At 61.6% G+C, this 96630-nt stretch carries 95 protein-coding genes; 47 read left to right on the forward strand and 48 right to left on the reverse strand.

Annotation, left to right across the window (positions count from 1 at the left end; translation table 11 throughout):
- Window positions 1–36: 36 nt before the first annotated feature.
- The 9 genes from pyrF to J7E36_RS15105 all read right to left on the reverse strand — a co-directional run bounded on the left by pyrF (window position 37) and on the right by J7E36_RS15105 (window position 7046).
- Window positions 37–735 (reverse strand): orotidine-5'-phosphate decarboxylase, encoded by a 699-nt coding sequence (gene pyrF, locus J7E36_RS15065; RefSeq protein ID WP_215004216.1) that lies wholly within the window; start codon window positions 733–735, stop codon window positions 37–39.
- A gap of 138 nt (window positions 736–873) precedes the next feature.
- Window positions 874–1911 carry an AI-2E family transporter gene (locus J7E36_RS15070; protein WP_215004218.1) on the reverse strand — a complete coding sequence of 346 codons (1038 nt, stop codon included), beginning with the start codon at window positions 1909–1911 and terminating at the stop codon, window positions 874–876.
- A gap of 60 nt (window positions 1912–1971) precedes the next feature.
- Complete coding sequence (locus tag J7E36_RS15075; RefSeq protein WP_215004220.1) at window positions 1972–2790, reverse strand: DUF4892 domain-containing protein; 819 nt, start codon at window positions 2788–2790, stop codon at window positions 1972–1974.
- A 129-nt stretch (window positions 2791–2919) separates the two neighbouring features.
- On the reverse strand, window positions 2920–3771 hold the full coding sequence (locus J7E36_RS15080; RefSeq protein ID WP_215004222.1) for an alpha/beta hydrolase: 852 nt from the start codon (window positions 3769–3771) through the stop codon (window positions 2920–2922).
- Window positions 3768–4562 carry an alpha/beta fold hydrolase gene (locus tag J7E36_RS15085; RefSeq protein ID WP_215004224.1) on the reverse strand — a complete coding sequence of 265 codons (795 nt, stop codon included), beginning with the start codon at window positions 4560–4562 and terminating at the stop codon, window positions 3768–3770. The genes J7E36_RS15080 and J7E36_RS15085 overlap by 4 nt, the downstream gene beginning before the upstream one ends.
- Window positions 4563–4699: 137 nt before the next feature.
- On the reverse strand, window positions 4700–5143 hold the full coding sequence (locus tag J7E36_RS15090; RefSeq protein ID WP_215004226.1) for a hotdog fold thioesterase: 444 nt from the start codon (window positions 5141–5143) through the stop codon (window positions 4700–4702).
- Window positions 5144–5194: 51 nt separating this feature from the next.
- The gene (gene sixA / locus J7E36_RS15095; protein ID WP_215004228.1) at window positions 5195–5647 is read right to left on the reverse strand and encodes a phosphohistidine phosphatase SixA; all 453 of its coding nucleotides are present in this window, start codon (window positions 5645–5647) and stop codon (window positions 5195–5197) included.
- Complete coding sequence (locus J7E36_RS15100; RefSeq protein WP_215004230.1) at window positions 5644–5991, reverse strand: DUF4389 domain-containing protein; 348 nt, start codon at window positions 5989–5991, stop codon at window positions 5644–5646. The genes sixA and J7E36_RS15100 overlap by 4 nt, the downstream gene beginning before the upstream one ends.
- 29 nt (window positions 5992–6020) lie before the next feature.
- On the reverse strand, window positions 6021–7046 hold the full coding sequence (locus tag J7E36_RS15105) for an NAD(P)H-dependent glycerol-3-phosphate dehydrogenase (RefSeq protein ID WP_215004233.1): 1026 nt from the start codon (window positions 7044–7046) through the stop codon (window positions 6021–6023).
- A 199-nt stretch (window positions 7047–7245) separates the two neighbouring features.
- Between J7E36_RS15105 and J7E36_RS15110 the strand changes: the two genes are divergently transcribed.
- The 5 genes from J7E36_RS15110 to fabB all read left to right on the forward strand — a co-directional run bounded on the left by J7E36_RS15110 (window position 7246) and on the right by fabB (window position 14195).
- On the forward strand, window positions 7246–9369 hold the full coding sequence (locus J7E36_RS15110; RefSeq protein ID WP_215004234.1) for a TonB-dependent receptor plug domain-containing protein: 2124 nt from the start codon (window positions 7246–7248) through the stop codon (window positions 9367–9369).
- Complete coding sequence (locus J7E36_RS15115; RefSeq protein ID WP_215004236.1) at window positions 9370–10302, forward strand: ABC transporter substrate-binding protein; 933 nt, start codon at window positions 9370–9372, stop codon at window positions 10300–10302.
- A complete protein-coding gene (locus J7E36_RS15120; RefSeq protein WP_215004238.1) occupies window positions 10299–12200 on the forward strand; it encodes an ATP-binding protein in 1902 nt (633 codons plus the stop codon). Before J7E36_RS15115 ends, J7E36_RS15120 begins: the two co-directional genes overlap by 4 nt.
- 247 nt (window positions 12201–12447) lie before the next feature.
- A complete protein-coding gene (fabA, locus tag J7E36_RS15125) occupies window positions 12448–12963 on the forward strand; it encodes a 3-hydroxyacyl-[acyl-carrier-protein] dehydratase FabA (protein WP_003204400.1) in 516 nt (171 codons plus the stop codon).
- Window positions 12964–12974: 11 nt separating this feature from the next.
- The gene (gene fabB / locus J7E36_RS15130; RefSeq protein ID WP_215004240.1) at window positions 12975–14195 is read left to right on the forward strand and encodes a beta-ketoacyl-ACP synthase I; all 1221 of its coding nucleotides are present in this window, start codon (window positions 12975–12977) and stop codon (window positions 14193–14195) included.
- 196 nt (window positions 14196–14391) lie between these two features.
- Here fabB and J7E36_RS15135 read toward each other — a convergent pair whose 3' ends face one another.
- The gene (locus J7E36_RS15135) at window positions 14392–14856 is read right to left on the reverse strand and encodes a DUF3859 domain-containing protein (protein ID WP_215004242.1); all 465 of its coding nucleotides are present in this window, start codon (window positions 14854–14856) and stop codon (window positions 14392–14394) included.
- Window positions 14857–14942: 86 nt separating this feature from the next.
- Window positions 14943–15896, reverse strand: coding sequence for an amidohydrolase family protein (locus J7E36_RS15140; protein ID WP_251030645.1), 954 nt, complete (start codon window positions 15894–15896; stop codon window positions 14943–14945).
- Window positions 15897–16077: 181 nt separating this feature from the next.
- On the opposite strand from J7E36_RS15140, the gene J7E36_RS15145 reads away from it, so the two are divergent.
- The gene (locus J7E36_RS15145; protein ID WP_215004246.1) at window positions 16078–16938 is read left to right on the forward strand and encodes a pirin family protein; all 861 of its coding nucleotides are present in this window, start codon (window positions 16078–16080) and stop codon (window positions 16936–16938) included.
- A 141-nt stretch (window positions 16939–17079) separates the two neighbouring features.
- Here the strand turns inward: J7E36_RS15145 and J7E36_RS15150 are convergent, their stop codons facing one another.
- The 4 genes from J7E36_RS15150 to J7E36_RS15165 all read right to left on the reverse strand — a co-directional run bounded on the left by J7E36_RS15150 (window position 17080) and on the right by J7E36_RS15165 (window position 20804).
- Window positions 17080–17808, reverse strand: coding sequence for a dienelactone hydrolase family protein (locus J7E36_RS15150; protein WP_215004248.1), 729 nt, complete (start codon window positions 17806–17808; stop codon window positions 17080–17082).
- Between the two features lie 69 nt (window positions 17809–17877).
- The gene (htpG, locus tag J7E36_RS15155) at window positions 17878–19782 is read right to left on the reverse strand and encodes a molecular chaperone HtpG (RefSeq protein WP_215004250.1); all 1905 of its coding nucleotides are present in this window, start codon (window positions 19780–19782) and stop codon (window positions 17878–17880) included.
- Window positions 19783–19869: 87 nt separating this feature from the next.
- Complete coding sequence (locus J7E36_RS15160) at window positions 19870–20331, reverse strand: PaaI family thioesterase (protein WP_215004252.1); 462 nt, start codon at window positions 20329–20331, stop codon at window positions 19870–19872.
- Window positions 20328–20804 carry a PaaI family thioesterase gene (locus J7E36_RS15165; protein WP_215004393.1) on the reverse strand — a complete coding sequence of 159 codons (477 nt, stop codon included), beginning with the start codon at window positions 20802–20804 and terminating at the stop codon, window positions 20328–20330. Before J7E36_RS15165 ends, J7E36_RS15160 begins: the two co-directional genes overlap by 4 nt.
- A 157-nt stretch (window positions 20805–20961) precedes the next feature.
- Here J7E36_RS15165 and J7E36_RS15170 point away from each other — a divergent pair, with 157 nt between their 5' ends.
- Window positions 20962–21213 (forward strand): hypothetical protein, encoded by a 252-nt coding sequence (locus J7E36_RS15170; RefSeq protein ID WP_215004254.1) that lies wholly within the window; start codon window positions 20962–20964, stop codon window positions 21211–21213.
- A gap of 73 nt (window positions 21214–21286) precedes the next feature.
- Here J7E36_RS15170 and J7E36_RS15175 read toward each other — a convergent pair whose 3' ends face one another.
- The 11 genes from J7E36_RS15175 to sdhC all read right to left on the reverse strand — a co-directional run bounded on the left by J7E36_RS15175 (window position 21287) and on the right by sdhC (window position 35286).
- Window positions 21287–22024, reverse strand: coding sequence for a DUF599 domain-containing protein (locus tag J7E36_RS15175; protein ID WP_215004256.1), 738 nt, complete (start codon window positions 22022–22024; stop codon window positions 21287–21289).
- Window positions 22025–22280: 256 nt separating this feature from the next.
- A complete protein-coding gene (brnQ, locus tag J7E36_RS15180) occupies window positions 22281–23594 on the reverse strand; it encodes a branched-chain amino acid transport system II carrier protein (RefSeq protein ID WP_215004258.1) in 1314 nt (437 codons plus the stop codon).
- Window positions 23595–23910: 316 nt separating this feature from the next.
- Window positions 23911–24795 carry a succinate--CoA ligase subunit alpha gene (gene sucD, locus J7E36_RS15185; protein ID WP_215004260.1) on the reverse strand — a complete coding sequence of 295 codons (885 nt, stop codon included), beginning with the start codon at window positions 24793–24795 and terminating at the stop codon, window positions 23911–23913.
- Window positions 24795–25961 carry an ADP-forming succinate--CoA ligase subunit beta gene (sucC, locus tag J7E36_RS15190; protein ID WP_003179235.1) on the reverse strand — a complete coding sequence of 389 codons (1167 nt, stop codon included), beginning with the start codon at window positions 25959–25961 and terminating at the stop codon, window positions 24795–24797. The genes sucD and sucC overlap by 1 nt, the downstream gene beginning before the upstream one ends.
- Before the next feature lie 195 nt (window positions 25962–26156).
- Window positions 26157–27593: a dihydrolipoyl dehydrogenase gene (gene lpdA / locus J7E36_RS15195; RefSeq protein ID WP_215004262.1), complete on the reverse strand. Its 1437-nt coding sequence runs from the start codon at window positions 27591–27593 to the stop codon at window positions 26157–26159.
- 104 nt (window positions 27594–27697) lie between these two features.
- Entirely contained in the window at window positions 27698–28921 is a 1224-nt protein-coding gene (gene odhB / locus J7E36_RS15200) for a 2-oxoglutarate dehydrogenase complex dihydrolipoyllysine-residue succinyltransferase (RefSeq protein ID WP_215004264.1), read from the reverse strand.
- Between the two features lie 43 nt (window positions 28922–28964).
- On the reverse strand, window positions 28965–31796 hold the full coding sequence (locus J7E36_RS15205; RefSeq protein ID WP_215004266.1) for a 2-oxoglutarate dehydrogenase E1 component: 2832 nt from the start codon (window positions 31794–31796) through the stop codon (window positions 28965–28967).
- 261 nt (window positions 31797–32057) lie between these two features.
- A complete protein-coding gene (locus J7E36_RS15210; protein ID WP_215004268.1) occupies window positions 32058–32762 on the reverse strand; it encodes a succinate dehydrogenase iron-sulfur subunit in 705 nt (234 codons plus the stop codon).
- 11 nt (window positions 32763–32773) lie between these two features.
- The gene (gene sdhA / locus J7E36_RS15215) at window positions 32774–34546 is read right to left on the reverse strand and encodes a succinate dehydrogenase flavoprotein subunit (RefSeq protein ID WP_215004270.1); all 1773 of its coding nucleotides are present in this window, start codon (window positions 34544–34546) and stop codon (window positions 32774–32776) included.
- A 3-nt stretch (window positions 34547–34549) separates the two neighbouring features.
- Complete coding sequence (gene sdhD / locus J7E36_RS15220) at window positions 34550–34918, reverse strand: succinate dehydrogenase, hydrophobic membrane anchor protein (RefSeq protein WP_042731480.1); 369 nt, start codon at window positions 34916–34918, stop codon at window positions 34550–34552.
- Window positions 34912–35286: a succinate dehydrogenase, cytochrome b556 subunit gene (gene sdhC / locus J7E36_RS15225; RefSeq protein ID WP_003179220.1), complete on the reverse strand. Its 375-nt coding sequence runs from the start codon at window positions 35284–35286 to the stop codon at window positions 34912–34914. Before sdhC ends, sdhD begins: the two co-directional genes overlap by 7 nt.
- 364 nt (window positions 35287–35650) lie before the next feature.
- Between sdhC and gltA the strand changes: the two genes are divergently transcribed.
- Window positions 35651–36940, forward strand: coding sequence for a citrate synthase (gene gltA / locus J7E36_RS15230; RefSeq protein WP_215004272.1), 1290 nt, complete (start codon window positions 35651–35653; stop codon window positions 36938–36940).
- A 240-nt stretch (window positions 36941–37180) separates the two neighbouring features.
- Here the strand turns inward: gltA and J7E36_RS15235 are convergent, their stop codons facing one another.
- From J7E36_RS15235 to J7E36_RS15245, 3 genes are all read right to left on the reverse strand, one after another.
- A complete protein-coding gene (locus tag J7E36_RS15235) occupies window positions 37181–38839 on the reverse strand; it encodes a cation acetate symporter (protein ID WP_215004274.1) in 1659 nt (552 codons plus the stop codon).
- A complete protein-coding gene (locus J7E36_RS15240) occupies window positions 38836–39147 on the reverse strand; it encodes a DUF485 domain-containing protein (protein ID WP_215004276.1) in 312 nt (103 codons plus the stop codon). The genes J7E36_RS15235 and J7E36_RS15240 overlap by 4 nt, the downstream gene beginning before the upstream one ends.
- A 315-nt stretch (window positions 39148–39462) precedes the next feature.
- Window positions 39463–40317, reverse strand: coding sequence for a glycine betaine ABC transporter substrate-binding protein (locus J7E36_RS15245; RefSeq protein ID WP_215004278.1), 855 nt, complete (start codon window positions 40315–40317; stop codon window positions 39463–39465).
- Window positions 40318–40679: 362 nt separating this feature from the next.
- Between J7E36_RS15245 and J7E36_RS15250 the strand changes: the two genes are divergently transcribed.
- Both J7E36_RS15250 and J7E36_RS15255 read left to right on the forward strand, forming a co-directional pair.
- Window positions 40680–41978 carry a serine/threonine protein kinase gene (locus J7E36_RS15250; protein ID WP_215004280.1) on the forward strand — a complete coding sequence of 433 codons (1299 nt, stop codon included), beginning with the start codon at window positions 40680–40682 and terminating at the stop codon, window positions 41976–41978.
- A complete protein-coding gene (locus J7E36_RS15255; RefSeq protein ID WP_215004282.1) occupies window positions 41971–42759 on the forward strand; it encodes an MlaA family lipoprotein in 789 nt (262 codons plus the stop codon). Before J7E36_RS15250 ends, J7E36_RS15255 begins: the two co-directional genes overlap by 8 nt.
- A gap of 131 nt (window positions 42760–42890) precedes the next feature.
- On the opposite strand, the gene J7E36_RS15260 is transcribed toward J7E36_RS15255, so the two are convergent.
- Complete coding sequence (locus J7E36_RS15260) at window positions 42891–43805, reverse strand: DUF808 domain-containing protein (protein WP_215004284.1); 915 nt, start codon at window positions 43803–43805, stop codon at window positions 42891–42893.
- A gap of 130 nt (window positions 43806–43935) precedes the next feature.
- Between J7E36_RS15260 and J7E36_RS15265 the strand changes: the two genes are divergently transcribed.
- Window positions 43936–44550: a TetR/AcrR family transcriptional regulator gene (locus J7E36_RS15265; protein ID WP_215004286.1), complete on the forward strand. Its 615-nt coding sequence runs from the start codon at window positions 43936–43938 to the stop codon at window positions 44548–44550.
- 127 nt (window positions 44551–44677) lie between these two features.
- Here J7E36_RS15265 and J7E36_RS15270 read toward each other — a convergent pair whose 3' ends face one another.
- Window positions 44678–45136 (reverse strand): REP-associated tyrosine transposase, encoded by a 459-nt coding sequence (locus J7E36_RS15270; protein WP_215004288.1) that lies wholly within the window; start codon window positions 45134–45136, stop codon window positions 44678–44680.
- A 141-nt stretch (window positions 45137–45277) separates the two neighbouring features.
- Window positions 45278–45718, reverse strand: a complete 441-nt coding sequence (locus tag J7E36_RS15275; protein WP_215004290.1) for a GlcG/HbpS family heme-binding protein — start codon at window positions 45716–45718, stop codon at window positions 45278–45280.
- Window positions 45719–45985: 267 nt separating this feature from the next.
- On the opposite strand from J7E36_RS15275, the gene gcl reads away from it, so the two are divergent.
- From gcl to J7E36_RS15320, 9 genes are all read left to right on the forward strand, one after another.
- Window positions 45986–47761 (forward strand): glyoxylate carboligase, encoded by a 1776-nt coding sequence (gene gcl / locus J7E36_RS15280; protein ID WP_215004293.1) that lies wholly within the window; start codon window positions 45986–45988, stop codon window positions 47759–47761.
- A 130-nt stretch (window positions 47762–47891) separates the two neighbouring features.
- Window positions 47892–48674: a hydroxypyruvate isomerase gene (gene hyi / locus J7E36_RS15285; protein WP_215004295.1), complete on the forward strand. Its 783-nt coding sequence runs from the start codon at window positions 47892–47894 to the stop codon at window positions 48672–48674.
- Window positions 48675–48832: 158 nt separating this feature from the next.
- Window positions 48833–49723: a 2-hydroxy-3-oxopropionate reductase gene (locus J7E36_RS15290; RefSeq protein ID WP_215004297.1), complete on the forward strand. Its 891-nt coding sequence runs from the start codon at window positions 48833–48835 to the stop codon at window positions 49721–49723.
- A gap of 147 nt (window positions 49724–49870) precedes the next feature.
- The gene (locus tag J7E36_RS15295) at window positions 49871–51151 is read left to right on the forward strand and encodes a glycerate kinase type-2 family protein (RefSeq protein WP_215004299.1); all 1281 of its coding nucleotides are present in this window, start codon (window positions 49871–49873) and stop codon (window positions 51149–51151) included.
- Window positions 51141–52556: a pyruvate kinase gene (gene pyk / locus J7E36_RS15300; protein ID WP_215004301.1), complete on the forward strand. Its 1416-nt coding sequence runs from the start codon at window positions 51141–51143 to the stop codon at window positions 52554–52556. Before J7E36_RS15295 ends, pyk begins: the two co-directional genes overlap by 11 nt.
- Window positions 52557–52683: 127 nt before the next feature.
- On the forward strand, window positions 52684–53586 hold the full coding sequence (locus tag J7E36_RS15305) for an urea transporter (protein ID WP_215004302.1): 903 nt from the start codon (window positions 52684–52686) through the stop codon (window positions 53584–53586).
- A 21-nt stretch (window positions 53587–53607) separates the two neighbouring features.
- A complete protein-coding gene (locus J7E36_RS15310; protein ID WP_215004304.1) occupies window positions 53608–54432 on the forward strand; it encodes an ion transporter in 825 nt (274 codons plus the stop codon).
- A gap of 84 nt (window positions 54433–54516) precedes the next feature.
- Window positions 54517–55515, forward strand: coding sequence for a sulfate ABC transporter substrate-binding protein (locus tag J7E36_RS15315; protein WP_215004306.1), 999 nt, complete (start codon window positions 54517–54519; stop codon window positions 55513–55515).
- Between the two features lie 151 nt (window positions 55516–55666).
- A complete protein-coding gene (locus J7E36_RS15320) occupies window positions 55667–56872 on the forward strand; it encodes an MFS transporter (protein WP_215004308.1) in 1206 nt (401 codons plus the stop codon).
- Window positions 56873–56931: 59 nt separating this feature from the next.
- Here J7E36_RS15320 and J7E36_RS15325 read toward each other — a convergent pair whose 3' ends face one another.
- The 4 genes from J7E36_RS15325 to J7E36_RS15340 form a co-directional block, all read right to left on the reverse strand.
- On the reverse strand, window positions 56932–57123 hold the full coding sequence (locus tag J7E36_RS15325; RefSeq protein WP_215004310.1) for a PLDc N-terminal domain-containing protein: 192 nt from the start codon (window positions 57121–57123) through the stop codon (window positions 56932–56934).
- A gap of 70 nt (window positions 57124–57193) precedes the next feature.
- Entirely contained in the window at window positions 57194–57724 is a 531-nt protein-coding gene (locus J7E36_RS15330) for a hypothetical protein (RefSeq protein WP_215004312.1), read from the reverse strand.
- A 211-nt stretch (window positions 57725–57935) separates the two neighbouring features.
- Window positions 57936–58454: an ankyrin repeat domain-containing protein gene (locus J7E36_RS15335; RefSeq protein ID WP_181289815.1), complete on the reverse strand. Its 519-nt coding sequence runs from the start codon at window positions 58452–58454 to the stop codon at window positions 57936–57938.
- A gap of 94 nt (window positions 58455–58548) precedes the next feature.
- Window positions 58549–60375, reverse strand: a complete 1827-nt coding sequence (locus J7E36_RS15340; RefSeq protein WP_215004314.1) for a long-chain-acyl-CoA synthetase — start codon at window positions 60373–60375, stop codon at window positions 58549–58551.
- 360 nt (window positions 60376–60735) lie between these two features.
- Here J7E36_RS15340 and J7E36_RS15345 point away from each other — a divergent pair, with 360 nt between their 5' ends.
- Window positions 60736–61014 carry a DUF3509 domain-containing protein gene (locus J7E36_RS15345; protein WP_215004316.1) on the forward strand — a complete coding sequence of 93 codons (279 nt, stop codon included), beginning with the start codon at window positions 60736–60738 and terminating at the stop codon, window positions 61012–61014.
- Window positions 61015–61356: 342 nt separating this feature from the next.
- On the opposite strand, the gene J7E36_RS15350 is transcribed toward J7E36_RS15345, so the two are convergent.
- Genes J7E36_RS15350 through aroC form a run of 3 tightly spaced genes read right to left on the reverse strand, consistent with a single transcriptional unit; the run spans window position 61357 to window position 64208 of the window.
- Window positions 61357–61902 carry a 1,2-dihydroxy-3-keto-5-methylthiopentene dioxygenase gene (locus J7E36_RS15350; RefSeq protein ID WP_215004318.1) on the reverse strand — a complete coding sequence of 182 codons (546 nt, stop codon included), beginning with the start codon at window positions 61900–61902 and terminating at the stop codon, window positions 61357–61359.
- Between the two features lie 34 nt (window positions 61903–61936).
- The gene (locus J7E36_RS15355) at window positions 61937–63082 is read right to left on the reverse strand and encodes an MFS transporter (protein WP_215004320.1); all 1146 of its coding nucleotides are present in this window, start codon (window positions 63080–63082) and stop codon (window positions 61937–61939) included.
- Between the two features lie 34 nt (window positions 63083–63116).
- A complete protein-coding gene (aroC, locus tag J7E36_RS15360; protein WP_215004322.1) occupies window positions 63117–64208 on the reverse strand; it encodes a chorismate synthase in 1092 nt (363 codons plus the stop codon).
- A gap of 126 nt (window positions 64209–64334) precedes the next feature.
- Between aroC and J7E36_RS15365 the strand changes: the two genes are divergently transcribed.
- Both J7E36_RS15365 and J7E36_RS15370 read left to right on the forward strand, forming a co-directional pair.
- Complete coding sequence (locus J7E36_RS15365; protein WP_215004395.1) at window positions 64335–65300, forward strand: alpha/beta hydrolase; 966 nt, start codon at window positions 64335–64337, stop codon at window positions 65298–65300.
- A 98-nt stretch (window positions 65301–65398) separates the two neighbouring features.
- On the forward strand, window positions 65399–66193 hold the full coding sequence (locus J7E36_RS15370) for a hypothetical protein (RefSeq protein WP_215004324.1): 795 nt from the start codon (window positions 65399–65401) through the stop codon (window positions 66191–66193).
- Window positions 66194–66266: 73 nt separating this feature from the next.
- Here the strand turns inward: J7E36_RS15370 and prmB are convergent, their stop codons facing one another.
- Window positions 66267–67175, reverse strand: a complete 909-nt coding sequence (prmB, locus tag J7E36_RS15375; RefSeq protein WP_215004326.1) for a 50S ribosomal protein L3 N(5)-glutamine methyltransferase — start codon at window positions 67173–67175, stop codon at window positions 66267–66269.
- A 254-nt stretch (window positions 67176–67429) separates the two neighbouring features.
- Here prmB and J7E36_RS15380 point away from each other — a divergent pair, with 254 nt between their 5' ends.
- The 5 genes from J7E36_RS15380 to J7E36_RS15400 all read left to right on the forward strand — a co-directional run bounded on the left by J7E36_RS15380 (window position 67430) and on the right by J7E36_RS15400 (window position 70192).
- A complete protein-coding gene (locus J7E36_RS15380; protein WP_215004328.1) occupies window positions 67430–68020 on the forward strand; it encodes a cysteine hydrolase family protein in 591 nt (196 codons plus the stop codon).
- A 122-nt stretch (window positions 68021–68142) separates the two neighbouring features.
- On the forward strand, window positions 68143–68463 hold the full coding sequence (locus J7E36_RS15385) for a hypothetical protein (RefSeq protein WP_215004330.1): 321 nt from the start codon (window positions 68143–68145) through the stop codon (window positions 68461–68463).
- Window positions 68464–68536: 73 nt separating this feature from the next.
- Entirely contained in the window at window positions 68537–69094 is a 558-nt protein-coding gene (locus J7E36_RS15390) for a Smr/MutS family protein (RefSeq protein WP_215004332.1), read from the forward strand.
- A 77-nt stretch (window positions 69095–69171) separates the two neighbouring features.
- On the forward strand, window positions 69172–69717 hold the full coding sequence (gene folE, locus J7E36_RS15395) for a GTP cyclohydrolase I FolE (protein ID WP_215004334.1): 546 nt from the start codon (window positions 69172–69174) through the stop codon (window positions 69715–69717).
- 103 nt (window positions 69718–69820) lie between these two features.
- Window positions 69821–70192 (forward strand): glutathione S-transferase N-terminal domain-containing protein, encoded by a 372-nt coding sequence (locus tag J7E36_RS15400; RefSeq protein WP_215004336.1) that lies wholly within the window; start codon window positions 69821–69823, stop codon window positions 70190–70192.
- A 135-nt stretch (window positions 70193–70327) separates the two neighbouring features.
- On the opposite strand, the gene J7E36_RS15405 is transcribed toward J7E36_RS15400, so the two are convergent.
- Entirely contained in the window at window positions 70328–71494 is a 1167-nt protein-coding gene (locus tag J7E36_RS15405; protein WP_215004338.1) for a PLP-dependent aminotransferase family protein, read from the reverse strand.
- Window positions 71495–71575: 81 nt separating this feature from the next.
- Between J7E36_RS15405 and J7E36_RS15410 the strand changes: the two genes are divergently transcribed.
- The 3 genes from J7E36_RS15410 (at window position 71576) to J7E36_RS15420 (ending at window position 74392) form a co-directional block, all read left to right on the forward strand.
- Window positions 71576–72016, forward strand: a complete 441-nt coding sequence (locus J7E36_RS15410; RefSeq protein ID WP_215004340.1) for a MarR family transcriptional regulator — start codon at window positions 71576–71578, stop codon at window positions 72014–72016.
- A gap of 334 nt (window positions 72017–72350) precedes the next feature.
- The gene (locus J7E36_RS15415) at window positions 72351–73700 is read left to right on the forward strand and encodes an NCS2 family permease (protein WP_215004342.1); all 1350 of its coding nucleotides are present in this window, start codon (window positions 72351–72353) and stop codon (window positions 73698–73700) included.
- A gap of 62 nt (window positions 73701–73762) precedes the next feature.
- Window positions 73763–74392: a LysE family translocator gene (locus tag J7E36_RS15420; protein ID WP_215004344.1), complete on the forward strand. Its 630-nt coding sequence runs from the start codon at window positions 73763–73765 to the stop codon at window positions 74390–74392.
- Between the two features lie 146 nt (window positions 74393–74538).
- On the opposite strand, the gene J7E36_RS15425 is transcribed toward J7E36_RS15420, so the two are convergent.
- From J7E36_RS15425 to J7E36_RS15435, 3 genes are all read right to left on the reverse strand, one after another.
- Window positions 74539–74703: a hypothetical protein gene (locus J7E36_RS15425; RefSeq protein ID WP_215004346.1), complete on the reverse strand. Its 165-nt coding sequence runs from the start codon at window positions 74701–74703 to the stop codon at window positions 74539–74541.
- A gap of 24 nt (window positions 74704–74727) precedes the next feature.
- Window positions 74728–74880: a hypothetical protein gene (locus J7E36_RS15430; RefSeq protein ID WP_215004347.1), complete on the reverse strand. Its 153-nt coding sequence runs from the start codon at window positions 74878–74880 to the stop codon at window positions 74728–74730.
- Between the two features lie 186 nt (window positions 74881–75066).
- The gene (locus tag J7E36_RS15435; protein WP_215004349.1) at window positions 75067–75255 is read right to left on the reverse strand and encodes a hypothetical protein; all 189 of its coding nucleotides are present in this window, start codon (window positions 75253–75255) and stop codon (window positions 75067–75069) included.
- 9 nt (window positions 75256–75264) lie between these two features.
- On the opposite strand from J7E36_RS15435, the gene J7E36_RS15440 reads away from it, so the two are divergent.
- Window positions 75265–78240 carry a calcium-binding protein gene (locus J7E36_RS15440; protein WP_215004351.1) on the forward strand — a complete coding sequence of 992 codons (2976 nt, stop codon included), beginning with the start codon at window positions 75265–75267 and terminating at the stop codon, window positions 78238–78240.
- A gap of 65 nt (window positions 78241–78305) precedes the next feature.
- The gene (locus J7E36_RS15445; protein ID WP_215004353.1) at window positions 78306–79970 is read left to right on the forward strand and encodes a hypothetical protein; all 1665 of its coding nucleotides are present in this window, start codon (window positions 78306–78308) and stop codon (window positions 79968–79970) included.
- 95 nt (window positions 79971–80065) lie between these two features.
- Here J7E36_RS15445 and uraH read toward each other — a convergent pair whose 3' ends face one another.
- On the reverse strand, window positions 80066–80419 hold the full coding sequence (uraH, locus tag J7E36_RS15450) for a hydroxyisourate hydrolase (RefSeq protein WP_215004355.1): 354 nt from the start codon (window positions 80417–80419) through the stop codon (window positions 80066–80068).
- Window positions 80420–80830: 411 nt separating this feature from the next.
- Here uraH and puuE point away from each other — a divergent pair, with 411 nt between their 5' ends.
- The 6 genes from puuE to J7E36_RS15480 all read left to right on the forward strand — a co-directional run bounded on the left by puuE (window position 80831) and on the right by J7E36_RS15480 (window position 86338).
- A complete protein-coding gene (gene puuE / locus J7E36_RS15455) occupies window positions 80831–81757 on the forward strand; it encodes an allantoinase PuuE (protein ID WP_215004357.1) in 927 nt (308 codons plus the stop codon).
- On the forward strand, window positions 81754–82269 hold the full coding sequence (uraD, locus tag J7E36_RS15460; RefSeq protein ID WP_215004359.1) for a 2-oxo-4-hydroxy-4-carboxy-5-ureidoimidazoline decarboxylase: 516 nt from the start codon (window positions 81754–81756) through the stop codon (window positions 82267–82269). Before puuE ends, uraD begins: the two co-directional genes overlap by 4 nt.
- Before the next feature lie 64 nt (window positions 82270–82333).
- Window positions 82334–83329, forward strand: a complete 996-nt coding sequence (gene alc / locus J7E36_RS15465) for an allantoicase (RefSeq protein ID WP_215004361.1) — start codon at window positions 82334–82336, stop codon at window positions 83327–83329.
- A gap of 119 nt (window positions 83330–83448) precedes the next feature.
- Window positions 83449–83952, forward strand: a complete 504-nt coding sequence (locus J7E36_RS15470) for an ureidoglycolate lyase (RefSeq protein WP_215004363.1) — start codon at window positions 83449–83451, stop codon at window positions 83950–83952.
- Between the two features lie 52 nt (window positions 83953–84004).
- Window positions 84005–85306, forward strand: coding sequence for a urate hydroxylase PuuD (locus J7E36_RS15475; RefSeq protein WP_215004365.1), 1302 nt, complete (start codon window positions 84005–84007; stop codon window positions 85304–85306).
- Between the two features lie 246 nt (window positions 85307–85552).
- A complete protein-coding gene (locus J7E36_RS15480; protein WP_215004367.1) occupies window positions 85553–86338 on the forward strand; it encodes an outer membrane protein OmpK in 786 nt (261 codons plus the stop codon).
- Window positions 86339–86535: 197 nt separating this feature from the next.
- Here the strand turns inward: J7E36_RS15480 and J7E36_RS15485 are convergent, their stop codons facing one another.
- Both J7E36_RS15485 and J7E36_RS15490 read right to left on the reverse strand, forming a co-directional pair.
- Window positions 86536–87690 (reverse strand): patatin-like phospholipase family protein, encoded by a 1155-nt coding sequence (locus tag J7E36_RS15485; protein ID WP_215004369.1) that lies wholly within the window; start codon window positions 87688–87690, stop codon window positions 86536–86538.
- 48 nt (window positions 87691–87738) lie between these two features.
- A complete protein-coding gene (locus J7E36_RS15490; RefSeq protein ID WP_215004371.1) occupies window positions 87739–88671 on the reverse strand; it encodes a lipid A biosynthesis lauroyl acyltransferase in 933 nt (310 codons plus the stop codon).
- Window positions 88672–88789: 118 nt separating this feature from the next.
- On the opposite strand from J7E36_RS15490, the gene minC reads away from it, so the two are divergent.
- The 7 genes from minC (at window position 88790) to J7E36_RS15525 (ending at window position 94455) form a co-directional block, all read left to right on the forward strand.
- Complete coding sequence (minC, locus tag J7E36_RS15495) at window positions 88790–89527, forward strand: septum site-determining protein MinC (RefSeq protein ID WP_215004373.1); 738 nt, start codon at window positions 88790–88792, stop codon at window positions 89525–89527.
- A 200-nt stretch (window positions 89528–89727) separates the two neighbouring features.
- Window positions 89728–90540 carry a septum site-determining protein MinD gene (minD, locus tag J7E36_RS15500; RefSeq protein WP_042728954.1) on the forward strand — a complete coding sequence of 271 codons (813 nt, stop codon included), beginning with the start codon at window positions 89728–89730 and terminating at the stop codon, window positions 90538–90540.
- Window positions 90540–90794, forward strand: coding sequence for a cell division topological specificity factor MinE (gene minE / locus J7E36_RS15505; RefSeq protein WP_003179111.1), 255 nt, complete (start codon window positions 90540–90542; stop codon window positions 90792–90794). The genes minD and minE overlap by 1 nt, the downstream gene beginning before the upstream one ends.
- Window positions 90795–90976: 182 nt before the next feature.
- Window positions 90977–91612 (forward strand): RluA family pseudouridine synthase, encoded by a 636-nt coding sequence (locus tag J7E36_RS15510; protein ID WP_215004375.1) that lies wholly within the window; start codon window positions 90977–90979, stop codon window positions 91610–91612.
- 39 nt (window positions 91613–91651) lie between these two features.
- Window positions 91652–92755, forward strand: a complete 1104-nt coding sequence (locus J7E36_RS15515) for a hypothetical protein (RefSeq protein WP_215004377.1) — start codon at window positions 91652–91654, stop codon at window positions 92753–92755.
- A 102-nt stretch (window positions 92756–92857) separates the two neighbouring features.
- On the forward strand, window positions 92858–94147 hold the full coding sequence (locus J7E36_RS15520) for a M18 family aminopeptidase (RefSeq protein ID WP_215004378.1): 1290 nt from the start codon (window positions 92858–92860) through the stop codon (window positions 94145–94147).
- 125 nt (window positions 94148–94272) lie between these two features.
- Window positions 94273–94455, forward strand: coding sequence for a hypothetical protein (locus J7E36_RS15525; protein ID WP_215004380.1), 183 nt, complete (start codon window positions 94273–94275; stop codon window positions 94453–94455).
- Between the two features lie 7 nt (window positions 94456–94462).
- On the opposite strand, the gene J7E36_RS15530 is transcribed toward J7E36_RS15525, so the two are convergent.
- Entirely contained in the window at window positions 94463–95194 is a 732-nt protein-coding gene (locus J7E36_RS15530) for a UTRA domain-containing protein (protein ID WP_215004382.1), read from the reverse strand.
- A 349-nt stretch (window positions 95195–95543) separates the two neighbouring features.
- Here J7E36_RS15530 and J7E36_RS15535 point away from each other — a divergent pair, with 349 nt between their 5' ends.
- Window positions 95544–96611 (forward strand): ABC transporter substrate-binding protein, encoded by a 1068-nt coding sequence (locus tag J7E36_RS15535; RefSeq protein WP_215004384.1) that lies wholly within the window; start codon window positions 95544–95546, stop codon window positions 96609–96611.
- The last annotated feature ends 19 nt before the right edge of the window (window positions 96612–96630 follow it).

Here is a 96630-nt window from a genome sequence, read left to right on the forward strand (position 1 = left end):
AAGACAGTTGCTCCCACAGTGTTTTTCAGCGTCTGATCAGGCCAGTTCGGCCACGACCGCCGCCAACGCCTTGGCCGGATCGGCTGCCTGGCTGATCGGACGGCCGATCACCAGGTAATCGGAACCGGCGTCCAGTGCCTGGCGCGGGGTCAGGATGCGCCGCTGGTCGTCCTGGGCGCTGCCTGCCGGACGAATCCCCGGGGTGACCAGTTGCAGCGACGGGTGTGCCGTTTTCAAGGCATTGGCTTCCAGGGCCGAGCAGACCAGACCGTCCAGGCCGGCCTTCTGCGCCAGCGCGGCCAGGCGCAGCACTTGCTCCTGAGGCTCGATGTCCAGGCCGATCCCGGCCAGGTCCTCGCGCTCCATGCTGGTGAGCACGGTCACGCCGATCAACAAGGGTTGCGGGCCGCTGCGCTGGTCCAGCACGTCACGACAGGCCGCCATCATGCGCAGGCCGCCGGAGCAGTGCACGTTGACCATCCACACGCCCATCTCCGCAGCCGCCTTGACGGCCATGGCGGTGGTGTTGGGGATATCGTGGAATTTGAGGTCCAGGAACACTTCGAAGCCCTTGTCCCGCAGCGTGCCGACGATCTCCGATGCGCAACTGGTGAACAATTCCTTGCCGACTTTGACCCGGCAGAGCGCGGGGTCCAACTGGTCGGCCAGCTTCAGGGCGGCGTCGCGGGTAGGGAAATCCAGGGCGACGATAATGGGCGTCTGGCAGGCGGACATGAGCGGGCTCTCAGGCAGGTCGAAATCGGCGCGCATTGTAGCGGAACCAGCGTCCGTGCGGGACCCGATGATCGGTAAATCTTGATGCGCTGCTTTCGCGAGCAAGCCCGCTCCACAGGGGGCGATTACATGACTCTTTCAACGCGCCTGGCTTTTGCTCCAGTCGGTCAACAGGCTGTACGCCACCGCCAGCAAGGTCGGGCCGATGAACAGGCCGATGAAACCGAAGGCGATCAGACCGCCGAACACCCCCAGCAGCACGATGACCAATGGCAGGTTCCCACCCCGACTGATCAGGTAGGGCTTGAGCACGTTGTCCACGCCACTGATGATGAACGTGCCCCAGATCCCCAGGAACACCGCCATGCCATACTCACCCTTCCACGCCAGCCAGGCCGTGGCGGGAATCCAGACCAGGGGTGGCCCCATGGGGATCAGGCTCAGCAGGAAGGTGACGATCCCCAGCACCAGTGCCCCCGGCACGCCGGCGATCAGGAAGCCGATCAACGCCAGCAAAGCCTGGGCCGCCGCCGTGCCGATCACGCCGTTGACCACCCGTTGCACCGTCCCGGCCACCAACTCGATGTAGTAACCGGCACGGTCGCCGATCAAGCGTTCCAGCAATCCGTGGACAAACGCCGCCAGGCGCGGGCCGTCACGGTAGAAAAAGAACACGAACACAATGCTCAGGGTCAGTTCGAGCATGCCGCTGCCAATCTGCTTGCTGCGCGCCAGCAACCAATTACCGACCTGCCCCAGGTACGGCTTGAGGGTGGCCATCATCGCCGCACCCTGCTGGTCGATGCTGTTCCAGATAGCCACCAGCCGCTCCCCCACCAGCGGCAAGCTGCCCAGCCAGGCCGGGGCGTCGGGCAGGCCATCGACCTGCACGTCACGGATGAAGGCCGTGGCATCACGCACATGATCGGCCAGGTTGAAACCCAGCCACACCAGCGGCACCGCCACCAGCAGCATCCAGCCCACGGTCAGCAGCGCCGCTGCCAGGGATTCACGACCATTGACCCAGCGGGTCAGCAGGCGCATCAACGGCCAACTGGCGAACGCCAGCACCGCCCCCCAGAACAGCGCCGACCAGAACGGCGCCATTACCCAGAGGCTTGCGCCGAACAACACCAGGAGCAGGATCTGCACCAACAGCCGATCGTTATTGAGCATGTAAGGTCTCGAAAAAGGGTCAGGGCGGGCAACGGCGTGGAACCCGTTACCCGCAACAGCTTATCGCAGCAACTCCAGGTGCAGGCCAACCGCATCGCCACGCGCGGTTTCCAGGCGCGCCGTGCGCACGCCCTGGCCCACCAGCGCCCGCAACCAGTCTTCGGCCCGGGGACCGGCAATACTGACCCGCAGGCCCGTATCCAGGTTCAAGGCCCGGGACAACAGGCGCAACCAGGTGTCATCCGGCTCACCGGCCAGACGCGGTAGGTCCAGCACCCCGGTGTCCTTGAGCTGGCGCAACAGCGTGGCCGAGGTTGGCAATACATCCCCGAGCGCGGTGCTTGCCACAAACTGTTCGACGTGCAGATAGGCCTTGCGATTGCCGCGCGTGATGCCATACAGCGCAATCAATGTGTTGTCCGCCGGCGGCGCCAGGCGCAGCAGCAGGTAGGCCTGGCCATTGTCGGCGCCGTAGAGCTTGGCATTGCCGAATACTTCGTTGGCCCACAGGCTGCTTTCGCCGCAATCACGGGCCTGGCACCAGAACAACAGCTCGGCGCCTTGCTTCTGCAAAGCTTCCCGAGCGGCAGTGAAGGCTTGGGTGGCGGTGTGTTCCGGCGGCAATTCGTAAGTGACCGAGGTCACGTCGCCCCGGGCATCGACCTGGCCGTCGAAGCGCAACTGGCCGCTGATCTTGCGGATCGAACCCATGGGAAAGACGCGCTCCAGGTCGGCGGTCTGCCGGTAATCGACGATCTGCGCATCGGGCATGCGGGGCACACCCTCCAGGTCGTGACTGCCGGGCACATCGGCGGCGAACGAAGCCGGGCTGACGCAGGCCAGCATCAGCAGGACGAGTGAATGGACGGATAATTTCATCGGATCGACTTGGCCTGGGGCGCCTGGACGCAACGGGCGTCGTCGGTGCACTGCGAGGCAGCTAAGCAGAGGTCTGTCATGGTTGTCTCCCTTTCAACCCGCCCAGCCTCGACAGTTGCCCGGCGCAAGTCAAGAAACGCTGAAGAACCGATTGAAACAGTCTGCTACAAGCGCGGCACCGCCCTCGTCGTTCAGGTGCAGATGATGGCCGCCGGGCAACTGCTCATGACTGAAGGGTAGACGCTCCAGCAATGCCGGATGCTTGGCCAGCAGCCCCTCGGCAGCCACTACCAGGTGTGCGGGACAACCGACCCGCGCCACAAAGGCCATGGCCTGCTCTTCGGTCAGGCGCAGCGGTGATGGCAAGGTCAGGCGGTTGTCGGTGCGCCAGGTGTAGCCGCCAGGAACCGGCATCAGGCCGCGCTGGGCCAGCAACTCGGCCGCCTCGCGACTGACCGCCACCAGGCCCTTCATGCGCGCCTCGATGGCCCGATCGAGGGTCTTGTAGACCGGCTTGCGTTTTTGCTGCAGATCCAACTGTGCCTGGAGGGCCATGCCCATGCGTTCAGCCGCATTATCACCTCTGGCCGTGGGCGGAATGATCCCGTCGATCAACCCCAGGTGCGTCACCCGTTCCGGCAAGGCGCCCGCCAGCACCAACGAGACAATGGCGCCCATGGAATGCCCCAACAGGGCGAAACGCTTCAAGCCCAGCTGTTCGGCGACTTGCAGCACGTCATGGGCATAGTCCCAGAGGGCGTAGCCAGCACCCGGCGGCCGATGTTCCGAGTGACCGTGGCCGGCCATGTCCAGGGCGATAACCCGCAAGCCGTCCAGCCGCGGGGCCAGGCGGGCGAAACTGTTGGCGTTGTCCAGCCAGCCGTGCAGGGCTATCACCGGGCGGCCATCCTCCGGCCCGAACAAGTGGGCCGCCAGCTCGATGTGGGGCAGGCTCAGGCGGACTTCTTCGACCGTGCTCATGGACGATGCCCTTCCCAACGCTGGAACAGGTCCTTGAGCAGATTGGCCGTGTCTTGCGGACGCTCAAGGGGAAACATATGGCCACCGGGCATGCTCAAGGATTCGCCATGGGGCATGCGCCCCACTGAACGGGTGTGATGCCGCATCACCACGCGACTCTGCCGGCCGCGCACCACCGCCAGCGGCACCTGCAGCTTACGGGGCCGTCCCGGGCTGGTGTGCGGCACGCCACGGTAGATGCTGATTTCCGTGGCCGGGTCGAAGCGCAGCCGCAAGCGGTCGCCGACTTGTTGCAGGCCATGTTGCAGGTAGGCGTCAAAGCAATCCGGGTCGAAACTGCGGAACAGCGTCTTGCCGGCAAAATAGGCCCGGGCCGAGGCCAGGTCAGCGAACTCCTCGCGCCGGCCCAGGGTGCGGCCGGCCGGGGTCAGGCGGTCGATGAAGCCCAGGCGCTTGGCGGCACGGATCACCCACTGGTCAGCGCGGGTCAGCACCGGGGAATCGAGCATGACCACGCCCCGGTACAACTGCGGGCAGCGCAACGCCGCGTGCAGGTGCAACACGCCGCCCAGGGAATGACCCACGCCCCACACCGGTGCCGGTTGCTGTTCCAGGTGATGGATCAGTTCGTCCACCAGGTTGTGCCAGTTGTCGTCCACCGGGAAGCGCGGGTCATGACCGTGCAACTCCAGGTGCGCGACCTCGTACTGCGGTGCCAGCGCGGCGAACAGCTTGCCGTAGGTGGCCGATGGGAAACCGTTGGCGTGGGCGAAAAATACCTGTTGCGACATGACAGCCGATCCATAGGGGGAACTGGAGCCGATTCTGCGCAGAACCCGCGAGCGCGGCAATGACCGTAACTGACAGGAATGATGACGCAAGCTGCAAGCCTCAAGCTTGTAGCTTGTAGCTTGTAGCTCGTAGTTCCTCACCGCGCTGGCGGCTGCTCGCCCAGCGGCACGACGGCCATGGTCAAGCGCGATACGCAGTTGACCTTGCCGTCGTCGTTGGTCAGGCGGATGTCCCAGACCTGGGTGGTACGGCCCAAGTGGATCATTCGTGCCGTGGCGGTTACCCGTCCGCTGCGCACGCCGCGCAGGTGGTTGGCGTTGATCTCAAGGCCCACGCAATAGAATTTGCTGGGGTCGACGCACAGGTAGGCCGCCATGGATCCGACCGTCTCGGCCAGCACCACCGAAGCACCGCCATGCAGCAGGCCGAACGGCTGGTGAGTGCGGTGATCGACCACCATGCTCGCGGTCAGGGATTCGTCGTCGAACGATTCGAAACGAATGTCCAGCACTTCGCTGATAGTGTTTTTACCGGCGGCGTTCAGTTGATCGAGGTTGGGGGTGGTGCGCCACAGACTCATCGTCACTTTCCTTAATATTTGTTTTCCAGTTCAAACCTGTCGCGCGGTTTCTCAAGGGTGCTTGAGGCTCTTGAGCCTCATCGCCCCCGCCAACGGCAGGTCACCCTCCAGCTCGGCCAGGCCGGCGGTTTGCACGTGTACAGGTTGTTGCAGGTGGCCGTGTTGCAATAAACCCAACAGGCTGCCCACCAGCGGGTTATGGCTGACCAACAGCACATCACCCTGATCGTCCAGGTACTCCAGAACCTTTTGCGGCCGGCTGTCTGGCGTGAGCCAATTGACGGTGATCAGCTGCGGCCCGAACCCCAGCGCTTCGCGCACCAGTTGCGCGGTCTGCTGGGCGCGCCGGTAGGGGCTGGCATAAATGGCCGCCAACGGTTGGCCGATCAACTGTGCGGCACTGCGCAACACCTCTTCCCGACCGTCGGCAGTCAGGGCCCGCTCGGGGTCGGGGCGGCTGCCGTAGGGCTCGGCCTCACCATGGCGCAAGACCCAGAGTTTCATAGTTTCGGCTCTTCGTCGCGGACCGGATGCGGCGCCGGTGCCACGGCATGCGGGGCTTCGCCTTCCGGCGTGCGCGGGGTCGGCCAGTCGGCGAACGGCCAGGGTTTCTGGTCGCTGTGAAACGTGCCGAAACGGCCGATCTGCGCCAGGAACTGGCTCAGGCTGTCGCCGATATTCATCAGGCTGGCGCTGGGCGCGCCGTAGATCAGCCGATAGATCAACTGCACCAGTACCACGGCGCCGAGGATGAATTGCGCCACCTGCCAGACCAGCAGGTAAACCACCATCCACAGCACACGCAGCAGGATGGATTCGTATTGCGGTTGTCCTTTCGGATCGTTCATGGCTCGCTCCTGCTTGCGGTCAACGCGACTCAGTTGAAACCGCTGGTGGAAATGAAATCGACGTCGGTTTTCGGTTCACCACGCATCAACAGTTCGATCACCTGCTCCAGCGTCCGACCTTCGAACAGGATCGCATGCAACCCGGCCACCAGCGGCATGTACACCCCGGTTTCCTGGGATTTGGCCTTGAGTACCTTGAGGGTATTCACGCCTTCGGCCACTTCGCCCAGGCGCGACACAGCCTCTTCCAGGCTCAGGCCCTGGCCGAGGGCAAAGCCGACCTGATAGTTGCGGCTCTTGGGCGAGGAACAGGTGACGATGAGGTCGCCAACACCGGCCAACCCCAGGAAGGTCATCGGGTTGGCGCCCTGGCTGACGGCGAAGCGGGTCATCTCCGCCAGCGCCCGGGTGATCAGCATGCTCTTGGTGTTCTCGCCCATGCCCAGCGCCACCGCCATGCCGGCGATGATTGCGTAGACGTTCTTCAGCGCCCCGCCCAGCTCGACACCAAAACGGTCGGCGCTGGCATAGACGCGAAAGGTGCGGCCGTGGAGCGCCGCCTGGACCCGCTGGCAGAGTTCTTCGTCTTCGCTGGCGACCACCGTCGCGGTCAGCGCGTGTTCTGCGATCTCCCGGGCCAGGTTCGGCCCGGAAATCACCCCGATCCGCGCCTTGGGGGCGATGTCTTCGAGAATCTCGCTCATCAGCTTGAAGGTCTGCGCTTCGATGCCCTTGGTCAGGCTCACCAGCAGCTTGCCGCTCAAGCGTTCGGCATGGGGCGCCAGGACAGCGCGCAAGGCGCTGGAGGGCAAGGCAACGAAAAACAGCTCGCTGGCCTCGAGGGTCGCCTGCAAATCGGTGACCGGCTCCACTTCCGGGCGGATCTTGATGCCCTTGAGGTAACGCGGGTTCTCGCGGTTGACCCGAATGGCCTCAGCCTGCTCCGGGTCGCGCATCCATTGGCGCACCGGGTGACCGTTCTCGGCCAACAGGTTGGCCACGGCGGTACCGAAACTCCCGCCTCCCAGGACCGCAATCGGGCGCTGATCAGTCATATGCAATCCGTTCATCCATACCAAGTGGCAATGCGGGGCATTATACGGAGCGGCCGCAGCGCGACCAGCCCCGGGGACAATTACCACCGGCCGTAGGAAGCTGACCATCAATTCCCAGGAAAATGCTGTCAACGTGAATGGAAAAGTCTTTCAGCTCGGTTAACATGCGCGCCATTCTCCTGTTATCAAAGGTTGTCCCGTGCCCGTTGGCCCTTCCCGCTCCGGTTCGTCACTGCTATTGGCGCTGATCATCAGCCCGCCGGTGCTGGCCGACGATCTGTTCGTGGACAGCCAGCCCCTGCCCCAGGTGCTGACGGCCACGCGCCTGAAGCAATCACCGGCGGCGGTGCCGGGCAGCATGACCGTGCTCGACAGCGAATTGATCAAGGCCAGCGGCGCTCGGGACATCAGCGAATTGCTGCGGCTGGTGCCGGGGATGATGGTCGGTAATATCAGCGGCAACCAGGCCGCCGTGAATTACCACGGCACCAACGCCAGCGAAGCACGCCGGATGCAAGTGCTGATCGACGGTCGCTCGGTGTATCGCGCCGGCCTCGCCACGGTGGACTGGAGCGATATCCCCGTCGCCATGGAAGACATCGAGCGGATCGAAGTCTTCCGCGGCCCCAACACCGTCAGCTACGGCGCCAACGCGCTGATGGCGGTGGTCAACATCATTACCCGCAACCCGGCCGACAGCCATGGCACCCGGCTGAAAATCACCCGCGGCCAGCGCGGTATAAGCGACTGGTATGCCAGCCAGGGCAGCGGCTGGGAGGGCGGCGACCTGCGGCTTTCGTTGTCCGGTCAGGAAGACGACGGTTTCGACAGTGACCGCAACGGCGCCGATTACCGCGACAGCCGGCGCCTGAATCGCCTCAACCTGTCGGTCAGCCAGACCCTGGATGAGCGACAAAGCATCGACTGGCAATTGAACGCCAAGGACGGGACCAACCAGCGGCCCTATACCTACCGCCCGGTGTTTGCCGGGATTACCGCCGCTGGGGATAATTCCGACGTCATCGCCAAGGACTATGCCGGCTCGCTACGCTGGAACCTCGACCTGGACCCCAACCACAGCCTTTATGTACAGGGCTCGATCCAGCACTGGGATCGCCAGCAGACCTGGCGCGCCTGTGATGCCGAGGTGTCCTTCAGTCCGCAACTGACTGACCTGTGGCAGCTCAACCCGAACTATGCCGAGAAACTGGCGCGCAACATCCCCTCGTTCACCGGCAGCGGCGCGCCGCCCGGCACGCCGCAGGAACAGGCGCTGGCCAATCAGGTGCTCGACCAGTGGCGCAACGGCGCCTCGCAAACCCTGTGCGGCGATATCGACCAGAGTACCCGCGAGTCGCGCTACGACCTGGAAATCCAGGACACCCTGAGCCTGTCCGATAGCCTGCGCCTGGTCACCGGAGCGAATTACCGCTACGACCGGGCCGACTCCGAGACCTACTTCAACGGGACGCTGGACGACACCACCACGCGACTGTTCGGCCAGCTCGAATGGCGGGCCAGCGAGCACTGGCTGCTACAAGGCGGCGCGATGTTCGAGGACACGCGCCTGACCGGCAGTTCGCTGACCCCGCGGGTGGCAGTCAACTACCTGATCACCCCACGCCATGGCCTGCGTGCCGTGTATTCCGAAGCCGTGCGCTCGCCGGACATGTTCGAGAACAACGTCAACTGGAGCTATCAGGTCACCAACCTGCAACCGGCCGCCTTCGGCCAGCGCAGTGCCCGTTATTTCGTCGTGACCCGTGGCCCAGGCAATCTGGAGCAGGAACACATGCGCTCCCGGGAACTGGGCTACAACGGTTATTTCATGGACCTGGGCCTGACGGTCGATGTGAAGCTGTTTCATGACGAAATCACCGGCATGATCAGCGAACCGCTGCGCAACAATCAGTACATCGCCAGCAACAGCAACGAATCCCGCTTCTCCGGGGCCGAAACCCAGTTCGACTGGCGCATGACCCGCGCCGACCGCCTGCGCCTGACCTATGCCTACGTCGACGCCCAGGCCAGCAACCGCCTCGACGAACAACTGACCGCCCGCAACAGCGGTTCGGCCGGCTGGCTGCGAGACTGGGGCCGGGGTTGGAACAGCGCGGTGTTCTATTACGGCGCCGATGCCCTGAACGGCTATCGCTTCGAACGGGTCGACACCCGCCTTGCCCGGCGTATTCCCTTGGGCAAGACCAGCCTGGAACTGGCCGGTGTCCTGCAACAGCGCCTGGACAATCAACCCACCACGTTCGTCGACAACCGCTACGAATCCCGACATGTGCTGTATTTCAGCGCAGAGTTGTCCTTCTAGATGTTCCAGGACCTGCGCCGCAAGATGCCATTGCATGGCCGCCTGACGCTGGCGCTATGCCTGGTGCTTGCAGGTTGGATGACAACGATCCAGGCCCGCGCCGCCGACATCCTGCTGACCGGTGTCGAGGACAGCCCCGGGGTGCAATCTTTCACCCGGGCGCTGGGGGCCCTGCGTCCGGAAGACAGCGTGCGGTTCGCGCCACTGGCCAGCCTGCCGGCGCCGGAAAACTTGCCCGGCAATGTCCGCCTGATCCTGCTCGACTTGCCCAGCCTTGACTGGCGCCTGCAAGACAGCCGGGGGCCCGCGACCCTGGTGCTGCGCATCAGCCGCCTGCAAGCCCGGGACCGCCTGGGGGACGCGACGCCCGAACACCTGAGCCTGCTGTGGAGCGATCCTCCGGTGGCGCGGCAATTACGGCTGATCCGCACGATCCTGCCGCAACTGCGGCGGGTCGGCGTGCTCTACGACGGGCACAGCGAGTTCCTGCTCAAGGACATCCGCCAGGCTGCCGCGCCGCTGGGCCTGGAAATCGTCACCGAACGCTGGACCGACACCACGGACAGTCGCCCCCTGCAAAACCTGCTGGGCCAGAGCGATGTGCTGCTGGGGCTCGACGACCCTGATTTGTACAACCCCAAGACCGTGAAGAACCTGTTGCTCAGCAGCTACGCCCGGCAACGGCCGCTGATCGGGCCCAGCGCCGCCTTCGTCAAGGCCGGCAGCCTGGCGAGCACCTACAGCGACCAGGAGGACTGGCTGGCAATTCTCGACGAGTTGCTCGACCGCCCTGCCACGACCTGGCCGCGCACGCTGTACCCGGCGCGCTTCAAAGTCCTGGGCAACCGCCAGGTGACCCGCTCGCTGGGGATCGAACCGATTGATGCCGAGTCCGTCGCTGCAACGCTGGCCGAAGGAGAACACCGCCCATGACCTTGCGTCGCCGTTGGGACATCAACACCCGCACCCAGCTCATCGCCCTCGGCCCGGCGTTGCTGCTGACCGTGCTGTTGATCAGCTTCTTTACCTTCGTGCGGATCCAGGACCTGCGCCAGGAGCTCAATCACACCGGGCAACTGATCGCCAACCAACTGGCCCCCGCCACCGAATACGGGGTGATTTCCGGTAACAACGACGTCCTGGAAAGCCTGCTCACGGCCACCCTGGCGACGCCCCACGTGCGTTTTCTCGAAGTGCAAGACAGCACTGGCAAAGTGCTGGTGTACGTCGAACAACCCGAGCAGACCCGCAGCCGGTCCCAGCAGGTCGAAGTCTTCCAGTCTCCGGTCCGGCTGCAACGCATCGCCCTGAACAATGACTTCCTGCAGGGCAACAGCACGCCCGTCGAGGCACCGGTGGAGGATTACCTGGGCCGGGTCATTGTCGGCATGTCCAGCGACGCCTTCAGCCAGCGGCAACAGGAGATCCTGTTCAAGGCGGCGATCCTGGCGCTGTTCGCCCTGCTCTTCACGTTTCTGGTGGCCCGTCGGCTGGCGACCAACCTGTCACGACCGATCCGCGACATCGGCAATGCGGTCAAGGCCATCCAGCAAGGTGACTACAGCACGCCGCTGCCCATCGTCGACGATGCCGAGCTGGGCGCCTTGTCGCGGCACATCAACAACCTCGCCAACGGTTTGGAGCAAGCCAGTCGGGAGCAGCACCAGGCCATGGCGCAATTGATCCAGACCCGGGAAGAGGCGGAAAAGGCCAACAGCGCCAAGTCCGAATTCCTGGCGATGATGAGCCATGAATTGCGCACGCCCATGAACGGTGTGCTGGGCATGCTGCAACTGCTGGAAACCACCCGGATGACCGACGAGCAGCACGAGTACACGGCGCTGGCTTCGGAGTCCACCGAACACCTGCTGAAGGTGATCAACGACATCCTCGACTTCTCGCGCATCGAACGCTCGGCCCTGGAGCTGGAACACATCCCGTTCAACCTGGCGGAGCTGGTGGGCAGTTGCGCCCAGTCGTTCCAGCACAGCGCCGCGCAGCGCCAACTGGGCCTGGAGCTGTTGATCCCCGACGACATGCAGGCCTTGCAGGTCCAGGGCGATCCGACGCGGATACGCCAGGTCCTGGTGAACCTGATCGGCAATGCGCTGAAGTTCACCGAGCAAGGCCAGGTCACCGTGCAATGCCAGTGGCAGGCCCTCGACCACGAACTGCTGTGGTTCACCTGCACGGTGCGCGACAGTGGCATCGGCATTGCCGCGCAAACCCTGGAGCGCATGTTCGACGCCTTCCAGCAGGCCGACAGTTCGATTTCCCGACGCTACGGCGGCACCGGCCTGGGCCTGCCGATCGCCCGCACCCTGGCCGAACGCATGGGCGGCACATTGCGGGCGCAGAGCGAAGAAGGCCAGGGCTCGGTGTTTACCCTCGAGATTCCATTGGCACTGTCGCAGCAAACACCGCTGGCCCTGGCGGCGCGGCAGCCGGTCGGTGATGGTGACGGCGCCGGTCGCGACATTTTGCTGGTGGAGGACAACCCGGTGAACCAGACCGTGACCCAAGCCATGCTGCGCAGCCTGGGCTTCACGGTCAGCGTCGCCAACGACGGCGCCCAGGCGGTACGCAGTGCAGAAGGCCAGGTTTTCGCAGCGATCCTCATGGATTGCCGGTTGCCGGTCATCGATGGCTACGAAGCCACGCGCCAGATCCGCCGATTGCCCTGCTGTGACGCCGTGCCGATCATCGCCCTGACAGCCAACGCCTTGCAGGGCGATCGCGAAGCGTGTCTCGCCGCCGGGATGAACGATTACCTGGCAAAACCGTTCAAAAGGCTCGACCTCCAGCAAATTCTGCAGCGCTGGGTGGGTTAACGCACGCCACTGGACTATCTGCGACTGGCGTGAAAGCCGAAAGTGCGGCAGTCTTAGGCACCCGAACAGGCTCCGATTGGGGCTTGAATAAAATTTCAGTGCACAGGTGTACATTCATTTACCGTGTGCTGTGACTTTCACTACAACGCAATAGTCTATGAGTAGGCTGTCGATTCGAGGCATGACCGCTTCGATCGACCGGGAAGATTTGCCCCACCCTGCCGCAGGGGACTATTGAGGAGCTCGCATGACCAAACAAAACGCCTTTACCCGGGAAGACCTGCTGCGCTGCAGTCGCGGTGAGCTGTTCGGCCCAGGTAACGCGCAACTGCCCGCCCCGAACATGCTGATGGTGGATCGCATCACCCATATCAGCGAAGAGGGTGGCAAGTACGGCAAAGGTGAATTGGTCGCCGAGCTGGATATCACTCCGGACCTGTGGTTCTTCGCCTGCCATTTCGAGGGTGATCCGGTGATGCCGGGCTGCCTGGGCCTGGATGCCATGTGGCAGCTGGTCGGCTTCTTCCTCGGCTGGCAGGGCCTGCCGGGTCGCGGCCGCGCCCTGGGTTCGGGCGAAGTGAAATTCTTTGGTCAGGTCCTGCCGACCGCGAAGAAAATCACCTATAACATCCATATCAAACGCGTTCTCAAGGGCAAGCTGAACATGGCCATTGCCGATGGTTCGGTCGCCGTGGACGGACGCGAAATCTACACCGCCGAAGGCCTTCGGGTTGGCGTTTTCACCTCCACTGACAACTTCTAAGGGTTATCCGCATGCGCCGCGTCGTTATCACTGGTCTGGGCATCGTTTCGTGCCTGGGCAATGACAAAGAGACCGTCTCCGCTAACCTGCGTGCAAGTCGCCCTGGCATCCGGTTCAACCCGGACTACGCCGAAATGGGTCTGCGTAGCCAGGTTTCCGGCTCCATTGACCTCAATCTCGAAGAGCTGATCGATCGCAAGATCTACCGTTTCGTCGGCCATGCGGCGGCCTACGCCTACCTGGCCATGAAAGACGCCATCGCCGACTCCGGCCTCACCGATGAGCAGGTTTCCAACGTGCGTACCGGCCTGATCGCAGGTTCCGGTGGTGCATCGACCCTGAACCAGATGGAAGCGCTGGACATCCTGCGCGAGAAAGGCGTCAAGCGCGTCGGTCCGTACCGCGTTACCCGGACCATGGGCAGCACCGTTTCGGCCTGCCTGGCGACCCCGTTCAAGATCAAGGGCCTGAACTACTCGATATCCTCCGCCTGCGCCACCAGTGCCCACTGCATCGGTACCGCCATGGAGCAGATCCAGATGGGCAAGCAGGACATCGTGTTCGCCGGCGGCGGTGAAGAAGAACATTGGAGCCAGTCGTTCCTGTTCGACGCCATGGGCGCCCTGTCCAGCCAGTACAACGAAACCCCGGACAAGGCCTCCCGCGCCTACGACGCCAAGCGTGACGGTTTCGTCATCGCCGGCGGTGGCGGCATGGTGGTGGTCGAGGAGCTGGAACACGCCCTCGCCCGCGGTGCGAAGATCTACGCGGAAATCGTGGGCTACGGCGCCACGTCCGACGGCTACGACATGGTCGCGCCAAGCGGCGAAGGCGCCATCCGCTGCATGCAGATGGCCATGTCCACCGTCGACGCCCCGATCGACTACCTGAACACCCACGGCACCTCGACCCCGGTCGGCGACGTCGCGGAAATGAAAGGCGTGCGCGAAGTATTCGGCGACAAGGCCCCGGCCATCAGCTCCACCAAGAGCCTGTCGGGTCACTCCCTGGGCGCCGCTGGCGTTCACGAAGCGATCTACTGCCTGCTGATGATGGAAGGCAAGTTCATGGCCGGCTCCGCCAACATCGACGAACTGGATCCGGAAGTGGCCGACATGCCAATCCTGACCAAGACTCGCGAAGACGCCAAGATCGACACCGTGATGAGCAACAGCTTCGGCTTCGGCGGCACCAACGCCACCCTGGTCCTGAAGCGCTGGCAGGGCCAGTAAGCCCCGCCGCTACGCCACACATGAAAACGCCCCGACTGGTTCGGGGCGTTTTTTTTGCCTGGCTGGTTCACCTGCGCGCGCCCTGTGGGAGCGAGCCTGCTCGCGATAGCGGCGTATCAGTTTGCAGTGATGCTGAATGTACCGCCCTCATCGCGAGCAGGCTCGCTCCCACAGTGTAGATCAGGGTGAACTGGCCTCAGCGCACCATGAATCGCTGCTGCGTCAACAACCGATCGCCCTGGAACACCATGAACCGCCACTCTCCCGGCACCACTTCATGGCTTTCGGTGAATTCGTAGGCCATGACATCCTGAGGCGCACCCGGCACCAGCTTCTGGACGACTTCGAATTTATCGTGGCGCACACCATCGGGCGTGCGGATGCCAGGGGTGAAGTACAACAGGGTCAGCGGTTGGTCATCCGCGACCTTGCCCGCCAACTGGTAGCGCATGCCGAACTTGGTACCCAGCTTCGCCGGTACGCTTTCGGTCTGGCGGATCTGCTCGTTGCTGCGCCGCAGGACCCGCTCCCCCGATTGCAGCTCGGCCATGGGCCCTTCGAACACGCCGTATTCCACCGGACCTTCGACATGGACTTCGGCCTGCGCCAGACCGCAGGTCAACAACAGCGCGACCAGTGCGCTTGAACGGGTGAGGTGCATAGTGCGCTCCTTGATTGAGATGAGCGCGAGGGTATGACGCGGGGGTGACAGGCTGATGACAAAGCGGCCTCGCCACGACAGCGTCATCAGCGAACTGCCGACCGAGGCAACACCGCCAGAAAATTATCCCGCGCCACCTGCCTGGCCACGTCTTCGGGCAGGGCATCCAGGAACGGATCGAAGCTGTGCAGTTCCTGACCCAGCTTGTTGAAACGTCCTACCACGTCCGACCCCACCATGAACCGCTCCGGAAAGCGCTCCACCAACTTTACCCACTCCTCGCGAGGCTTACCCGCCTCGTCCAGCAAATACGGCGTGAGCAGGCTCCAGGACAGGTCGACGTACAGGTTGGGATAGGACTCAAGCATCCGGGTAAGGGTCGGCAGGAGAAAATCCAGCCGGGTCTGGTGGCGGTGGATTTCCATGCTGGTGCCCGCATGGGCCCAGATGAAGCGCGTGTGCGGGTGATTACGCAACGGCTCCTCGATTTCTGCCAGGTACAGCGGATTCTTCTCACGCTTGGAGGTGATGTTGGAATGCAGCATCACCGGCAGGTCGTTTTCCGCCGCCAGGTGATAGATCCGTGTCATGGCCTCGTTGTTGGCGCGCGGCGTGTCGCCCGAGGTCAAGGCCGTGAGATCGTCATGGCGGGTGAACACTTCGCCGATGCCCTGCCATAACCCCGGATACAGGTCGAGCATGCGCTGTATATGGGCGTCGGAATTCTTGTCGTTGGGGTTGAAGCCCGACAGGAACGGATGGAAGTGCTGGCGTTGCTCGGTGGTCAGCTTGTTCACTGCGGCGGCGACAATCACATCGGTGGCGCTGTACCAATAGGCGTCCGCATCATCACCGGCGTAATAGCGCGGCCGCTTGGGCTCATCTTCATGCCACTTCTTCGCGACGGGAATGCCGGAGATCATCACATGCTCGATGCGATTGTCCGCCATCGCCTGGAGCAGCTTGGGCATACCAGCGGTTTCCTGGAAGAAATCGACGTAATGCAGGTGCGCATCGCTGTAGGCGTATTCGCGGGCCATGGCGTTGGCGCTCGCAACGACCAGCAGCCAGGCGACGATCAGGCGGGACAAGGGCACAGGCAGACTCCAAAGGCCATGAGCAGCATAGACCCGATCATCTCGCCCGGGTTCAAGCCGCTCGTGCCGTGGCGGGCGACGGCGGGGTATGCTTCGCGTATCCATTGCCCAGCCTGGAAGCCTCATGACCCCGCCCCTGATCGTTCGCCCCCGCGCCGAAGATGTCGAAGGCCAGCCGATTCTGCGCCCGCTGCCTTCCGCCAAATGCCGCAGCGTCGGACCCTTCGTGTTTTTCGACCACATGCTGCAGACCGCCTACCCGGCCGGCAAAGGCATGAACATCCGTCAGCATCCCCATATCGGCCTGTCCACCCTCACCTACCTGTTCGAGGGGCAGTTGCAGCACAAGGACAGCCTCGGCTCCGATCAGTTGGTGAAGGCCGGGGATGTCAGCTGGATGACCGCCGGCAGCGCCATCGCCCATGTCGAGCGCACCCCCGAGCCCCTGCTGGCCAGCGGTTTCAGTTTGCACGGCTTGCAAGTCTGGTTGGCCTCGCCACAGTCCCATGAACAGGGCCCCGGGCACTACAGCCATCATCCGGCGCACAGCTTGCCGGTCAGTGACAACCTGGGGGTCAGCATCCGCATGATCGCCGGGTCAGGCTTCTGCCTGGAATCGCCAGTACCGGTGTTGTCGCCTACGGTGTATGCCGAACTGAACCTGCAAACCGCGACGACCTTGCTGATCCCCACCGAACATGAAGAACGGGCGCTGTACGTATTGAGCGGCGAGGCGCTGCTGGAAGGTGAACCGCTGGAGGCCCATTCGCTGGTGATATTGCCGGCCGGTGAGGAGCTGGCCTTGTTTGCCAACAGCGACTGCCATGCCGTGCTGTTCGGCGGCGCACCGCTGGATGGGCCGCGACGGATGAACTGGAATTTTGTCTCCAGCGACCCGGCCCGCATCGATGAAGCCCGCCAGCGCTGGGCAGCCGGGGACTGGCCGACGGTGCCGGGGGAAAGCGAGCGGATTGAGTTGCCCTGAATTCAGTGGTGCCTGGCTGTCCCCCATCGCGAGCAGGCTCGCTCCCACAGGGGATCGGCGTCGTTCACTCAGTCCAATGTGGGAGCGAGCCTGCTCGCGATGGCGGAAGGCCAGACAACAGGAATCCAGATCGAGTCCGACTCAGCCCTTGAACACCTCATCCAGCAAATTATGCATCGACCGGAACGCCCGTGCGGCAACCTGGGCGTTGTACATCATCTTGCCCGGTACATTGGCGTGGGGATCGGTAAACGAATGCACCGCGCCACCGTAGCTCAGCAGTTGCCAATCGACCCCGGCGGCGTTCATTTCGTCTTCGAAGGCCGGTAGTTGCTCTTTCGGCACCAGCGGGTCCGAAGCACCGTGCATCACCAGCACCGAGCCCTTGATGTTGCCGGCGTCCGCCGGGCTCGGTGTATCCAAGGTGCCATGGAACGAGATGGCGGCCTTGAGCGGCGCACCGCTGCGGGCCAGTTCGAGGGCGCAACAGCCACCGAAGCAGAAGCCGAACGCGGCCAACCGGGACGTGTCGACCTGCGCTTCGCCCTGGTTTTGCAGTTGCTCGAACGCCGCTTGCATGCGCTTGCGCAACAGGGCCCGGTCATTCTTCAAAGGCATCATCGCGGCCCCGGCCTCGTCGGCATTGGTCGGGCGCACCGTCTGCCCGTACAAGTCGGCAATCAACACCACGTAGCCATTCGCCGCCACCGACCGGGCGATATCCTCGGCCCCCGCCCCTACCCCCATCCAATTCGGCGCCATCAATAAACCCGGACGCGAACCCTGCTGGCTCACGTCGAAGGCCAGGCGACCTTCATAGGTTTGACCTTCGATCTGATAGACCAGCGAACGAACCGTAACCTGACTCATGACCCACTCCTCTTCTAACGGAACAGCAGAAATGAAAAAACCCGCCGAAGCGGGTTTTTCCTGCGGCGATTAAGCTGACAGCTCAACCAACAGCTTGTTCAGGCGACGCACATACGCCGCCGGGTCCTTCAGGCTGTCGCCGGCCGCCAGGGCCGCCTGGTCGAACAGGATGTGGGACAGGTCGCCAAAGCGCTCTTGGTTCTGCTCGTTGTCGAGTTTCTCCACCAGCGGGTGGGCCGGGTTGAATTCGAAGATCGGCTTGGAGTCCGGGACTTTCTGGCCGCTGGCTTCGAGGATCTGGCGCATTTGCAGGCCCAGGTCCTGTTCACCGATGGCAAGGATCGCCGGGGAATCGGTCAGGCGGTGCGAGACACGCACTTCGCTGACGGCATCGCCCAAGGCAGTCTTGATGCGCTCGACCAGGCCTTCCTTGCTCTTGGCAACTTCTTCGGCGGCTTTCTTGTCTTCTTCCGAATCCAGGTTGCCGAGGTCCAGGTCACCGCGCGCCACGTCGACAAAGCTCTTACCGTCGAATTCGTTGAGGTAGCTCATCAGCCACTCGTCGATGCGGTCGGTCAGCAGCAGCACTTCGATGCCCTTCTTGCGGAAGACTTCCAGGTGCGGGCTGTTCTTGACCTGTGCATAGGTTTCGCCGGTCAGGTAGTAGATCTTGTCCTGACCTTCCTTGACGCGTGCCAGGTAATCGGCCAGGCCGACGATCTGCTCGCCATCGTCACCCTGGGTCGACGCAAAGCGCAGCAGGCCGGCGATCTTCTCCTTGTTGGCGAAGTCCTCGGCCGGCCCTTCTTTCATCACCTGGCCGAAGTTCTTCCAGAAGCCCTTGTACTGCTCGGGCTCGTTCTTCGCCAGCTTCTCCAGCATGTCCAGGACACGCTTGGTCAGTGCTGACTTCATCGAGTCGATGATCGGGTCTTTCTGCAGGATTTCCCGCGAAACGTTCAGCGACAGGTCGTTGGAATCCACCACGCCCTTGATGAAGCGCAGGTACAGCGGCAGGAACGATTCGGCCTGGTCCATCACGAACACACGCTGCACGTACAGCTTCAGGCCACGGGGTGCCTCGCGCTGGTACAGGTCGAACGGCGCGCGGGCCGGTACGTACAACAGCGAGTTGTATTCCAGCTTGCCTTCGACCTTGTTATGGCTCCAGCTCAGCGGGTTCTCGTAGTCATGGGCGATGTGCTTGTAGAACTCCTGGTATTCCTCGTCTTTCACCTCGGTGCGCGGACGGGTCCACAGGGCACTGGCGCGGTTGACGGTTTCCCACTCCACTTCAGGCTTCTCTTCGCCTTCGGCAGCGGTGACTTCCTTCGGCAGCTCGATAGGCAGCGCGATATGGTCGGAGTATTTCTTGATGATGTTGCGCAGGCGCCAGCCATCGGCGAACTCGTCTTCGCCCGACTTGAGGTGCAACACGATGCGGGTGCCGCGATCAGCCTTGTCGACGGTGGCAACTTCAAACTCGCCCTCGCCCTTGGACGACCAATGCACGCCTTCGCTCGGAGCGAGGCCGGCACGGCGGCTGAACACTTCGACCTGGTCAGCGACGATGAACGCGGAATAGAAGCCGACGCCGAACTGGCCAATCAGGTGGGAATCCTTCTTCTGGTCGCCCGACAGGTTCTTCATGAAGTCGGCGGTACCGGACTTGGCGATGGTGCCCAGGTGCGTGATCACGTCCTCGCGGCTCATGCCGATGCCGTTGTCTTCGAGGGTGACGGTTTTCGCGTCCTTGTCGAAGCTCACACGGATTTTCAGTTCGGCGCCGCCTTCCAGCAGTTCAGGCTTGGACAGCGCTTCGAAACGTAATTTGTCGACAGCATCAGAGGCGTTCGAGATCAGCTCGCGAAGGAAAATTTCCTTATTGGAATACAGCGAGTGAATCATCAGGTGCAGCAGTTGCTTCACCTCGGTCTGGAAGCCCAGGGTTTCCTTTTGAGTTTCCACGCTCATGGTCATCAAACTCCAAGTGGATGGTGGTGTCCGCCTCGCTGAGATTGGCGGCGGGATGTCCACAAGGTGGGGGCAACGCTGATGATTTCAAGGGCTACCGGCTTTCGAGGACTCCTGGATCTTGAAATGCGCCCGGGCGGTGGCGATCGGTTCGGTCTCGGCGCCCTGCCAGGCCGTGATCGCGACGTTGGCTACCCGCCGCCCCTGACGCCAGACCTGGCAGCGAGCGTACGTATCGCGAAACTGCCCGGCGCGCAGGTAATCCAGGGAGAAGTCGATGATCTTCGGCACGCTCGGCGCACCGGTGGCGATCAGCAGATGAACGGCCGCCGCGAGTTCCATGAAACCGGCAATGACCCCGCCATGGATGGCCGGGAGTAAAGGGTTACCAATGTTGTCCTTGTTGGCGGGCAGCCGGAACAGCAACCCGTCGCCCTCGCGCGAGCATTCGACGCCAATCAGTTGCGCGTAGGGGATCGAGGCCAGCAGCCGCGCGTAGTCGCCCTGCTCACAGGCCTGGCGCAGTTGGTCCCGGGTGATCTCGGTCATGGCTTGTCTACTGCAGCCATCGGGCTGCTCCTGTTGATGCCCCTGGCATGCTGGCCCAGGCGCATGAACGTGCCCACCACATGGGCGATGGGTTGCTCGGGGTCGTCCTGATAAGCGAAACCTCGGGTGAAAATCACATCCGGCGTCACCCGATAGCATTGGGCAAAACCATAGACATCCTTGTGGGGCTCGGCGGCGTGCATGTAGTCGATGCGCAGGTCCAGGGTCGGGCAGACCTCGAACTGCGGCAGCACGCACAGGGTCGACATGCCGCACGCGGTGTCCATCAATGAGGTCAATGCCCCTCCGTGAATGATGCCGGTGAGGGGATTGCCGACAATCCGGGGGCTGAACGGCAATATGACCGTTAATCCTTCGGGACTGGCACTGTGCAATTTCAAGCCCAGCACCTGGCAATGCTTGAGCGCGGAAAGAAAGCGCGTCGCGCGCTCAAAAACGGGGTCTTCGGCCATGTGGTTAATACTCGGGTAAGTGACGAGACCTGACATCAGGCGCGACCGGCAAAGTTCCATTCCATAGCAAAGTTATATATCTGTGACAAAGCTGGAACTTAATCTCAGGGGCTGTGCTCAAACGGCCAGTAGTTATTTCCATAAGGAGAAACACCCCATGCGTAAGACTTTAGCTGTTGCCCTGATGTTGGCCGCCTCCCTCGGCCTCGCTGCCTGCGATAAAAAATCCGAGGACAAAGCTCAAGATGCCAACCAACACGCTGAGCAAGCTCAGAAAGACATGAACAAAGCACAGGATAAAGTGAACGACGCCGCGAAAGAAAACGCTGAAGCTGCCAAAGATCAGGCCGAAGCGAACAAAGCCGCCGCGCAGGAGCAAGCTCCCGCCACAGCGCCTAAAACCAACTGATCCGGTTTTAGCGACAAAAGAAAACCCGCCTGGTGCGGGTTTTCTTTTGCCTGTGATTCAGCGAGCCATGGGGTCACGCCGCTTCTTTGATGACCTCGGGTGCCGGCACCTCCGTCGGGGTATAGACCATGACATCCAGTACATCGGAATGGAACTCACGCTGATAGAGCACAAACACCACGCCGGCACTCATCAACATGAATAACCAGGGACTGACGAACCACGCCAACATCGTCATGCCAAAATAATAAGCACGCAGGCCGAAGTTGAACTGGTTGGCGGCCATCGAAATAACCCGCGCGGCCCGCAGGGCAAAGGCCTTGCGTTCCTGTTCCGAGACATGGCGTTCGCCGATCATCGGCGCCGACCCCACCAGCACCGCAGCGAAGTTGTATTGGCGCATGCACCAGCTGAAGGTGAAGAACGCATACACAAACACCAGCGCCAGGCATAGCAACTTGACCTCCGCCATGCCCTGGGAGGCCTGCTGCACCATCGGCAGGTCCGCCAGCAACGACACCGCCCGATCGGACGCCCCGAGCACCGTCAGGATGCCGGCCAGGATGATCAACGTGCTGGAGGCGAAGAAAGACGCGTTGCGCTCCAGGTTACCGATCACGCTGGCATCGGCGATGCGGTTCTCGCGCAGCAACATGCGGCGCATCCAGTCTTCGCGATACAGGTGCATCACGCTGGCCAGGCAGGCCGTGTCGCGCGCCTTCCAGGTGGCATAACGGGTGTAGCCGCCCCAGCAGATAATGAACCAGGCGGCGGCAAGCAGATGGGTCAGGTTGGCTTGGATGAATGACATTCGATTCCTTGTATGACGTGAACATGGAGCAGCTTGCGATGAACCCTGTGGGAGCGAGCCTGCTCGCGATAGCGGTGGATCAGCCACCCACCTATTGACTGACCTGCCGCTATCGCGAGCAGGCTCGCTCCCACAAGTTATGTGTGAACCTTAAATACAGTGCTTCGACGATAGCGTACGAAAAAAGACACTGCCTCCCAAAAAAAATGCCCCGTATCGAGTGATACGGGGCATTTCGGTGTTTGCCGTTAAGGGCTTAAGCCAGCGCTTCGCTGCGCTTGCCCAACAGGCGGTCACACACCACCGCCACTGCCAGGGTCATCACCGATGGCACCAGCCAGGCCAGGCCCTGCTCGCTCAGCGGCAGGTGGGCCAGTGGCGCCGGCATCCAGCCCGCCAGCCCGGCGCCCTTGAGCGCGTCGATCAGGCCAAACAGGAACGACACCAGCATCACCGGACCGACAATGCGCCGCTGCTCATGCCAGAAGTCCTTGCAGAAGCTCAGGGCCACCAAAGCGATGCACGGTGGGTAGATCGCCGTGAGCACCGGGATCGAGAACGCGATCAGCTTGGTCAGGCCCAGGTTGGACACCAGCAGCGAAAATGCCGCCAGGATCACCACCAGGGTCTTGTAGGACAGCGGCAGGACGCGACTGAAGTACTCGGCGCAGGCACAGGTCAGGCCGACCCCCGTCACCAGGCACGCCAGGGAAATCAGCACCGCGAGGAAACCGCTGCCCAGGCTGCCGAACGTGTGTTGCACATAGGCATGCAGCACCGCCGCGCCGTTGGTCGCGCCCGCCGCCACTTCATGGCTGCCCGAGCCCAGGCGGAACAGGCTGACGTAGACCAGCGCCAGGCCGACCCCGGCGATCAGCCCGGCAATGATGGCGTAACGGGTGATCAGCGCCGGCGACTCGACGCCTCGGGAACGGATCGCGTTGACGATGACGATGCCGAACACCAGTGCACCAAGGGTATCCATGGTCAGGTAACCATTGATAAAGCCTTGGGAGAACGGCGCTGCAACGTATTCGGGAGTCGCCACGCCAATGCCGCCGGCAGGCAAGGCAAACGCGGCGATGCCTAGCACGGCCAGGGCGATGATCTTCAGCGGCGCGAGGAAGCGCCCGACAGTGTCCAGCAGGCGACCCGGATAGAGCGAGATGAAAAACACCACCAGGAAATACACCGCACTGTAGAGGAACAGCGCCAGCGGGCTTTCGCCGGTCAGTGGCGCCAAGCCGACCTCAAACGAAACGGTGGCGGTACGTGGCGTGGCGAACAGCGGGCCGACGGCCAGGTAGCACACCGCCGCCAGCAGGCCACCCGCGATCTTGCCGATGGGGCTGCTCAAGGCATCCATCGCACCACCGACCTTGGCCAGCGCAACGACCGTGATGACCGGCAAGCCGACCGCCGTGATCAGGAAGCCCAGCGCCGCCATCCAGACATGGGGCCCGGATTGCAAACCGACGATAGGCGGGAAGATGATGTTGCCAGCCCCGACGAACAGGGCAAAGGTCATGAAACCAAGCGCCAGGATGTCCTGGCCTTTCAACACTTTCATTAAGGAAACCACACTACTGAATCGGAATTTAGAGAGGGATTTCCCTTGAGGGTAGAGGGAAATGCTGCCGATCCGTATGAGACCGACCCGTTTAGCGTGGCGCTTCCTTGTGGGCAGCGCTCGCAAAATGGCGGCTAGCCTAACGAATTCAGCGACAAAACGCACTGTAAAGGGGCGAACTATCCGATGCGCGACGCTCGCGTGTCGCATTTTTGCATGTAAATGGTTGGAGACTGTCATTGCGTCATAGACCCAGAAACGACAAAGGCCACCCGAAGGTGGCCTTTGTCGCTGGAAAGAATCAGTCCGCCGAAGCTTACTTCTTCATTTCCCAGCCAGTCAGCTCGCCCAGGGCTTTGCCGATGTCTGCCAGCGAACGCACGGTTTTCACGCCTGCGTCTTGCAGTGCAGCGAACTTCTCGTCTGCAGTGCCTTTGCCGCCGGAGATGATTGCACCCGCATGGCCCATGCGCTTGCCCGGAGGAGCAGTCACACCCGCGATGTAGGAAACAACCGGCTTGGTCACGTTGGCCTTGATGTAGGCAGCCGCTTCTTCTTCAGCCGAACCGCCGATCTCGCCGATCATGACGATCGCTTCGGTCTTCGGGTCTTCCTGGAACAGCTTCAGGATGTCGATGAAGTTCGAACCCGGGATCGGGTCACCGCCGATGCCGACGCAAGTCGACTGACCGAAACCGGCGTCAGTGGTCTGCTTCACAGCTTCGTAGGTCAGGGTGCCGGAACGGGAAACGATGCCGACCTTGCCTGGCAAGTGAATGTGACCAGGCATGATGCCGATCTTGCATTCGCCTGGAGTGATCACGCCTGGGCAGTTAGGGCCGATCAGGGTGATACCCAGCTCGTCGCACTTGACCTTGGCTTCCAGCATGTCGATGGTCGGGATGCCTTCGGTGATGCAAACGATCAGCTTGATGCCGCCGAACGCTGCTTCAAGGATGGAATCCTTGCAGAAAGGTGCAGGAACGTAGATGACGCTGGCGGTGGCGCCAGTGGCCGCTACAGCATCTTTCACGGTGTTGAAGACCGGCAGGCCCAGGTGCTCGGTGCCGCCTTTGCCTGGTGTTACGCCGCCAACCATCTTGGTGCCGTATTCGATGGCTTGCTGGGTGTGGAAACTACCTTGCGAACCGGTAATACCCTGGCAGATAACCTTGGTGTCTTTGTTGATCAGGACGCTCATTATTTGCCCTCCGCAGCTTTAACGACTTGTTGAGCAGCGTCGGTCAGGCTGGTAGCAGCGATGATGTTCAAACCGCTTTCTGCCAGTACTTTAGCGCCCAGCTCAGCGTTGTTGCCTTCAAGGCGAACAACAACCGGGATTTTCACGCCCACTTCTTTCACGGCGCCGATGATGCCTTCGGCAATCATGTCGCAACGAACGATGCCGCCGAAGATGTTGACCAGTACGGCGGCAACATTGGTGTCGGACAGGATGATCTTGAACGCTTCGGTCACGCGTTCCTTGGTGGCACCACCGCCTACGTCGAGGAAGTTGGCTGGCTTGCCGCCATGCAGGTTGACGATGTCCATGGTACCCATGGCCAGGCCGGCACCGTTGACCATGCAGCCGATGTTACCTTCCAGGGCCACGTAGTTCAGTTCGAACTTGGCAGCGTGCGCTTCGCGCGGATCGTCTTGCGACGGATCGTGGAAAGTCTTCAGCTTAGGCTGACGGTACATGGCGTTGGCGTCGATGTTGATCTTGGCATCGAGGCAGTGCAGGTCGCCGTCGGCCTTGATCACCAGCGGGTTCACTTCCAGCAGGGCCAGGTCGTGGTCCTGGAACAGCTTGGCCAGACCGACGAAGATCTTGGCGAACTGAGTGACCTGCTTGCCTTCCAGACCCAGCTGGAAAGCCAGCTCGCGACCCTGGAATGGCTGGGCGCCAACCAGTGGATCGATGGTGGCCTTGAGGATTTTCTCAGGGGTGTCGTGAGCGATTTTCTCGATGTCCACGCCACCTTCGGTGGAAGCCATGAACACGATGCGACGGCTCGAACGGTCAACGACAGCGCCCAGGTACAGCTCTTTAGCGATATCAGTGCACGACTCGACCAGGATCTTGGTGACTGGCTGACCGTTGGCATCAGTCTGGTAAGTCACCAGACGCTTGCCCAGCCACTGCTGTGCGAAGGCCTTGGCGTCTTCTTTGCTGCGAACCAGCTTGACGCCGCCCGCTTTACCGCGACCACCGGCGTGAACCTGGGCTTTGACGACCCATTCGCTGCCGCCGATTTTGTCGCAAGCTTCTGCTGCCGCTTCCGGGGTGTCTACCGCGTAACCTGTGGATACTGGCAGGCCGTACTCAGCGAACAGCTGCTTACCCTGATACTCGTGAAGATTCATGCTTATTACCGTCTTCGTTAGGTACTGCGCATTCGGTGCTGCACCATTGAGTGCCGCACCACCTGTGACTGCTGCTTGCGTAGCCTGCCGGTCGCCCGGTTCAACTACGCAAGGCTGCGTCCAGCGGACATTCCGCGGTGAGTCTTGCTCGCAAGGCTCACGACGGGCCGTACCGCCGTGGTTTCTTATTGTCTGTTAACGCTTCTTGCGGTTGGCCACGTGGATGGCGCCGCCATTCACGGCCAGGGCCGCTTCGTGCAAGGCTTCGGACAGGGTCGGATGGGAGAAGACCATCATGCCCAGGTCTTCAGCACTGGTGCCGAATTCCATACCGATCGCGCCTTGCTGTACCAGCTCGGCAGCGCTTGGGCCAATGACGTGAACGCCCAAGACGCGATCCGTCTTGGCATCGGCGATGACTTTCACGAAACCGCCGGTATCGTTGGCTGCCATGGCACGGCCGGAGGCTGCGAACGGGAAGGTGCCGACGTTAACTTCAACGCCTTCGGCTTTCAAGGCCTGCTCGGTTTTACCGACCCACGCGATTTCCGGGTGGGTGTAGATAACCGACGGGATCAGGTCGTAGTTCATCTGGGCCTTGTGACCCTTGATGCGCTCGACAACCATGATGCCTTCTTCGGACGCCTTGTGCGCCAGCATCATGCCGCGAACCACGTCACCAATGGCGAAGACGCCTGGGACGGTGGTGGCGCAGAAGTCGTCAACCTTGATAAAGCCGCGCTCGTCGAGTTCCACGCCGCTGTCGGCAGCCAACAGGTCGGTGGTCACTGGGCGACGACCGACCGCAACGATCAGTTTGTCGAAGGTGATGGTCTGTTCGCCGTTGGCGTCGGTGTAGGTCACCACGACTTCTTCGCCATTGACCTTGGAACCGGTCACGCGAGCGCCCAGCTTGATGTCCAGGCCCTGTTTGGTCAGGGTTTTCAGCGCTTCCTTGGACACCGCGGTGTCAGCGGCGATCAGGAAGGTTTCGAGGGCTTCGAGCACGGTCACTTGCGCGCCCAGGCGCGACCATACCGAACCCAGCTCCAGGCCGATGACGCCGGCGCCGATGACGCCCAGGCGTTTCGGCACGGTCTGGAATTCCAGGGCACCGGTGGAGTCGACGATCACGTTCTGGTCGACTGGCGCAGGTGGAATGTCGATCGGGCGCGAGCCCGGTGCCAGGATGATGTTCTCGGCCTCGATCACTTCAACCGAACCGTCAGGCTTGTTCACTTCGACTTTCTTGCCCAGCAACAGCTTGCCGTGGCCCTGGATCGAGGTCACGCCGTTGGCCTTGAACAGGGTAGCAACGCCGCTGGTCAGGTTCTTGACGATGCCAGCCTTGCGGCCAACCATCGCGGCGACGTCCATCTTGACTTCACCGGTGGAGATACCGTGGACGTTGAAGCTTTCTTTCGCTTCCTTGTATTTCCATGAGCTGTCCAGCAGCGCCTTGGAAGGAATGCAACCGACGTTCAGGCAAGTACCGCCGAGAGCCTGTTTGCCCTCGCCATCGGTGTATTTCTCGATGCAGGCAGTGCTAAGGCCCAGTTGCGCAGCCTTGATGGCCGCTACGTAGCCGCCAGGGCCCGCACCAATCACTACCACGTCGAATTTCTGAGTCATAAAAAAGGTTCCCTTTTAGCTGCAAGCTACAAGCCGCAAGCTACAAGCTCCAACCTCGCCCGCAGTGGGCTTGAGACTGGTCGCTTGCAGCTTGCAGCTGCTTTTTAAATATCCAGGAGCAGACGCGCCGGATCTTCAAGCAGGTTCTTGATGGTGACCAGGAAGGTTACGGCTTCTTTCCCGTCGATCAGGCGGTGATCGTAGGACAACGCCAGGTACATCATCGGACGAATCACAACCTGACCGTTGATCGCCATCGGACGCTGGATGATGTTGTGCATCCCCAGGATCGCCGCTTGCGGCGGGTTGACGATCGGGGTCGACATCATCGAGCCGAATGTACCACCGTTGGTGATGGTGAACGTACCGCCGGTCATCTCGTCGATGGACAGCTTGCCGTCACGGGCCTTCTTGCCGAAGGTGGCGATGCCGCCTTCGATTTCGGCCAGGCTCATCAGTTCGGCGTTACGCAGGACCGGAACCACCAGGCCACGGTCGCTGGAGACCGCGACACCGATATCGGCGTAGCCGTGGTAGACGATGTCGGAACCGTCGATCGACGCATTGACTGCCGGGAAGCGTTTCAGCGCTTCGGTAGCGGCCTTGACGAAGAACGACATGAAGCCCAGGCGCACGCCGTTGTGGGACTTCTCGAACAAGTCCTTGTACTTCGAACGCAATGCCATGACTTCGGTCATGTCGACTTCGTTGAACGTGGTCAGCATGGCCATGTTCGACTGGGCTTCGACCAGGCGCTTGGCCACGGTGGCACGCACGCGGGTCATCGGTACGCGCTTCTCGGTGCGGTCGCCAGCGGCGAACACAGGCGCAGCGGCGGCCGGAGCGGCAGCCTTGGCCGGAGCCGCGGCCGGTGCGGCCTTCTTCGCGGCAACGGCAGCCACCACGTCTTCCTTGGTCACACGACCGCCTTTGCCGGTGCCGGCAACGGAGGCGATGTTGATGCCGTTCTCTTCGGCGATCTTGCGCGCCGCCGGGGCAGCGACTGGATCGTCTTCGCCGTCAGCAGCCGGAGCGGCAGCCTGGGCAGCGGCAGGGGCAGCAGCGGCCGCCGGAGCAGCGGCAGCGGCACCGCCCTCTTCGATCGAGCCCAGTACCTGGTTGGACAGGACGGTAGCGCCCTCTTCGGCAACGATTGCGCCAAGCACGCCGTCAGCTTCGGCCAACACTTCCAGAACGACTTTGTCGGTCTCGATGTCGACGATCAGGTCGTCACGCTTTACAGCTTCGCCTGGTTTCTTGTGCCAAGTGGCAACGGTGCCATCGGCAACCGATTCCGGGAATGACGGGGCTTTGATTTCGATAGCCATTATCTGTGGGTCCTTAAAATTCGGTTTCAGTCAGCACGAAGGCTTAAACAGTGAAAGCATCTTGCAGCAGTTTTTCCTGCTGCTCGGCGTGCATCGACGCATAACCACACGCAGGTGCCGCAGAAGCATCACGGCCGGCATATTCCAGGCCCAGGGCCTTGTTATGGTTGCCAATGCTGCGACGCAGGTGATGCTGGCTGCTGTACCACGCGCCCTGGTTCATCGGTTCTTCCTGACACCACACCACATGGGTGAGGTTGGTGTAAGGCGCGATGGCCTCCATCAGGTCCTCTTCCGGGAACGGGTAAAGCTGCTCGATACGCACGATGGCGATGTCTTCGCGGCCTTCGGCACGACGTTTTTCCAGCAGGTCATAGTAGACCTTGCCGCTGCACAGGATCAGGCGAGTCACCTTGGCCGCGTCCAGCGTGTCGATTTCCGGGATAACCGTCTGGAACGAGCCTTCGGCCAGATCCTCGAGTGTGGAGACCGCCAGTTTGTGACGCAGCAGCGATTTCGGGGTCAGCACGATCAGCGGCTTGCGCAGCGGACGAATGACCTGGCGACGCAGCAGGTGGTAGATCTGAGCCGGGGTCGTCGGTACGCAGACCTGGACGTTGTGCTCGGCGCACAGCTGCAGGTAACGCTCCAGACGTGCCGAAGAGTGCTCCGGCCCCTGCCCTTCATAACCGTGCGGCAACAGCATGGTCAGGCCACACAGACGGCCCCACTTGTGCTCGCCACTGGTGATGAACTGGTCGACAACCACCTGGGCACCGTTGGCGAAATCGCCGAACTGGGCTTCCCAGATCACCAGCGCGTTCGGCTCGGTGGTGGAATAGCCATATTCGAACGCCAGGACGGCTTCCTCGGACAGCAGCGAATCGTACAGGTCGAAACGTGGCTGGCCTTTGTACAGGTGTTGCAGCGGGATATAGGTGCTGGCGTCTTTCTGGTTGTGCAGCGCTGCGTGGCGGTGCGAGAAAGTGCCGCGGCCTACGTCCTGGCCGGTGATGCGAATCGGGTGACCTTCGAATGCCAGGGTCGCGTACGCCATGGTTTCAGCGTAACCCCAGTTGATCGGCAGGCCGCCGGCTTGCATCTTCTGACGGTCTTCGTAGATCTTCGCAACCTGGCGCTGGACCACGAAGCCTTCCGGGATCTCCAGCAGCTTGGCGGACAGTTCCTGCAGGGTCTTGAGGTCGAAACGCGTGTCGTGACGAGCGGTCCAGGCATGGCCCAGGTACGGACGCCAGTCCACGAACAACTCTTTGTTCGGCTCTTTGACCAGGCTTTTTACTACGTGCAGGCCGTTGTCCAGGGCGTTGCGATATTCATCGACTTTCTCCTGGACGCGCTCGGCATCCAGCACGCCGCCTTGGGTCAGGCGCTCGGCATACAGCTCACGGGTGGTGCGCTGCTTGGCGATTTGCTGGTACATCAGCGGCTGGGTGCCGCTTGGCTCGTCGGCCTCGTTGTGGCCGCGACGACGGTAGCAGACCAGGTCGATCACCACGTCGCGCTTGTACTGCATGCGGTAGTCGATGGCCAACTGGGTCACGAACAGCACGGCTTCCGGGTCATCTCCATTCACATGGAGAATCGGCGCCTGGATCATTTTCGCCACGTCGGTTGCGTACTCGGTGGAACGCGAGTCCAGCGGGTTGCTGATGGTGAAACCGACCTGGTTGTTGATCACGATGTGCACGGTACCGCCGGTCTTGAAACCGCGGGTCTGCGACATCTGGAAGGTTTCCATCACCACGCCCTGACCGGCGAATGCCGCGTCACCGTGGATGGAGATCGGCAATACCTTCTCGCCAGTCGGGTCGTTACGACGATCCTGACGGGCGCGGACCGAACCCTCGACCACCGGGGAAACGATTTCCAGGTGGGACGGGTTGAACGCCATGGCCAGGTGGACTTCGCCGCCGGTGGTCATCACGTTGGACGAGAAGCCCTGGTGGTACTTGACGTCACCGGAACCCAGCTCGACCTTCTTCTTGCCTTCGAACTCGTCGAACAGCTCGCGCGGGTTCTTGCCGAAGGTATTGACCAGCACGTTCAGGCGACCACGGTGGGCCATGCCGATGACGACTTCCTTGGTGCCGTAGGAACCGGAACGCTGGATCAGCTCGTCGAGCATCGGGATCAGGCTTTCGCCGCCTTCCAGGCCGAAACGCTTGGTACCCGGGTATTTGGTACCCAGGTATTTCTCCAGGCCTTCACCGGCAGTGACGCGCTCGAGCAAGTGGCTCTTGATGTCGGCGGAGTACGTCGGACGGCCACGAACGCTTTCCAGACGCTGCTGGAACCACTGGCGCTGCTCGGAATCGGTGATGTGCGTGAACTCGGCGCCGATGGTGCGGCAATATGTCTGCTGCAACGCTTCGTGAATTTCACGTAGGCTCGCTTCCTCTTTGCCGATGAACAGGTCGCCGGCACGGAAGGTCGTATCAAGATCGGCATTGGTCAAGCCGTAATGAGTGATCGACAGGTCTGCAGGTGCAGGACGCTGCCACAGTCCCAGCGGGTCAAGCTGGGCCGCTTGGTGGCCCCGCATCCGGTAGGCCTGGATCAGTCGCAGCACTTCAACCTGCTTCTTCTCGTGCTCACTGCTCACGCTGCCGGCAGACACCGGTTGGGCGCGGCGCTGGTTCTTTGCCAGCAGCACGAAATGATCGCGAATCGTCGAGTGCGAAACATCAGTGGCAGAGTTGCCGTCAGCCGGCAACTTCTGAAAGTAGGTGCGCCATTCTTCTGGCACAGCGTTAGGGTCGTGCAGGTAGAGCTCGTAGAGCTCTTCCACATAGGCAGCGTTACCACCGGAGAGGTGGGCACTGTTCCACATGCGCTGCATCACGCTTTCTTGCATGCTTGGTCACCCTCGATTAGGGGAACACCACCGGCGAAAACACCGAGCAAACTTGCAGAAGTCCGAATGCAGCGACTAAAACAAGCCACTTAGGATCACGCTGATAGTCCGGGTACCAGCCCGGATGCCCCTGCTTGTCTCATTTCTTCAAAATAAGAACCGCCGCTTTGTAAGCGGCTGTTCTGGTTATGCTACGACGCGGGTTGAAGCCCGCGCCCTAGCCTCTACGGGTACAGCGGTTCTACGGGTACAGCAGCTGAATCACACGCCGTTTTGCAGCAGCATGTTACGTACGTGACCGATGGCCTTAGTCGGGTTCAGGCCTTTCGGGCAGACGTTGACGCAGTTCATGATCCCGCGGCAGCGGAATACGCTGAACGGGTCATCCAGTGCAGCCAGGCGCTCGGACGTCTTGGTGTCACGGCTGTCTGCCAGGAAGCGATACGCTTGCAGCAGGGCAGCCGGGCCCAGGAATTTGTCCGGGTTCCACCAGAAGGATGGGCACGAGGTCGAGCAGCAGGCGCACAGGATGCACTCGTACAGACCATCGAGCTTTTCACGCTCTTCCGGCGTCTGCAGACGCTCGATGGCCGGAGCCGGCGTGTCGTTCTGCAGGAATGGCTTCACCTTCTCGTATTGCTTGTAGAAGATGCTCATATCGACGACCAGGTCACGGATAACCGGCAAACCTGGCAACGGACGGACGATCAGCTTGTTGCCTTTTACAACGGCCGACAGCGGCGTGATGCAGGCCAGGCCGTTCTTGCCGTTGATGTTCATGCCGTCGGAACCGCACACGCCTTCACGGCAGGAGCGACGATAGGAGAAACCTTCGTCCTGCTCCTTGATCAGGGCCAGCACGTCCAGCACCATCAGGTCCTTACCGCCGGTATCGACCTGGAAATCCTGCATGAACGGCGCGGCGTCCTGATCAGGGTTGTAGCGATAAACACTGACTTGCAACATGGCAGCCACCCTTAATAAGTCCGAATCTTGGGTTCAAAGGTAGGGACAGTCTTCGGCGAGAAGTTCACGGCACGCTTGCTGACGCGCTTTTCACCCGGGAAGTACAGGGTGTGACACAGCCAGTTTTCGTCGTCGCGATCTTCATAGTCTTCGCGGGCATGGGCGCCACGGGACTCTTTACGCACTTCGGCCGCGATGGCAGTGGCTTCGGCCACTTCCAGCAGGTTCTGCAATTCCAGCGCTTCGATACGGGCAGTGTTGAACGCCTGCGACTTATCGTTGATCTTCACGTTGGCAATTCGTTCACGCAGTTCTGCCAGCTGGGCAATACCCTTCTGCATGTACTCGCCGGTACGGAACACACCGAAGTAGTTCTGCATGCAGCTTTGCAGCTCGCGACGCAGGGTTGCCACGTCTTCGCCATCGGTGCGCGCGTTCAGCGCGGACAGACGGGCCAGGGCCGCGTTGATGTCGGCGTCGGTGGCATCGTCGTATTCGATGCCGTCGCTCAGCGCCTTTTCCAGGTGCAGGCCAGCGGCACGACCGAAGACCACCAGGTCGAGCAGCGAGTTGCCGCCCAGGCGGTTGGCACCGTGGACCGATACGCACGCCACTTCACCCACTGCGAACAGGCCAGGGATGATCTGGTCGACGCCTTCGGCGTTCTGGGTGATCGCCTGGCCGTGAATGTTGGTGGCAACGCCGCCCATCATATAGTGGCAGGTTGGAACCACTGGCACGGGCGCGACGACCGGGTCGACGTGAGCGAATGTCTTGGACAGTTCGCAGATGCCTGGCAGGCGGCTGTGCAGCACTTCCTCGCCGAGGTGGTCGAGCTTGAGCAGCACGTGGTCGCCATTCGGACCGCAACCGTTGCCGGCGATGATTTCCTTCACCATCGAACGGGCAACCACGTCACGACCGGCAAGGTCCTTGGCGTTCGGAGCATAACGCTCCATGAAACGCTCGCCGTGCTTGTTGATCAGGTAGCCGCCTTCACCACGGCAGCCTTCGGTGACCAGTACACCGGCGCCGGCGATGCCGGTCGGGTGGAACTGCCACATTTCGATGTCTTGCACCGGCACGCCAGCACGCAGGGCCATGCCGACGCCGTCACCGGTGTTGATCAGGGCGTTGGTGGTGGACGCATAGATACGGCCTGCACCGCCGGTCGCCAGCACGGTGGCCTTGGCGCGGATGTAGGTGGTTTCGCCGGTTTCGATGCAGATCGCGATCACGCCGACGAAGGCGCCGTCCTGGTTCTTCACCAGGTCAACGGCGTAGTACTCGTTCAGGAACGTGGTGCCGGCTTTCAGGTTGCCCTGATAAAGGGTGTGCAGCAGGGCGTGACCGGTACGGTCGGACGCCGCGCAGGTACGCGCCGCCTGGCCGCCCTTGCCGTAGTCCTTGGACTGGCCACCGAACGGACGCTGGTAGATACGGCCGGTTTCGGTACGGGAGAACGGCAGGCCCATGTGGTCCAGCTCGAACACCGCGGCAGGGCCTTCCTGACACATGTATTCGATCGCGTCCTGGTCACCGATGTAGTCGGAACCCTTGACGGTATCGTACATGTGCCAGCGCCAGTCATCGTTCGGGTCGGCCGAAGCGATGGCGCAGGTGATGCCACCCTGGGCGGAAACCGTGTGCGAGCGGGTCGGGAAAACCTTGGTGATCACGGCAGTCTTGTGACCGCCCTGCGCCAGTTGCAGCGCTGCGCGCATGCCGGCACCGCCACCACCAATGATGATGGCGTCGAAAGAAATCGTAGGAATGTTAGCCATGAATCAGATACCCCAAAGAATCTGCACACCCCAGACGAAGTACGCGAACATCGCGACGCCGCATACCGCCTGGAAAAGGAAACGTATGGCAGTCGCCGACTTGCCGAACGCCATCTGCGTCAGGTAGTCGGTGGCGATGGTCCACATGCCGACCCAGGCGTGGGCGCCCAATGCGACAAGTGCCAGCAGACTGAAGATACGCATCCAGTTGTTTGCGAACAGTTCATGCCATTGGGCATAGCCAAGGCCAGGGTTTGCGACGACATATCCGATCAGGAAAATGAAGTAAGCCGCGAGAACGACCGCAGACACACGCTGCGCCATCCAGTCATACAGGCCCGAACGCGAAAGGTTCGTGACGTTGGTTACCATATCCAGACTCCTGCCAGAACGATCAGCACCGCAGACACGGCGATAATGATTTTCGAGCCCAGCTTGCCGCCTTCCAGCGTTTCACCGATGCCCATGTCCATGATCAAGTGGCGCACACCGGCGACCAGGTGATACAGCAAGGCGGACAGGATGCCCCAAATCACTAGCTTGGCTAGCGGACTGGTCAGACACGCTTTCACCTGACCGAAGCCTTCTTCCGAGTCGAGCGACTTGTCCAATGCGTAAAGCATGATGGCCAGGCTGACGAAGAGAATGACACCGGAGATTCGGTGAAGAATGGACGTGTAAGCAGTGACTGGGAGTTTGATGGTCCTTAGGTCTAGGTTTACAGGTCGTTGGCTTTTCACGGCTTTTTTTTCACACTGAAGAGCCCCTAACAATCAGGGCAAAATTGTTGCGGCGCGCACTGGTCAGGTACTCACCACCCAGGGAGTGACGACCCCCAAGAAAACAGGCCCAAAAGCCCCTGGCGGTCGGTGGCCGAGTATAGACAGTTAGGCTACTAATGACAACGCGTTCACCTTCCCTGATAGCGCATTGCACATACTGGAGAAAAGGCGTAAACGGCAGGCAATTTCGCGGAAAAAGTCCGGTTAAAGCCTTCTGGAGCAAGACTTTAGGCAAATTGACTTTCGGATTTATCTCACTATAGTGGTGCGGGCCCTGCGTGGGGGGTCTGTCTGATGATTCCAAGCATTAATAGGAGGCCACATGGCTGACAAAAAAGCGCAGTTGATCATCGAGGGCGCAGCCCCCGTCGAGCTGCCCATTTTAACCGGCACCGTTGGTCCCGATGTAATCGACGTACGGGGCCTGACGGCCACGGGCCGTTTCACCTTTGACCCAGGTTTCATGTCGACCGCCTCGTGCGAGTCGAAAATCACCTATATCGACGGCGACAACGGCATCCTGCTGCACCGCGGCTACCCGATCGAGCAACTGGCTGAAAAATCGGACTACCTGGAAACCTGCTACCTGCTGCTCAACGGCGAGCTGCCAACCGCAGAGCAAAAGGCCCAGTTCGTCAGCACCGTGAAGAACCACACCATGGTTCACGAGCAGTTGAAGACCTTCTTCAACGGCTTCCGTCGCGATGCCCACCCGATGGCCGTCATGTGCGGCGTTGTCGGTGCCCTCTCGGCCTTCTACCACGACTCCCTGGACATCAATAACCCCCAGCATCGCGAAATCTCCGCGATCCGCCTGGTGGCGAAGATGCCGACCCTGGCAGCCATGGTCTACAAGTACTCCATGGGCCAGCCCATGATGTACCCGCGCAACGACCTGACCTATGCAGAGAACTTCCTGCATATGATGTTCAACACGCCGTGCGAGATCAAACCGATCAGCCCGGTGCTCGCCAAGGCCATGGACCGGATCTTCATCCTCCATGCCGACCACGAGCAGAACGCCTCCACGTCCACCGTGCGCCTGGCCGGCTCGTCGGGTGCCAACCCGTTCGCCTGCATCGCCGCCGGTATCGCCGCGCTCTGGGGCCCTGCCCACGGCGGTGCCAACGAAGCGGTATTGACCATGCTCGATGAAATCGGCGATGTCTCGAACATCGACAAGTTCATCGCCAAGGCCAAGGACAAGAACGATCCGTTCAAGCTGATGGGCTTCGGTCACCGGGTCTACAAGAACCGCGACCCGCGCGCCACCGTCATGAAGCAGACCTGCGACGAAGTGCTCAAGGAACTGGGGATCAAGAACGATCCGCAACTCGAACTGGCCATGCGCCTGGAAGAGATAGCCCTGACCGACCCGTACTTCATCGAGCGCTCGCTGTACCCCAACGTCGACTTCTACTCGGGGATCATCCTCAAGGCGATCGGCATTCCAACCAGCATGTTCACCGTGATCTTCGCCCTGGCGCGGACCGTCGGCTGGATCTCCCACTGGAAGGAAATGCTCTCCAGCCCGTACAAGATCGGCCGTCCGCGCCAGTTGTACACCGGCTACGAGTCGCGCGACATTACCGAGCTGCAAGACCGCAGGTAAGACCTGCCTTGCGATAGGTTCCAAGCTGCACCGAAACGGCCCCTGCTTCCTTGACGAGAGCGGGGGCCGTTTTGTTTGCGGCCTTCTTGGCCTGTGGTGGCAGGCCTGCTCGCGATGACGCCAGTTCTGATCACCCTTAACCAAGACACAAAAAAATACCCCAGCCTCTCGACCGGGGTATTTCCTTATGCAGCACCGCTTCCAACTTGCAGCTTGAAGCTCGCAGCTCCTCACTGCCTTTTAGTGATTCACCGCCCCACTCGCCCCCAAACCAGTCTGCGACCGCACGAACTGCGGGAAGAACAGCGCCCGCTCGTTGGCGGCTTCAGCCGACTTGTCCGTGATGGAGAAGAACCAGATGCCGACGAAGGCAATGGCCATGGAGAACAGCGCTGGGTATTCATACGGGTAGATCGGCTTCTCGTGCCCCATGATCTGTACCCAGATGGTCGGGCCCAGGATCATCAGTCCTACCGCACTGACCAGGCCCAGCCAGCCGCCGATCATGGCGCCGCGGGTGGTCAGCTTCTTCCAGTACATCGAAAGCAGCAGGACCGGGAAGTTGCAGCTCGCTGCGATGGAGAACGCCAGGCCCACCATGAACGCGATGTTCTGCTTCTCGAACAGGATACCCAGGCCGATCGCCAGCACCGCCAGGGCGATGGTGGTGATTTTCGAGACGCGGATCTCGTCCTTCTCGTTGGCCTTGCCTTTCTTGATCACGCTGGCGTACAGATCATGGGACACCGCCGAAGCACCCGCCAGGGTCAAGCCGGCCACGACTGCCAGAATGGTAGCGAAGGCCACCGCCGAGATGAAGCCGAGGAAAACACTGCCGCCCACTGCATTGGCCAGGTGCACCGCCGCCATGTTGTTACCACCCAGCAAGGCACCTGCCGCGTCCTTGAAGGCCGGGTTGGTGCTGACCAGCAGGATCGCGCCGAAGCCGATGATGAAGGTCAGGATGTAGAAGTAACCGATGAAGCCAGTGGCATACAGCACGCTCTTGCGGGCTTCCTTGGCGTCACTCACGGTGAAGAAGCGCATCAGGATGTGTGGCAGGCCAGCGGTACCGAACATCAGCGCCAGGCCGAGGGAGAAGGCCGAAATCGGATCCTTCACCAGGCCGCCAGGACTCATGATCGCCTCACCTTTAGGGTGGACCTTGACCGCTTCGGCAAACAACATGTTGAAGTCGAAGTTGACGTGTTTCATGACCATCAGTGCCATGAACGAAGCACCCGACAGCAACAGCACCGCCTTGATGATCTGCACCCAGGTGGTGGCCAGCATGCCGCCGAACAACACGTAGAGGCACATGAGGATGCCGACCAGCACCACCGCAACGTGGTAATCCAGGCCGAACAGCAACTGGATCAGCTTGCCGGCACCGACCATCTGCGCGATCAGGTAGAACGCTACCACTACCAGCGAGCCGCTGGCGGACAAGATACGGATCTGCGTTTGCCCGAGGCGATAGGACGCCACGTCGGCAAAGGTGTATTTACCCAGGTTACGCAGGCGCTCGGCGATCAGGAACAGAATGATCGGCCAGCCGACCAGGAAGCCGATCGAGTAGATCAGGCCGTCGTAGCCGGAGGCGAACACCAGCGCGGAAATCCCCAGGAAAGAGGCTGCCGACATGTAGTCGCCGGCAATGGCCAGGCCGTTCTGGAAACCGGTAATCCGGCCACCGGCTGCATAGTAGTCGCTGGCCGACTTGCTGCGCTTGGAAGCCCAGTAAGTAATGCACAGGGTCAGGCCGACAAATGCCACGAACATGATGATGGCGGCGACGTTGAGGGGTTGCTTCTGCACGGCACCGGTCAAGGCTTCCGCCGCCCAGGCGCCCGGGGCGAATGCTGCGATGCTCAAAAGAGCCAGTAGACGCCGGATCATTGCTGAGCCTCCTTGAGAATCGCATTGTTCAGGTCGTCGAACTCGCCATTGGCGCGTCGCACGTAGATAGCGGTCAGAATGAAGGCCGAGAGAATCAGGCCGACACCAATGGGAATGCCCCAGGTGATCGTCAAGTCGGGCGAGATCCTGGCCCCGAGAACGTGTGGCCCGTAGGCGATCAGAAGAATGAAACCGGAGTACAGCCCTAGCATGATCGCCGAAAGAATCCAGGCGAACCTTTCCCTTTTTCTCACCAGCTCCTTGAAGCGCGGGCTGTTTTGAATCGAGAGGTAAATGCTGTCGTTCATTGTTTTTATCCTCGCAGCACAATTTAAGTTGGAACGACCCTACTCTATGCGGCTCAAGGCCAGGTTCCAGACGACCTTAGTATTAGAACGACATGACGGTTTTGCCAGTTTTCAGCCATTTTTCTCAATCGCCCCTGTGGGAGCGAGCCTGCTCGCGATTGCGACCGCACATTCAATATAGATGCAAGCAGACATACCGCCATCGCGAGCAGGCTCGCTCCCACAGGGGATTTTCATAGGGCTGGAAATTGCAGGTACAAAAAAACCGCATGACCCGTAGGCATGCGGTTTTTTACAGCAGTCAAACCAGGCGGATTACTTGCCGGTCCACTCCTTCACGCGGTCCGGGTGCTTGGCAACCCAATCCTTGGCTGCGGCTTCCGGCTTGGCACCTTCCTGGATCGCCAGCATGACTTCGCCGATCTCGTCTTTCGAGGACCATTGGAATTTCTTCAGGAAAGCGGCCACTTCCGGCGCCTTGGTATCCAGTTCCTTGCTGCCGATGCTGTTCACGGTTTCAGCCGCGCCGTAGACGCCTTTCGGGTCTTCCAGGAAGCGCAGTTTCCACTTGGCGAACATCCAGTGCGGCACCCAGCCGGTCACAGCGATGGATTCGTTCTTCTTCTCGGCACGGGTCAGCTCGGCGATCATGCCGGCACCGGAACTGGCCTTGAGTTGATAACCAGTCAGGTCGTAGTCCTTGATCGCCTGCTCGGTCTTGAGCATCACGCCTGAACCGGCGTCGATACCGACGATGCGCTTCTTGAAGGAGTCGTCGGTCTTCAGATCCTCGAGGGACTTGGCCTTGACGTACTCCGGCACGATCAGGCCGATCTTGGCGTCTTTGAAGTTGGGGCCATAATCGACCACCTGGTCCTTGTTCTTGGTCCAGTAGTCGCCATGGGTCACCGGCAGCCAGGCCGAGAGCATCGCGTCGAGCTTGCCGGTGGCCACGCCTTGCCACATGATCCCGGTCGCCACGGCTTGCAGCTTCACGTCGTAGCCCAGCTTCTGCTTGATGACCTCGGCCGCGACGTGAGTGGTCGCGACGCTGTCGGACCAACCGTCTACGTAACCGATGCTCAGCGTTTTGGTTTCGGCACTGGCCAGTGTGGAGCTGATCGCCAGTACCAGTGCGGCACCTGCGCCCAAGAGTCGTCGCATCTTCATCGTTACTTCCCCGAAAGTGCTGCGCCCGACGGATGCCGGGCGGCGTCAGCGTATAGCTATGGTCACAGCGCCCCCGTCACGCTCGCTCACCCGAACCGGTCCGAACGCCAGTGGAGTACTGACGCGTCGATCATCAACCCCTGCCGATCCGTATCCTGATCTGTCAGCGACACTGATGCGCCGAGAAACGACATCAGATCGCCAGCTGCGACAAGTAGACTTCAACTAGCCATCACCGAGGTCGAGCGTGTATCGTCCCGCTACTATTGCACCCCGTTCGCGCCCATCATGGCACTTTGCTCCGCTTCGGTGGTCATAGCCTGCGAATCTCATTCGACACCTTTCCTCTAAGGGATCCAGTCATGCTCCGTTCCTTGCGCTTCGCTGCCCTCTTCGGCGGCCTTATTCTGAGTGCGTCCGCGCTGGCGGTAGACATTGACGCCGCCAGCTATGGCTACCCCTTGACCAATCCGTTCGAGGCGACCATTGCGACCACCCCGCCGGACCTGCGCCCGGAGTTGCCGCTGATCGAGGACATCAATCAGGCCGACCACAGCCTGACCCTGCGCCCCGAACGCCAGTTCATCCTGCCGGACAACTTCTGGCCGGTAAAAAGCCTGACCTATCGCATGGCCATCCAGGACAAACCGGCGCCGCTGATCTTCCTGATCGCCGGCACGGGCGCGCGCTATGACAGCAGTATCAACGAATACCTCAAGCGGCTGTACTACAAGGCCGGCTACCACGTGGTGCAGCTGTCATCGCCCACCAGCTTCGACTTCATGAGTGCCGCCTCGCGCTTCGCCACCCCTGGTATCTCCAAGGAAGACGCCGAGGACATGTACCGGGTGATGCAGGCCGTGCGCGCCCAGAACCCCAAGCTGCCGGTGACCGAGTACTACCTCACCGGCTATAGCCTGGGCGCGCTGGATGCGGCGTTCGTCGCGCATCTGGACGAAACCCGCCGCAGTTTCAACTTCAAGAAAGTGCTGTTGCTGAACCCGCCAGTGAACCTGTACACCTCGATCAGCAACCTGGACCGACTGGTCCAGACCGAGGTCAAGGGCATCAACAGCACCACCACGTTCTATGAACTGGTGCTGAACAAGCTGACCCGCTACTTCCAGCAGAAAGGCTACATCGACCTCAACGACGCCCTGGTCTACGACTTCCAGCAGTCCAAGCAGCACCTGACCAACGAACAGATGGCGATGCTGATCGGCACCTCGTTCCGTTTCTCGGCGGCCGACATCGCGTTCACCTCGGACCTGATCAACCGTCGCGGCCTGATCATTGCGCCCAAGTTCCCGATTACCGAAAGCACCAGCCTGACGCCGTTTCTCAAACGCGCACTGCAATGTGATTTCAGCTGTTACCTCACCGAGCAGGTGATCCCGATGTGGCGTGCGCGCACCGACGGCGGCAGCCTGCTGCAACTGGTCGATCAGGTCAGCCTGTACGCGCTGAAGGATTACCTGCACGACAGCTCGAAGATTGCCGTCATGCATAACGCTGACGACGTCATCCTCGGCCCGGGCGACCTGGGTTTCCTGCGCAAGACCTTTGGCGATCGTCTGACGGTTTATCCACTGGGCGGCCACTGCGGCAACCTTAACTACCGCGTCAACAGCGACGCCATGCTGGAGTTCTTCCGTGGCTAAATATCTCCTGCTTATCGCGGCGCTCATGAGCGCGGGCATGGCCCATGCCGACAACAGCAAGGCCAATGCGCCTGTGGTGGAGGATTCGGACGGCTTCAAGGAGCCGTTGACCAAGCTCAAGTTCAACCCTGGGCTGGACCAGCGCGAGTTCGAGCGCTCGACCCTCAATGCCCTGAACGTGTATGACCCGCTGGAGTCCTGGAACCGTCGGGTCTACCACTTCAACTACCGCTTTGACCAATGGGTGTTCCTGCCCGTGGTCGACGGCTATCGCTACGTCACCCCGACCTTCGTGCGCACAGGGGTCAGCAACTTCTTCAACAACCTGGGCGACGTGCCCAACCTGATGAACAGCCTGCTGCAATTCAAGGGCAAGCGTTCGATGGAAACCACGGCGCGGCTGTTGCTCAACACCACCATCGGCATCGCCGGCCTGTGGGACCCGGCCACGGCCATGGGCCTGCCGCGCCAGAGCGAAGACTTCGGCCAGACCCTGGGCTTCTACGGCGTTCCCGGCGGCGCGTACGTTGTGCTGCCGATCTTCGGCCCTTCGAACCTGCGCGACACATCGGGCCTGCTGGTGGACTACACGGCCGAATCGGCGATCAACTTCCTCAACGTCGCCGAAGTCAGCGCCAACCACCCGGAACTGTTGCTCCTGCGCGGCGTGGACAAGCGCTACCAGACCAGCTTCCGCTATGGCCAGCTGAACTCGCCGTTCGAGTACGAGAAGGTGCGCTACGTGTACACGGAGTCGCGCAAGTTGCAGATCGCCGAGTAACCCTCGGCCAGCACTAACCCATGTGGGAGCGGGTTTGCTCGCGAAGGCGGTGTATCAGTCAGCCTGTTTGTAGCTGACACACCGCCTTCGCGAGCAAGCCCGCTCCCACAGTTTGTTATGGGTTGTCAGGTTCAGCCCTTCAGCGCCTTCCAGATCTTCCCCACCGCCATCACACCTGCCAGCACCACCGCCCCCGCCACGATCCCCGCCACCGCATTAAGCAACATCGGCACGATAAACCCGGAGCCGCCAGCACTGGCCGCCACGCCTTCGATCCAATGGTGGACCACCGGCACGCCGTGGGTGAGGATGCCGCCGCCCACCAGGAACATGGCCGCCGTGCCGATCACCGACAGGCTTTTCATCATGTACGGCGCGGCACGCAGGATGGCGCCGCCAATGCTTTTGGCAGCTTGTCCGGGTTTTTGCGTCAGCCACAGCCCCAGGTCATCGAGCTTGACGATCCCGGCCACCAGGCCATAGACGCCGGCGGTCATGACAATGGCGATGCCCGAGAGCACGATCACCTGCTGGGTCAGCGGCGCGTCGGCGACCGTGCCCAGGGTGATGGCGATGATTTCGGCCGAGAGAATGAAATCGGTGCGCACCGCGCCTTTGATCTTGTCCTTTTCAAAGGTCACCAGGTCGACCGCCGAATCCGCCACGGCCTCGACCAGCTGCGCGTGTTCAGCCTGGTCCTCGGCCGGGCTGTGCAGGAACTTGTGGGCGAGTTTTTCGAAGCCTTCGAAGCACAGGTAGGCGCCACCCACCATCAACAACGGCGTCACCAACCAGGGCACGAAGGCGCTGATCGCCAGCGCCGACGGCACCAGGATCAACTTGTTGACGAACGAGCCCTTGGCCACCGCCCAGACCACCGGCAGCTCCCGCTCGGCACGCACGCCAGACACTTGCTGGGCGTTGAGCGCCAGGTCATCACCGAGGACACCGGCGGTTTTCTTGGCGGCCAACTTGGTCATCAACGCTACGTCGGCGAGCACGGTGGCGATGTCGTCGATCAGTACCAGCAAACTGCTTCCGGCCATGGAGGGGCTCCTTGAACAATAATGCCGCGCAGCATACCGCGAGCCGCGCCGCCGTGGGCATTGTTGAGCGCCGCGCGAGGCCGGTGCTACCATGCGCCACCGCCAGAACCGGCAAGGAACCTCTGGGTTTATGAGCACTATCCGCGAGCGTAACAAAGAACTGATCCTGCGTGCCGCCAGCGAGGAATTTGCCGACAAGGGCTTCGCCGCGACCAAGACCAGCGACATCGCGGCCAAGGCAGGCCTGCCCAAACCCAACGTCTACTACTACTTCAAATCCAAGGAAAACCTCTACCGCGAGGTCCTGGAAAGCATCATCGAGCCGATCCTCCAGGCCTCCACGCCCTTCAATGCCGATGGCGTACCGGGTGAGGTGCTGAGCAACTATATTCGCTCCAAGATCCGCATCTCGCGGGATCTGCCTTTCGCCTCGAAAGTCTTCGCCAGCGAAATCATGCACGGTGCCCCGCACCTGAGCCCCGACCTGGTGGAGCAGCTCAATGCCCAGGCCCGGCACAACATCGACTGCATCCAGACCTGGATCAACCGCGGCCAGATCGCCCCCATCGACCCCAACCACCTGATGTTCAGCATCTGGGCCGCCACCCAGACCTACGCCGATTTCGACTGGCAGATTTCCGCAGTGACTGGCAAGGCGAAGCTGGATGAAGCCGACTATGAGGCGGCTGCGCAGACGATCATCCGCTTGGTTTTGAAGGGGTGTGAGGTGGATCGTCAGGCTTAGCACCGCGCTGCCTTCATCGCGAGCAGGCTCGCTCCCACAGGTTTCGATGGTGGACACAAAATTCAGGGCCACTGCAAATCCCCTGTGGGAGCGAGCCTGCTCGCGATGAAGGCAACCCGGTTCCAAGTCAGACCCAGATCGCATCCCACAACGGGTAGTCGCCCAGTCGCTTCACCAGACCTGCCCGCAGCGGATTGGCAACGACATACCGGGCAAGCTTGACCATATCATCTTCGCGCCTCAATGCCCGGTCATGAAAGCCTTTTTGCCAAAGGTTGATTTTGCGGTCCAGAGACAGATTCACTGCCTTGGTACTCAATGATTTTGTTCTTTGCATCAGGCTACCCAACGACCCCTCACGCAACTCGATCAACCAATGAAAGTGTTCGGGCATAACGACCCAGGCCAATGAGTTGGCGAAACCCTGATCCTCAGCTTTTCGAAACTGATCGACGACCAATCTGCCCAAGGCGAAACTCTGAACAACAGGCTCTCGGCCAACAGTATTTGTGGTCAGCAAATAGATTCGATTCAACTCGCCATAGCGACCGATGCGCAAACGGTGTGAAGCGGGTAACTCCGGCATTCGATTACCTCTCTGATGACCAGGTTTCAAGAGGCTAGATCTGCGAATCTTCGAGTGCCGGGTGAACTTATTAGGCGATGTAACCGGGTAGATAGCCATCGCGAGCAGGCTCGCGATAGCAACAGCTCAGTCAATACAGAATCAAGCCCCCACCCCCGCATCCGCCATCAACCCCACCGCCTCCACCGCCCTGATCGCCACCTGCTCATCCACATCGGACAGATCACCGCTGACACCCACCGCACCCAACACCTTCCCTTCCCCATTGCGAATCAACACCCCACCCGGAACCGGTATGACGCTGCCCTGACCCAGGCTGTTCAGGGCGGCGATGAAGGCCGGGCGTTGTTGGGCGTCCTGGGCCAGCAGGCGTGAGCCCTTGCCCAGGGCGATGGCCCCCCAGGCTTTGCCGATAGCGATCTGTGGGCGAAGCAGGCTGGCGCCGTCTTCGCGTTGCAAGGCAATCAGGTGGCCACCGCCGTCAAGGACCGCGACGGTCAGAGGGGCGGCATTGACTTCACGGCCGGCGGCAAGGGCCTGGCCGGTCAGGTTCACGGCGATTTTCAAGGTTAAAGCGCTCATGGGTGCTGTCCTTTCTTTTGTTATGGAAAAGCCTTCCGGGTTTCACTTTCAGCCAAAGCGAACAACACAAATAGAACACAACAAAAGATATTTTTGTATACAATAATCTCAACAAAGCATCTGAAGCGACGAAACGCTTCAGCATTCTCGGCCTTTCAACGAATGAAACAGGCGCTTGAGAAAAGACATTGACCGGTACCGTTCGGCGTGAATACACTCGGCGCAAAGCCACTTGTATACAATTACAAAACTTAAGAGGCACAAAACATGAGCAAAATGAGAGCAATCGAAGCCGCCGTTCTGGTGATGCGCCGTGAAGGCGTGGACACTGCCTTCGGCATCCCGGGTGCGGCGATCAACCCGCTGTACTCTGCCCTGCAAAAGGTCGGCGGCATCGATCACGTCCTTGCTCGCCACGTGGAAGGCGCCTCGCACATGGCCGAGGGCTACACCCGCACCAAGGCCGGCAACATCGGTGTGTGCATCGGCACCTCGGGGCCGGCCGGCACCGACATGGTCACCGGGCTCTACAGTGCTTCGGCCGACTCGATCCCGATCCTCTGCATCACCGGTCAAGCACCCCGTGCGCGCCTGCACAAGGAAGACTTCCAGGCGGTGGACATCACCAGCATCGTCAAGCCGGTGACCAAGTGGGCGACCACCGTCCTGGAACCTGGCCAGGTGCCCTACGCCTTTCAGAAAGCCTTTTACGAAATGCGTTCCGGCCGTCCGGGCCCGGTACTGATCGACCTGCCGTTCGACGTGCAGATGGCCGAGATCGAATTCGACATCGATGCCTACCAACCGCTGCCCCTGGCCAAACCGGCGGCCAACCGCGTGCAGATCGAAAAGGCGCTGACCCTGCTGAACCAGGCCGAGCGCCCATTGCTGGTAGCCGGTGGCGGCATCATCAACGCCGACGCCAGCGAATTGCTGGTGGAGTTCGCCGAGCTGACCGGTATCCCGGTCATTCCCACCCTGATGGGCTGGGGCACGATCCCCGATGATCACCCGCTGATGGTCGGCATGGTCGGCCTGCAAACCTCCCATCGCTATGGCAACGCAACGCTGCTCAAGTCCGACGTAGTGCTCGGCGTCGGCAACCGCTGGGCCAACCGTCACACCGGCTCGGTGGATGTCTACACCGAAGGCCGCACGTTCATTCACGTGGACATCGAGCCGACCCAGATCGGCCGGGTGTTCACACCTGACCTGGGCATCGTTTCCGATGCGGCCTCAGCGCTGACCGTGTTCATCGAAGTCGCCCGAGAATGGCAAGCCGCCGGCAAGTTGAAGAACCGCAGCGCCTGGGTGCAGGACTGCCAGCAACGCAAGGCGAGCCTGCAGCGCAAGACCCACTTCGACAACGTGCCGGTCAAGCCACAACGCGTCTATGAAGAAATGAACCAGGTGTTCGGCAAGGACACCTGCTACGTCAGCACCATCGGCCTGTCGCAGATCGCCGGCGCGCAGTTCCTGCACGTCTACAAACCGCGCCACTGGATCAACTGCGGCCAGGCCGGTCCCTTGGGCTGGACCATTCCCGCCGCGCTGGGAGTGGTCAAGGCCGACCCGAGCCGCAAGGTCGTGGCGTTGTCGGGCGACTATGATTTCCAGTTCATGATCGAAGAGCTGGCGGTGGGGGCGCAATTCAAACTGCCGTACATCCATGTCGTGGTGAACAACTCTTACCTGGGCTTGATCCGTCAGGCCCAGCGCGGATTTGACATGGACTACTGCGTGCAGCTGTCTTTCGACAACCTCAACGCGCCCGAACTCAACGGCTATGGCGTGGACCACGTCGCCGTGGCCGAGGGCCTGGGTTGCAAAGCGTTGCGGGTGTTCGAACCGTCCGGCATCCAGCCGGCGCTGCGCAAGGCCCAGGCGATGATCGAAGAATTCCGGGTGCCGGTGATCGTCGAGATCATCCTGGAGCGGGTGACGAACATTTCCATGGGCACCGAGATCAACGCCGTCAACGAATTTGAAGACCTGGCGCTGGTGGGTAACGATGCGCCGACGGCCATTTCATTGCTCGATTAACGCTGTTCCCTTGTGGGAGCGGGCTTGCTCGCGAAGGCGTAGTGTCAGGTGGCATAGGTGTAGCAGACACACCGCTTTCGCGAGCAAGCCCGCTCCCACAGGGACCAACAACTAGTTTCCGGAGACCACCATGCCACGTTTCGCCGCCAACCTGTCCATGCTGTTCACCGAGCAGGATTTCCTCGCCCGTTTCGAAGCGGCCGCCAAGGCCGGTTTCAGTGGGGTCGAATACCTGTTCCCTTACGACTACAGCTCCGCCGAACTCAAGGCCCAGCTCGACGCCCATGGCCTGACCCAGGTGCTGTTCAACCTGCCGGCCGGCGACTGGGCCAAGGGTGAGCGCGGCATTGCCTGCCCGCCGGACCGGGTCGAGGAGTTTCGTGCCGGGGTCGACCTGGCGATCGCCTATGCCAAGGTATTGGGCAATACCCAGGTCAACTGCCTGTCCGGGATTCGCCCGCAGAACTGCAACGAAACCCTGGTGGAAAAGACCTTCGTCGCCAACCTCAAGTACGCCGCCGAAAAGCTGCAAGCAGCAGGCATCAAGTTGGTGATGGAAGCCATCAATACCCGCGACATCCCCGGTTTCTACCTGAACAACACCGCCCAGGCCCTGTCGATCCGCGAGCAGGTGGGCAGCGCCAACCTGTTCCTGCAATACGACATCTACCACATGCAGATCATGGAAGGTGACCTGGCGCGGACGCTGCAATCGCACCTGGGCGAGATCAACCATGTGCAACTGGCGGACAACCCTGGACGCAACGAGCCGGGCACCGGTGAGATCAACTACCGCTTCCTGTTCGAACACCTGGACCGTATCGGTTACCAGGGTTGGGTCGGCTGCGAATACAAGCCGCTGACCACCACCGAGGCCGGGCTTGGCTGGTTGAAAACCCATAACGCGCTCTGACATGCACTCATCCCCTGTGGGAGCGAGCCTGCTCGCGATGGCGGCAGCCCAGTCGATCACTTGTTGACTGACACACCGCCATCGCGAGCAGGCTCGCTCCCACATGAAAGCAGTTCTCCATTTGCCTGAAACAGCAACAAAAACAAGAGGATTTTCTCATGGCTAAAATCGGATTCATCGGCACCGGCATCATGGGCCACCCAATGGCGCTGAACCTGCAAAAGGCCGGTCACAGCCTGTTCCTGTCCCAGCACCACGAAGCGGCCCCGGCCGACCTGCTCGCCGGCGGCGCGGTGGCCCTGGCCAACCCGCAGGAAGTGGCCCAGGAAGCCGAGTTCATCATCGTCATGGTCCCGGACACCCCGCAGGTCGATGACGTGCTGTTCCGTGCCGATGGCGTGGCGGCGGGCGTCGGCGCGGGCAAGGTGGTGATCGACATGAGCTCGATCTCCCCCACCGCCACCAAGGCGTTCGCGGTGAAGATCAATGAAAAAGGCGCGCAGTACCTCGATGCCCCGGTGTCCGGCGGTGAAGTCGGCGCCAAGGCTGCGACCCTGAGCATCATGGTCGGGGGCGACGGCAACGCGTTCGAGCGCGCCCTGCCGCTGTTCCAGGCCATGGGCAAGAACATCACCCTGGTGGGCGGCAACGGCGATGGCCAGACCGCCAAGGTGGCGAACCAGATCATCGTCGCGCTGAACATCCAGGCCGTGGCCGAAGCGCTGTTGTTCGCCTCGAAAAACGGCGCCGACCCGGCCAAGGTTCGTGAAGCCTTGATGGGTGGTTTTGCATCGTCGAAGATCCTCGAAGTGCACGGCGAACGCATGATCAAGGGCACCTTCGACCCGGGCTTCCGCATCAGCCTGCACCAGAAGGACCTGAACCTGGCCCTGCAAGGCGCCCGGGAGCTGAACATCAACCTGCCCAACACCGCCAACGCCCAGCAAGTGTTCAGCACCTGCGCGGCCATCGGCGGCAGTCACTGGGACCATTCGGCGCTGATCAAGGGCCTGGAACACATGGCCAATTTCTCGATCCGCGATAACTGACGCATCGATACCCTGTGGGAGCGAGCCTGCTCGCGATGACGGCCTGACATTCAACGCGATGTTGGCCGGACGACCGCTATCGCGAGCAGGCTCGCTCCCACAAGGGAACTGCACTGACTTCAAATAATAAAAAACCGGGAGCCCGCCATGTCGGTCGATCCGCAACAATTGCTGCGCGAGCTGTTTGCCACGGCCATCGACGCGGCGCATCCGCAGCATGTCCTTGAACACTACCTGCCCCGCGACCGCAGCGGCCGGGTCATCGTCATCGGCGCCGGCAAGGCCGCCGCGGCCATGGCCCAGGTGGTCGAGCGCTGCTGGCAGGGTGACGTCTCGGGTCTGGTGGTGACCCGCTACGGCCATGGCGCGCCCTGCCAGAAAATCGAAGTGGTCGAAGCCGCGCATCCCGTGCCCGACGCGGCCGGCCTGGCGGTGGCTCAACGGGTGCTGGAACTGGTCAGTAACCTGACGGAAGACGACCGGGTGATCTTCCTGCTGTCCGGCGGGGGCTCGGCGTTGCTGGCGCTGCCGGCCGCTGGCATCACCCTGGCCGACAAGCAGGCGATCAACAAGGCCCTGCTCAAGTCCGGCGCGACCATCGGCGAGATGAATTGCGTGCGCAAGCACCTCTCGGCGATCAAGGGTGGGCGCTTGGGCAAGGCCTGCTGGCCGGCGACGGTCTACACCTACGCGATTTCCGATGTGCCGGGGGACCTGGCCACGGTCATCGCTTCCGGCCCCACCGTGGCCGACCCCAGTACCTCGGCCGAAGCCCTGGCGATCCTCAAGCGCTACCACATCGAGGTCCCGGCGTCGGTGCGCACCTGGTTGCAAAGCCCTGAGTCGGAAACCGTCAAGCCCGGCGACCCAAGCCTGGCCCGCAGCCACTTCCAGTTGATCGCCCGCCCCCAGCAATCACTGGAAGCGGCTGCGGTGAAAGCCCGCCAGGCCGGTTTCAGCCCCTTGATCCTCGGTGACCTGGAAGGCGAAGCCCGGGAGGTGGCAAAAGTCCACGCCGGCATCGCGCGGCAAATCGCCCTGCACGGCCAGCCCCTGGCGGCGCCGTGCGTGATCCTGTCCGGCGGCGAAACCACGGTCACCGTGCGCGGCAATGGCCGAGGCGGCCGCAATGCCGAGTTCCTGCTGAGCCTGACCGACTGCCTCAAGGGCCACCCCGGCATCTACGCCCTGGCTGGCGACACCGACGGCATCGACGGCTCCGAAGACAACGCCGGCGCCCTCATGACCCCGGACAGTTATCGCCGTGCCGCCGAACTGGGCCTGAACGCCAGCGATGAGCTGGATAACAGCAACGGCTACGGCTACTTCGCCGCGCTGGATGGGCTGATCGTCACCGAACCGACCCGCACCAACGTCAACGATTTCCGCGCCATCCTGATCCTCGAGAACCCCAAACATGACGCCTGACAAAAAGGTCAAGATCCTCGCCACGCTCGGCCCCGCGACCCGCGGCATCGATGACATCCGTGAACTGGTGCAGGCCGGGGTGAATATCTTTCGCCTGAACTTCAGCCACGGCGATCATGCCGATCACGCCCAGCGCTACCGCTGGATCCGTGAGGTCGAGCAGCAGCTCAACTACCCGCTGGGCATCCTCATGGACCTGCAAGGGCCAAAACTGCGGGTCGGCCCATTCGCCGACGGCAAGGTCCTGCTGCAACGCGGCCAGGCCCTGCGCCTGGACCTGGACCCGACGCCCGGCGATCAACGCCGGGTCAACCTGCCTCACCCGGAAATCATCGCGGCCCTGGAGCCCGGCATGGACCTGCTGCTGGACGACGGCAAGCTGCGCCTGCGGGTAATCGCTCGGTACAGCGACGCTATCGACACCGAAGTGCTCAACGGTGGCGAACTCTCTGATCGCAAAGGCGTGAACGTACCCCAGGCCGTGCTCGACCTGAGCCCGCTGACGGCCAAGGACCGGCGCGACTTGAACTTTGGCCTGGAACTGGGTGTGGACTGGGTGGCGCTGTCGTTCGTGCAACGCCCCGAGGACATCCGCGAAGCCCGCGCGCTGATCGGCGAGAAGGCGTTCCTGATGGCAAAGATCGAGAAGCCGTCGGCGGTCACCCAACTGCGGGACATCGCCGAGCTGTGCGACGCGATCATGGTGGCCCGCGGTGACCTGGGCGTCGAAGTCCCGGCCGAGAACGTGCCGCAGATCCAGAAGAACATCATCGGCACCTGCCGCGCCCTGGGTAAACCGGTGGTGGTCGCCACGCAGATGCTCGAATCGATGCGCTTCTCCCCGGCGCCGACCCGTGCCGAAGTCACCGACGTCGCCAACGCCGTGGCCGAAGGCGCCGATGCGGTCATGCTGTCGGCGGAAACCGCGTCAGGCGATTACCCCCTCGAAGCCGTGCAGATGATGAGCAAGATCATCCGCCAGGTCGAAAATGGCCCCGACTATCAAGCGCAACTGGACGTCAGCCGACCGAAAGCCGAGGCCACGGCATCGGACGCCATCAGCTGTGCGATCCGGCGCATCAGCAGCATCCTGCCGGTGGCGGTGCTGGTGAACTACAGCGAGTCGGGCGCCTCCAGCCTGCGGGCGGCGCGGGAGCGGCCGACGGTGCCGATCCTCAACCTCACGCCGAATCTGGCGGCCGCGCGCCGCTTGACGGTGGCGTGGGGCGTGCACTCGGTGGTCAACGATCGGCTGCGGCAGGTGGATGAGGTCTGTTCCACCGCCCTGGAAATCGCCCAGGCCCAAGGCATGGCCCAGCGCGGCGATACCCTGCTGATTACTGCGGGCGTGCCGTTCGGGCAGCCGGGGTCGACCAACTCGCTGCGCATCGAGACGCTGATCTAGCGCCTGTACCGGCCTCATCGCGAGCAGGCTCGCTCCCACACTGGATTTGCGGCGTTCACAAAACCCCTGTGGGAGCGAGCCTGCTCGCGATGGGGACAACTCGGTCCATCAGACACACAGCCCAACCATGCCCAACACCCGCTGCCCCGACTGGGCCACCGCCCTGCTCAACGGCTTCAGCCAGATTTTCCTCCAGCGCCATCCGCTGTGCGGGCTGTTGTGCCTGCTGGCGATTCTGCTCAGCGCGCCGGCCTTGTTCGGTGGCGCGTTGCTGGGCGGCGTCGCCGGCCTGCTCACCGCCCAGCGCCGCGGTTACCCCAAGGCGGATCGGCAGGCCGGGCTGTTCAGCTATAACGGCATTCTGCTGGGCTTGCTGCTGAGCCTGGCATTGCCCTGGTCAGCCTTGTTGGTGCCGTTGATCATTGCCGGCGGCGGTCTCAGTGCGATGCTGACCCAGCAGTGGCTCAAACGGACCCGCAACCCTCGATGCCTGCCTGCCTACACTGCGCCCTTCGTAGGATTGGGCTGGTGGCTGCTGGGTCTTGCGCCGCTGCAAACCGCCCCCCTATCGGTCGACTTGACGGTGCCCAACCTACTGGCCGCGCCGTTGAACGGGTTGGGCCAGGTCATCCTCCTCGACCAGCCGCTGGCGGGTGCACTGATCGCGGCCGGCCTGCTGCTTGCCGATCACCGCGCCGCCGGCTGGGCGCTGTTCGGGTCGGTCGCCGGCCTGGCCTTCGCTTTGTTGCATCATGAACATGCCTCTGGCCTGTCCGGACTGAGCGGCTACAACCCGGCTCTGGTGGCGCTGGCCCTCAGCCAACAGCGCCGCCAGCCGTGGTTGCCACTGGCGGGCATCCTCCTGGCGATCCTGCTCACCCCAGGTTTCAGCGCCCTTGGACTGGCGCCGCTGACGGCACCGTTTATCCTCGCCTGCTGGCTGATCCAGGCCACTGGCCGGGCCTGGCAGCAGGGCTGTGTCGACGCCGCACCTTGCACTCTGCCGGGCAATCGCCCTAGGCTTCGCTGATTCCGGGATCAGGCGATGTGTATGGACAGCAACAACAATTGGCGTGAACGCTTCTACGTAATGATTTTCCAGACCGACACCGTGGCCGGCCGGCGTTTCGACAGCAGCTTGCTGTTGATCATCCTCGCCAGCCTGGTGATCGTGATGCTCGACAGCATCGACAGCGTGCACAAAAACTACGCGGCCCTGCTGGCCGGTATCGAATGGGGCTTCACCTTCATCTTCATCGTCGAGTACGGCCTGCGCCTGTACTGCTCGCCCAAGCCGCTGCGCTATGCCTTCAGCTTTTATGGCCTGGTGGACTTGCTGGCGATCGTGCCGGGGATCCTGGCGCTGTACTACAGCGATGCCCAGTACCTGCTGATCATTCGGATCATCCGGATGCTGCGGATCTTCCGCGTGCTCAAGCTCAGCCCTTACCTCAAGCAGGCCAACTACCTGATGGCGGCGCTGCGGGGGAGCAAGCAGAAGATCATCGTGTTCCTGGTCAGTGTCTCGACCCTGGTGACCGTGTTCGGCACCTTGATGTACGTCATCGAAGGCCCCGAGCATGGCTTCACCAGCATTCCCAAGGGCATCTATTGGGCAATCGTGACGCTGACCACCGTGGGCTTCGGCGATATCGTGCCCAAGACGCCCCTGGGCCAGGTGGTGTCATCCCTGGTGATGATCACCGGTTACTCGATCATCGCCGTGCCAACCGGCATTTTCACCGCCGAACTGGCCAGCGCCATGCGCGGTGACCAACTCAAGCACGACTGCCCGGTGTGCAGTAAAGACAGTCATGAGCAGGCTGCGGCTTTTTGCTCTCGATGTGGCAATGCACTGTTTAAAAAATTGGAATAAGCAAAGCACTTTTTAATGCTTGAAGACCTATGAGCTTGTCGCTAGTTTGCCCGGCATCCCCTTTCAAATAAAAAGGAATTCGCAGTGAAGAACTTCTTTGGCGCCTCTCTTCTCGCCGCAGGCCTGACCTTCGGCAGCCTGGCCCACGCCGCCCCGACGCTGCTCAACGTTTCCTACGACGTGATGCGCGATTTCTACAAGGACTACAACGCAGCGTTCCAGAAGCACTGGCAAGCCGAGCACAACGAAAACATCACCGTGCAGATGTCCTTCGGCGGCTCCAGCAAGCAGGCCCGCTCAGTGATCGACGGGTTGCCGGCAGATGTCATCACCATGAACATGGCCACCGACATCAACGCCCTGGCGGACAACGGCAAACTGGTGCCGGACAACTGGGTCACCCGCCTGCCGAACAACAGCGCCCCGTTCACCTCGGCCACGGTGTTCATCGTGCGCAAGGGCAACCCGAAGGCGCTGAAAGACTGGCCCGACCTGCTCAAGGACGGCGTGCAGGTGATCGTGCCCAACCCGAAAACCTCCGGCAACGGTCGTTACACCTACCTGTCGGCCTGGGGTTATGTGCTCAAGAACGGCGGTGACGAGAGCAAAGCCAAGGATTTCGTCGGCAAGCTGTTCAAACAGGCGCCGGTGCTGGATACCGGCGGCCGCGCAGCGACTACCACATTCATGACCAACCAGATCGGCGACGTACTGGTGACCTTTGAAAACGAGGCTGAAATGATCGCCCGGGAGTTCGGTCGCGACCAGTTCGAGGTCGTCTATCCAAGCGTTTCTGCCGAGGCCGAGCCGCCAGTGAGCGTGGTGGACAAAGTGGTCGAGAAAAAAGGCTCCCGCGAGGCGGCCGAGGCCTACCTGAAATACCTCTGGTCGCCGGAAGGCCAGGAAATCGCCGCCGCCAACTACCTGCGCCCACGGGACCCGGCCGTGCTGGCCAAATACACCGATCGCTTCCCGAAAGTGGATTTCCTGTCGGTGGAAAAAACCTTCGGTGACTGGCGCACGGTGCAGAAGACCCACTTCATCGATGGCGGGGTTTTCGATCAGATCTACAGCGGGCAGTAAGGGATCACAGATCCCTGTGGCGAGGGAGCTTGCTCCCTCGCCACGACAATCATCAACGCCCGGCATGTCTGTTATCAGTCACAAAGCCTGTTCCAGACTCCCATAAGCCTTTAGCCTCTCGCCATCCCTTCTGTTCCCTGACGAGATTGCCATGAGTGCCCAACCCCTAGCCCCGCCCACCGGCACCCACCTGACCCGAGGCATGGTCCTGCTCTTCGCCTTCTGCTGCGGCGCCATTGTCGCCAATATCTACTACGCCCAGCCGATCATCGAACTGATCGCCCCCGACGTTGGCCTGAGCAGCACCCTGGCCAGCCTGATCGTCTCGCTGACCCAGATCGGCTATGCCCTGGGTTTGTTTTTCCTGGTGCCATTGGGCGACTTGCTGGAAAACCGCCGCCTGATGATCCTGACCAGTCTCGTGGCGATTGCCAGCCTGTTGGGCGCAGCGTTCACCGATCAACCGAACGTGTTCCTGCTGGTCTCGCTGCTGGTGGGCTTCAGCTCGGTGTCAGTGCAAGTGTTGATTCCCCTGGCTGCGCACCTGGCGCCGGAGGAATCGCGCGGTCGGGTCGTAGGCGGGATCATGGGCGGTTTGCTGCTGGGGATCCTGCTGGCGCGGCCGATATCGAGCGTCGTGGCCGATCACTTCGGCTGGCGGGCGATGTTCATGATCGCGGCAGGCTTGATGGCGGCGATCAGCATCGTCCTGGCCCTGACCGTGCCCAAGCGCCAACCCGACCATCGCGCCTCTTATGCGCAACTGCTGGGTTCGCTCGGTACGCTGCTGCGCCAGCAACCACTGTTGCGTCAACGGGCGCTTTACCAGGCCGGCATGTTCGCCACGTTCAGCCTGTTCTGGACTGCAGCGCCACTGGAGCTGTCACGCAACCATGGCTTGTCCCAGTCTGAAATCGCCTTGTTCGCCCTGGTCGGCGCCCTGGGCGCCATCGCCGCGCCCATCGCCGGTCGCCTGGCCGACGCCGGCCACACCCGCATTGCCTCGCTGCTGGCAATGCTGTTCGCCAGCCTGAGCTTCCTGCCGGCGTTCATCCATCCGCTCTACAGCGTCATTGGCCTGGCCGTGACCGGCGTGGTCCTGGATTTCTGTGTGCAGATGAACATGGTCCTGGGCCAGCGGACCATCTACGCCCTCGATGCGAAAAGCCGCGGCCGCTTGAATGCGCTGTACATGACCAGCATCTTCGTCGGTGGCGCGTTTGGCTCATCGATTGCCAGCGCGGTGTACGAACATGGCGGATGGCTGTGGGTGGTGATCGTCGGCAGCGCGTTCCCGCTGCTGGCCTTGCTGCGCTTCTTGAGTGTTTCGCAGAAGCCGTCCCCGGCGACGGCTTGAAGATCGAACGGCACAAAAATGCCCGGGCGCCCACGGCGGCCGGGCATTTTCATTGAAGGTCAGATCCGCACATTGCCTCGCGGCCCGGCGATCGCCCAGATGATCAGGCCCAGCACCGGCAGCAGCAGGATCAGCAGCACCCATAGGACTTTCGCCCCGACTTCCGCACCGCTCTTGAGCACATTGATGATCGCCCAGATATCGAGCGCCAGGATAATCAGGCCAATCAGGCCGTTGAAGGTGGAACCCATGGTGTCGCTCCCAAATGGTAATAGGCACACTTAGGATAGCTGGGCCACGGCAAGGGTTCCGTTTATTGCCTCAGACGTGAATCGCGACCTTGAGCGCTTCCAGGGCTGGCGCGGCGGCAATGCCCACTTGCCCGCACAGCGCCAGCACCCGTGGCACGTCGTCGCCGAACACCAGCACCATCTGCAATTCATCGTCCAGCAGCTGGCTGAAGTTCATCAGCACATAGCCGCCGTTTTCCTTGTTCAGGCTGCTCATCTGGATCTGGATGCGGTTGAGCGCGGTCAGCGCCTCGGTTTTCGCCAGTTGCTTGGGCTTGAGATTGAACGCCACGCCAGGGCCGAACGAGGCAACGATCTGTTCGAACAGCTCGACGTAGGTGTCGGCCTGGAACAGCACGGTGTCCGGCAGGCTGCCCACCACCACCCACTCACCCAATGGGATCGGGAAACTGTCGTCGTAGTTGATGTCCGGATTGGCCGCCAGGAAAGCCGCCGGATCGGCGTAGGCCTGGGCCGCTTCGTCAGCGATTCGCGCAACGTCAGCCTCGCCGAGGCAGCCGGAGCTGATTTTGCTGATGAGTTCGACGAGGGCGGCTTTCATGGGGTGGATCCTGTGGATAAGGGATTTCGAGGGCGCGCAGGATACCCCATCGGTTCACCTGAGTCAGGCACCTGTGGCAGGGACAGCTTACTGTGGGAGCAAGGCTTGCCCGCGATGGAAACCACTCGGTCGACCTGGAACCGAGGCGGCTGTATCGCGAGCAAGCTTTGCTCCCACCCTGTTCCGCCGCCACAGGACTACCAGCCGGGTCTCAACCCAACAACTTCTCCAACTGTGCCGTGGTATCCACCGCCCCCATGGTTTTGGCCGCATCCAGCGCCGAAACGCCGTTGGCATCCTTGGCTTTCGGGTCGGCGCCCTTGCTGATCAGGTAATCGACGATTTCCACCCGGTTGAACATCGCCGCCATCATCAGCGCGGTGCGGCCGTCGAAGGAAGAACCCTCCACCTGTGCGCCACCGTCCACCAGCGCCGAGACCACCGCCAGGTCACCCTTGAACGCCGCACCGGCAATCGGGCTCTGGCCATTGTCGTTACGCACCTCCGGGTCGGCTTTGTGTTCCAGCAGCACCTTCACCGTTTCCACATGCCCGTGGTAGGCGGCCAGCATCAGCAAGGTGTCGCCCTTGTGATTGCGCAGGTTGGGCGGCAGGCCCTTGCTCAGCAACGCGGCCATCATGGCGGCGTCGCCCTGGCGGGCAACGTTGAATACCTGCTCGGCAAACTCCGCTGCCTCTTCCGGGGTCATCTGGCGGCTTGTATCGGACATGTGAAACTCCATCTGGGCATTCGCAAAGCGGCTAGTTTCCCGGCGGACCTCGACCCTGTCATCCCTTTTTTCTCTGTACCGGTTATAGCCAGAATCAATAGCGCAACTGCCCACCCTGGATCTGCGTCACCAATTGCCGATCCACCCTTACGTACGTCGTGGCGCCGGGCAGCCAGGCATACACCGGCTCGTCGCCGGTGACGCAGGGATCGAAGGCTTCGGCCTTGAGGCGAGTCTTCTGATACTTGAAGGTGCCGGTGGTGTCCATTTTGACTTTGATGCGCAGGAACAATGGCACCGCATAAGCCGGCAGTTTGCCTTGGAGGAACTGCAACAGCTCGCTGAAATCCAGGACCGCCAGGGATTCGGACGGCGTGATCGCCGCCATGCCGGCGCGACCATTGGTGCCTTGGATCTCCACGCCATAGGCCACCGCCTCGGCTACCTGCGGATGTTGCAGCAACGCGTTTTCCACCTCGGTGGTGGAGACGTTTTCGCCTTTCCAGCGATAAGTGTCGCCGAGACGATCGACAAACTGCCCATGGCCAAAGCCGATGTTGCGCAACAGGTCCCCGGTGTTGAAGTAACGATCGCCGGGCACAAACACATCCCGATAGATGGTTTTCTCGGTCTTGGCCGGGTCGGTGTAACCGTCCAATGGCGCCTTGTCATCGATCCGTGCCAGCAACAGGCCCGGTTGTCCCTTGGGGACTTTCTGCATGCGCCCTTGCAGGTTACGCAGGGGTGCGCCGCTCTCCTGGTCGTACTGCACCAGTTCCCAGCCCATCAGGGAAAAACCGATGGTGTTGTCAAAATTCAAGACGTTGGTGAAACCGATATTGCCGTCACTGGCGGCGTACAACTCACAGATATGTTCCACGCCGAAGCGCGACTTGAAGGTTGACCAAGCCCCCGGTCGCAGACCATTGCCAACCATTTTCTTCACGCCGTGCTGCCGATCCTGGCTGTCGGCCGGCTGGTCGATCAGGTAGCGGCACAGCTCACCGACATAGCCCAGCGTGGTCGCCCGATAACGCCGCACGTCGGTCCAGAACTGGCTGGCGCTGAACCTGCGCCGGATCGCAAAGCCCGAGGCGCCGCAGATCGCCGCGCCCCAGCACACGCACAGGCCCGTAGCGTGGTACAGCGGCAACGTGCAATACATGACATCGTCGGGCTGCATGTCCAGGGCGATCAGGCCGAAGCTGGTGGCCGTGCGCATCCAGCGTCCATGACGAAAGACCCCGGCCTTCGGCAGCCCCGTGGTGCCCGAGGTGTAGAGATAGAAGCAAGGGTCGTCGAAGAACACCTGTCGGCTGCACGCCGGGTTCTCGCCCGGGGCGTCAGCGCTGCTGCCCATCAAGTCGAGAAAACCGACTGGAACGCCAACGTCGTCCTGATCCGCCACCCACCAGGTTCGGGCAACCGGCAACGTGACTCGGCCGCGCACATCGTTGAAGGCCGCCACACGCTCATCGCCGACCACCACGGCGACAGGCGTGACCAGCGCCAGGCTGTGAACCAGTGCGTCCCCCGTCTGCGCAGTGTTGAGCATGGCGCTGACCGCGCCGACCTTCGCCACCGCCAACACCGTGATCAACAGCTGCGGCCGGTTCTCGATGAGGACTGCCACACAATCGCCCTTGCCGATGCCCTGCGCCAACAGGTAATGGGCGATGCGATTGGCCTGTTCGTTGACCTGTGCATAACTCAACACGGTCTCCCCGCACAACAGCGCCGGCCCGTGGGGATTGCGTTGGGTGGCCTGTTCGAAACACCAACCCAGGCCGCAGGGTTGGGTCGGGTCCTGGACGTTGGCAAGCTTCATGCCCCTGACGATCCGGGGCACGGCCCTGGCAATGACTGGCAACTTGCGCAACATCATGGCCCAGGTAATAGCGTCGCCGGGGGTCCGACTCATAGTGTTCTTCCCTGTCCGACCGCATGGGCCTGTTTTTTTGTGAGCGGGATGAAGCTTGATTGCGCTCGAAAGTACGCCAGCAGTTCCGGCACTGTACACGCGGATTTTGCAATGTTTTGTATCTGCAAACGGGCGCAGGCGAAGCGGGAACGCCGTAAAGGCAATTGGTTCCAAAAAAGATGGCCGGCCCCCGCAAAATGCAGGATGCACGATGGCCGTTCATGCAAGATGCACGAAATCAAAATTACCGGCCGTCCATAACTTGTTGTTTTAAAAGGATTTTAAAAAATACTGAACGCTGGCACAGACGCTGCAACACCCCCTCCACGGTTTGCCAACAAGACCATGGAGCAATCAAATATGAACATGATTCAAGAGAAGTTTGCGTCGCTGTTTTCCAACTACGAAGTGACCACAAAAGCCCGCCCGGATGGCGGCATCCTGCTGACCTTGCGCAACAGCGAAGGCAAACTGTTCAAACGCACAATTTCCTACGCCCAGTTGCACGCCGGGGACCAACTGTCCTGGGCCATCAGCGCCATCCGCCGCGACCTGGCCGAACAAGCCAGCGAGTTGCCGCAGATTGCCATGTTGCAGAGCCAGCATCGTTTCGCACTGCCGACCTATCACAGCGCCTGATCCTCCTGTGTGGGAGCGGGCTTGCTCGCGAAGGCGGGGTATCAGTCAGCTTATTCATCGACTGACACTCTGCTATCGCGAGCAGGCTCGCTCTCACATTTCGGATTGCTGGCGCCCCAGAACCCGAACCCAACGCCAACCTCTGTGGGAGCGAGCCTGCTCGCGATAGCGGTGGGTCAGTCTACATTTATGCTGATCGTGCCGACGCTATCGCGAGCAAGCTCGCTCCCACAATGGATCGAGCACAGCCGGGAGAGCCAGGTCGGCTGTCAGGCCGCCTCGCGAGCAAGCTTTGCTCCCACAGGCCAGTGCCCTCACTCTGTCCTCCGATCAGTCCACCACTCAGTCTTCCATACGCGGGAACCGGCTCGCTATATCGTCCCCAGTGAACCGCACAACCGAACCTTGCGCAGCGTCACCCAACCGAATCGCAACGAAATGCGGCTGCTCCCCGATATCAAACCAGCGCCGCACGCCAGCCGGCAAGATAATCAGATCCCCCCTCTCACACAGCACCGCATAAACGTAATCGTCGACGTGCAGAGCGAACAACCCACGACCGGAAACGAAAAGTCGTACTTCCTCTTCGTCATGGCTGTGCTCATCAAGAAGCCGGGCATACAAGTTGGCTTCATCCGGATGATCACGGGTCACACGGATGACATCCACCGCTGCATAACCACGCTCGGTCATCAACGCGTCGATCGGGGCACTGTAGGCCGCGACGATTTCTTCATGGCTGGCAGCAGGCTGGATTTTCACCGCAGGCTGCCAGCGGTCGAAGCGAATGCCTTGCTCGGCCAGCGTCGCGGCAATGTCCTCAAAGTGAGTCAGCACCTTGTTCGGGATATCAGGGCTTGAAACGTGATAGACGGACAGGCTGCTCATGACAAAGACTCCAGGAAAATAACGGTTGGAAGGCTCATGGCCGGTCCTCTTGCATACGTGTCGCTATGATAACGGCAGCGGCGAACGCGGCGAGGCTGGCAAGGCTGAACGTCCAACCGGCACCGAGGGCGTTCCAGCTGTAGCCGGAATACAACGCGCCCAAGGCCCCGCCGGTGCCGGCTAGCGCCGCGTAAAGCGCCTGGCCTTGGCCTTGCTGGCGCGGGCCGAAGCTGCGTTGCACGAAATGGATGGCGGCGGCGTGGAAACTGCCGAACGTTGCCGCGTGCAACACCTGGGCAAACAGCAGCACCCCGAGAAACTCTGCCAGCGAGCCCAGCAACAGCCAGCGCAGCGCCGCCAGGAGGAAACTCACCAGCAGCACACGGCGCACGGAAAACCGCGCCAGGATCCGGCTCATCAGCAGGAAGATCAGCACTTCCGCCACCACCCCGACGGCCCAGAGCAGGCCGATCAATCCGCGACTGTAGCCCAGCCGCTCCAGGTGCAAGGTCAGAAAGGTGTAATACGGCCCATGGCTCACCTGCATCAGGCCCACGCAGGTGTAGAACGCCAGCACGCCGGGGTTGCGCAGTTGGCGCACAAAGCCCTCCCCCGCCACTCGCGGTCCCTGCACCGGCTGAGCGTTGGGTACCCAGAAGCTGGCGAGCACGATGCCGGCCATGATCAGCACCAGCGCCATCGGGTAGATGTCCAGGCTCAGCCACTCGAACAGACGACCCAGCAGCACCACGGTGATGATGAAACCGATGGAGCCCCACAGGCGGACCTGGCTGTAGCGCGAGGACTGGCCGCCCAGGTGCGCCAGGGTGATGACTTCGAATTGCGGCAAGACCGCGTGCCAGAAGAACGCATGCAGCGCCATGACCATCGCCAGCCAGGCGTAGCTTTTATCGATGAAGATCAGTGAAAAGGCCAACAGCGTGCAAACCGCGCCAAACCGCACGATCGCCAGGCGTCGACCGGTGTAATCCCCCAGCCAACCCCAGATATTCGGCGCCACGCAGCGCATCAGCATGGGGATTGCCACCAGTTCGCCGATGCGCGCGGCGTTAAAGCCCAGGTGATCGAAATACAGCGCCAGGAACGGCGCCGTTGAACCGAGCAGCGCGAAATAGAACAGGTAGAAACCCGAGAGCCGCCAGTACGGCAATGCCGCCACGGTCGTCAGGCCACGGCGGCCGGCAGGTCAGCCATCAGAGCTGACCCAACACCGGGGTGCCGACGCGCACGTCGGCGTTCTGGCCGCGATGGCGCAGCAGATGGTCCATCAGCACGATTGCCATCATCGCCTCGGCGATCGGCGTGGCACGGATTCCAACGCACGGATCATGCCGGCCCTTGGTGATGACCTCCACCGGGTTGCCATGGACGTCGATGGAGCGGCCCGGCGTGGTGATGCTGGAGGTGGGTTTCAACGCCAGGTGCGCGACGATCGGCTGCCCCGAGGAAATGCCGCCCAGAATGCCGCCGGCATTGTTGCTCAGGAACCCTTGTGGGGTCAGTTCGTCACGGTGCTCGGTGCCACGCTGGGCGACGCAGGCGAAACCGGCGCCGATTTCCACGCCCTTCACCGCATTGATGCTCATCAGCGCGTGCGCCAGTTCGGCATCAAGACGGTCGAAGATCGGCTCGCCGAGGCCCGGCATCACCCCTTCGGCCACTACGGTAATCTTCGCGCCGACCGAATCCTGGTCCCGGCGCAACTGGTCCATGTAGGCTTCCAGCTCCGGCACTTTGTCCGGGTCGGGGCAGAAGAAGGCGTTCTGTTCCACCGAATCCCAGGTCTTGAACGGGATTTCGATAGGGCCCAACTGGCTCATGTAGCCACGAATGTTGATGCCCTGGCTCGCCAGGTATTTCTTCGCGATCGCGCCGGCCGCCACGCGCATGGCGGTTTCCCGGGCCGAACTGCGACCGCCGCCGCGATAGTCGCGCTCACCGTACTTGTGGTGGTAGGTGTAGTCGGCGTGGGCCGGGCGGAACAGGTCCTTGATGGCCGAGTAGTCCTTGGACTTCTGGTCGGTGTTGCGGATCAGCAGGCCGATGGCGCAGCCGGTGGTGCGCCCTTCGAACACGCCGGAGAGGATTTCGACTTCATCGGCTTCCTGGCGCTGGGTGGTGTGGCGGCTGGTGCCGGGCTTGCGGCGATCCAGGTCGCGCTGCAGGTCGTCCAGGGAAATCTCCAGGCCCGGCGGGCAGCCGTCGACAATGGCGACCAACGCCGGGCCATGGCTTTCGCCCGCGGTGGTGACAGTGAACAGCTTGCCGTAGGTATTGCCGGACATGCAGGGTGCTCCGTGAAATCGCCGATTCGTGATGGTCGCCAGTATACGCAGGCTAACTGCGTAGTTCATCCTCGAACCTTATCGGTTGCCACCAGTCCAACCGGCACCTTCGCAACTAATGGCGTGATGATGTTAAAGCTGTTTGCCCTGAGCCTTACCCTGTTCACCGGTCTGTTTTGCGGCCTGACCCAGGCCGCAGTCCTGCAACGTCCGATCAGCCTCGATACCGGCAACGGTGAGCTTTTCGGATCATTGCTGCTGCCCAAGTCCGACACGCCGGTGCCGGTTGTCCTGATCATTTCCGGGTCCGGTCCTACGGATCGCGACGGAAACAACCCCGAGGGCGGGCGCAACGACAGCCTCAAGCGCCTGGCCTGGGTCCTGGCCCGGCATAACATCGCCAGCGTGCGCTATGACAAGCGCGGTGTCGCCGCCAGCCTGGCGGCGACACCGGATGAACGCAACCTGAGCGTCGAAGCCTACGTGGCCGACGCTGTTGCCTGGAGCCGCAAACTCGCCGCCGACCCACGCATGGGCCCGGTGATCTTGCTCGGCCACAGTGAAGGCGCGCTGATTGCCAGCCTCGCCGCGCCCCAAGCCAACGCAGCGGCGGTGATTTCGTTGTCCGGCAGCGCCCGGCCCATCGACCAGGTCCTGCGCCAGCAACTGGGCAGCCGCCTGCCCCCGCCGCTGATGTTGCGCAGCAATGAGTTGCTCGACAGCCTCAAGGCCGGTCGGCTCGACACAGACGTGCCGCCGCACCTGCAAGTCATCTTCCGTCCCAGCGTACAGCCGTACCTGATCTCGCTGTTTCGCCAGGACCCGGCCCAGGCTTTCGCGGCGCTGAAGATGCCGGCCCTGATCATCCAGGGCAGCCATGACATCCAGGTCAGCGTCGATGACGCCAGGCAGTTGAAAGCCGCCAAGCCCGATGCCGAGCTGGCGCTGATCGAAGGCATGAACCACGTGATGCGCATCGTGCCGAAGGATGTGAAACAGCAACTGGCGTCTTACAAAAACCCCAACCTGCCGCTGGCCGCCGAACTCGGCACACGCATTTCGGCTTTTATTAGCTCGATCGCCACCCGTTAAACGCTTTTAACCCTCCAGTCCTGGCAAAAACGGCCGATAGACCGATGTCGGACAGCGCCATCGCTGCCGACCCGCCGGCCAGGACAGGATTTGCCGTTATGACTGAACCACAAGCCTCACCCGATACCGACGCAGCCGTCGAGGCGCCCGCCAATCCCGCGGCGGAGCTGCCCTGGGCGGACGTGCAGGCCGAGCATCACAAGATGCTTCGGCTGGCCCCGCTCAAGACCGACCGCGCCACGGGCGCGCGGCCACTGCGCTTTGTCGAGTACAGCTATGCCGAGCGCCACAGCAAGGAACGCAGTCTGTTGCGCTTGAGCATCAAACTGCCGGGGCAACGTGTGCGCAAGGAACAGAATCATCTGGATGTCTGGGCTGATCACGTTGAAAAGCGCCTGTTCTTTTCCCCGGACAATCTGCAAATCGAACCGATGAACCGTGGCATCGGCCGCTTCCTCGCCGCCCAGGGCATCACCTGGGCCAAGAAGCGCTGGTCGGCCTACCGGGTCGAAGGCACCGACCTGGACAACAAGGATGCGCTGAACGAAGACACCCGGTTGCGCCGTGATCGCTTTCTCAAGGCCCAGGGTTTCGAGGTGGCTTATGCCGACGCCCAGCACCTGAAAGGCAGCGTCAAGGCCACCCACGTCGGCGACCTGGTGGGGGATTGGAATACCGAGAAGTTGCAGTTCGTGGAAATCCTCGAAGCGGCGCAGATGCTGCAACAGGCCGAGCAGAACCTGGCGGAACAGGAGGTCAAGCTCAAGCAGCAGGAGGAGAAGGTCAACAAGTTCAAGCGCGAAGACACCGGCCTGCGCTTCACCATCACCTGCCTGGTGGCGTTTGCCATGTTCCAGGCGGGGTTGCTGATCTGGATTGCGACACGGCACTGAACTCAGCAGCGAGTGAGCCCCTGCGGGAGCGAGCTTGCTCCCACAGTGGGCTACGGTGCGATGCGAATCGTGGTCAAACCCGCGAAGCGAACAACCCCTGGTGCTGGCGGCACTGTTCGGCGCTGAGCATGAACACGCCATGCCCGCCCCGCTCGAAGTCCAGCCAGGCGAAATCGACTTCCGGGTACAGTGCCTCGACGTGGACCTGGCTGTTGCCCACCTCGACAATCAACAAGCCCTTCTCGGTCAGATGATCGGCCGCCTCGGCCAGCATCCGCCGAACCAGGTTCAAGCCATCATCGCCACATGCCAGCCCCAGTTCCGGCTCGTGCTGGTATTCCTGCGGCATGTCGGCGAAATCTTCCGCATCGACGTAGGGCGGGTTCGACACGATCAGGTCGAAACGTTGCCCAGGCAGCCCTTCGAAACCATCCCCCTGAACGGTGAACACGCGCTCATCGACGCCATGGCGCTCGATGTTCCGGTTAGCCACTTCCAGGGCTTCGAACGACAGGTCGGCCAGCACCACCTCGGCTTCCGGGAACTCATAGGCACAGGCGATGCCGATGCAGCCGGAGCCCGTGCACAGGTCGAGAATCCGCGCAGGTTCCTGGCCCAGCCAAGGCTCAAAACGCTTTTCGATCAGCTCACCGATCGGCGAACGCGGAATCAGCACGCGTTCATCGACAATGAACGACATCCCGCAGAACCAGGCCTCACCCAACAGGTAGGCCGTCGGGACCCGTTCGGTGATGCGGCGGTGCAACAGGCGCTGCACATGGACCAGTTCCTCGTCTTCCAGTCGGCAATCCAGGTAGCTATCGGCAATTTCCCAAGGCAGGTGCAGCGCGCCCAACACCAACTGGCGGGCTTCGTCCCACGCATTGTCGGTGCCATGGCCAAAAAACAGATCCTCCCCATGGAAACGGCTGACGGCCCAACGGATATGGTCGCGCAGGGTACGGAGACGGGAAGTGATCACGGCGGCAAACTCCAGAAAAATCGACGGGCGAGTCTACCAGCCAAACGCGCGCCCACCCAAATACGCCCCAAGGATGAAAGGAAAACACCCAGGCACTTGTAGGATCCATCCGTTTTTTGCGCAACCTATTGAACAAGACGAGCATCTTGACAAGGCTGTAGGCCAGCAACGGCGCCGCTTGCGATGGAAGCGATTCACAGAACCGCTCAGCCAGAGGAGAATGTCGCAAAAGCCCCATCTGAAGGAGCCCCAGAATGTCCGTTCCAAAAACGATGTTTCAACTCAGCGGCCGCGGTTACGCAGCGGCCAACCTGAGTCAAGCGACCCTGATCATCATCGATGCCCAGAAAGAGTACCTCGCCGGCCCCCTGGCCCTGAGTGGCATGGATGCAGCCGTCGCGAACATCAAGCAACTGCTCGGCGCGGCCCGTGCAGCCGGTCGGCCGATCGTGCATGTGCGCCACCTGGGCACCCACGGCGGGCTGTTCGACCCACAGGGCGAGCGTGGCGAGTTCATTCCGGGCCTCGAACCCCAGGGCGACGAAACCGTCATCGGCAAGCTGCTGCCCAGCGCCTTCCATGGCACCGAGTTGAAAAAACGCCTGGAAGAGTTCGGCCCCCTGGACCTGATCGTTTGCGGATTCATGAGCCATTCCAGCGTCAGCACTACCGTGCGCGCCGCCAAGAACCTGGGCTTTCGCTGCACCCTGGTGGAAGACGCCTGCGCCACCCGCGACCTGCCGCACAAGGGCGGCGTGCTCAGCGCCGAACAGGTGCACCAGACCGAAATGGCGATCATGGCCGACAACTTCGCCACCCTCGCCCTGACCCAGGATTTCGCCTGATCAAGCCTTCGGTGAGCGGCCGCTTGAGCCGCTCATCCGCAAAAGCCTCTCATTTGCCCTAGCCTCAGGAACAACCCGTACATCTTCCGGTCGAAGGGCCGATACCCACAGAGGAAGTCGGAATGAAGTTATCCGATGGTTTTGACGCACGTCGCTTGCGGGCCAAAGGCCCGAGCAGCTGGCGGTTTCGTTTCGGCGCGGCGATCGCTGCGCTGCTGGCAACGCTCGGTGTGCTGCTGGCCATGGCCGGCGCCGCCAGCCTGCTGGGTCGCCCGCCCGCCCTGGGCGAGTTGAATGCCACGCCGCTCGGTTCGGCGATCATCCTGGCCGTCGGCCTGCTCGTCCTGTTGCTGGGTGTCTGGCTTTGGCGCCGCTGCCGCCGTCGCGCCCGTCAATCCCTGGAGCTGGCCATGGCTCCGCACCTGATGAAAAAACACGACTGAACCGCCACCCGACGTTTTGTCGCGCCGGATCCCGCCAGAGTTGGGTAGACTGGTCGGCTTCGCGGAGGCTGACATGCAAGACGACGACTTTTCCCTGTTCAAAAGTGCGATCCAGGGCGTAAAACCGATCAAACACGATCGTGCCGAGACCGGCAAACCCAGGGCCGACCGCGCACAGATCGCCAAACTGCGCCAAGCCGCCACCGTGCGCACCGATGCCACGACCGTCGACGGCCTGTCCGATCAGTTCGTGATCGACGTCGGCCCTGAAGACGAGTTGATGTGGGCGCGCGACGGCGTCCAGGAAAGCCAGATGCGCAAGCTGAAGGTCGGCCAGATTCCCTTCGAAGGCAGCCTCGACCTGCACGGCATGACGGTCGAAAAAGCCCGGGAAACGCTCTGGGCGTTCCTGGCCGAAGCTACGAAGTTCGAAATCCGCTGCGTACGCGTCACCCACGGCAAGGCCGTGCGGCTGGACGGCAAGCGGCCGATGATCAAGAGTCACGTCAACACCTGGTTGCGCCAGCACCCGCAAGTGCTAGGCTTCACCTCCTGCCAGGCCAGACACGGCGGCGCCGGAGCGGTCTACGTGATGCTCAAGCGCACGATGATGGAAGGTCGCGACGAGTAGCCCGCGATTGCCGAGCTTGCAGCGCCGTGTCCGCCACCGTACCCTTGCCCTTTGCGTAAAATCCCACAGGTAGTTTCATGTCTCTGGAACAGAATTACACCGCGATTCTCGGCCAATTGGGCGAGGACGTTTCCCGCGAGGGCCTGCTCGACACGCCCAAGCGTGCTGCCAAGGCCATGCAGTACCTCTGCCGCGGGTACGAACAGACCCTGGAAGAAGTCACCAATGGTGCCTTGTTCAGCTCCGACAACAGCGAGATGGTGCTGGTCAAGGACATCGAGTTGTACTCGCTGTGCGAGCACCACCTGCTGCCTTTCATCGGCAAGGCCCACGTGGCCTATATCCCGAGCGGCAAGGTGCTGGGGTTGTCGAAGGTTGCGCGCATCGTCGACATGTACGCGCGTCGCCTGCAGATCCAGGAAAACCTCAGCCGCCAGATCGCCGACGCGGTCCAGCAGGTAACCGGCGCCCTGGGCGTGGCGGTGGTGATCGAGGCCAAGCACATGTGCATGATGATGCGCGGCGTGGAAAAGCAGAATTCCTCGATGATCACCTCGGTGATGCTTGGCGAGTTCCGTGAAAACTCCGCAACCCGCATGGAATTCCTCAGCCTCATCAAGTAAGCCGCTGCGTGAAGAAAACCGGCATTGATCGCCGGTTTTTTTTTGCCTGTGAAAAATCAGGTAAGCTGCGCGCCCTCTTCTCTCCTGCCGCGAGACCTATACCGTGATCGTCAAAGCACTTCGAGTTGGCCTGGGCCAGCTGATCATCCTCATCGACTTCATCACCCGTCCCGGCAAGAAACAACGCCCGGCCGAAGCCCAGGCCCAGGTCGACCAGGCCGCCCGTGGCTTGACCCTGTATCAGTTCCACGCTTGCCCGTTCTGTGTGAAAACCCGCCGAACCCTACGCCGTCTCAACGTGCCGGTGGCGTTACGGGATGCGAAGAACAACGAGCAGGATCGCCAGGTGCTGCTGGAGCAAGGCGGCAAGATCAAAGTGCCGTGCCTGCGCATTGAAGAGGATGGCAGGACCACCTGGATGTATGAGTCCAAGGTGATCATTGAGTATCTGGATAAGCGATTTTCGGTGGTCTGATGGTTTTGGAGTGGGCTTGAAGGCCTCATCGCGAGCAGGCTCGCTCCCACAGGGGTTTTGTGAACACTGAAAATCCAGTGTGGGAGTGAGCCTGCTCGCGATGAGGCCGGGGCGCTCACCACAAAACTTGCGGCATCAAGCCGCTTCGACCGCCAACGCCCCCCGCACCACCCCCGCCAATCGTCGCAACCCCTCCTCCAACCGCGCCGGATCGATGTGGCTGAAATTCAACCGCAGATGCCCGGGGTGCTGGTCCGGCTCGGGGAAGAATGGCTCCCCCGGCATGAACGCTACGTCGGCCGCCAGCGCGGTGGCGAGCAAGGTGCGGGTGTCCAGCGGCTGCTTGAGGGTCAGCCAGAAAAACAGCCCACCCTGGGGCACGTTCCAGTCGGCGATGTCGGAGAAATGCCGCTGCAACGCGGCCTCAAACCGATCACGACGATCCCGGTAGAAATCCCTCAACTCACTCAAATGACGGCGGTACTGCTCGGTGCCGATCCATTGCAACGCCTGCCATTGGCCGATGCGATTGGTGTGCAGGTCGGCCGATTGCTTGAGCCGCAGCAAGTGCGGGAACAGATCCGGGCTGGCGATCAGGTAGCCCACCCGTAAGCCCGGCAGCAAGGTTTTCGACACGGTGCCGGTGTAGATCCAGCTGGCCTTCTTCAGCCGACTGGCAATCGGCGTGGCGCTGGCGCCGTCGAACGTCAGCTCACGGTACGGTTCGTCTTCCACCAGAGTGACGCCGAACTCGTCCAGCAGCGCCGCCACGGCATCGCGCTTGGCCTCGCTGTAGCGCACCGCCGACGGGTTCTGAAAGGTCGGGATCAGGTAGATGAACGCCGGCCGATGCCGCTCCAGTCGGGCCCGTAACTGTTGCAAGTCCGGGCCATCGGCCTCCAGCGGTACGGTGATGCAATCGGCGCCGAACAGCTGGAAAATCTGCAGCGCCGCCAGATACGTCGGCGCTTCCAGCAGCACTTCGGTGCCAACGTCGATGTGCAACTTGGCCGTCAGGTCGAGGGTCTGCTGGGAGCCGCTGACCACCAGCACCTGGCTTGCTTCACAGGCCAGGCCCAACGAACGTGCCTGCGCCGCCAGGGCTTCGCGCAAGGCCGGCTCACCTTCGCTCATGCCGTATTGGCCCGTGGACAACGGCATGGCCGCCCACTCCACTTTGGGCAGCATGGCTTCGGCTGGCAGACCTCCAGCGAACGACATCACCTCCGGGCGCTGCGCCGCAGCGAGGATTTCTCGAATCAGAGAGCTTTTGAGGCGCGAGACACGTTCGGAAAAAGCCATGGGGTCACCTGTAGCCGGTCGCTGGAGAAATGAGTCAAACTGATTGACCGAAATTACCGCGCCCACTCTGGATACGTCAATATGCTTGACCTTAAAAACCCGACCTCGCAACAAATGGCCATGGAAGCGTTCTTCTTCGGTTACCAGGCGTTCACCGCCAAGGCCGATGAGATGCTCGAGCGTCGCGGGTTGAGCCGGGTCCACCAGCGCATCGTGTTTTTCATCGCCCGCTACCCGTCATTGAGCGTGAAGGAACTGCTGGCGCTGCTCGGCGTAAGCAAGCAAGCGCTGAACATGCCGTTGCGACAATTGATGGAAATGCATCTGGTGAACAGCATCGCCTCCGAGACCGACAAGCGTAAGCGGCTGCTGGCGCTGAGCGACGAGGGGGCGCGGTTCGAACAGGCGTTGCGGCGCGAGCAGGTGAAATTGCTGGAGCGGGTGTTTGCCGAGGCTGGGGAGACCGCGGTGAATGGCTGGCTGGCGGTGAATCAGGCGTTGGGCAAGGGATCTGCAGACTGAGGATTTGCCTGCTGGACCTGTGTTGCTTGGACTGCCGCTATCGCGAGCAGGCTCGCTCCCACATTGGATCTTCGGCGTGCACGTCACCCTGTGGGAGCGAGCCTGCTCGCGATGGCGTCCGCATAGGCGATATATCCCTATCGCCAGAATTTTCGTCGACAATACCGAAAACATTATTTGCTTTATTTGTATACAAAAGCATAATTCGCTTCGTGCGAGTTCTTGACCAATAGGTCAACAAACCTCGCCAGCCTTGCCTGCCTCAAAGCCTCGCAAACACCCTCAGGGCGTGCGGTGCTGGAAATAACAATAAAACTCTTGAGGAGTACTCGCTGTGGAAAGCCGCAAACCCGAAGCCCAGACGCTGGACCTTTCGCCGCCATTACGCAGTGGCTGGCTGGAGCGCATCTTCAAACTCAGCGTGCATGGCACCACGGTGAAAACCGAGTTGATTGCCGGCCTGACGACGTTCATCACCATGGCCTACATCATCTTCGTCAACCCCAACATCATGGCCGACGCCGGCATCGATCACGGCGCCGCGTTCGTCGCCACCTGCATCGCCGCCGCCCTCGGGTGCCTGTTGATGGGCTTGTATGCCAACTGGCCGGTGGGCCTGGCGCCGGGCATGGGTTTGAACGCGTTTTTCACCTACACCGTGGTCGGCACCATGGGCTACAACTGGGAAACGGCGTTGGGCGCGGTGTTCATTTCCGGCGTGCTGTTCATGTTCCTGACCCTGTCGCGGGTCCGCGAATGGCTGCTCAACAGCATTCCGGTGAGCCTGCGGTTCGCCATGGGCGCGGGGGTCGGGTTGTTCCTCGGCTTGATCGGCCTGAAAACCGCCGGGATCGTCGTCGACAGCCCCGCCACGTTGATCAAGCTCGGTTCGCTGCGTGAACCCGGCCCGCTGCTGGCCGCCGTGTGCTTCCTGATGATCGCGGTGCTCAGCTATCACCGGGTGTTCGGCGCGATCCTGATCAGCATCATCGCCGTGACCCTGGCCGGCTGGGGCCTGGGGTTGGTGCACTACAACGGCGTGATGTCGACCCCGCCAAGCCTGGCGCCGACCTGGATGGCAATGGACGTGGCCGGCGTATTCAACGTCAGCATGATCAGCGTCGTGCTGGCCTTCCTGTTCGTGCACATGTTCGACACCGCCGGCACCTTGATGGGCGTCGCCCAGCGCGCCGGCCTGGTGAAGGCCGATGGCAAGATCGAGAACCTGTCCCGCGCCTTGAAGGCCGACAGCGCCTCCAGCGTATTCGGTGCCATGGTTGGCGTGCCGCCGGTGACCAGCTACGTGGAGAGCGCCGCGGGTGTGGCGGCGGGTGGTCGTACGGGGCTTACCGCCGTGACCGTCGGTGTGCTATTTATTGCCGCCATGTTCTTCGCCCCGCTGGCCGGGATGATCCCGGCCTACGCCACGGCCGGCGCCCTGATCTACGTCGCCATGCTGATGATGGGCGGCATGGCGCACATCGAATGGGACGAACCGACCGACAGCATCCCGGCCATCGTCACGGCCATCATGATGCCCCTGACGTTCTCGGTCGCCGACGGCATCGCCCTGGGTTTCATCACCTACGTGGTGCTCAAGGCCGGCACCGGCAAGCACAAGGAAATTTCCGTCAGCCTGTGGGTGCTCTGCGCGATCTTCATCGCCAAGTTCATCTTCTTGTAAGCAACACCGTATCCACACGCCTCACCCATTGGGTGAGGCATTTTTCCATCAGGAGCAAAGCAATGAATCTGGAAACCTGGCTGTTGTTCAGTGGCGCCGCATTGGTGGTGATCCTCATCCCTGGCCCCCTGTCGCTGTTGATGATCGGCAACAGCCTGAACTACGGCCTGCGTCGCTCGTACCCGGCCTTCCTCGGCGGCGTGATTGCCTCGATCTGCCTGTTGAGTGCCTCGGCGCTGGGGCTCGGTGCGTTGCTGCTGGCCTCGGAAAAACTGTTCAGTGCCCTGAAAATCGTCGGTGCGTTGTACCTGTTCTACCTCGCCTGGCAGAGCTGGCAGCAATCGCGCCTGCCCGCCCAAGGCGCCGAAGTGCCCCAGGCCGCCGCCGTCCCACGCTTTCGCGCGCTGTTCGGTAGGGCGTTCGTGCTGGGCGCCAGCAATCCGAAAGACATCCTGTTCTTCGCCGCATTCCTGCCGCAATTCTTGAGTGCCGGGCAGCCGTTCCTGCCACAGCTGTTGATTATGATTGCCACCTGGACCGTCCTCGACCTGCTCTGCAAGCTGGCCTACGGCCTCGGCGCCCACGGCGCGGCGCGCTATCTGCGTACGGGTAAGGGCCAGAGCTGGTTCAATCGCATCAGTGCAGGCTTGTTCGGTGGCGCGGGCGCGGCCTCTTTGCTGTCCGCCCACTAATCGTCTGTTGCCTGGAGCCTTTCGCAAAACGTGGCAACAACCCCTCGATATACACCCTCGAGGAAAACACCTTACATAGAGGGCCATTCAATCATCGTTGAACAAGGACGTTCACAATGGCCCGACTTATCCAACCTCCCTCTATTTCAGCCGACCATGGCGTGGTCATCACCGATCTGGGCTTTCACGCCAATGAGCCCACGCCCGAGACGCTTGATTTCCAAGTGGCCGGCCACCCGCCGCTCAGTGCAGGACACCAGCAGCGCCAGGCGCAACTGGAGGTCGTCGATAAACTCTACGGCCCGCTCCATATCGGTTCCGTGGCCGTTACCCGCTCAGCCCTGAATGCGCTCGGTGCGACAACCGATGGCCAGCTTCTGAACGGTGAAAACACGTTCTTTCGCATCCCCAATCGTTTCTTCCTGAGCTCGCTGCAGTTCAACGCCGGTGACATCGAAAGGCGTATGGCACTGACCTTCGATGCGCACGACTATCGACTGCCGACGTTGCTGTTCGAAATAGCCAGCCAGCGAGCACGCTTCGCACGCCCCATGTTACGAGAACTTCCTGAAACAAAGGTAGAACCGGGTCGCTATCGGAGCACCCTGGAAAAACTCTTGAAAGCCGCCCAACGCCTCGACACCCGAGCGTTTGCGCAATCGTCACTGAGTTGGTTAAGCCAGGCCAAGAGCCACATCCTCATCCCCACCGGCCTGGGCCTCCAGGCCTTCGGCATCTACAGCGGTCTGCGTGGCCTGCAGGATGCCATTCGGGACAAGGACGATTACCAGGCCCTCTTCAATGGCGCCAGCGTCGCCGCCGAAGTGGCGTCCATTGGCGTTGAAGCGCTGGTGACCCGACAAGCCACGCAGATGATCACGGCCGGCCAGCGCTCCCTGGGGGCGTTCGCCAAAACCACATTCGCTATCCGATTGGCCCGCGGCAGTGGCTTGATTGCCAGCGTGCTGACCCTTCCGTTCGACATCGTCGCCGCTGTCGACTCGTTCAAGGCTGCCGCCAATGCCCACGGTCGCGAGGCCACCGATCACTACGTCAATGCCGCCTTGAGCGTCACCAGTGCCGCCATGGCCGTAACCATCGGCATCGCGGCGCTGGCCGGGTTTACCTCCGCCGGTCCAGCAGGCCTTGCCGCCGGGCTTGTCCTGGTGGTCGGTTCACAGATCTGGGGCGCGATCCGGCAGGTCGATGAAATCGACGATTACATCGCGCTCACCGCACATGAGCGCCTGCGCACGGGTTGGTTCGCCTTCTGGACGGTCAGCCCGGACGACGATGTCCAGAATCGTTACGTCATCGCCAAGGCGAGCGCTGAACACACCCAGCGACTCCAGGCCAATGCCTTGAACCTGCTCCGGGGATCGTTGAAAGACAGCACCGAGGCGATCGTCAATGGTCGGTTCACCGTAGAACTCGAACGGGTGACTTACCGCACCTGGAGTTGGTGGAGCGGTGAAAGGTACCAGGCGACAACCGTGCGCCCGCGGATCAAGGACAGCGATGACGTGATCGATGCACGCCACGGCGTAACGGTTGAAACACCCGGCGCGGTCATTGGGGCAAAGGCTGAACACAAGGGCATCCATTGGTATCTCGGCGGTGGCAACGACACGGTTCTGGGCGTTGAAAACAAGCCAAACGTCTTCCATTACGGCCGGGGTATCAAAGCGCTGACAGGCGGTGCCAAAGATGATGTGTTTATTTTCGAGGGTTCTGCAGAAATCGTCGCCGCAGACCCGGCGCCTCTATCGAACAGGCTGGTGGGCGGCGCGGGCAATGACACGCTGATCCTGGCGGGCGGCGCCAGTGATGGTCAGGTGCCACGGCTGGGTTATCACGTCGACCTGGAAGCTGGGCAAGTCACCGTCATGACCCAAGGGCCTTTCGAAACGGCCAGCAGCGCCTATCGCCATACTGTGCTTGAAGGTATTGAACACGTCGAAATCCTTGAGGGCGGCACCCACGCCATCAAGGGTACCGCCGGCGCAAACATCATCAAATCCCGCGGTAACGACTCCATCGAGGCTGGCGCCGGAAATGACCAGATTGCCATCCTTGGCGGCAACAACCGCAACGCCAACGGGGGCCCCGGCGCTGATGCCTATGCCATTGCCCACACACCAGGCCATGTGTCGATCAGCGAAGACGGCGTGGACAACAGTGTCATCGCCCTGGACTGGCGAGCGGACCTGATCGAAAGCTGGGCTATTGAAGACGGCAACCTGGTGGTGACTTCACGCTTTGATTCAAACGACTGGGAGGTGCGTAAAGTCACCGTCAACGACGTCTACGGCGACAGTGGGTATCCACGGGCCTTGCACAACAACAAGCTCGCTTTCATCACCAAAGATGGTTTCCATTTCGTACCCGACCTGCCCGACAGCCTCGAGCATGGCCGCTGGCTCGCCATTGAAGCCGTCATGGTGCAACAAGGAACACCGCGAAACCCGGCCATTTTGAATGACCGCAGCGAGCAGCCGATCGCCCACGACGACGATACGAGCTATTACGTTTCCCGGCTGATCGAACTCACGACACTCACCGTCAAACAAAAAGGTGAATGCTCCACTACCCTCCATCTCGACTACGTCAAAGCCGAACTCACACGGATCGAAGCCCACTACAACGCCTATGTCACTCAAGACAATGAAGGGGACATCGCAAGGTATGGCGAGTGTGGCCTCACGCTGCACTTTGGCACTCATCGAATCATCGTCAACAACCTGGCCAGTTCCGATCAGCGTTACAGCGCGCGAAGAACGGCAACCGAGCGCCGAGCGTTCTCCGCCTTGGATATGCACCATACTTTTATCCTGGTCATGAAAGACGGCGCCTCCTACCGCCTGACCCAACCTTCCCCCGACTATGCCTTGTTGCTGGACAAACGCTTCATCGACAAGGATCCGGTGGCGTGGAAGAGCGATGCCGCCTCGTCACTCACGCCGACAAAAAAGCCATACGCCTATCTTCAACCCCTGGATAAAAATCCCCATTACATGGGCAGCCGGGCCACCTGCGCCATGCTCACTGCCGCCACGCAACAGACAGGTGTCGAAGTCCTGGTCGGCCAAGGCGCCACCTACCTTGTGCACCTGAGCCCGAACATGACGCTGCGCCTCTCCACCCCCGGCGCATTGGCGAGCGCCAACCCGCGATTACCCCGCGCCTCCCAATGGGAACTTGACGCCACGCGCCTCGGCGAAGTCGACATAAAACTGACCGCCAACCTGCTGTGCATTGGCACAACGGTCATCCATCTGCCTGCCTATGAAGCTGAAGACCTGATCGATCAGATACGCGTGATCACCGCACACGGTGTCATTCATGCAGTCGACAGCCTGTTTGAGCGGGTGTATGTCGAGGCGCTGGATGGTCGATACCTTTCGCCCTTCCTCGATCCCCACGCAGCGTTGCCGCCGGAACTTGCCAGGTTATCGTCCGTACAACTCCGGGTTTTCAATATCGCCACCAGAGATGGCTCCTCGGGCGTGCCGAGCTTTAACCTCAAGACACGCCAGTGGACCCTGGATAACGATGAATCCCGCGTCGTTGCGGCGCACGACTTGAGAAAAACCAACCTGTGCGACCACCACCTCAAGATCTATCAGGACCTGGCCCGAGAGGGCCTCAGCCAGGATCCGCCCTTGAACGCTGACGCGCTGCGGCTATTGCGGGAACAGTGCGAAAGACTGGTGGAAAGCCCCACATTGGGGAAGTCGTTGACCCTCGCACATGCAATAGCCCTGGGCCCGACGCCTGGCAGAGAACGCCTGTACCTGAACGCGCTCCTCTCTCTCGATGGGGTCCTTCCCCAACTGGCATTGCCTTGACGCGCTACGTCCGAAAGTGACACCCAACGCCATATCTATGTAGTGCACCTGACTGTTCATTTTCAATGAACATCTTCAAGGCCGCGGCCTGCCGCCCGCGTCAGGCCTATTCAGGATCACCGACTTTCATTCAAGAGCATCAACATCCAATGAGCCCAAAACGAAATACCCGTCCCACTGTTTCCACCCCCGATGCGCCCCACGCCACCCGCGACAGGGAAACGCAGACATCGCCCGCCAGCCCCGTCAGGACAGAGGGCGCCGATCAGGCACCCGTGTCGCCGCCGGGAAGACAAACCGAGCCCGCGGAGCCGCCGCTCCCGACCATTCGCCTGTCCGAGATCACCACGCAGGTACTCACCGGCGACGGGTCCGTTTCGGTTTCCCTCGACAATTATTACCTTCCACCCGAGCTGGTCCCGCTGTTATCGGAGCCGGACGCGAACTCAGGCATCCGCACGTTCAGGACACGCACCTACGTCGAATTGGCAGAAGGCGGGACGGTGCTGCTGGGGCGCGATGCGCAAGACCACTACAGAGCCCGCTCAAGCGCCGAACTCATCGCCTCCGGCCCCCGCCTGGAGCAAGTGGAAGGCAGTTTGCTGTGGCGGCGGATCCCGCAACCCGTCGTCACGGACGGCAGTGACTCCACCCTCACGATTACCCTGCACACGCTGCCGGAGGAGGATTCGACCGAAGTGTCGACGCCCAAGCGTCCGCGCCTATCAGAGCCTCAAGGCGCAGCGCCGGGGGACGGCACCTCGGTGTTCAGCAAAAACTGGGGGGTGGAACCCAGGTTCATGCCCGAATTCATCACCATAAACGGTGTTCACTACAAGGTGGTGACCCGCGTGGACGCCCGGGAATTTCCGATCACCTACATCCAGCACCCCACCCATGCCGCCTATGATTTCGATGTGATGGAGGCCACCCTCAGGCACACACCGGACGAGCAGCCCCGAAGTGCGATCCGCGTCCCTCCGCATGATCACTGGGAGATCGATCCCAGGCTGCCATTTGAAAAACCGCTCACGGCTTACGTCAGGGATGCCTTTCCAGAGGTCACGACGGTCACCCTGGGAAATATCGCGAGAAAGCAGTTTGAACTGGCCAACAACTCGACGTTCGCCGACGCGGCGGGCCTGACCGCACTCAGGCAGATTTTCCACAGTTGGAAAAACGGCACCCCGTCACCGCACCCGGAATGGACCGATCCCTTGCTGATGCTGCCGATTCTGCCGACCTCTTCCGGTGCTACAAGCGCCTCGCGCGCGATCGACCTGCCCGTCCCTTCTGCGACCGGTGCGCTGGACCGGCTCGATTTCGACCCCTTATGGTTCCAGCGCGAGTGGAATTTCTTCACCTCGACGTATTCGCCCATGGACCTCAAGCGCTTCATGGCCGGCCTGCTGACCCGCAACGGCTATACGGTCATGGAGCCGAACACCTTCAACAGCTTCCCGGCGCTGGTGTTTCGTCGGACAGGGCACGACTATGTGTTTTTCATGAGCCTGCATCGTACCCGCATCCCGAAACTGTCCCTGCCCACCCACATGAACCCCAATACCACCGGCATCAACCTGGAAACCCAGGTCGGCGAGGCCGCCGCACAGGTGGTCAAGGACGCCCACCAAGCCAACAAAATCGTCTGGCTCAAGGGCGGCTCCCAGATACGTCCCAACTTCGCCGACACCGTCTTCATCATCCGGGATGACAACGCCAGGTTGTAAAGGGACCGCGCAAAAAAAAGCCCGCAGTGTGGGCGGGCGAAAACCAGAGAAGCTCTATGCGCAGTCGCTTCCAGGACAAGGCAGCTGCCTGGGGGTCAGCTGCCTCGATAGGTTGAATAGGCGTAAGGCGAAATCAGCAGGGGCACGTGGTAGTGGTCCTGCTCGGCGGAAATACCGAAGCGCAGCACCACCACATCCAGGAACGCCGGCTCGGACAACTGGACGCCGCGGGCGCGGTAGTAGTCGCCGGCGTGAAATTGAATCTGATAGACACCGGACCGGTAGTCATCCCCTTGCAGCAGCGGCGCGTCGCAACGGCCATCGCTGTTGGTCAGCGCGCTGGCAACCAGTTCCAGTTGCGAGCCTTCGACCCGGTACAGCTCGACCTTGATCGAGCTGCCCGGGCAGCCGTGTGCAGCATCCAAAACGTGAGTAGTCAAACGTCCCATTGATTGTGCGCGCCTCGCTGCTGGGCAGTCCGGCCCGACGCCTCCTGAATCAGTTGAAAGACAGGCCGCACCGTTTCGGAGCACGAAACGACACGACGATTGGAGAATTAAGACACTTTAAAAGAAAATTGTACACAATAAAAAATTGAAATTTATTCCAGGAATCCCGCGACCCGGTGCCGGGGCCAATCTACAGCCGGAGCAGCGGCAACGCTATACGTCTACGCATTATTGACCAAGTGGGCAGATTTCTTGCAGTGTAGACCTCTCAGTGGCAGGCGCGAAAAATGCGAAATTTCAGACTTACAAATCGCGCACAAAGTTGTATACAATCACTCCATCGTCGTGGCGCCAGCCCTAGATCCACACCCAGGCGCCACCTACATGGTTCGAACAAGAAGGAAGACTGCAGTGAGCGCTGACTACCCACGCGACCTGATCGGTTATGGCAACACCCCTCCCCATCCTCAGTGGCCGGGCAAGGCCCGCATCGCCCTGTCCTTCGTGCTCAATTACGAAGAAGGCGGCGAGCGCAACATCCTCCATGGCGACAAGGAATCCGAGGCGTTTCTTTCGGAGATGGTCGCGGCGCAACCGCTGCAGGGCGAGCGCAACATGAGCATGGAATCGCTGTACGAGTATGGCAGCCGCACCGGCGTCTGGCGCATCCTCAAGCTGTTCAAGGAATTCGACATCCCGCTGACCGTCTTCGCCGTGGCCATGGCCGCCCAGCGCCACCCGGACGTGATCCGCGCCATGGTCGCCGCCGGTCACGAAATCTGCAGCCACGGCTATCGCTGGATCGACTACCAATACATGGATGAGGCCCAGGAGCGCGAGCACATGCTCGAAGCGATCCGCATCCTCACCGAAATCACCGGCGAGCGCCCGCTGGGCTGGTACACCGGCCGCACCGGCCCCAACACCCGTCGGCTGGTGATGGAAGAAGGCGGTTTTCTCTACGACAGCGACACCTACGACGACGACCTGCCCTACTGGGAACCGAACACCCCCAACGGCAAGCCGCACCTGGTGATCCCGTATACCCTCGACACCAATGACATGCGCTTCACCCAAGTGCAGGGTTTCAACCACGGCGACGACTTCTTCCAGTACCTCAAGGATGCCTTCGACGTGCTGTATGCCGAAGGCGCCGAAGCGCCGAAGATGCTCTCCATTGGCCTGCACTGCCGCCTGATCGGCCGCCCGGCGCGCCTGGCCTCCCTCAGGCGTTTCCTCGAATACGCCAAGGGCCATGACCAGGTCTGGTTCAGCCGCCGCGTCGATATCGCCCGCCACTGGCAGCAGGTCCATCCACACCCTGGAGCTGTGAAATGACTGCATTCCAGAGCCTCAAGCCTTCGACCTTGAGCCGCGAGGCGTTCGTCGAAGCCTTCGCCGATATCTACGAACATTCGCCATGGGTGGCTGAGAAAGCCTTCGAGCTCGGCCAGGACCCGTCGATCGACCAGATCGAAACCTTGCACCAGCGCATGAGCGATATCCTGTTGAGTGCCGATCACGCCAGCCAGCTGGCGCTGATCAACGCTCACCCGGACCTGGCTGGCAAAGCCGCCGTCCAGGGCCAACTGACCGAAGCCAGCACGCACGAACAGGCCGGCGCCGGTATTCACCAATGCACGACCGAAGAGTTCCAGCGCTTCACCGAGCTGAACGACGCCTACAAGGCCAAGTTCAGGTTTCCCTTCATCATGGCGGTAAAAGGCAGCAACCGGCACCAGATCCTCGCGGCGTTCGAAACGCGCATCCATAACCCGGTAGACACCGAGTTCAAATGCGCGCTGGCGGAGATCAACAAGATCGCGTTGTTCCGACTACTGACCCTTTAGCGAGCAGCCTGAACCCAGGCCCGCGAGCATCCCCAGCCAACTTATTCAAAGGCAGACAAGAAGAATGAAAGCTTACGCCGTACCGTTCGAGAAGTTCGTCAACCTGGCCGACGCCCGCCTGGGCACCCGGATCATCTCGGTGACCGATGACTGGTTCGCCGACGCCAACCGTCTGTTCCAGCCGACCCCGGCCGTCTGGAAGGAGGGCGTGTTCGATGACAACGGCAAATGGATGGACGGCTGGGAGTCGCGTCGCAAGCGCTTCGAAGGCTACGACAGCGCCGTGATCCGCCTGGGCGTAGCGGGCTCGATCAAGGGCGTGGACATCGACACCTCATTCTTCACCGGCAACTACCCACCGTCGGCGTCCCTGGAAGCCTGCTTCCTGGCCGAAGGCGAGCCGGACGACAACACCCAGTGGACCGAAGTCCTGTCGGCCGTCGAGCTGCAAGGCAACAGCCACCACTACCACGAAATCAGCAACGACCAGGCCTTCAGCCACTTGCGCTTCAACATCTACCCCGATGGCGGCGTAGCCCGGTTGCGCGTCTACGGCATTCCGCACCGCGACTGGTCGGCGGTGGGCGACAACGAACAGATCGACCTGGCTGCCGCCCTCAATGGTGGTCGCGCGTTGGCCTGCTCCGACGAACACTTCGGCCGCATGAGCAACATCCTCAACCCGGGCCGTGGCGTCAACATGGGTGATGGCTGGGAAACCGCCCGTCGCCGCACGCCTGGCAATGACTGGGTAATCGTCGCCTTGGGCCATGCCGGCATCGTCGAAAAAGTCATTGTCGACACCCTGCACTTCAAGGGCAACTACCCGGACAGCTGCTCGATCCAGGGCGCGTTCGTCAAGGGCGGTACCGACAGTCAGATCGAAACCCAATCGCTGTTCTGGCGCGAATTGCTGCCCAGCCAGAAACTGGAAATGCACGCCGAACATACCTTCGCCGAGCAGATCAAGGCCCTGGGCCCGATCACCCACATCCGCCTGAACGTGTTCCCGGATGGCGGTGTGAGTCGCCTGCGAGTGCTGGGCAAGGTCGCTAAATAGAGTCGAACCCAATCGCGAGCAGGCTCGCTCCCACAGGGGCACGCGGTCAAATGTGGGAGCGAGCCTGCTCGCGATAGCGATAGAACGAACAACACAGAATTTTGGATAAGAAGACCAGCATGCGCACACTCAAGATCGAACCCTTGACCAAAGAAGCCTTCGCCCCGTTCGGTGATGTGATCGAAACCGATGGCAGCGATCACTTCATGATCAACAACGGTTCGACCCAGCGCTTCCATCGCCTGGCGACGGTTGAAACCGCCCTGCCTGACGACAAGGCGATCATCAGCATCTTCCGCGCCGACGCGCTGGACATGCCGCTGACCGTACGCATGCTGGAGCGTCATCCGCTGGGCAGCCAGGCTTTCATTCCGCTGCTCGGCAACCCCTTTCTGATCGTGGTCGCGCCACTTGGCGATGCACCTGTATCAGGCTTGGTCCGCGCCTTCGTCACCAACGGCAGGCAGGGCATCAATTACCATCGCGGCGTCTGGCACCACCCGGTGCTGACGATCGAAAAGCGGGATGACTTCCTGGTGGTTGATCGCAGTGGCACAGGCCATAACTGCGATGAGCATTTCTTCATAGAGGATGAGTTGTTGATCCTCGATCCCCACCAATAAGAGAAGCGTCCGATCATGCGAATACAAGTGTGACGGGCGAGAGGTAAAGACTGTGGAAGCACATATGCTGGAATGGCTGAACCTGAGCATCCGCTGGGTTCATATGATCACTGGCGTGGCCTGGATCGGCGCGTCGTTCTATTTCGTCTGGCTGGAAAACAACCTCAACCGCGTCAACCCCAGGAGCGGCCTGGCCGGCGACCTGTGGGCGATCCACGGTGGCGGTATCTACCATCTGGAAAAATACAAACTCGCACCGCCGTCCATGCCGGAGAACCTGCACTGGTTCAAGTGGGAAGCGTACTTCACCTGGATGTCGGGTATCGCGCTGCTGTGCGTGGTGTTCTATTGGAACCCGACTATCTACCTGCTGGCCCCCGGCAGCAGCCTGAGCGGCCTCGAAGGCGTTGCCCTGGGCATTGGCTCGTTGTTCGTCGGCTGGTTCGTCTACTCCTTTCTCTGTGATTCGGCCCTGGGCAAGCGTCCCGCCCTGCTCGGCCTGATCCTGTTCGTGCTGCTGATCGCGGCGGCCTACGGGTTCAGCAAGGTGTTCAGCGGTCGCGGTGCGTACCTGCATGTCGGGGCGGTCATCGGCACGATCATGGTCGGCAACGTGTTCCGCATCATCATGCCGGCACAGCGGGCCCTGGTAGCGGCCATTACCCAGAACCGCACTCCCGATCCGGCGCTGCCGGCCAAAGGGCTGCTGCGCTCGCGTCACAACAACTACTTCACCCTGCCGGTGCTGTTCATCATGATCAGCAACCACTTCCCGAGCACCTATGGCAGCCAGTACAACTGGCTGATCCTGGCCGGTATCGCCGTGGCGGCCGTGCTGGTGCGTCACTACTTCAACACGCGCCATGACAGCAACCGGTTTGCCTGGACACTGCCGGTCGGCGCCCTGGCAATGATTTGCCTGGCGTATGTCACGGGGCCGAAACCGGCACCAACCGCACCGGACGTGGCCAAGGCGCCGGCGGCCATCGAGTATCAACCACTGCCGGAAACCGCCGTGGGCGGTGGCGCCAAACCTGAGTCGGCGCCCGCCGCCCCGACCGCACAACCTGCCCAGGCCGCCACCGCTCAAGGCCCGTCGTTCGAGAAGGTCCACAGCGTGATCCAGGAACGCTGCTCGGTCTGCCATTCGGCCAAACCCACCAGCCCGCTGTTCAGCGCGGCGCCGGCCGGGGTGATGTTCGATACGCCGCAGCAGATCCAGCAACAGGCCGCGCGCATCCAGGCCCAGGCCGTGACCAACCAGATCATGCCCCTGGGCAACATCACCCAGATGACCCAACAGGAACGTGATCTGATCGGCGCATGGATCAACCAGGGCGCGCAGACCAACTAGTCTCGCTGTCCACACCGCCACACGCCCTACCGCTGACAGGCCGGCCGGCCCACGACCGGTCGCCCGCCAGCGGCTGCCTGCGCCTGGACAATGACACGCTCCGGCCCTGGCCCAAGGCTTGCCCTCAGCACTTGTCACGAGCAAAAAGCTGACCGAACGGATGTTTTACCCCCGTAGAAAAAGGCGCCACACCAGAGCGCTGATCTGAAAAAACAGCGGTACCACTTACCTTTGGGAGCAAACCGAATGAACCGCACGTGCACCAGCCTGATACTCGCAGGATCCTTGTTGGCGGGCAGCCAGGCCATGGCCGACGATCTGTTCCAATGGCAGAACAACAGCCTGACCTACCTGTACGGCAAGGATTTCCAGGTCAACCCGCGCATCCAGCAGACCGTGACCTTCGAGCACGCCGATGCCTGGAAATACGGCGACAACTTCTTTTTCCTCGACCGGATCTTCTACAACGGCAAGGAAGATGGCCAGTCGGGCCCGAACACCTACTACGGCGAGTTCAGCCCGCGCCTGTCGTTCGGCAAGATCTTCGACCAGAAGCTGGAACTGGGTCCGATCAAGGACGTGTTGCTGGCGATGACCTACGAGTTCGGCGAAGGTGACAACGAGTCCTACCTGATCGGTCCAGGCTTCGACCTGGCGATTCCCGGCTTCGACTACTTCCAGCTGAACTTCTACAACCGCCAGACCGAAGGCCCACGCGCCGGCGACAACGTCTGGCAGATCACCCCGGTCTGGGCCTATACCCTCCCGGTGGGCTCATCCGACATCCTGATCGACGGCTTCATCGACTGGGTGGTGGACAACGACCGCAATTCCAAAGGCACCTACCACGCCAACCTGCACATCAACCCGCAGGTCAAATATGACCTGGGCAAGGCCCTGAGCCTGGGCGCCAAGCAGCTGTACGTGGGTGTGGAATATGACTACTGGAAGAACAAATACGGGATCGAAGACAGCGAAGGGTTCAAGACCGACCAGAGCACGACCAGCTTCTTGCTGAAGTATCACTTCTGATCCAGCCCTCGCAACTGTGGACTCCTGTGTGGGAGCGAGCCTGCTCGCGATAGCGGCGGGTCAGCTTGCATTGATGTCGGATGTGCCGCCATCGCGAGCAGGCTCGCTCCCACAGGGGATTTATAGTGGGTACTGAGTTCTGAGCCCAACACAGGATCCTGTGGGAGCGAGCTTGCTCGCGATAGCGGCAGGCCTGCCTACATCAATCCCAGGAACCGACTCAGTTCCTCACGCTGCGCCAACGCATCCTGGCGCCCCAGCTCGATCAGTTCGCTGCAATACCCCGCCTCGAACAACAGGTAGCTCAACACCCCCGCGCCACTGGTCTTGGTCGCGCCCGGGCCGCGCAGGAAGACCCGCAGCGCGCGGGGCAGTTCGTGGCGATGGCGAGCGGCGATTTCGTCGATGGGCTGGCTGGGCGAAATCACCAGCACCTCCACCGGCGCCGCGCCCAAGGCATGGGCCGGCACATCGTCGGGCAACAAGTGACTGAAACCATTCAGGCGTTGAAGCAGCTCGATGTCACTTTCCAGGCTGTCAATGAACGTACTGTTGAGCATGTGCCCGCCGATCTGCGCCAGGGTCGGTTGCAGGCCCGTGTAGCTGCGCTCCGCGGGATCCTGCCCGCCGGCACCACGGGGGTTGCCACTGACGCCGATGACCAGCACCCGGTTGGCCCCCAGGTGCAAGGCCGGGCTGATCGGCGCCGATTGCCGCACCGCGCCGTCGCCGAAGTACTGCGGGCCGATCTTGACCGGGGCGAACAACAAGGGAATCGCCGAGCTGGCGAGCAAGTGCTCCACCGTCAACGGCGTCGGCACGCCAATGCGTCGATGCCGCAGCCAGGCATCGATGGTCCCGCGCCCCTGATAGAAGGTCACCGCCTGGCCGGACTCGTAACCGAACGCCGTCACCGCCACCGCCCGCAGTTGCTGTTCGGCGATGGCCTGCTCGATACCCGAAGCGTGGAATTGCGCCTGCAGCAGCTCGCGCAACGGTGAGCTGTCGATCAGCGCCACCGGCAACTTGGCCCCCAGGCCCAGCAGGCTGTGGGTGATGAAACGCGTCGCCTGGGCCAGCACACCACGCCAGTCGCTGCGCATCACCTGGTGGCTGCGTACCGTGCGCCAGAACGCCGTCAGCCGCTCGATGGCGGTCTTGAAGTCCATCGCCCCGCTCGCCAGGCTGACCGCGTTGATTGCTCCCGCCGAGGTGCCGACGATCACCGGGAAGGGGTTCTGCGCGCCGTCGGGCAACAATTCGGCAATCGCCGCCAATACGCCCACTTGATACGCTGCCCGAGCCCCGCCACCGGAAAGAATCAAACCTGTAACGGGTTCAGCTGGGGTCATTGCGATGCTCCGTGCGTTGGGGTGAGGCAAAAAAGGCAGACTAGCGTTTCAACCACGCCTGGCGTACAGCTTCGGCTCGCCCGGCGGACGACTCTTGAACCGCCGGTGGGCCCAGAGGTATTGCTCGGGGCACCCGCGCACCGATTGCTCGACCCACTGGTTGATGCGAATGCAATCGGCCTCCTCGCTCTCGCCCGGGAAGTCTTCCAGCGGCGCCTGGATCACCAGACGATAGCCGCTGCCATCGGTCAGGCGTTCCTGGACGAATGGCACGACCAGCGCCTTGCCCAGGCGGGCGAACTTGGTGGTGGCGGTGACTGTCGCCGCCTGGATGCCGAACAGTGGCACAAACACACTTTGCCTGGCACCGTAATCCTGGTCCGGCGCGTACCAGATCGCCCGGCCGGCCCGCAGCAGCTTGAGCATACCGCGCACGTCGTCGCGCTCCACCGCCAGGGAATCGAGGTTGTGCCGCTCGCGGCCACGGCGCTGGATGTAGTCGAACAGCGGGTTCTTGTGCTCGCGATACATGCCATCGATGGTGTGCTGCTGGCCGAGCAAGGCCGCGCCGATTTCCAGGGTGGTGAAATGCAGTGCCATCAGGATCACGCCCTTGCCGTCACGCTGGGCCTGCTTGAGATGCTCCAGCCCTTCGACATGGGCCAGCTTCGCCAGGCGCGAACGCGACCACCACCAACTCATGGCCATTTCGAAGAAGGCGATGCCGGTGGAGGCGAAGTTTTCCTTGAGCAGCCGCTTGCGCTCGGCAGCGGTTTTTTCCGGGAAACACAGTTCCAGGTTGCGCCGGGCGATGCGCCGTCTGTCGCCGGCCGCCCGATACATCAGCGCGCCCAGCGCACGGCCGACGCGCAGCAGGAGCGGATAAGGCAGCTGGACGATCAGCCACAACAGCCCCAGGCCGCACCACAGCAGCCAGAAACGCGGATGAAAAAATGCAGCTCGAAAACGCGGGCGATCCATTACAGCTTCCACAAAGACATGGGCCGCGCATTCTACATCGTTCGACCCGGCTTGCGGCTCGCGGACGATCTCGTTATAAGTCTCGGCACTTTTAGTGACAAGTCGTTGTACGCCGACCATGAGCCAAACCGAACCGCTAGACCAAGATCCTGTGTTCCAGTTGAAGGGCAGCATGCTCGCCATTACGGTGCTGGAGCTGGCCCGCAACGACCTGGAGAGCCTTGACCGGCAGTTGGCGGCAAAAGTCGCCCAGGCGCCGAACTTCTTCAGCAACGCCCCGCTGGTGCTGGCCCTGGACAAACTGCCGGCCGGCGAAGGCGCGGTGGACCTGGCGGGCCTGATGCGCGTGTGCCGCCATCACGGCCTGCGCACCCTGGCCATCCGCGCCAGCCGCATCGAAGACATCGCCGCGGCCATCGCCGTAGACATCCCGGTACTGCCGCCATCCGGCGCTCGCGAGCGGGTGCTGGAACTGAACCCGGTCGAAACGAAGAAAGCCCCGGAAAAACCACCGGAGCCGACCATCAAGCCGACACGCGTGATCACCGCGCCAGTACGCGGCGGACAGCAGATTTATGCCCAGGGTGGCGATCTGGTCATCATCTCTTCGGTCAGCCCGGGGGCGGAACTTCTGGCCGATGGCAACATCCATGTATACGGCCCGATGCGCGGTCGAGCGCTGGCCGGCGTCAAGGGTGATACGAAAGCCAGGATCTTCTGTCAGCAATTGAGCGCTGAACTGGTTTCCATCGCCGGGCAGTACAAGGTCTCCGAGGATTTGCGCCGCGACCCGCTGTGGGGGGCCGGCGTGCAGATCAGCCTGTCGGGCGACGTGTTGAACATCATTCGGCTTTAACGGATACTGCCGCATTTTCCAAGCATCTCTAAAACGTAGCGAAACGGCTTACACGACGCAGGAAAAAGGGTCAGGCAGCGTTTACCGGAGGTAAACCCCGCCCCAAGCCCGATTCCAGCCAGGCCTGTCCAATTGCAGCAGTTTTCCAGAGATGTTCTTCAGGGGCTGACAAAGTCCTTTTTCCTTAGGGGTGAAACACCTTGGCCAAGATTCTCGTGGTTACATCCGGCAAGGGTGGTGTGGGTAAGACCACCACCAGCGCCGCTATCGGTACCGGCCTCGCTCTGCGCGGGCACAAGACAGTCATCGTCGACTTCGACGTCGGCTTGCGTAACCTCGACCTGATCATGGGTTGCGAGCGTCGCGTGGTCTACGACTTCGTCAACGTGGTCAACGGCGAAGCGAACCTGCAACAAGCCCTGATCAAGGACAAGCGCCTGGAGAACCTCTACGTGCTGGCCGCCAGCCAGACCCGCGACAAGGACGCGCTGACCCAGGAAGGCGTGGAAAAAGTCCTGATGCAGCTCAAGGAAGACTTTGAGTTCGTGGTCTGCGACTCCCCGGCCGGTATCGAAAAAGGTGCCCACCTGGCCATGTACTTCGCTGACGAAGCGATTGTCGTGACCAACCCGGAAGTGTCGTCGGTGCGCGACTCCGACCGCATGCTGGGCCTGCTGGCGAGCAAATCCCGCCGCGCCGAGAACGGCGAAGAGCCGATCAAGGAACACCTGCTGCTGACCCGCTACAACCCGCAACGGGTCAGCGACGGCGAAATGCTCGGCGTCGAAGACGTCAAGGAAATTCTCGCCGTGACCCTGCTGGGTGTGATTCCGGAATCCCAGGCGGTACTCAAGGCCTCCAACTCGGGTGTGCCGGTGATTCTCGACGACCAGAGCGACGCCGGTCAGGCGTACAGCGATGCCGTTGATCGTCTGCTGGGCAAGACCGTGGAGCATCGATTCCTCGATGTCACGAAGAAAGGTTTCTTCGAGCGCCTGTTTGGAGGTAGGTAATGAATCTTTTTGACTTCTTTCGTGCCAATAAAAAGCCCAGTACCGCCTCGGTCGCGAAAGAGCGTCTACAGATCATCGTGGCGCACGAACGCGGCCAACGCAGCACCCCCGACTACCTGCCGGCCTTGCAGAAGGAACTGGTGGAAGTGATCCGCAAGTACGTCAACATCGGTAGCGATGACGTGCACGTGGCGCTCGAAAGCCAGGGCAGTTGCTCGATTCTGGAACTCAATATCACCCTGCCGGATCGCTGATCGATCGGCGGGAGCCACGGCGGCTCGGGTCCCCTACAGCCTTTTTGTGGGAGCGGGCTTGCTCGCGAAAGCGGTTATTCAGACACATTACTCTTGAATGTGCCGCCGTCTTCGCGAGCAAGCCCGCTCCCACAAAGGGTGGGCCCGAGCCGCCGTTGGCGTTTGTAAAGAGACTTTTTTCAATGCCCCTTTCCAACATTCGCATCATCCATCAGGACGCTGCCGTGCTGGTGGTCGACAAGCCAACCTTGTTGTTGTCCGTGCCCGGTCGGGCCGACGACAACAAGGACTGCCTGATCACCCGCCTGCAGGAAAACGGCTACCCGCAAGCGCGAATCGTGCACCGCCTGGACTGGGAAACCTCCGGCATCATCCTGCTGGCCTGCGACCCGGACAGCCATCGCGAGCTGTCCCGGCAGTTTCACGACCGCGAAACCGAAAAGGCCTACACCGCACTGTGCTGGGGCCAACCGGCGCTGGACAGCGGCAGCATCGACCTGCCGTTGCGCTATGACCCACCGACCAAACCGCGGCACGTGGTGGACCATGAGCACGGCAAACACGCCCTGACTTTCTGGCGCGTGCTGGAACGCTGCGGCGACTGGTGCCGGGTCGAACTGACGCCGATTACCGGGCGCTCGCACCAGTTGCGCGTGCACATGCTATCCATCGGTCACCCGCTGCTGGGCGACGGGCTCTACGCCCACCCACAAGCCCTGGCCGCCTGGCCACGCCTATGCCTGCACGCCAGCATGCTGAGTTTCACCCATCCACAAACCGGCGAGCGCCTGCGCTTCGAATGTCCGGCGCCGTTCTAGTTCGCGCAACCAAGAGTCTCACTCGATCAAAGGCTTGGCATGCAGGTGATGGATCTACACGAAACACCCGTCGGGAAAGTCCCCCGCCAACTGCTCTACCTGATTTATGGCGATAACCATGTTTACCGCCATGAAGCCAAGTTCAGCATCTTGACGGCCCTGGCCCACGGCCACCCCTCGACCCTGCCAACCATCAGAATCCTGACGGACCGGCCCGAGGACTACCAGGGCTGGCCCGTCGAGACCGTGACCCTGAGCCCTGAATTGCTGGGTCAATGGCAAGGCGAGCATGGTTACATTCATCGGCGCAAAGCCTGTGCTATCGCGGCGGGGCTGAAGCTGGCGGAAAAGACCCTGTTCGTCGACACCGACACGCTGTTCCTCGCTGACCCCGACCTGTTGTTCAAGCGAATCCAGCCAGGGCAGTACCTGATGGACAGTTTCGAATATAACTGGGACTACGTATGTGAACGCGAGGATTACCGCCGTCTGGGCGCTTGCCTGCATGCTCACGGAGTGGATCGGAACAACGGCTTCAAGCTCTATAACAGTGGGCTATGCGGGGTGACTGACCGCGATGCGCCGTTGCTGGTCCAAGTCATCGACCGGATTGATGAATGGACTGAAGGTGGCTTCGACATCCACACCATCGAGCAAATCGCGATTTCATTCACGTTGCGCAACGCAACCATTCGCGAAACCAACAGACATGTGCATCACTATTTCGCTGACAAACGCTTCTTCCACAGCATGCAGGCGCACTTCTTCGCACAACACGGCGAAGCCTTCAGTGCAGCGCTGGTGCAGCGCTGCCACGATGTACCACGCAGCAAACCGTTCCCGGCGGCCTGGCGCCGGCTGCTGATCAAGTGGAAATTGCGCGACCAGCGCGGTGCTCTACGCAAGATCGGCCGCGACTTGCTGTATGGCAGCGCGGCGCCGAGCCATCCCTACTACGACATTTGTCGGCACCACTGGTGGGATTCAGCGGCGCGGGAAATCCTTCGCCTGGACCCACAGCGCCAGGCGCAGCTGTTCAGCGAACTGGAGCATTGGCCCCAGCACCTGCCCGAACCGTTCAAGGCTCAGGACAAAACGCTGATCATGGCACACCTGCGCAAGCGAATCGCCGCTTCAGGCTGACCGATACCAGAGCGTTGGCGAACCCTTTATCGCAGGGGATTGTGCCTGCAATGCAGGTTGTCGATGGGGTAAACTCCCGCCCATTGCTGCCTGGAGTTACTTATGCGCACAGAGTTGAACCAAGGCCTGATCGACTTCCTCAAGGCCTCCCCTACCCCCTTCCATGCCACCGCCAGCCTGGCCCAACGCCTGGAGGCGGCGGGTTATCAGCGTCTGGACGAGCGCGAGACCTGGGCCACCGAGGCCAACGGTCGCTATTACGTCACGCGCAACGACTCTTCGATCATCGCCTTCAAGCTGGGGCGCAATTCGCCGCTGCTCGACGGCATCCGCTTGGTCGGCGCTCACACCGACAGCCCGTGCCTGCGGGTCAAGCCCCAGCCTGAACTGCAACGCCACGGGTTCTGGCAACTGGGCGTGGAAGTCTACGGCGGCGCGTTGCTGGCGCCGTGGTTCGACCGCGACCTGTCCCTGGCCGGGCGCGTGACATTCCGCCGCGACGGCAAGGTCGAGAGCCAGTTGATCGATTTCAAGGCGCCGATCGCGACGATTCCCAACCTGGCCATCCACCTCAATCGCGAGGCCAACCAGGGCTGGGCCATCAATCCGCAGAACGAGCTGCCGCCGATCCTCGCCCAGTTCGCCGGTGACGAGCGCGTCGACTTCCGCGCCGTGCTCACCGACCAACTGGCCCGTGAACATGGCCTGAACGCCGACGTGGTGCTCGATTACGAGCTGAGCTTCTACGACACCCAAAGCGCCGCAGTCATTGGCTTGCATGGCGACTTCATTGCCGGTGCACGCCTGGACAATCTGCTGTCGTGCTACGCCGGGCTACAAGCCTTGCTCAATGCCGACACCGAAGAAACCTGCGTGCTGGTGTGCAACGACCACGAGGAAGTCGGCTCCTGCTCGGCGTGTGGCGCCGACGGGCCGATGCTGGAACAGACCCTGCGGCGCTTGTTGCCTGATGGTGAGGAATTCGTACGCACCATTCAGAAATCCCTGCTGGTCTCGGCAGACAACGCCCACGGCGTTCACCCCAACTACGCCGACAAGCACGACGCCAACCACGGCCCCAAGCTCAACGCCGGCCCGGTGATCAAGGTCAATTCCAACCAGCGCTACGCCACCAACAGCGAAACCGCCGGGTTCTTCCGTCATCTATGCATGGCCGAAGAAGTGCCGGTGCAAAGCTTCGTGGTGCGCAGCGACATGGGTTGCGGCTCGACCATCGGCCCGATCACCGCCAGCCACCTGGGTGTGCGCACCGTGGACATCGGCCTGCCGACCTTCGCCATGCACTCGATCCGCGAACTCTGCGGCAGTCATGACCTGGCGCACCTGGTGAAGGTCTTGAGCGCGTTCTATGCCAGTCGCGAGTTGCCCTGAATACAACAATCCCCTCGGCATAACAGCATTCGACCTGAAATCGGAAATACACTGACCGAGGTCACCGCGACCTCGCCAAACCCCAACTAGACTGACCTTATCGCTCCCTCGACAAGGTCGTCACCATGATCTCGATGTCTGCGTTCAACGCCATGCTGGTGCCGATCATCGCCGGCATGCTTTTGCTGGCCATCGGTTTCAATTTCCGAGACAAGAACGTCGGCGTCTTTGCCATGTGGATCGGCATGTTGTTGATCCTCGCCACGGTGGTGTTCAAGATCCTGAGCAAGCTCAACGAGTCGCTCTGAACCCACCTCATGTGGATGATGATCGCTCCGGCACATCGACGCCGACATGAATCGCATCGTGTCGCCAGAACTCCAGGTCGCAGTCGATCAGCCGTTGATGCTGGTCGTAGTTGACCCGTGCGATCCGCAACCCGGGGCTGCCCACCGAAACCTTCAACGCCGCCGCCGCTTCCGGTTGCAGTGACGTGGGCACGATCTCGAACTTCACCCGGCCGTAATGCAGGTCGTAATGACGGGCGTACAGCTCGGTCATCGACTGGTTGAGGTCAAAATCGAGAATGCCTGGAAAGTACTGCGGGTTCAGGTAGTGCTCGACGTACAGCACCAGTCGCTCATCGATACGCCGCGCGCGGCAGATCTGGATCACGCTGGACAATGCCGGCAACTGCAACCAGGCACATACGGCCGCCGAGGCCGGCTGCAGGCGCGCGGAAATCACTTGGGTAGAAGGTACCCGCCCCTGCGCCGCGACCATGGCGTGGAAATGGCTGCGCTGCATCAGGTTGTAGGCCAGCCGTGGTGGCGAGACGAACCAGCCCCGGCGCTCCTCCCGATAGATCTGCCCCTGTGCTTCGAGTTGTAACAGCGCTTCACGCACGGTGATACGCGTCGTTCCGAACAACTCACTGAGCTTGCGCTCGGCCGGCAGCTTGCTGCCCGGCGCCAGCAACCCGTGGTCGAGTTGCTCCTGCAGGACTTGTCCGATGGCTGTCACCGCTTTGGTTGCATCGATGCGCATCAACGTTACCTATCTGGACTAGACCAGCACTGTTTCGGGGCGGGATCGCACACCTGACGTCCCACTGCGTGTTCCAGCAAGCCTAGGCACTGCACATGACTGGCAGATGACAAAGGCGCCGAACGGTATCGCTTCAGGTGTGCAAAATAACGGCCAAGTCCTTGCAGATCAGCTGTTTAACCATGGTCTACGCTTAGTCAGCAGCCAACCTTCACAAGCCCTGGTTTGGCCGGCATCTCCAGCGCCGACATCAAATTGTCACAGGGCTTGCCTACATTGGCTCAGGTATTGCTGACCTAGACCAACACAACCGCAATCGCAGCGTTGAAAACGCCCATAGGAGCTTCGGATGAAACAGCTTTTCCTGGCATCACTGTTAGGCTCGACTATCGCCATGTGCACCGCCGCCATGGCCGCTGATACCGATCTGAAAACGTTGGAAGCCGCTGCGAAAGCGGAAGGCGCCGTCAACAGCGTCGGCATGCCCGATGACTGGGCGAACTGGAAAGGCACCTGGGAAGACCTGGCGAAAAACTACGGCCTGAAACATGTCGACACCGACATGAGTTCGGCCCAGGAAATCGCCAAGTTCGCCGCCGAGAAAGACAATGCCAGCGCCGACATCGGCGACGTCGGCGCCGCGTTCGGCCCGATCGCGGTCAAGCAGGGCGTGGTTCAGCCGTACAAGCCAAGCACCTGGGAACAAGTGCCGGCCTGGGCCAAGGACAAGGACGGCAACTGGGCGCTGGCCTACACCGGCACCATTGCGTTCATCGTCAACAAGAAGCTGCTGCACGGCTCCGACGTGCCGACCAAGTGGGCCGATCTGAAAACCGGTAAATACAAAGTCTCCATTGGTGACGTGAGCACCGCCGCCCAGGCCGCCAACGGCGTGCTGGCAGCAGCCCTGGCCAACGGTGGCGACGAGAAGAACCTGCAACCGGCGCTGCTGATGTTTGCCGAGATCGCCAAGCAAGGTCGCCTGTCCATGGCCAACCCGACCATCGCCACGATGGAAAAGGGCGAAGTGGAAGTCGGCGTGGTCTGGGATTTCAACGGCTTGAGCTACAAGGCCAAGATGGCCAACCCGGATGACTACGTCGTGCTGATCCCGTCCGACGGCTCGGTCATTTCCGGCTACACCACCATCATCAACAAATACGCCAAGCACCCGAACGCCGCCAAGCTGACCCGCGAATACATCTTCAGCGACGCCGGCCAGATCAACCTGGCCAAAGGCAACGCCCGGCCGATCCGCGCCGAGCACCTGAAACTGCCGGAAGAGGTCCAGGCCAAGCTGCTGCCGAACGAGCAGTACAAAGGCGTGACGCCGATCAAGGATGCTGATGCGTGGGAGAAGACTTCCAAGGCGCTGCCTCAGAAGTGGCAGGAAGAAGTGATCATCAATATGCAGTAAGGCGGTAATTAGCCCGCTC

The organism is Pseudomonas fluorescens (genome assembly GCF_018614775.1).
GTDB lineage: Bacteria > Pseudomonadota > Gammaproteobacteria > Pseudomonadales > Pseudomonadaceae > Aquipseudomonas > Aquipseudomonas fluorescens_BY.

What these genes read in the sequence shown, in the direction of transcription:
- J7E36_RS15235 (WP_215004274.1), bottom strand. Translation starts at nt 38,839, where the DNA reads ATGATCCGGCGTCTACTGGCTCTTTTGAGCATCGCAGCATTCGCCCCG.
- folE (WP_215004334.1), top strand. Translation starts at nt 69,172, where the DNA reads ATGTCTCTGGAACAGAATTACACCGCGATTCTCGGCCAATTGGGCGAG.
- J7E36_RS15160 (WP_215004252.1), bottom strand. Translation starts at nt 20,331, where the DNA reads ATGACCGAGATCACCCGGGACCAACTGCGCCAGGCCTGTGAGCAGGGC.
- J7E36_RS15535 (WP_215004384.1), top strand. Translation starts at nt 95,544, where the DNA reads ATGAAACAGCTTTTCCTGGCATCACTGTTAGGCTCGACTATCGCCATG.
- J7E36_RS15135 (WP_215004242.1), bottom strand. Translation starts at nt 14,856, where the DNA reads ATGCACCTCACCCGTTCAAGCGCACTGGTCGCGCTGTTGTTGACCTGC.
- J7E36_RS15390 (WP_215004332.1), top strand. Translation starts at nt 68,537, where the DNA reads ATGCAAGACGACGACTTTTCCCTGTTCAAAAGTGCGATCCAGGGCGTA.
- J7E36_RS15405 (WP_215004338.1), bottom strand. Translation starts at nt 71,494, where the DNA reads ATGGCTTTTTCCGAACGTGTCTCGCGCCTCAAAAGCTCTCTGATTCGA.
- J7E36_RS15470 (WP_215004363.1), top strand. Translation starts at nt 83,449, where the DNA reads ATGCGCACACTCAAGATCGAACCCTTGACCAAAGAAGCCTTCGCCCCG.
- J7E36_RS15090 (WP_215004226.1), bottom strand. Translation starts at nt 5,143, where the DNA reads ATGAGTCTGTGGCGCACCACCCCCAACCTCGATCAACTGAACGCCGCC.
- sdhA (WP_215004270.1), bottom strand. Translation starts at nt 34,546, where the DNA reads ATGGCTAACATTCCTACGATTTCTTTCGACGCCATCATCATTGGTGGT.
- J7E36_RS15370 (WP_215004324.1), top strand. Translation starts at nt 65,399, where the DNA reads ATGACTGAACCACAAGCCTCACCCGATACCGACGCAGCCGTCGAGGCG.
- J7E36_RS15520 (WP_215004378.1), top strand. Translation starts at nt 92,858, where the DNA reads ATGCGCACAGAGTTGAACCAAGGCCTGATCGACTTCCTCAAGGCCTCC.
- J7E36_RS15075 (WP_215004220.1), bottom strand. Translation starts at nt 2,790, where the DNA reads ATGAAATTATCCGTCCATTCACTCGTCCTGCTGATGCTGGCCTGCGTC.
- odhB (WP_215004264.1), bottom strand. Translation starts at nt 28,921, where the DNA reads ATGGCTATCGAAATCAAAGCCCCGTCATTCCCGGAATCGGTTGCCGAT.
- J7E36_RS15305 (WP_215004302.1), top strand. Translation starts at nt 52,684, where the DNA reads ATGCCCAACACCCGCTGCCCCGACTGGGCCACCGCCCTGCTCAACGGC.
- brnQ (WP_215004258.1), bottom strand. Translation starts at nt 23,594, where the DNA reads ATGAAAGTGTTGAAAGGCCAGGACATCCTGGCGCTTGGTTTCATGACC.
- J7E36_RS15320 (WP_215004308.1), top strand. Translation starts at nt 55,667, where the DNA reads ATGAGTGCCCAACCCCTAGCCCCGCCCACCGGCACCCACCTGACCCGA.
- J7E36_RS15295 (WP_215004299.1), top strand. Translation starts at nt 49,871, where the DNA reads ATGTCGGTCGATCCGCAACAATTGCTGCGCGAGCTGTTTGCCACGGCC.
- J7E36_RS15410 (WP_215004340.1), top strand. Translation starts at nt 71,576, where the DNA reads ATGCTTGACCTTAAAAACCCGACCTCGCAACAAATGGCCATGGAAGCG.
- J7E36_RS15210 (WP_215004268.1), bottom strand. Translation starts at nt 32,762, where the DNA reads ATGTTGCAAGTCAGTGTTTATCGCTACAACCCTGATCAGGACGCCGCG.
- J7E36_RS15260 (WP_215004284.1), bottom strand. Translation starts at nt 43,805, where the DNA reads ATGGCCGGAAGCAGTTTGCTGGTACTGATCGACGACATCGCCACCGTG.
- gcl (WP_215004293.1), top strand. Translation starts at nt 45,986, where the DNA reads ATGAGCAAAATGAGAGCAATCGAAGCCGCCGTTCTGGTGATGCGCCGT.
- J7E36_RS15510 (WP_215004375.1), top strand. Translation starts at nt 90,977, where the DNA reads ATGCCCCTTTCCAACATTCGCATCATCCATCAGGACGCTGCCGTGCTG.
- uraH (WP_215004355.1), bottom strand. Translation starts at nt 80,419, where the DNA reads ATGGGACGTTTGACTACTCACGTTTTGGATGCTGCACACGGCTGCCCG.
- J7E36_RS15070 (WP_215004218.1), bottom strand. Translation starts at nt 1,911, where the DNA reads ATGCTCAATAACGATCGGCTGTTGGTGCAGATCCTGCTCCTGGTGTTG.
- J7E36_RS15170 (WP_215004254.1), top strand. Translation starts at nt 20,962, where the DNA reads ATGCGTAAGACTTTAGCTGTTGCCCTGATGTTGGCCGCCTCCCTCGGC.
- J7E36_RS15485 (WP_215004369.1), bottom strand. Translation starts at nt 87,690, where the DNA reads ATGACCCCAGCTGAACCCGTTACAGGTTTGATTCTTTCCGGTGGCGGG.
- J7E36_RS15445 (WP_215004353.1), top strand. Translation starts at nt 78,306, where the DNA reads ATGAACATCTTCAAGGCCGCGGCCTGCCGCCCGCGTCAGGCCTATTCA.
- J7E36_RS15100 (WP_215004230.1), bottom strand. Translation starts at nt 5,991, where the DNA reads ATGAACGATCCGAAAGGACAACCGCAATACGAATCCATCCTGCTGCGT.
- alc (WP_215004361.1), top strand. Translation starts at nt 82,334, where the DNA reads ATGAAAGCTTACGCCGTACCGTTCGAGAAGTTCGTCAACCTGGCCGAC.
- htpG (WP_215004250.1), bottom strand. Translation starts at nt 19,782, where the DNA reads ATGAGCGTGGAAACTCAAAAGGAAACCCTGGGCTTCCAGACCGAGGTG.
- J7E36_RS15330 (WP_215004312.1), bottom strand. Translation starts at nt 57,724, where the DNA reads ATGAAAGCCGCCCTCGTCGAACTCATCAGCAAAATCAGCTCCGGCTGC.
- J7E36_RS15365 (WP_215004395.1), top strand. Translation starts at nt 64,335, where the DNA reads ATGATGTTAAAGCTGTTTGCCCTGAGCCTTACCCTGTTCACCGGTCTG.
- J7E36_RS15145 (WP_215004246.1), top strand. Translation starts at nt 16,078, where the DNA reads ATGACCCCGCCCCTGATCGTTCGCCCCCGCGCCGAAGATGTCGAAGGC.
- J7E36_RS15515 (WP_215004377.1), top strand. Translation starts at nt 91,652, where the DNA reads ATGCAGGTGATGGATCTACACGAAACACCCGTCGGGAAAGTCCCCCGC.
- pyk (WP_215004301.1), top strand. Translation starts at nt 51,141, where the DNA reads ATGACGCCTGACAAAAAGGTCAAGATCCTCGCCACGCTCGGCCCCGCG.
- hyi (WP_215004295.1), top strand. Translation starts at nt 47,892, where the DNA reads ATGCCACGTTTCGCCGCCAACCTGTCCATGCTGTTCACCGAGCAGGAT.
- minC (WP_215004373.1), top strand. Translation starts at nt 88,790, where the DNA reads ATGAGCCAAACCGAACCGCTAGACCAAGATCCTGTGTTCCAGTTGAAG.
- J7E36_RS15265 (WP_215004286.1), top strand. Translation starts at nt 43,936, where the DNA reads ATGAGCACTATCCGCGAGCGTAACAAAGAACTGATCCTGCGTGCCGCC.
- J7E36_RS15150 (WP_215004248.1), bottom strand. Translation starts at nt 17,808, where the DNA reads ATGAGTCAGGTTACGGTTCGTTCGCTGGTCTATCAGATCGAAGGTCAA.
- J7E36_RS15175 (WP_215004256.1), bottom strand. Translation starts at nt 22,024, where the DNA reads ATGTCATTCATCCAAGCCAACCTGACCCATCTGCTTGCCGCCGCCTGG.
- J7E36_RS15530 (WP_215004382.1), bottom strand. Translation starts at nt 95,194, where the DNA reads ATGCGCATCGATGCAACCAAAGCGGTGACAGCCATCGGACAAGTCCTG.
- J7E36_RS15340 (WP_215004314.1), bottom strand. Translation starts at nt 60,375, where the DNA reads ATGAGTCGGACCCCCGGCGACGCTATTACCTGGGCCATGATGTTGCGC.
- sucC (WP_003179235.1), bottom strand. Translation starts at nt 25,961, where the DNA reads ATGAATCTTCACGAGTATCAGGGTAAGCAGCTGTTCGCTGAGTACGGC.
- J7E36_RS15525 (WP_215004380.1), top strand. Translation starts at nt 94,273, where the DNA reads ATGATCTCGATGTCTGCGTTCAACGCCATGCTGGTGCCGATCATCGCC.
- J7E36_RS15115 (WP_215004236.1), top strand. Translation starts at nt 9,370, where the DNA reads ATGTTCCAGGACCTGCGCCGCAAGATGCCATTGCATGGCCGCCTGACG.
- minE (WP_003179111.1), top strand. Translation starts at nt 90,540, where the DNA reads ATGAATCTTTTTGACTTCTTTCGTGCCAATAAAAAGCCCAGTACCGCC.
- J7E36_RS15420 (WP_215004344.1), top strand. Translation starts at nt 73,763, where the DNA reads ATGAATCTGGAAACCTGGCTGTTGTTCAGTGGCGCCGCATTGGTGGTG.
- J7E36_RS15275 (WP_215004290.1), bottom strand. Translation starts at nt 45,718, where the DNA reads ATGAGCGCTTTAACCTTGAAAATCGCCGTGAACCTGACCGGCCAGGCC.
- lpdA (WP_215004262.1), bottom strand. Translation starts at nt 27,593, where the DNA reads ATGACTCAGAAATTCGACGTGGTAGTGATTGGTGCGGGCCCTGGCGGC.
- uraD (WP_215004359.1), top strand. Translation starts at nt 81,754, where the DNA reads ATGACTGCATTCCAGAGCCTCAAGCCTTCGACCTTGAGCCGCGAGGCG.
- J7E36_RS15240 (WP_215004276.1), bottom strand. Translation starts at nt 39,147, where the DNA reads ATGAACGACAGCATTTACCTCTCGATTCAAAACAGCCCGCGCTTCAAG.
- J7E36_RS15385 (WP_215004330.1), top strand. Translation starts at nt 68,143, where the DNA reads ATGAAGTTATCCGATGGTTTTGACGCACGTCGCTTGCGGGCCAAAGGC.
- J7E36_RS15165 (WP_215004393.1), bottom strand. Translation starts at nt 20,804, where the DNA reads ATGGCCGAAGACCCCGTTTTTGAGCGCGCGACGCGCTTTCTTTCCGCG.
- J7E36_RS15345 (WP_215004316.1), top strand. Translation starts at nt 60,736, where the DNA reads ATGAACATGATTCAAGAGAAGTTTGCGTCGCTGTTTTCCAACTACGAA.
- J7E36_RS15205 (WP_215004266.1), bottom strand. Translation starts at nt 31,796, where the DNA reads ATGCAAGAAAGCGTGATGCAGCGCATGTGGAACAGTGCCCACCTCTCC.
- J7E36_RS15105 (WP_215004233.1), bottom strand. Translation starts at nt 7,046, where the DNA reads ATGACTGATCAGCGCCCGATTGCGGTCCTGGGAGGCGGGAGTTTCGGT.
- J7E36_RS15290 (WP_215004297.1), top strand. Translation starts at nt 48,833, where the DNA reads ATGGCTAAAATCGGATTCATCGGCACCGGCATCATGGGCCACCCAATG.
- aroC (WP_215004322.1), bottom strand. Translation starts at nt 64,208, where the DNA reads ATGTCCGGCAATACCTACGGCAAGCTGTTCACTGTCACCACCGCGGGC.
- J7E36_RS15440 (WP_215004351.1), top strand. Translation starts at nt 75,265, where the DNA reads ATGATCACGGCCGGCCAGCGCTCCCTGGGGGCGTTCGCCAAAACCACA.
- fabB (WP_215004240.1), top strand. Translation starts at nt 12,975, where the DNA reads ATGCGCCGCGTCGTTATCACTGGTCTGGGCATCGTTTCGTGCCTGGGC.
- J7E36_RS15480 (WP_215004367.1), top strand. Translation starts at nt 85,553, where the DNA reads ATGAACCGCACGTGCACCAGCCTGATACTCGCAGGATCCTTGTTGGCG.
- sucD (WP_215004260.1), bottom strand. Translation starts at nt 24,795, where the DNA reads ATGAGCGTCCTGATCAACAAAGACACCAAGGTTATCTGCCAGGGTATT.
- J7E36_RS15085 (WP_215004224.1), bottom strand. Translation starts at nt 4,562, where the DNA reads ATGTCGCAACAGGTATTTTTCGCCCACGCCAACGGTTTCCCATCGGCC.
- J7E36_RS15335 (WP_181289815.1), bottom strand. Translation starts at nt 58,454, where the DNA reads ATGTCCGATACAAGCCGCCAGATGACCCCGGAAGAGGCAGCGGAGTTT.
- J7E36_RS15250 (WP_215004280.1), top strand. Translation starts at nt 40,680, where the DNA reads ATGCTCCGTTCCTTGCGCTTCGCTGCCCTCTTCGGCGGCCTTATTCTG.
- J7E36_RS15425 (WP_215004346.1), bottom strand. Translation starts at nt 74,703, where the DNA reads ATGGAGCGGGCCGTAGAGTTTATCGACGACCTCCAGTTGCGCCTGGCG.
- J7E36_RS15350 (WP_215004318.1), bottom strand. Translation starts at nt 61,902, where the DNA reads ATGAGCAGCCTGTCCGTCTATCACGTTTCAAGCCCTGATATCCCGAAC.
- fabA (WP_003204400.1), top strand. Translation starts at nt 12,448, where the DNA reads ATGACCAAACAAAACGCCTTTACCCGGGAAGACCTGCTGCGCTGCAGT.
- J7E36_RS15120 (WP_215004238.1), top strand. Translation starts at nt 10,299, where the DNA reads ATGACCTTGCGTCGCCGTTGGGACATCAACACCCGCACCCAGCTCATC.
- J7E36_RS15080 (WP_215004222.1), bottom strand. Translation starts at nt 3,771, where the DNA reads ATGAGCACGGTCGAAGAAGTCCGCCTGAGCCTGCCCCACATCGAGCTG.
- J7E36_RS15380 (WP_215004328.1), top strand. Translation starts at nt 67,430, where the DNA reads ATGTCCGTTCCAAAAACGATGTTTCAACTCAGCGGCCGCGGTTACGCA.
- gltA (WP_215004272.1), top strand. Translation starts at nt 35,651, where the DNA reads ATGGCTGACAAAAAAGCGCAGTTGATCATCGAGGGCGCAGCCCCCGTC.
- J7E36_RS15245 (WP_215004278.1), bottom strand. Translation starts at nt 40,317, where the DNA reads ATGAAGATGCGACGACTCTTGGGCGCAGGTGCCGCACTGGTACTGGCG.
- J7E36_RS15270 (WP_215004288.1), bottom strand. Translation starts at nt 45,136, where the DNA reads ATGCCGGAGTTACCCGCTTCACACCGTTTGCGCATCGGTCGCTATGGC.
- sdhD (WP_042731480.1), bottom strand. Translation starts at nt 34,918, where the DNA reads ATGGTAACCAACGTCACGAACCTTTCGCGTTCGGGCCTGTATGACTGG.
- J7E36_RS15140 (WP_251030645.1), bottom strand. Translation starts at nt 15,896, where the DNA reads ATGGCCCGCGAATACGCCTACAGCGATGCGCACCTGCATTACGTCGAT.
- J7E36_RS15325 (WP_215004310.1), bottom strand. Translation starts at nt 57,123, where the DNA reads ATGGGTTCCACCTTCAACGGCCTGATTGGCCTGATTATCCTGGCGCTC.
- pyrF (WP_215004216.1), bottom strand. Translation starts at nt 735, where the DNA reads ATGTCCGCCTGCCAGACGCCCATTATCGTCGCCCTGGATTTCCCTACC.
- J7E36_RS15490 (WP_215004371.1), bottom strand. Translation starts at nt 88,671, where the DNA reads ATGGATCGCCCGCGTTTTCGAGCTGCATTTTTTCATCCGCGTTTCTGG.
- sixA (WP_215004228.1), bottom strand. Translation starts at nt 5,647, where the DNA reads ATGAAACTCTGGGTCTTGCGCCATGGTGAGGCCGAGCCCTACGGCAGC.
- J7E36_RS15310 (WP_215004304.1), top strand. Translation starts at nt 53,608, where the DNA reads ATGGACAGCAACAACAATTGGCGTGAACGCTTCTACGTAATGATTTTC.